This window comes from Citrobacter werkmanii, from assembly GCF_008693645.1.
Classification (GTDB): Bacteria; Pseudomonadota; Gammaproteobacteria; order Enterobacterales; family Enterobacteriaceae; genus Citrobacter; species Citrobacter werkmanii.
On sequence record NZ_CP044101.1, the window covers coordinates 1089975 to 1205317 of the forward strand.

The 115343-nt window shown below is 53.1% G+C and carries 101 protein-coding genes and 1 pseudogene (2 of these 102 cut by a window edge); 62 read left to right on the plus strand and 40 right to left on the minus strand.

The window, feature by feature from the left end; genetic code table 11:
- Nucleotides 1-2570 carry the 3' portion of a preprotein translocase subunit SecA gene (gene secA / locus FOB24_RS05865; protein ID WP_038637231.1) on the plus strand. Its footprint begins 136 nt before the window's first position, so only the last 2570 of its 2706 coding nucleotides appear in the window; the start codon falls outside the window, past its left edge; its stop codon occupies nucleotides 2568-2570.
- Nucleotides 2571-2626: 56 nt separating this feature from the next.
- Complete coding sequence (gene mutT, locus FOB24_RS05870) at nucleotides 2627-3016, plus strand: 8-oxo-dGTP diphosphatase MutT (RefSeq protein WP_038642991.1); 390 nt, start codon at nucleotides 2627-2629, stop codon at nucleotides 3014-3016.
- Nucleotides 3017-3106: 90 nt separating this feature from the next.
- Here mutT and yacG read toward each other — a convergent pair whose 3' ends face one another.
- Genes yacG through coaE form a run of 3 tightly spaced genes read right to left on the minus strand, consistent with a single transcriptional unit; the run spans nucleotide 3107 to nucleotide 4674 of the window.
- On the minus strand, nucleotides 3107-3301 hold the full coding sequence (gene yacG, locus FOB24_RS05875) for a DNA gyrase inhibitor YacG (RefSeq protein ID WP_003018740.1): 195 nt from the start codon (nucleotides 3299-3301) through the stop codon (nucleotides 3107-3109).
- A 9-nt stretch (nucleotides 3302-3310) separates the two neighbouring features.
- Entirely contained in the window at nucleotides 3311-4054 is a 744-nt protein-coding gene (gene zapD / locus FOB24_RS05880; RefSeq protein ID WP_038637234.1) for a cell division protein ZapD, read from the minus strand.
- Nucleotides 4054-4674: a dephospho-CoA kinase gene (gene coaE, locus FOB24_RS05885; protein ID WP_150344658.1), complete on the minus strand. Its 621-nt coding sequence runs from the start codon at nucleotides 4672-4674 to the stop codon at nucleotides 4054-4056. Before coaE ends, zapD begins: the two co-directional genes overlap by 1 nt.
- A gap of 225 nt (nucleotides 4675-4899) precedes the next feature.
- On the opposite strand from coaE, the gene FOB24_RS05890 reads away from it, so the two are divergent.
- A complete protein-coding gene (locus FOB24_RS05890) occupies nucleotides 4900-5943 on the plus strand; it encodes a GMP reductase (protein WP_085048308.1) in 1044 nt (347 codons plus the stop codon).
- A 34-nt stretch (nucleotides 5944-5977) separates the two neighbouring features.
- On the opposite strand, the gene hofC is transcribed toward FOB24_RS05890, so the two are convergent.
- The 4 genes from hofC to nadC form a co-directional block, all read right to left on the minus strand.
- Nucleotides 5978-7180: a protein transport protein HofC gene (hofC, locus tag FOB24_RS05895; RefSeq protein ID WP_150345561.1), complete on the minus strand. Its 1203-nt coding sequence runs from the start codon at nucleotides 7178-7180 to the stop codon at nucleotides 5978-5980.
- A complete protein-coding gene (gene gspE / locus FOB24_RS05900; RefSeq protein WP_150344659.1) occupies nucleotides 7170-8552 on the minus strand; it encodes a type II secretion system protein GspE in 1383 nt (460 codons plus the stop codon). The genes hofC and gspE overlap by 11 nt, the downstream gene beginning before the upstream one ends.
- A gap of 9 nt (nucleotides 8553-8561) precedes the next feature.
- Nucleotides 8562-8999 carry a prepilin peptidase-dependent pilin gene (gene ppdD, locus FOB24_RS05905; RefSeq protein ID WP_038637249.1) on the minus strand — a complete coding sequence of 146 codons (438 nt, stop codon included), beginning with the start codon at nucleotides 8997-8999 and terminating at the stop codon, nucleotides 8562-8564.
- Between the two features lie 224 nt (nucleotides 9000-9223).
- Nucleotides 9224-10117, minus strand: coding sequence for a carboxylating nicotinate-nucleotide diphosphorylase (gene nadC / locus FOB24_RS05910; RefSeq protein WP_085048304.1), 894 nt, complete (start codon nucleotides 10115-10117; stop codon nucleotides 9224-9226).
- 87 nt (nucleotides 10118-10204) lie between these two features.
- On the opposite strand from nadC, the gene ampD reads away from it, so the two are divergent.
- Nucleotides 10205-10768 carry a 1,6-anhydro-N-acetylmuramyl-L-alanine amidase AmpD gene (gene ampD, locus FOB24_RS05915; RefSeq protein ID WP_038637254.1) on the plus strand — a complete coding sequence of 188 codons (564 nt, stop codon included), beginning with the start codon at nucleotides 10205-10207 and terminating at the stop codon, nucleotides 10766-10768.
- Nucleotides 10765-11619, plus strand: coding sequence for a beta-lactamase regulator AmpE (gene ampE, locus FOB24_RS05920; RefSeq protein ID WP_087857666.1), 855 nt, complete (start codon nucleotides 10765-10767; stop codon nucleotides 11617-11619). Before ampD ends, ampE begins: the two co-directional genes overlap by 4 nt.
- Nucleotides 11620-11710: 91 nt before the next feature.
- On the opposite strand, the gene FOB24_RS05925 is transcribed toward ampE, so the two are convergent.
- The 3 genes from FOB24_RS05925 to aroP all read right to left on the minus strand — a co-directional run bounded on the left by FOB24_RS05925 (nucleotide 11711) and on the right by aroP (nucleotide 15598).
- Nucleotides 11711-12661 (minus strand): glycoside hydrolase family 43 protein, encoded by a 951-nt coding sequence (locus FOB24_RS05925; RefSeq protein WP_150344660.1) that lies wholly within the window; start codon nucleotides 12659-12661, stop codon nucleotides 11711-11713.
- Nucleotides 12661-14067 carry a glycoside-pentoside-hexuronide (GPH):cation symporter gene (locus tag FOB24_RS05930; protein WP_137346837.1) on the minus strand — a complete coding sequence of 469 codons (1407 nt, stop codon included), beginning with the start codon at nucleotides 14065-14067 and terminating at the stop codon, nucleotides 12661-12663. Before FOB24_RS05930 ends, FOB24_RS05925 begins: the two co-directional genes overlap by 1 nt.
- 157 nt (nucleotides 14068-14224) lie before the next feature.
- Entirely contained in the window at nucleotides 14225-15598 is a 1374-nt protein-coding gene (aroP, locus tag FOB24_RS05935) for an aromatic amino acid transporter AroP (RefSeq protein WP_087857667.1), read from the minus strand.
- Between the two features lie 565 nt (nucleotides 15599-16163).
- On the opposite strand from aroP, the gene pdhR reads away from it, so the two are divergent.
- The 6 genes from pdhR (at nucleotide 16164) to traT (ending at nucleotide 24755) form a co-directional block, all read left to right on the plus strand.
- Nucleotides 16164-16928, plus strand: coding sequence for a pyruvate dehydrogenase complex transcriptional repressor PdhR (gene pdhR, locus FOB24_RS05940; RefSeq protein WP_003018699.1), 765 nt, complete (start codon nucleotides 16164-16166; stop codon nucleotides 16926-16928).
- Between the two features lie 162 nt (nucleotides 16929-17090).
- Complete coding sequence (gene aceE, locus FOB24_RS05945) at nucleotides 17091-19754, plus strand: pyruvate dehydrogenase (acetyl-transferring), homodimeric type (RefSeq protein ID WP_038637266.1); 2664 nt, start codon at nucleotides 17091-17093, stop codon at nucleotides 19752-19754.
- Nucleotides 19755-19768: 14 nt separating this feature from the next.
- Nucleotides 19769-21661, plus strand: a complete 1893-nt coding sequence (gene aceF / locus FOB24_RS05950; protein ID WP_038637268.1) for a pyruvate dehydrogenase complex dihydrolipoyllysine-residue acetyltransferase — start codon at nucleotides 19769-19771, stop codon at nucleotides 21659-21661.
- A gap of 175 nt (nucleotides 21662-21836) precedes the next feature.
- Nucleotides 21837-23261, plus strand: coding sequence for a dihydrolipoyl dehydrogenase (lpdA, locus tag FOB24_RS05955; RefSeq protein ID WP_003018686.1), 1425 nt, complete (start codon nucleotides 21837-21839; stop codon nucleotides 23259-23261).
- Between the two features lie 269 nt (nucleotides 23262-23530).
- Nucleotides 23531-23815 (plus strand): hypothetical protein, encoded by a 285-nt coding sequence (locus tag FOB24_RS05960; RefSeq protein ID WP_087857670.1) that lies wholly within the window; start codon nucleotides 23531-23533, stop codon nucleotides 23813-23815.
- 208 nt (nucleotides 23816-24023) lie between these two features.
- Nucleotides 24024-24755, plus strand: a complete 732-nt coding sequence (traT, locus tag FOB24_RS05965) for a conjugal transfer complement resistance protein TraT (RefSeq protein WP_038637274.1) — start codon at nucleotides 24024-24026, stop codon at nucleotides 24753-24755.
- A gap of 61 nt (nucleotides 24756-24816) precedes the next feature.
- On the opposite strand, the gene FOB24_RS05970 is transcribed toward traT, so the two are convergent.
- Together FOB24_RS05970 and FOB24_RS05975 are read right to left on the minus strand one after the other, a co-directional pair.
- A complete protein-coding gene (locus FOB24_RS05970; RefSeq protein WP_150344661.1) occupies nucleotides 24817-25611 on the minus strand; it encodes a DUF2950 family protein in 795 nt (264 codons plus the stop codon).
- A 10-nt stretch (nucleotides 25612-25621) separates the two neighbouring features.
- Nucleotides 25622-27223 carry a DUF3300 domain-containing protein gene (locus tag FOB24_RS05975; RefSeq protein WP_137351383.1) on the minus strand — a complete coding sequence of 534 codons (1602 nt, stop codon included), beginning with the start codon at nucleotides 27221-27223 and terminating at the stop codon, nucleotides 25622-25624.
- 448 nt (nucleotides 27224-27671) lie between these two features.
- On the opposite strand from FOB24_RS05975, the gene acnB reads away from it, so the two are divergent.
- The 6 genes from acnB to FOB24_RS06005 all read left to right on the plus strand — a co-directional run bounded on the left by acnB (nucleotide 27672) and on the right by FOB24_RS06005 (nucleotide 34958).
- The gene (gene acnB, locus FOB24_RS05980; protein WP_150344662.1) at nucleotides 27672-30269 is read left to right on the plus strand and encodes a bifunctional aconitate hydratase 2/2-methylisocitrate dehydratase; all 2598 of its coding nucleotides are present in this window, start codon (nucleotides 27672-27674) and stop codon (nucleotides 30267-30269) included.
- Between the two features lie 174 nt (nucleotides 30270-30443).
- Complete coding sequence (yacL, locus tag FOB24_RS05985) at nucleotides 30444-30806, plus strand: protein YacL (protein WP_038637284.1); 363 nt, start codon at nucleotides 30444-30446, stop codon at nucleotides 30804-30806.
- A gap of 180 nt (nucleotides 30807-30986) precedes the next feature.
- The gene (locus FOB24_RS05990) at nucleotides 30987-31940 is read left to right on the plus strand and encodes a 2-keto-3-deoxygluconate permease 1 (RefSeq protein WP_038637287.1); all 954 of its coding nucleotides are present in this window, start codon (nucleotides 30987-30989) and stop codon (nucleotides 31938-31940) included.
- Complete coding sequence (gene dtnK, locus FOB24_RS05995; protein WP_085048297.1) at nucleotides 31937-33208, plus strand: D-threonate kinase; 1272 nt, start codon at nucleotides 31937-31939, stop codon at nucleotides 33206-33208. The genes FOB24_RS05990 and dtnK overlap by 4 nt, the downstream gene beginning before the upstream one ends.
- Nucleotides 33198-34181 (plus strand): D-threonate 4-phosphate dehydrogenase, encoded by a 984-nt coding sequence (locus FOB24_RS06000; RefSeq protein WP_085048296.1) that lies wholly within the window; start codon nucleotides 33198-33200, stop codon nucleotides 34179-34181. Before dtnK ends, FOB24_RS06000 begins: the two co-directional genes overlap by 11 nt.
- 9 nt (nucleotides 34182-34190) lie before the next feature.
- On the plus strand, nucleotides 34191-34958 hold the full coding sequence (locus FOB24_RS06005) for a DeoR/GlpR family DNA-binding transcription regulator (protein ID WP_038637298.1): 768 nt from the start codon (nucleotides 34191-34193) through the stop codon (nucleotides 34956-34958).
- Nucleotides 34959-34968: 10 nt separating this feature from the next.
- On the opposite strand, the gene FOB24_RS06010 is transcribed toward FOB24_RS06005, so the two are convergent.
- Nucleotides 34969-35316, minus strand: coding sequence for a YacC family pilotin-like protein (locus FOB24_RS06010; RefSeq protein ID WP_003018667.1), 348 nt, complete (start codon nucleotides 35314-35316; stop codon nucleotides 34969-34971).
- Between the two features lie 153 nt (nucleotides 35317-35469).
- Here FOB24_RS06010 and cueO point away from each other — a divergent pair, with 153 nt between their 5' ends.
- Nucleotides 35470-37080 carry a multicopper oxidase CueO gene (gene cueO / locus FOB24_RS06015; protein WP_087857673.1) on the plus strand — a complete coding sequence of 537 codons (1611 nt, stop codon included), beginning with the start codon at nucleotides 35470-35472 and terminating at the stop codon, nucleotides 37078-37080.
- Nucleotides 37081-37165: 85 nt separating this feature from the next.
- Here the strand turns inward: cueO and FOB24_RS06020 are convergent, their stop codons facing one another.
- A complete protein-coding gene (locus FOB24_RS06020) occupies nucleotides 37166-39556 on the minus strand; it encodes a glucose/quinate/shikimate family membrane-bound PQQ-dependent dehydrogenase (protein ID WP_150344663.1) in 2391 nt (796 codons plus the stop codon).
- Between the two features lie 203 nt (nucleotides 39557-39759).
- Here FOB24_RS06020 and hpt point away from each other — a divergent pair, with 203 nt between their 5' ends.
- Nucleotides 39760-40296: a hypoxanthine phosphoribosyltransferase gene (hpt, locus tag FOB24_RS06025; RefSeq protein WP_042312274.1), complete on the plus strand. Its 537-nt coding sequence runs from the start codon at nucleotides 39760-39762 to the stop codon at nucleotides 40294-40296.
- 93 nt (nucleotides 40297-40389) lie between these two features.
- Here hpt and can read toward each other — a convergent pair whose 3' ends face one another.
- The gene (can, locus tag FOB24_RS06030; RefSeq protein ID WP_038637306.1) at nucleotides 40390-41052 is read right to left on the minus strand and encodes a carbonate dehydratase; all 663 of its coding nucleotides are present in this window, start codon (nucleotides 41050-41052) and stop codon (nucleotides 40390-40392) included.
- Between the two features lie 108 nt (nucleotides 41053-41160).
- Here can and FOB24_RS06035 point away from each other — a divergent pair, with 108 nt between their 5' ends.
- From FOB24_RS06035 to FOB24_RS06050, 4 genes are all read left to right on the plus strand, one after another.
- A complete protein-coding gene (locus tag FOB24_RS06035; protein ID WP_038637310.1) occupies nucleotides 41161-42087 on the plus strand; it encodes an ABC transporter ATP-binding protein in 927 nt (308 codons plus the stop codon).
- Nucleotides 42084-42854, plus strand: a complete 771-nt coding sequence (locus FOB24_RS06040) for an ABC transporter permease (RefSeq protein WP_038637314.1) — start codon at nucleotides 42084-42086, stop codon at nucleotides 42852-42854. Before FOB24_RS06035 ends, FOB24_RS06040 begins: the two co-directional genes overlap by 4 nt.
- A 103-nt stretch (nucleotides 42855-42957) precedes the next feature.
- Nucleotides 42958-43398 (plus strand): PTS sugar transporter subunit IIA, encoded by a 441-nt coding sequence (locus tag FOB24_RS06045; RefSeq protein WP_069324038.1) that lies wholly within the window; start codon nucleotides 42958-42960, stop codon nucleotides 43396-43398.
- A gap of 66 nt (nucleotides 43399-43464) precedes the next feature.
- Nucleotides 43465-44694 (plus strand): polysaccharide deacetylase family protein, encoded by a 1230-nt coding sequence (locus FOB24_RS06050; protein ID WP_087857674.1) that lies wholly within the window; start codon nucleotides 43465-43467, stop codon nucleotides 44692-44694.
- Between the two features lie 6 nt (nucleotides 44695-44700).
- On the opposite strand, the gene panD is transcribed toward FOB24_RS06050, so the two are convergent.
- From panD to thpR, 9 genes are all read right to left on the minus strand, one after another.
- Nucleotides 44701-45081 carry an aspartate 1-decarboxylase gene (panD, locus tag FOB24_RS06055; protein ID WP_023178331.1) on the minus strand — a complete coding sequence of 127 codons (381 nt, stop codon included), beginning with the start codon at nucleotides 45079-45081 and terminating at the stop codon, nucleotides 44701-44703.
- A gap of 94 nt (nucleotides 45082-45175) precedes the next feature.
- Nucleotides 45176-46030 carry a pantoate--beta-alanine ligase gene (gene panC / locus FOB24_RS06060; protein WP_085048292.1) on the minus strand — a complete coding sequence of 285 codons (855 nt, stop codon included), beginning with the start codon at nucleotides 46028-46030 and terminating at the stop codon, nucleotides 45176-45178.
- A gap of 11 nt (nucleotides 46031-46041) precedes the next feature.
- Nucleotides 46042-46833, minus strand: a complete 792-nt coding sequence (gene panB, locus FOB24_RS06065; protein WP_150344664.1) for a 3-methyl-2-oxobutanoate hydroxymethyltransferase — start codon at nucleotides 46831-46833, stop codon at nucleotides 46042-46044.
- A gap of 120 nt (nucleotides 46834-46953) precedes the next feature.
- The gene (gene folK / locus FOB24_RS06070) at nucleotides 46954-47445 is read right to left on the minus strand and encodes a 2-amino-4-hydroxy-6-hydroxymethyldihydropteridine diphosphokinase (protein ID WP_038637333.1); all 492 of its coding nucleotides are present in this window, start codon (nucleotides 47443-47445) and stop codon (nucleotides 46954-46956) included.
- A gap of 110 nt (nucleotides 47446-47555) precedes the next feature.
- Nucleotides 47556-48950 carry a polynucleotide adenylyltransferase PcnB gene (gene pcnB, locus FOB24_RS06075; RefSeq protein WP_204525718.1) on the minus strand — a complete coding sequence of 465 codons (1395 nt, stop codon included), beginning with the start codon at nucleotides 48948-48950 and terminating at the stop codon, nucleotides 47556-47558.
- Nucleotides 48951-49021: 71 nt separating this feature from the next.
- Nucleotides 49022-49918, minus strand: a complete 897-nt coding sequence (gene gluQRS, locus FOB24_RS06080) for a tRNA glutamyl-Q(34) synthetase GluQRS (protein WP_069324033.1) — start codon at nucleotides 49916-49918, stop codon at nucleotides 49022-49024.
- Nucleotides 49919-49988: 70 nt separating this feature from the next.
- A complete protein-coding gene (gene dksA / locus FOB24_RS06085) occupies nucleotides 49989-50444 on the minus strand; it encodes an RNA polymerase-binding protein DksA (RefSeq protein ID WP_003018625.1) in 456 nt (151 codons plus the stop codon).
- A gap of 177 nt (nucleotides 50445-50621) precedes the next feature.
- Nucleotides 50622-51326 (minus strand): DNA/RNA nuclease SfsA, encoded by a 705-nt coding sequence (gene sfsA, locus FOB24_RS06090; protein ID WP_038637342.1) that lies wholly within the window; start codon nucleotides 51324-51326, stop codon nucleotides 50622-50624.
- 15 nt (nucleotides 51327-51341) lie between these two features.
- Nucleotides 51342-51872, minus strand: a complete 531-nt coding sequence (gene thpR, locus FOB24_RS06095) for an RNA 2',3'-cyclic phosphodiesterase (RefSeq protein WP_150344665.1) — start codon at nucleotides 51870-51872, stop codon at nucleotides 51342-51344.
- Nucleotides 51873-51945: 73 nt separating this feature from the next.
- Between thpR and hrpB the strand changes: the two genes are divergently transcribed.
- From hrpB to fhuB, 10 genes are all read left to right on the plus strand, one after another.
- Complete coding sequence (hrpB, locus tag FOB24_RS06100) at nucleotides 51946-54375, plus strand: ATP-dependent helicase HrpB (RefSeq protein WP_190971852.1); 2430 nt, start codon at nucleotides 51946-51948, stop codon at nucleotides 54373-54375.
- Nucleotides 54376-54510: 135 nt separating this feature from the next.
- Nucleotides 54511-57051 (plus strand): bifunctional glycosyl transferase/transpeptidase, encoded by a 2541-nt coding sequence (gene mrcB, locus FOB24_RS06105; RefSeq protein WP_085048287.1) that lies wholly within the window; start codon nucleotides 54511-54513, stop codon nucleotides 57049-57051.
- Between the two features lie 365 nt (nucleotides 57052-57416).
- The gene (locus FOB24_RS06110) at nucleotides 57417-57959 is read left to right on the plus strand and encodes a fimbrial protein (protein ID WP_085048286.1); all 543 of its coding nucleotides are present in this window, start codon (nucleotides 57417-57419) and stop codon (nucleotides 57957-57959) included.
- 43 nt (nucleotides 57960-58002) lie between these two features.
- Nucleotides 58003-58716 (plus strand): fimbrial biogenesis chaperone, encoded by a 714-nt coding sequence (locus tag FOB24_RS06115; RefSeq protein ID WP_223851235.1) that lies wholly within the window; start codon nucleotides 58003-58005, stop codon nucleotides 58714-58716.
- A 143-nt stretch (nucleotides 58717-58859) separates the two neighbouring features.
- A complete protein-coding gene (locus tag FOB24_RS06120) occupies nucleotides 58860-61343 on the plus strand; it encodes a fimbria/pilus outer membrane usher protein (RefSeq protein WP_150344667.1) in 2484 nt (827 codons plus the stop codon).
- A 29-nt stretch (nucleotides 61344-61372) separates the two neighbouring features.
- Entirely contained in the window at nucleotides 61373-62347 is a 975-nt protein-coding gene (locus FOB24_RS06125; RefSeq protein WP_150344668.1) for a fimbrial protein, read from the plus strand.
- Between the two features lie 207 nt (nucleotides 62348-62554).
- Nucleotides 62555-64768 carry a ferrichrome porin FhuA gene (gene fhuA / locus FOB24_RS06130; RefSeq protein ID WP_150344669.1) on the plus strand — a complete coding sequence of 738 codons (2214 nt, stop codon included), beginning with the start codon at nucleotides 62555-62557 and terminating at the stop codon, nucleotides 64766-64768.
- A 47-nt stretch (nucleotides 64769-64815) separates the two neighbouring features.
- On the plus strand, nucleotides 64816-65613 hold the full coding sequence (fhuC, locus tag FOB24_RS06135; RefSeq protein WP_038637358.1) for a Fe3+-hydroxamate ABC transporter ATP-binding protein FhuC: 798 nt from the start codon (nucleotides 64816-64818) through the stop codon (nucleotides 65611-65613).
- Nucleotides 65613-66503: a Fe(3+)-hydroxamate ABC transporter substrate-binding protein FhuD gene (fhuD, locus tag FOB24_RS06140; RefSeq protein WP_150344670.1), complete on the plus strand. Its 891-nt coding sequence runs from the start codon at nucleotides 65613-65615 to the stop codon at nucleotides 66501-66503. Before fhuC ends, fhuD begins: the two co-directional genes overlap by 1 nt.
- Entirely contained in the window at nucleotides 66500-68482 is a 1983-nt protein-coding gene (fhuB, locus tag FOB24_RS06145) for a Fe(3+)-hydroxamate ABC transporter permease FhuB (RefSeq protein ID WP_069324028.1), read from the plus strand. The genes fhuD and fhuB overlap by 4 nt, the downstream gene beginning before the upstream one ends.
- 114 nt (nucleotides 68483-68596) lie before the next feature.
- Here the strand turns inward: fhuB and hemL are convergent, their stop codons facing one another.
- Complete coding sequence (gene hemL / locus FOB24_RS06150; protein WP_069324027.1) at nucleotides 68597-69877, minus strand: glutamate-1-semialdehyde 2,1-aminomutase; 1281 nt, start codon at nucleotides 69875-69877, stop codon at nucleotides 68597-68599.
- A 168-nt stretch (nucleotides 69878-70045) separates the two neighbouring features.
- Between hemL and clcA the strand changes: the two genes are divergently transcribed.
- From clcA to erpA, 3 genes and pseudogenes are all read left to right on the plus strand, one after another.
- On the plus strand, nucleotides 70046-71467 hold the full coding sequence (gene clcA / locus FOB24_RS06155) for a H(+)/Cl(-) exchange transporter ClcA (RefSeq protein ID WP_038637374.1): 1422 nt from the start codon (nucleotides 70046-70048) through the stop codon (nucleotides 71465-71467).
- 23 nt (nucleotides 71468-71490) lie between these two features.
- Nucleotides 71491-71556: pseudogene (gene yadW, locus FOB24_RS24410) on the plus strand (small protein YadW).
- A complete protein-coding gene (gene erpA, locus FOB24_RS06160) occupies nucleotides 71549-71893 on the plus strand; it encodes an iron-sulfur cluster insertion protein ErpA (RefSeq protein ID WP_006686771.1) in 345 nt (114 codons plus the stop codon). The pseudogene yadW and the gene erpA overlap by 8 nt, the downstream one beginning before the upstream one ends.
- Before the next feature lie 119 nt (nucleotides 71894-72012).
- On the opposite strand, the gene FOB24_RS06165 is transcribed toward erpA, so the two are convergent.
- Genes FOB24_RS06165 through mtnN form a run of 3 tightly spaced genes read right to left on the minus strand, consistent with a single transcriptional unit; the run spans nucleotide 72013 to nucleotide 74165 of the window.
- Nucleotides 72013-72636, minus strand: a complete 624-nt coding sequence (locus FOB24_RS06165; protein ID WP_038637378.1) for a TRIC cation channel family protein — start codon at nucleotides 72634-72636, stop codon at nucleotides 72013-72015.
- A gap of 37 nt (nucleotides 72637-72673) precedes the next feature.
- Nucleotides 72674-73474: a vitamin B12 ABC transporter substrate-binding protein BtuF gene (btuF, locus tag FOB24_RS06170; RefSeq protein ID WP_150344671.1), complete on the minus strand. Its 801-nt coding sequence runs from the start codon at nucleotides 73472-73474 to the stop codon at nucleotides 72674-72676.
- Entirely contained in the window at nucleotides 73467-74165 is a 699-nt protein-coding gene (mtnN, locus tag FOB24_RS06175) for a 5'-methylthioadenosine/S-adenosylhomocysteine nucleosidase (protein ID WP_038637386.1), read from the minus strand. Before mtnN ends, btuF begins: the two co-directional genes overlap by 8 nt.
- 83 nt (nucleotides 74166-74248) lie before the next feature.
- On the opposite strand from mtnN, the gene dgt reads away from it, so the two are divergent.
- From dgt to cdaR, 3 genes are all read left to right on the plus strand, one after another.
- The gene (gene dgt / locus FOB24_RS06180) at nucleotides 74249-75766 is read left to right on the plus strand and encodes a dGTPase (protein WP_069324023.1); all 1518 of its coding nucleotides are present in this window, start codon (nucleotides 74249-74251) and stop codon (nucleotides 75764-75766) included.
- Between the two features lie 129 nt (nucleotides 75767-75895).
- Nucleotides 75896-77329, plus strand: coding sequence for a serine endoprotease DegP (gene degP, locus FOB24_RS06185; protein WP_005132129.1), 1434 nt, complete (start codon nucleotides 75896-75898; stop codon nucleotides 77327-77329).
- 147 nt (nucleotides 77330-77476) lie between these two features.
- Nucleotides 77477-78634, plus strand: coding sequence for a DNA-binding transcriptional regulator CdaR (gene cdaR / locus FOB24_RS06190; RefSeq protein ID WP_038637395.1), 1158 nt, complete (start codon nucleotides 77477-77479; stop codon nucleotides 78632-78634).
- Between the two features lie 83 nt (nucleotides 78635-78717).
- Here cdaR and FOB24_RS06195 read toward each other — a convergent pair whose 3' ends face one another.
- The 4 genes from FOB24_RS06195 to map form a co-directional block, all read right to left on the minus strand.
- The gene (locus tag FOB24_RS06195) at nucleotides 78718-79104 is read right to left on the minus strand and encodes a DUF3461 family protein (RefSeq protein WP_003018562.1); all 387 of its coding nucleotides are present in this window, start codon (nucleotides 79102-79104) and stop codon (nucleotides 78718-78720) included.
- Nucleotides 79105-79213: 109 nt separating this feature from the next.
- Nucleotides 79214-80038 carry a 2,3,4,5-tetrahydropyridine-2,6-dicarboxylate N-succinyltransferase gene (gene dapD, locus FOB24_RS06200; RefSeq protein WP_006686779.1) on the minus strand — a complete coding sequence of 275 codons (825 nt, stop codon included), beginning with the start codon at nucleotides 80036-80038 and terminating at the stop codon, nucleotides 79214-79216.
- Between the two features lie 31 nt (nucleotides 80039-80069).
- Nucleotides 80070-82742 carry a bifunctional uridylyltransferase/uridylyl-removing protein GlnD gene (glnD, locus tag FOB24_RS06205; RefSeq protein WP_085048277.1) on the minus strand — a complete coding sequence of 891 codons (2673 nt, stop codon included), beginning with the start codon at nucleotides 82740-82742 and terminating at the stop codon, nucleotides 80070-80072.
- A 238-nt stretch (nucleotides 82743-82980) separates the two neighbouring features.
- Complete coding sequence (gene map / locus FOB24_RS06210) at nucleotides 82981-83775, minus strand: type I methionyl aminopeptidase (protein ID WP_038637400.1); 795 nt, start codon at nucleotides 83773-83775, stop codon at nucleotides 82981-82983.
- 451 nt (nucleotides 83776-84226) lie between these two features.
- Here map and rpsB point away from each other — a divergent pair, with 451 nt between their 5' ends.
- The 20 genes from rpsB (at nucleotide 84227) to tilS (ending at nucleotide 107681) form a co-directional block, all read left to right on the plus strand.
- Nucleotides 84227-84952, plus strand: coding sequence for a 30S ribosomal protein S2 (rpsB, locus tag FOB24_RS06215; protein ID WP_003018553.1), 726 nt, complete (start codon nucleotides 84227-84229; stop codon nucleotides 84950-84952).
- A 134-nt stretch (nucleotides 84953-85086) separates the two neighbouring features.
- Complete coding sequence (tsf, locus tag FOB24_RS06220; RefSeq protein ID WP_003018551.1) at nucleotides 85087-85938, plus strand: translation elongation factor Ts; 852 nt, start codon at nucleotides 85087-85089, stop codon at nucleotides 85936-85938.
- Nucleotides 85939-86083: 145 nt separating this feature from the next.
- The gene (gene pyrH / locus FOB24_RS06225; protein WP_003018549.1) at nucleotides 86084-86809 is read left to right on the plus strand and encodes a UMP kinase; all 726 of its coding nucleotides are present in this window, start codon (nucleotides 86084-86086) and stop codon (nucleotides 86807-86809) included.
- 139 nt (nucleotides 86810-86948) lie between these two features.
- Nucleotides 86949-87506, plus strand: a complete 558-nt coding sequence (gene frr, locus FOB24_RS06230; protein ID WP_006686783.1) for a ribosome recycling factor — start codon at nucleotides 86949-86951, stop codon at nucleotides 87504-87506.
- Between the two features lie 98 nt (nucleotides 87507-87604).
- Nucleotides 87605-88801 carry a 1-deoxy-D-xylulose-5-phosphate reductoisomerase gene (ispC, locus tag FOB24_RS06235; protein WP_085048276.1) on the plus strand — a complete coding sequence of 399 codons (1197 nt, stop codon included), beginning with the start codon at nucleotides 87605-87607 and terminating at the stop codon, nucleotides 88799-88801.
- Nucleotides 88802-88988: 187 nt separating this feature from the next.
- Nucleotides 88989-89747, plus strand: a complete 759-nt coding sequence (ispU, locus tag FOB24_RS06240) for a (2E,6E)-farnesyl-diphosphate-specific ditrans,polycis-undecaprenyl-diphosphate synthase (RefSeq protein WP_032940405.1) — start codon at nucleotides 88989-88991, stop codon at nucleotides 89745-89747.
- 12 nt (nucleotides 89748-89759) lie between these two features.
- The gene (cdsA, locus tag FOB24_RS06245) at nucleotides 89760-90617 is read left to right on the plus strand and encodes a phosphatidate cytidylyltransferase (protein ID WP_038637406.1); all 858 of its coding nucleotides are present in this window, start codon (nucleotides 89760-89762) and stop codon (nucleotides 90615-90617) included.
- Nucleotides 90618-90628: 11 nt separating this feature from the next.
- Nucleotides 90629-91981 (plus strand): sigma E protease regulator RseP, encoded by a 1353-nt coding sequence (gene rseP, locus FOB24_RS06250; protein WP_150344672.1) that lies wholly within the window; start codon nucleotides 90629-90631, stop codon nucleotides 91979-91981.
- Between the two features lie 29 nt (nucleotides 91982-92010).
- Nucleotides 92011-94425 (plus strand): outer membrane protein assembly factor BamA, encoded by a 2415-nt coding sequence (bamA, locus tag FOB24_RS06255; protein WP_038637411.1) that lies wholly within the window; start codon nucleotides 92011-92013, stop codon nucleotides 94423-94425.
- Between the two features lie 122 nt (nucleotides 94426-94547).
- Nucleotides 94548-95033: a molecular chaperone Skp gene (gene skp, locus FOB24_RS06260; protein WP_016151765.1), complete on the plus strand. Its 486-nt coding sequence runs from the start codon at nucleotides 94548-94550 to the stop codon at nucleotides 95031-95033.
- A gap of 3 nt (nucleotides 95034-95036) precedes the next feature.
- Nucleotides 95037-96062 (plus strand): UDP-3-O-(3-hydroxymyristoyl)glucosamine N-acyltransferase, encoded by a 1026-nt coding sequence (gene lpxD / locus FOB24_RS06265; RefSeq protein ID WP_038637414.1) that lies wholly within the window; start codon nucleotides 95037-95039, stop codon nucleotides 96060-96062.
- A 103-nt stretch (nucleotides 96063-96165) separates the two neighbouring features.
- Entirely contained in the window at nucleotides 96166-96621 is a 456-nt protein-coding gene (gene fabZ, locus FOB24_RS06270) for a 3-hydroxyacyl-ACP dehydratase FabZ (RefSeq protein ID WP_003018528.1), read from the plus strand.
- Nucleotides 96622-96624: 3 nt separating this feature from the next.
- On the plus strand, nucleotides 96625-97413 hold the full coding sequence (gene lpxA / locus FOB24_RS06275) for an acyl-ACP--UDP-N-acetylglucosamine O-acyltransferase (protein WP_038637417.1): 789 nt from the start codon (nucleotides 96625-96627) through the stop codon (nucleotides 97411-97413).
- Nucleotides 97413-98561, plus strand: coding sequence for a lipid-A-disaccharide synthase (lpxB, locus tag FOB24_RS06280; protein WP_038637418.1), 1149 nt, complete (start codon nucleotides 97413-97415; stop codon nucleotides 98559-98561). The genes lpxA and lpxB overlap by 1 nt, the downstream gene beginning before the upstream one ends.
- Nucleotides 98558-99154 carry a ribonuclease HII gene (gene rnhB, locus FOB24_RS06285; RefSeq protein ID WP_038637421.1) on the plus strand — a complete coding sequence of 199 codons (597 nt, stop codon included), beginning with the start codon at nucleotides 98558-98560 and terminating at the stop codon, nucleotides 99152-99154. The genes lpxB and rnhB overlap by 4 nt, the downstream gene beginning before the upstream one ends.
- A 24-nt stretch (nucleotides 99155-99178) precedes the next feature.
- A complete protein-coding gene (gene dnaE, locus FOB24_RS06290) occupies nucleotides 99179-102661 on the plus strand; it encodes a DNA polymerase III subunit alpha (protein ID WP_085048274.1) in 3483 nt (1160 codons plus the stop codon).
- Nucleotides 102662-102673: 12 nt separating this feature from the next.
- Nucleotides 102674-103633, plus strand: a complete 960-nt coding sequence (accA, locus tag FOB24_RS06295) for an acetyl-CoA carboxylase carboxyl transferase subunit alpha (protein WP_038637427.1) — start codon at nucleotides 102674-102676, stop codon at nucleotides 103631-103633.
- A 99-nt stretch (nucleotides 103634-103732) separates the two neighbouring features.
- The gene (ldcC, locus tag FOB24_RS06300) at nucleotides 103733-105871 is read left to right on the plus strand and encodes a lysine decarboxylase LdcC (protein ID WP_150344673.1); all 2139 of its coding nucleotides are present in this window, start codon (nucleotides 103733-103735) and stop codon (nucleotides 105869-105871) included.
- Nucleotides 105872-105937: 66 nt separating this feature from the next.
- Nucleotides 105938-106327, plus strand: coding sequence for a VOC family protein (locus tag FOB24_RS06305; protein ID WP_069324020.1), 390 nt, complete (start codon nucleotides 105938-105940; stop codon nucleotides 106325-106327).
- 61 nt (nucleotides 106328-106388) lie between these two features.
- Nucleotides 106389-107681, plus strand: coding sequence for a tRNA lysidine(34) synthetase TilS (gene tilS, locus FOB24_RS06310; protein ID WP_150344674.1), 1293 nt, complete (start codon nucleotides 106389-106391; stop codon nucleotides 107679-107681).
- 83 nt (nucleotides 107682-107764) lie between these two features.
- Here the strand turns inward: tilS and rof are convergent, their stop codons facing one another.
- On the minus strand, nucleotides 107765-108025 hold the full coding sequence (gene rof, locus FOB24_RS06315; RefSeq protein WP_003018503.1) for a Rho-binding antiterminator: 261 nt from the start codon (nucleotides 108023-108025) through the stop codon (nucleotides 107765-107767).
- Complete coding sequence (locus tag FOB24_RS06320; RefSeq protein ID WP_024132476.1) at nucleotides 108012-108212, minus strand: YaeP family protein; 201 nt, start codon at nucleotides 108210-108212, stop codon at nucleotides 108012-108014. The genes rof and FOB24_RS06320 overlap by 14 nt, the downstream gene beginning before the upstream one ends.
- Nucleotides 108213-108401: 189 nt before the next feature.
- On the opposite strand from FOB24_RS06320, the gene FOB24_RS06325 reads away from it, so the two are divergent.
- From FOB24_RS06325 to nlpE, 3 genes are read left to right on the plus strand one after another with little or no spacing between them, the layout of a single operon-like run.
- On the plus strand, nucleotides 108402-108947 hold the full coding sequence (locus tag FOB24_RS06325) for a YaeQ family protein (protein WP_150344675.1): 546 nt from the start codon (nucleotides 108402-108404) through the stop codon (nucleotides 108945-108947).
- On the plus strand, nucleotides 108944-109366 hold the full coding sequence (gene arfB / locus FOB24_RS06330; protein WP_150344676.1) for an alternative ribosome rescue aminoacyl-tRNA hydrolase ArfB: 423 nt from the start codon (nucleotides 108944-108946) through the stop codon (nucleotides 109364-109366). The genes FOB24_RS06325 and arfB overlap by 4 nt, the downstream gene beginning before the upstream one ends.
- Nucleotides 109367-109396: 30 nt before the next feature.
- Nucleotides 109397-110095 carry an envelope stress response activation lipoprotein NlpE gene (nlpE, locus tag FOB24_RS06335; protein ID WP_087857695.1) on the plus strand — a complete coding sequence of 233 codons (699 nt, stop codon included), beginning with the start codon at nucleotides 109397-109399 and terminating at the stop codon, nucleotides 110093-110095.
- 43 nt (nucleotides 110096-110138) lie between these two features.
- Here nlpE and proS read toward each other — a convergent pair whose 3' ends face one another.
- The 6 genes from proS to metN all read right to left on the minus strand — a co-directional run.
- Entirely contained in the window at nucleotides 110139-111857 is a 1719-nt protein-coding gene (proS, locus tag FOB24_RS06340; RefSeq protein ID WP_038637453.1) for a proline--tRNA ligase, read from the minus strand.
- A 113-nt stretch (nucleotides 111858-111970) separates the two neighbouring features.
- Complete coding sequence (gene tsaA / locus FOB24_RS06345; protein ID WP_069324015.1) at nucleotides 111971-112678, minus strand: tRNA (N6-threonylcarbamoyladenosine(37)-N6)-methyltransferase TrmO; 708 nt, start codon at nucleotides 112676-112678, stop codon at nucleotides 111971-111973.
- Nucleotides 112675-113079 carry an Rcs stress response system protein RcsF gene (gene rcsF / locus FOB24_RS06350; protein WP_016151780.1) on the minus strand — a complete coding sequence of 135 codons (405 nt, stop codon included), beginning with the start codon at nucleotides 113077-113079 and terminating at the stop codon, nucleotides 112675-112677. Before rcsF ends, tsaA begins: the two co-directional genes overlap by 4 nt.
- A 116-nt stretch (nucleotides 113080-113195) precedes the next feature.
- Nucleotides 113196-114011, minus strand: a complete 816-nt coding sequence (gene metQ, locus FOB24_RS06355; protein WP_006686809.1) for a methionine ABC transporter substrate-binding lipoprotein MetQ — start codon at nucleotides 114009-114011, stop codon at nucleotides 113196-113198.
- Nucleotides 114012-114055: 44 nt separating this feature from the next.
- Nucleotides 114056-114709 carry a methionine ABC transporter permease MetI gene (locus FOB24_RS06360; RefSeq protein ID WP_006686810.1) on the minus strand — a complete coding sequence of 218 codons (654 nt, stop codon included), beginning with the start codon at nucleotides 114707-114709 and terminating at the stop codon, nucleotides 114056-114058.
- Nucleotides 114702-115343: the 3' portion of a methionine ABC transporter ATP-binding protein MetN gene (gene metN, locus FOB24_RS06365; RefSeq protein WP_038637459.1), read on the minus strand. The gene runs 390 nt beyond the window's last position; 642 of the gene's 1032 nt are visible here — the last part of the coding sequence; its start codon lies beyond the right edge, outside the window — the gene reads right to left on this strand; its stop codon occupies nucleotides 114702-114704. The genes FOB24_RS06360 and metN overlap by 8 nt, the downstream gene beginning before the upstream one ends.

Consider the following 115343-nt stretch of genomic DNA (forward strand, 5'->3'; position numbering starts at 1 on the left):
AGACCGCGGAATTCCGCGCCCGTCTGGAAAAAGGCGCCAGCGTTGAGAGCCTGATCCCGGAAGCGTTCGCGGTGGTTCGCGAAGCGAGTAAGCGTGTGTTCGGCATGCGCCACTTCGACGTTCAACTGCTGGGCGGTATGGTGCTTAACGATCGCTGCATCGCGGAAATGCGTACCGGTGAAGGTAAAACCCTGACCGCAACGCTGCCGGCGTACCTGAACGCGTTAAGCGGGAAAGGCGTACACGTGGTTACTGTGAACGACTACCTGGCCCAGCGTGACGCCGAAAATAACCGCCCGCTGTTTGAATTCCTCGGCATGACTGTCGGTATCAACATGTCTGGCCTGCCAGCGCCAGCTAAGCGTGAAGCTTATAATGCCGATATTACCTACGGCACCAACAACGAATACGGCTTTGACTACCTGCGTGACAACATGGCGTTTAGCCCGGAAGAGCGTGTTCAGCGTAAACTGCACTATGCGCTGGTCGATGAAGTCGACTCCATCTTGATCGATGAAGCGCGTACGCCGCTGATCATTTCCGGTCCGGCTGAAGACAGCTCGGAAATGTATAAAAAAGTGAACAAAATCATTCCGCACCTGATCCGTCAGGAGAAGGAAGATTCCGACACTTTCCAGGGTGAAGGCCACTTCTCCGTTGATGAGAAAGCGCGCCAGGTTAACCTGACCGAACGTGGTCTGGTGCTGATTGAAGAACTGCTGGTGAACGAAGGCATTATGGATGAGGGCGAGTCGCTGTACTCTCCGGGCAACATTATGCTGATGCACCACGTGACTGCCGCACTGCGCGCGCACGTGCTGTTTACCCGTGACGTCGACTACATCGTGAAAGATGGCGAAGTTATCATCGTCGACGAACACACTGGTCGTACGATGCAGGGGCGTCGCTGGTCCGATGGCCTGCACCAGGCTGTTGAAGCGAAAGAAGGCGTGGAGATCCAGAACGAAAACCAGACGCTGGCATCCATTACCTTCCAGAACTACTTCCGTTTGTACGAAAAACTGGCCGGTATGACCGGTACTGCAGACACTGAAGCGTTTGAATTCAGCTCCATCTACAAACTGGATACCGTGGTCGTTCCGACCAACCGTCCGATGATCCGTAAGGATTTACCGGATCTGGTGTACATGACCGAAGCGGAAAAAATTCAGGCGATTATTGAAGATATTAAAGAGCGTACCGCTAATGGCCAGCCGGTGCTGGTGGGTACTATCTCCATTGAAAAATCGGAAGTGGTCTCTAACGAGCTGACCAAAGCAGGCATTAAGCACAACGTGCTGAACGCCAAGTTCCACGCCAGCGAAGCGGATATCGTCGCCCAGGCGGGTTATCCGTCAGCCGTCACTATTGCGACAAACATGGCGGGTCGTGGTACCGATATCGTGCTGGGTGGTAGCTGGCAGGCGGAAGTTGCCGAGCTGCAAGACCCAACTCCGGAACAGATCGCCCAGATCAAAGCTGATTGGCAGGTTCGTCATGACGCGGTGTTAGCGGCCGGCGGTTTACATATTATCGGTACTGAGCGTCATGAATCTCGTCGTATCGATAACCAGCTGCGTGGTCGTTCCGGTCGTCAGGGTGATGCGGGTTCGTCTCGTTTCTACCTGTCGATGGAAGATGCGCTGATGCGTATTTTTGCCTCTGACCGCGTGTCCGGCATGATGCGTAAACTGGGTATGAAGCCGGGTGAAGCGATTGAACACCCATGGGTGACGAAAGCGATTGCAAACGCGCAGCGTAAAGTGGAAAGCCGCAACTTCGATATTCGTAAGCAACTGCTGGAATATGATGACGTTGCTAACGATCAGCGCCGCGCAATCTACACCCAGCGTAACGAACTGCTGGATGTCTCTGACGTTAGCGAAACCATTAACAGCATCCGCGAAGACGTCTTCAAAGCGACGATTGATGCCTATATTCCGCCGCAGTCTCTGGAAGAGATGTGGGATATTCCGGGTCTGCAGGAGCGCCTGAAAAACGACTTTGATCTGGATATGCCGATTTCAGAGTGGCTGGATAAAGAACCTGAGCTGCACGAAGAAACGCTGCGCGAACGTATTCTGGCAAATGCGGTAGAAGTTTATCAGCGTAAAGAAGAAGTTGTGGGCGCAGAGATGATGCGTCACTTCGAAAAAGGCGTGATGCTGCAAACGCTCGACTCGCTGTGGAAAGAGCACCTGGCGGCGATGGATTACCTGCGTCAGGGTATCCACCTGCGTGGTTACGCGCAAAAAGATCCGAAGCAGGAATACAAGCGTGAATCCTTCTCTATGTTTGCATCAATGCTGGAATCACTGAAGTATGAAGTGATCAGCACCCTGAGCAAAGTTCAGGTACGTATGCCTGAAGAAGTCGAAGCGATGGAGCAGCAGCGTCGTGAAGAAGCTGAGCGTTTAGCGCAGATGCAGCAGTTGAGCCATAAAGGCGACGATGCCGCCGCGGCAGAAGAGATGGCAGCACAAACCGGCGAGCGTAAAGTGGGTCGTAACGATCCGTGCCCTTGCGGTTCCGGCAAAAAATACAAACAGTGTCATGGCCGTCTGAGCTAAGAAAATAACTTATTGAAAAGGCGCAGACTTCTGCGCCTTTTTTATGGACGATGAAAATGAAAAAATTGCAGATCGCCGTCGGGATTATTCGTAACCAGCACAATGAAATTTTTATCACCCAGCGTGCGGCGGATGCCCATATGGCAAATAAGCTGGAATTCCCCGGTGGGAAAATTGAAGCGGGTGAAACGCCAGAGCAGGCGCTGATTCGCGAACTACAGGAAGAAGTTGGGATCACACCGACTCAGAATTCACTGTTCGAAAAGCTGGAGTATCAGTTTCCGGACCGGCACATTACGCTGTGGTTCTGGCTGGTGGAAAGCTGGGAAGGCGAACCGTGGGGAAAAGAGGGGCAACCGGCGCAGTGGATTGCGCAAGATGCTCTGAATGTGGAGGACTTCCCGCCCGCGAATGCCCCGGTAATTGAAAAGCTGATTGCGGGCTAAGGGTGTTCGTAGGCCTGATAAGCGCAGCGCCATCAGGCAAAACAACATACAACGCCGGATGCGGCGTTGCTTTATCCCGTTTTAGCAGAATTATTTCTGCTCTTCACTCCAGTCGTCGCTTTCCGACAGATCGCCAGAGCTGGGGATACGTTTCTCTTCTGCGGCCCACTCACCCAGATCGATTAACTGGCAGCGTTTGCTGCAGAATGGGCGAAACGGACTGACTTCAGCCCACACCACGGGTTTACCGCAGGTTGGGCAGTTGACGATGGTTTGTTCAGACATGTTGACTCCTTAACAGCACGCCAGATCAAAATCGAGACGCTCAGGCACCTGGCCATTCTCGCTATCCAGCGGCATAAAACGAATGGCAAAACGGCTCTTATGACCAGAAATTTGCGGATAAAGCTGCGAATCCAGCGGCAGCTGCAAGCGCAGCAAATCGGCATCTTCGCCGTTGTCCTGGTAAAAACCATTCAGGCTGGTTTGTTTACGAAACGGCGCCGAGTTACGAATTAAATCCAGCACCAGCGACAACGCCTGGTTGAGTGGATTCAGGCTGGCAAGCCAGGTTTCAACCTGCGCGTCGCGTTGCGGCTGTGGTAAATGTAACCAGATATGCAGGGTGGGGAGATCGAAACTGCAGCATCCGCCAGGAATGCTTAAACGCTGACGCACGAGGCCAATCAGGCGATCTTCACGCAGCGTTTGTCCAATGCGTGGGGCCGAAATCAGAATGCTGCCCGCGCTTTTTAACTGTTGGCGCAATGCGTCGATTCTGCTTTGATCGACGCCGGGAACTTCAACCCAGGCCTGGAGTTTACGCTGTTGTCGTTCAAGTTCTTTCAGGAGTTCGGTGCGAACTTCACCGCGTTCAAAGACATCCAGTAAATCGCCGATATTACGGAAAAAATGCAGTGCGCCTGCATGGTCTGCAATAGGTAAATTAACGGAGAGCTGTTGGATCAAAAACTCTATGCGCAGCCATGTACGCATCTTCTCATTGAGAGGGTGTTCAAAAAGGACCTGGGTGTGCATTACGGTTTTTCCTGTGAGACAAACTGCAACGCGCATTGCAAATAGAGCGCGTGCAGGCGGGCGACATCCGAGGCGATGGCTTCCGGTGCGCCATTATTATCAATAACATCGTCTGCCACGGCCAGACGCGCTTCACGCGTAGCCTGGGCAGCAAGAATTTTTTCAACATGCTCGCGCGTCACATCATCACGCTGCATGGTTCGTCTGAGCTGGGTCTCGGGGGTGACATCCACCACCAGCACGCGGTTGGCTTTTTTATACAGCGAATTCTCTACCAGCAACGGGACAACCCATAACAGATAGGGCGAGGTCGCTTGATCAAACTGATGCTGTGTTTCCTGCTGAATAAGCGGATGGAGCAGTGCATTAAGCCAGCTTTTTTCCTCAGGATTAGAAAAAATACGTTCGCGTAAAATGCGTCGCTGTAGCGACCCGTCCGCGGCTATCACGTCGGAACCAAAATGTTCTTCAATCGCCATGAGGGCAGGCGTACCTGGTTCAACCACCTGACGCGCAATGATATCTGCATCAATCACGTTTATTCCGAGGTCAGCGAACGCATTTGCAACGGTGCTTTTACCACTGCCAATGCCGCCGGTTAAGGCTACTGTATACCTCATAGATGCAGATCCTGGAGTTTAAGTTTGATTATCAAACAGTTAAAAGTTAAGCGCGCGAAGGCGAGGCTGCTGCAGGATTAACCTACTATTCGCCAGGTAAATTTATGGGATTGTAGCGTAAAAAAAGAGAATTTCGCAGTCTTGCGCGGCATTGATTAGTGCGTATGATAGCGTCACTGGAGTTGTGAGTTTCGATTTTTCGCCATTAACCCCAGGAATCCGCACATGCGTATCGAAGAAGATCTGAAGTTAGGTTTCAAAGACGTTCTTATCCGCCCTAAGCGTTCTACTCTCAAAAGCCGTTCCGATGTTGAGCTGGAACGTCAATTTACCTTTAAGCATTCAGGTCAGACCTGGTCCGGCGTACCGATTATCGCTGCGAACATGGACACTGTCGGGACGTTTGCCATGGCAAAGGCGCTGGCATCCTTCGACATCCTGACCGCTGTGCACAAACACTATTCTGTTGAAGACTGGTCTGCCTTTATCGCAGATAGCTCTGCCGATATCCTCCAGCATGTGATGGTTTCCACCGGTACGTCTGACGCAGACTTCGAAAAAACCAAACAGATTCTGGCGCTCAACCCGGCGCTGAACTTTATCTGCATTGATGTGGCAAATGGCTACTCTGAGCATTTTGTTCAGTTTGTGTCAAAAGCGCGTGAAGCATGGCCGACGAAAACGATCTGTGCGGGCAATGTGGTTACCGGCGAAATGTGTGAAGAGCTGATACTTTCCGGTGCGGACATTGTCAAAGTCGGTATTGGGCCTGGTTCTGTATGCACTACGCGTGTAAAAACCGGCGTTGGCTATCCGCAGCTCTCTGCAGTGATTGAATGTGCCGATGCAGCCCACGGTCTGGGCGGTATGATTGTCAGCGACGGCGGCTGCACAATGCCGGGCGACGTGGCAAAAGCGTTCGGCGGCGGTGCGGACTTCGTTATGCTCGGCGGCATGCTGGCCGGTCATGAAGAAAGTGGCGGCAAAATTGTTGAAGAGAACGGTGAGAAATTCATGCTGTTCTACGGTATGAGCTCTGAATCTGCCATGACGCGTCACGTAGGTGGTGTTGCACAGTACCGCGCTGCAGAAGGTAAAACCGTTAAGCTGCCGCTGCGTGGTCCGGTTGATAATACCGCTCGCGATATCCTCGGTGGCCTGCGTTCAGCTTGTACTTATGTAGGCGCCTCCCGTCTGAAAGAGCTAACCAAACGTACAACGTTTATTCGTGTACAGGAACAAGAAAACCGCGTTTTCAATAGCCTGTAACATGATGAAGCTGGCGTGTGGTAATGCGCCAGCTTTATCCCACGCCGCTCATTGCATCTCCCAAATGGAAAATCGGTAAATACATCGCGACAACCAGCGTACCGATGATCAAACCCGTAATGACCAGTAACGCGGGCTCAAGTAGCGCAGCCAGATTTTCCGCCTGAGACAGCGTTTTCTCCCCGTGATGGTGGGCGAGATTACGCAGCATTGCATCCAGCGAGCCGGATGCTTCCCCCGTTCTTACCAGCTGTATACATAATGGACTGAATTCACCGCAATTTTTCAGCGCCAACCAGACAGGTTTCCCGGCGCTGATATCGTGATGAACCTGTGCTAAACGTTGAGACCAGAAAGGGCTGGCAAGCGTTTCACTAACGCTCTCAAGACCCTGTAAAAAGGGAATGCCAGCGTTTTGTGTTAACGCCAGAACGGTAAAGATCTGCGTGAGTTTTTGCCCTCTGACCATTGCTCCTGTCACCGGGAGCCCAAGCAACCATTTCTGACTCAGAATGCGCCAATACGGTTTCTGTTTGATCACGTTATATGTCATAACCGAGAGCATCGTGAATGCTACCGCCAGCCACGACCATTGGCTGCTGTAGTGGGCGATGGCAATCATCCCCCGAGTGAGCGCTGGTAGTGGGGTGTTAAACGTTTGGTAGATGGCGGCAAACTCAGGGAGCACAAACTGCAGCATCGCAAATACCACTATTACCGCCATCGTGATGATGATAATCGGATAGCGCAGGGCTTTTTTAACTTTATCAGCGAGTTGCTGCTGGTTTTTTTGCTGTCTGGCGAGTTCAAAACAGCAATCATCCAGCTTACCTGTAAGCTCTCCGGTACGGATCATCGCCTGATAAAGTGGCGGAAAAACGTGTTGCCATGTTGCGAGTGAGGTGGAGAGGGAAATGCCCTGCTCCATATCGTGAGCCAGCGTGCGCAGGAGCGCCTGCCACTGGCTGCTGGGATGCTGTTCAGCCAGCAGGGTTAGCGCTGCCGAGAGTGTTAGCCCTGCTTTCAGCAAGGTTGCCAACTGATGTATGGTTTCGGCGCTTCTTTCACGGCTCCAGTGAGAGTTTTTGACATAGATACGTTTAATACGTAACGGCGTGATATGCCGCTGCTCCAGCGCTTGTATTAGCGAGAGTCGGGTATCAGCCCATAATACTCCTTCCGACGGCTCACCTTCGTTGTTAATGCCTTGCCAGCGCCAAAGCTGTTTAGCTGACATGCGGCATGCCCAGTACGCGAATAAGTTCTTCATATGTCGTTAAGCCTTGTTCGACAGCCTGACAGCCATTCTCGAAAAGCGTACGTCCCGATAGCTGAGTAACTGACTCGACCCCGTCTGCGGATGTGCCACTGGCGATGCTCTGGCGTAATGCAGGTGTTACCGGGAGCACTTCAAACAATGCGGTACGACCATAAAAGCCGTGATAACAATGTTCGCAACCAGGCGCATGCCAACGTGGCAGTGGCATGGGCCAGATGACTTTGGGGAGCGTAATGGATGTCTCCAGGCGTTGCCGGCAATGGGGGCATAGCTTTCTGACCAGGCGCTGGGCAATGACGAGCGTCAGTGCGGAGGCGATCATCCAGCGCGCAACCCCCATTTGCTGCAGGCGTACCAGCGTTTCACTGGTGGAATTAGTATGCAGTGTTGACAGAACCAGATGACCGGTTTGTGCCGCCTTAAGCGCTATTTCAGCCGTTTCGCCATCGCGGATTTCGCCGACCATAATGATGTCGGGATCCTGGCGCAGCAGAGCGCGCAATACGCCCTGAAAAGTAAGACCTGCGCGTGAGTGAATTTGTGTCTGGTTAAGGCCTGCGATGGGGATCTCTACCGGATCCTCTACGCTACAAAGATTCACCTCTGATGTATTTCGGGTTTGTAGCGCGCTGTACAGGGTGACCGTTTTACCACTCCCGGTAGGCCCGGTAACCAGAATCAGCCCTTGAGGCTGCTGCAACGCTTGCGAAAATGCTGCCAGCTGCGCGTCCTGCATGCCCAGCGCGGTGATATCCAGTGTCTGATCGACCTGATGAAGTAGCCGTAGTACAACCTTTTCACCCCAGCGACAGGGCAAGGTGGAGATACGAAACGAGATGGGTTGTCCTGAAATCTCAATGGTAAATTGTCCGTCTTGTGGCAGCCGGTGCTCGGCAATATCCAGGCTGCCTAATACTTTTAATCTTGCGGTGATAGCGATGCCCATCTCAGTTGTGACTTCCGGCAAAGCGTGTAATACGCCATCCACGCGTAATCTGATCTGATAGCGATGTTCCGCTGGTTCAAAGTGAATATCAGAAGCCCGTTGCGCCAGGGCGGATTGAAACGTCTGATTCAGCAACCCGGCTGCGGTGGCGCTGCTTTCAGACACTATGACCGGTAACATTTTCTGTGGCGTATGCGTGTGGCCTTCCATTTGCTGGCGCGTCCAGCAAACAATGTCGATACGTCGGGTGGTGGCAAAATGCAGGGCGTCCAGCAGCTCATGGGACGGTGCATCCACCACGGCGATGTGCACTACTTCATTGTCTGCATCGAGTAATATTCCCTGATAACGTTGGCATAGCGCCGTGAGTTGCGTGGTATTCATCTCTTTTCCTTAGTACGTGTCGAAGCGGAAAACGTCTTCGCAAGCCTGTTGTAGTGCGCTGTCATTTGGAATGGCGCAGTTACGGTTCCAGCCGGTAATACCGTTGGCATTGTCCCAACCCGGTGTCATCGTGATGCTTAGCCCATTCAGGCTTTCCTGGCCTGTGAGGCTGACAACGCCTTTTTCAACCCTCATGCCTGAGACATAACGGGTGGTTGTGGGGGAGGGAATGCCATTGGTCCCGGCATCGCAAGTCTCTGTTCCACCATGCTCCAGCGCACAGAGTTCGACCGCGGTGCGATAGGGGACAAAGGTTTGCAGCATGTCTGTCAGGGCGGCTTTGCGCAGATAGTTTTGATAAGCCGGAATGCCGATGGCGCTAAGAATGGCAATGATGCCAATGACCACCATCAGTTCGATAAGCGTGAAGCCTCGTTGTTTATCCATTGTTAATTCGCTCCTGAGTTAGCTGGCGCTACTTTGGCAAATCGAACGGATCTTAGGCGAGAGACAAAAAACAGAACGGGAAAGCGGGTTCAGAGGATTTTTAAGAAATTACAGGATCAGACAACGTATTTGCGAAGGGACTCGAAGAAACTGCCGGATGACGGCGTAAATGCCTTATCCGGCTGGGGGAGGCCCGATAAGCGAAGCGCCATCGGGCCTTGCAATTAACGAAAACGCATGGAGAGATCGAGCGCGCGGACGTGCTTGGTCAGTGCGCCAACGGAGATAAAGTCCACACCGGTTTCGGCAAATTCGCGCAGCGTTTCATGGGTGACGTTACCTGAGACTTCCAGACGCGCCTGGCCGTTGGTGCGTTTTACCGCTTCGCGCATTTGCTCAGTTTCGAAGTTATCGAGCATGATGATGTCCGCCCCGGCTTTCAGTGCGTCGTCCAGTTCTTCCAGGCTTTCAACTTCAACTTCAACGGGCACATCCGGATGCAACCAGAAGGCTTTTTCAACGGCCTTACGTACCGAACCAGAAGCAATAATGTGGTTTTCTTTAATCAGGAAGGCGTCAGAAAGCCCCAGACGATGATTCGCGCCGCCGCCGCATAACACGGCATATTTCAGGGCGGTACGCAGTCCTGGCAGCGTTTTACGTGTATCCAGTAGTTGGGTTTTTGTCCCCGCCAGCAGATCGACGTATTTACGCACCTCGCTCGCCACGCCCGAAAGCGTCTGTACAAAATTAAGCGCGGTACGTTCGCCGGTCAGCAGTACGCGGGAAGGGCCGTCCAGCTCAAACAGCGGTTGATTAGCCTTAATGCTGTCGCCATCTTCGACATGCCAGGTGATGTTGACATCATCGCCAGCCAATTGAATAAAGACCTCTTCCACCCAACGTTTCCCGCAAAAAACGCCATTTTCTCGGGTAATCACGGTGGCGTGGGAACGCATATCTTCGGGTAAAAGCTGTGCGGTGATATCGTTATTGGCATCAACTTCTCCGCCTAAATCTTCGCGCAGTGCCTGAGCTACAGCGGCAGGGATATCCAGATTTATGCGTTCCAACAGCGCGTCACGTCGGTAGTCAGGGTTATAGCGGCGAGGCGGCATGATAAAACTCCAAATTGCTAACGAATCATAAGGTAGAAACATGCTACCCTGAACCTGGTATGAGCACCACCAATAAGGAGATTCTGCATGTTGTTAGACGAGGGCTGGCTGGCAGAGGCGCGACGCGTTCCCTCTCCTCATTACGATTGCCGCCCGGATGACGAAACCCCTTCTCTGCTGGTGGTGCATAATATCAGTCTGCCGCCCGGCGAGTTTGGCGGCCCGTGGATAGACGCGTTATTTACCGGCACGATTGATCCCAAGGCCCATCCTTTTTTTGCTGAGATCGCCCATTTGCGCGTCTCAGCCCATTGTTTGATCCGCCGTGATGGTGAGATTGTGCAGTACGTCCCTTTTGATAAACGCGCCTGGCATGCGGGCGTGTCAAATTATCAGGGGCGTGAGCGCTGTAATGATTTTTCAATTGGTATTGAGCTGGAAGGAACGGATACGCTGGCCTATACCGATGCACAGTATAAGCAACTGGCCGCCGTGACGAATGCACTGATTACGCGTTATCCGGCCATTGCCAACAATATGACTGGACACTGTAATATTGCCCCCGAACGTAAGACCGATCCCGGGCCGTCTTTTGACTGGGCAAAATTTCGCGCCCTGGTCACCCCCTCGTCGCACAAGGAGATGACATGACGTTGTTTACAACATTACTGGTGTTGATTGTTGAACGCCTGTTTAAGCTGGGTGAGCACTGGCAGCTTGATCATCGGGTGGAAGCTTTTTTCCGCAGAATTAAGCACTTCTCGATGATGCGTACGGTGGGCATGACCCTGATTGCAATGGGGCTGACATTCCTGCTGCTGCGCGCGGTTCATGGGCTGCTGTTTAACGTTCCGTTGCTGGTGGCATGGATCTTAATTGGCTTGCTGTGCATCGGCGCAGGCAAGGCGCGTCTCCACTATCATGCCTATTTGCAGGCGGCCGCTCGCGATGACACACATGCTCGTGAGGCGATGGCCAGCGAGCTGACGCTTATACATGGGGTTCCGCCGGATTGCGATGAGCGCGAGTTCTTGCGCGAGCTGCAGAACGCGTTGTTATGGAACAACTTCCGCTTTTATCTGGCGCCGTTATTCTGGTTGATTGTTGGTGGTCCTTGGGGACCGGTGACGCTGGTTGGTTATGCCTTTTTACGCGCCTGGCAGTCCTGGCTGGCGCGCTATCAGACGCCGCATCAGCGTCTGCAATCGGGTATTGATGCGATCCTGCATGTGCTGGACTGGATCCCGGTTCGTTTGGCTGGCGTAGTCTATGCGTTGCTGGGACACGGCGAGAAAGCGTTGCCGGCCTGGTTTGCCTCACTGGCGGATCTGCATACTTCGCAATATCAGGTGTTAACGCGTCTGGCGCAGTTCTCTCTGGCGCGTGAACCGCATACTGATAAAGTCGAAACGCCAAAAGCGGCTGTTTCAATGGCGAAGAAGACCTCTTTTGTGGTGGTGGTGATTATCGCGTTGCTCACCATTTATGGCACATTAGTGTAGCGTTGTGCCGGATGGCGCTAACGCTTATCCGGCCTGGAATGGAAAACGTGTAGGCCCGGTAAGCATTAGCGCCACCGGGCAGTGCAACGGCTTAGATCGTATCAGCAGGCGGGATGCCAAAATCGGGCATCCCGTTTTCGTCCCAGCGCACCAGTTTCAGACGTGTATGGCGGTTTGGATCGTACAACGGATCGCCTTCAATCTCGGTGTAATTTCTCGCGTGGTACACCAGTACATCTTCACCATCCGGCGTTTGCGTAAAACTGTTGTGTCCCGGTCCATACTGGCGATTTTCATAGCTGGTGGTAAAGACCGGGCGCGGTGATTTATGCCAGTTCTGCGGGGTGAGCGGATCGTCGTTGAGGCCAATCCACAGTAACCCCATACAGTAATTCTCATCGGTGGCGCTGGCCGAATAGCTGATAAACAGCTTGTCGCCATGCACCATGACTGCCGGACCCTCGTTGACCCAGAAACCTCGGCATTCCCAGTCATACTCAGGATGGCTGAGCATGACCGGCTCGCCTTTAATCGTCCATGGGTTTTCCAGCTCTGCGAGATAAATATTGGAATTTCCGGCGATATCCGGCGATTTCTGTGCCCACAAATACCACTGTTTCCCCTGATGATTAAAGGTGGTGGCGTCCAGGGCGAAGGTATCAAACTGCGTTTTAATCTGGCCTTTCTCTGTCCACTTGCCGGTCAGCGGATCGGCGTCTGCGCACTCCAAGGCAAACATGCGGTGCTGGAACATCCCCAGCTTATCAAGCGTCTGAGTATGGGTAGCGGCAAAATAGATGTACCACTTGCCCGCCAGATGATGAAGTTCCGGCGCCCAGATGAGTTGGCTCATAGGACCACTTTCCGGCTTACGCCAGACGACAACGGGAGTGGCGGAGCGCAATCCCTCCAGAGAGTCGGCCCGACGAATCTCCAGTCGGTCATATTCTGGCACTGACGCAATGAAATAGTAGTGGCTACCGTCGCGTAAGATAAACGGATCGGCGCGTTGTTCGATAAAGGGATTTGGCCACTGTTTCATTAGGCTTTCCTTACGGGTTCAGTCGTTTTTATATCGTGGTATTCATTGAGTTCACGGTAGTTGGTACGGCGTTTTTCCAGATCGGTCTGGATTTGCTGCATAAACTCGCGGTCAACTTTTAGCAGGCGAACCACGCCTGCGGTAATCAGATAACCTACGCCAGGTATGATGGTGAACAGCAGCATAATACCGTTAATGGCGGAGTCGCTTTGCGCTTTCGCCCCTGCGTCGTAGCCGTACCAGGAGAGCAGGAAGCCTACCATCGCCCCGGCAATTGCCAGGCCCAGCTTGAGGAAAAACAGGTTACCGGAGAAACTGATCCCGGTGATGCGCTTACCGGTTTTCCACTCGCCGTAGTCATCGACATCCGCCATCAACGACCAGTGCAGCGGGGAAGGGATCTGATGCAGGACGTTGAGCAGGAAGTAGAGCACCATAATCATCATGGTGGCTTTCGGGTCGAAGAAATAAAATGCAGCGGAGAAAATCGCCAGGATGATGTTGGTCCAGAAGAACACCTTCAGTTTGCACCAGCGATCGGTTAATACCTTCGCCAGCATGCTGCCGATCATCATGCCGACGACGCCGAGGCTGATAAACAACGTGGCGAACTGCGTGCTTTGTTGCATAACCCACGTAACGTAGTACATGGTGGCGGCCATGCGAATAAAGCCCGGGCAGACGTTGCACAGGGTTAACAGCAGGATTTTTACCCACTGGTCGTTCTTCCACACGTCTTTCAGGTCGGCTTTTAAATCGTCGTTAGTCTGCACGGCGGGGTGAACGCGTTCACGGACTGATGCAAAGCAAAACAGGAACATACACATGCCGATGAAGGCGAGTACCGCCATCGCCATCTGATACCCTTTAGCTTTGTCTTCCCCGCCAAACCAGTCGGCCATCGGCAGCAGGGTAAGGGAGAGCAGCAGGGTTGCGATTCCTACCAATACAAAGCGATATGACTGGCAGGCGACGCGTTCCTTGGGATCGTTGGTGATAACGCTGCCGAGCGAGCAGTAGGGAATGTTGATCGCCGTATAGGTAATAGAGAGCAGGAAGTAGGTGACGAAGGCATAGATAACCTTGCTGTTATACGTCCACTCAGGGGTGGTAAACATAAGCACGCTGAATAATGCGTAAGGGAAAGCCATCCACAAAAGCCATGGACGAAATCGACCATATTTACTGCGTGTGCGGTCGGCCATCGCGCCCATTATAGGGTCGGTAACGGCATCGATAACGCGTACTGAGAGCAGTAATACGCCGACCAGGGCAGGCGCAAGACCAAAAATATCGGTGTAAAAATAGTTAACAAACAACATGATGGCGCCAAAGATGATGTTGCATCCGGCGTCGCCCATTCCATAGCCGATCTTTTCTTTCACCGTGAGCTTACTGGTTTCCATCAACTGCACTCCATTAATGAGATATGGAGAGAATTATTGTCTGGTACCGGTGTTTTTACGTTGCAGGATAACGCCGCTGATATGGACGAAACAGTCGTGAGTGGGAAAGTGTGAGGCAGGTAACAACCCCCACCTGGTCCAGGTGGGGGAGGGAAGTTTAATGCGCTTTAACCGCGCGGGCCGTTTTCTGCTTGCACAGATAGCCGATGCCAAGAATACCAATCCATACCGGGATTAAGTACACCGAGATCGCCATGCCCGGCGTCATCAGCATAATCACCAGCACTGCGGCCATGAACAGCAGGCATACCCAGTTACCCAGCGGGTAGAACAGCGCCGGGAAGCGGGTGGTTACGCCCTGCTGCTGTTTGGCTTTGCGGAACTTCATGTGCGCCAGGCTGATCATCGCCCAGTTGATCACCAGGGCGGAAACCACCAATGCCATCAGCAGGCCAAAGGCGGATTCCGGCGCCAGATAGTTGATCAGCACGCACAGAGCCGTTACCAGCGCGGAGACAAGAATAGTGTTCACCGGTACGCCGCGCTTGTCGACGTTCATCAGCGCTTTCGGCGCATTACCCTGCTGCGCCAGACCGAACAGCATACGACTGTTGCAGTATACGCAGCTGTTATAGACAGAAAGGGCGGCGGTCAACACCACGATGTTCAGCGCATTGGCAACAAAGGTGTCGCCCAGCTCGTGGAAAATAAGGACAAACGGGCTGGTATCAGCGGTGACGCGCGTCCACGGCATCAGGGAAAGCAGAACCGCCAGCGAACCGACATAGAAAATCAGGATACGGTAGATAACCTGGTTAGTCGCTTTGGGAATGCTTTGCTCCGGGTTATCGGCTTCAGCCGCGGTGATGCCGACCAGTTCCAGCCCACCAAAGGAGAACATGATAATCGCCATCATCATCACCAGACCGGTGAAGCCGTGCGGCAGGAATCCCCCCTGGCTCCACAAGTTGCTGACGGTGGCCTGTGGGCCGCCGTTGCCGCTAAACAGCAGCCAGCCGCCGAACAGGATCATGGCGACTACGGCGATGACTTTAATAATGGCAAACCAGAACTCCATCTCGCCAAACACCTTCACGTTGGTCAGGTTGATGGCGTTGATCAGCACGAAGAAGGCCGCCGCAGAAACCCAGGTTGGGATCTCCGGATACCAGAACTGAATGTATTTACCTACGGCAGTTAGCTCTGCCATGGCAACCAAAACGTACAGTACCCAATAGTTCCAGCCGGAAGAGAAACCCGCGAAACCGCCCCAGTATTTATAGGCAAAGTGGCTAAAGGAGCCTGCAACCGGCTCTTCAACGACCATTTCACCGAGCTGGCGCATGATCAAAAAGGCGATAAAGCCGGCAATAGCGTAACCCAGGATAATCCCCGGTCCTGCAGACTGGATAACGGATGCGCTACCGAGGAATAACCCGGTACCAATCGCGCCACCCAGCGCGATTAGCTGTATATGGCGGTTTTTAAGGCCGCGCTTGAGCTGATCGCCATGCGGTTGACTTTCCATCATTAAACCTCGTGTGTGGTTTTACTCTTCATAATTTCGAGTACTTATTTTTTGAACTACGCAGCAATGCGTGTGTAAGTTTGCAATTCCGTTTGTTGTATTAATTTGTTTACAGATGCCAATAAGGAAATGTTGCCTAAATACTTTTGTCTTGAACAGAATAATGTTATGTGGGCGCGAATGCACCTGCTTTATGCGAGGGTGTTGACGAGTTGAATAAAAAGAAACCATTTGTAAATGCGAGTTTAACTACCACAAAATTTCTATTATGAATTTTTATTCATAAATTTTGCTTATTAACTCGATAATTAAGTGGGTGAATCGGTTCAGATAATATATTTTTTCGTTTAAATTAGGTTAAAACTACCCCGTGGTGGGTAAATTTAACATTTGTGCATAGTTACATGTTTGAAACGTTATTTCTGTAATGTTGTTAAAATATGCCTCCTTTACTGATTTCAATCAAAACCTGTATGGACAGAAGGTGAATACTTTGTTACTTTAGCGTCAAGAACATGAAATTGGTAAGACCAATTGACTCCGGGCAAATGGCTTAAGACAGGAAATCATGGCCTACAGCAAAATCCGCCAACCAAAACTCTCCGATGTGATTGAGCAGCAGCTGGAGTTTTTAATTCTTGAGGGGACACTTCGCCCCGGAGAAAAACTCCCACCGGAACGCGAGCTGGCAAAACAGTTCGACGTCTCCCGCCCCTCCTTACGCGAGGCGATCCAACGCCTTGAAGCGAAGGGGTTACTGCTTCGTCGTCAGGGCGGCGGCACTTTTGTACAGAGCAGCCTGTGGCAAAGCTTTAGCGACCCACTGGTAGAGCTGCTCTCTGACCATCCTGAATCCCAGTTTGACCTGCTTGAGACGCGCCATGCGTTGGAAGGTATTGCAGCCTATTACGCTGCACTGCGCAGCACGGATGAAGACAAAACGCGTATCCGTGAACTCCACCATGCGATCGAGCTTGCGCAACAGTCCGGCGATCTGGACGGCGAATCCGATGCCGTACTCCAGTATCAAATTGCTGTCACCGAAGCCGCACACAATGTGGTGCTGCTCCATCTGCTAAGGTGTATGGAGCCGATGCTGGCCCAGAACGTTCGGCAAAACTTCGAATTGCTGTATGCGCGTCGCGAGATGCTGCCGCTGGTAAGCAGTCATCGTACCCGTATCTTTGAAGCAATCATCGCCGGGAAGCCTGAAGAGGCGCGTGAAGCGTCTCACCGTCACCTGGCGTTTATCGAAGAGATTTTACTGGACAGAAGCCGTGAGGAAAGCCGTCGAGAACGCGCCTTACGCCGTCTGGAGCAACGAAAGAATTAGTGATTTTTCTGGCAGAACGTTAACCAGAAGATGTTGTAAATCAAGCGCGAACTAAAAGCGCGGCAACTAAACGCAGAACCTGTCTTATTACGCTCTCTGGCGAGAACGTAATGGGACAGGTTCCAGATAACTCAACGTATTAGATAGATAAGGAATACCCCCATGTCAGAACGTTTCCCAAATGACGTGGATCCGATCGAAACTCGCGACTGGCTACAGGCGATCGAATCGGTCATCCGTGAAGAAGGTGTTGAGCGTGCTCAGTATCTGATCGACCAACTGCTTTCAGAAGCGCGCAAAGGCGGCGTGAAAGTAGCGGCAGGTGCAGGGGCCAGCAATTATGTCAACACTATTGCCGTTGAAGATGAGCCGGAATACCCGGGTAATCTGGATCTGGAACGTCGTATCCGTTCTGCTATCCGCTGGAACGCCATCATGACCGTACTGCGCGCGTCTAAAAAGGACCTTGAGCTGGGTGGCCACATGGCATCCTTCCAGTCCTCCGCAACGGTATATGATGTTTGCTTCAACCATTTCTTCCGTGCACGCAACGAGCAGGATGGCGGCGACCTGGTATACTTCCAGGGCCACATCTCTCCGGGTATCTACGCACGCGCATTCCTGGAAGGTCGTCTGACCGAAGAGCAGATGAACAACTTCCGCCAGGAAGTTCACGGCAAAGGTCTGTCTTCCTACCCGCACCCGAAACTGATGCCGGAATTCTGGCAGTTCCCGACCGTCTCTATGGGGCTGGGTCCAATCGGTGCTATCTACCAGGCTAAATTCCTGAAATATCTGGAACACCGTGGCCTGAAAGATACCTCTAAACAAACCGTTTACGCCTTCCTCGGCGACGGCGAGATGGATGAGCCAGAATCTAAAGGTGCGATCACTATCGCGACCCGTGAAAAACTGGACAACCTGGTCTTTGTTATCAACTGTAACCTGCAGCGTCTTGACGGCCCGGTCACCGGTAACGGCAAGATTGTTAACGAACTGGAAGGCATCTTTGCAGGTGCTGGCTGGAACGTTATCAAAGTCATGTGGGGCGGTCGTTGGGATGAGCTGCTGCGTAAAGACACCAGCGGTAAACTGATCCAACTGATGAACGAAACCGTTGACGGCGACTACCAGACCTTCAAATCCAAAGATGGCGCATACGTACGTGAGCACTTCTTCGGTAAATACCCGGAAACCGCAGCCCTGGTTGCTGACTGGACCGATGAGCAGATTTGGGCTCTGAACCGTGGTGGTCACGATCCGAAGAAAGTCTACGCTGCACTGAAAAAAGCGCAGGAAACCAAAGGCAAAGCAACTGTAATCCTCGCCCATACCATTAAAGGTTACGGCATGGGTGACACTGCTGAAGGTAAAAACATCGCTCACCAGGTTAAGAAAATGAACATGGACGGCGTGCGTTATATCCGCGACCGTTTCAACGTTCCAGTGACCGATGAGCAGGTTGAAAACCTGTCTTACATCACCTTCCCGGAAGGTTCTGAAGAGCACACCTATCTGCACGCCCAGCGTCAGAAACTGCACGGCTACCTGCCTGCTCGTCAGCCGAACTTCACCGAGAAGCTGGAACTGCCAGCTCTGGAAGACTTCGGTGCGCTGCTGGAAGAGCAGAACAAAGAAATCTCCACCACTATCGCGTTCGTTCGTGCCCTGAACGTGATGCTGAAGAACAAGTCGATCAAAGATCGTCTGGTTCCGATCATCGCTGACGAAGCGCGTACTTTCGGTATGGAAGGTCTGTTCCGTCAGATCGGTATCTACAGCCCGAACGGCCAGCAGTACACCCCGCAGGACCGTGAGCAGGTTGCTTACTATAAAGAAGACGAGAAAGGTCAGATCCTGCAGGAAGGTATCAACGAACTGGGTGCCGGCGCATCCTGGCTGGCTGCTGCGACTTCTTACAGCACCAACGATCTGCCGATGATTCCGTTCTACATCTACTACTCCATGTTCGGGTTCCAGCGTATCGGCGACCTGTGCTGGCAGGCAGGCGACCAGCAGGCTCGCGGCTTCCTGATTGGTGGTACTTCCGGTCGTACTACGCTGAACGGCGAAGGTCTGCAGCACGAAGATGGTCACAGCCATATTCAGTCTCTGACTATCCCGAACTGTATCTCTTACGATCCGTCTTACGCGTACGAAGTTGCGGTCATCATGCACGATGGTCTGGAGCGTATGTACGGTGAGAAACAAGAGAACGTTTACTACTACATCACCACCCTGAACGAAAACTACCACATGCCGGCAATGCCAGCAGGCGCCGAGGAAGGTATCCGTAAAGGTATCTACAAACTCGAAACCCTCGAAGGTAAGAAAGGTAAAGTTCAGCTGCTGGGCTCCGGTTCTATCCTGCGTCACGTGCGTGAAGCTGCCCAGATCCTGGCGAACGACTACGGTGTGGGTTCTGACGTGTACAGCGTAACCTCCTTCACTGAACTGGCGCGTGATGGCCAGGATTGTGAGCGCTGGAACATGCTGCACCCGATGGAAACGCCGCGCGTTCCGTACATCGCTCAGGTAATGAACGACGCACCGGCAGTAGCATCTACTGACTATATGAAACTGTTTGCCGAACAGGTTCGTACTTATGTACCGGCTGATGATTACCGCGTACTGGGTACTGACGGCTTCGGTCGCTCTGACAGCCGTGAAAACCTGCGTCACCACTTCGAAGTTGATGCTTCCTACGTGGTTGTAGCGGCCCTGGGCGAACTGGCTAAACGTGGCGAAATCGATAAGAAAGTGGTTGCTGACGCAATCACCAAATTCAACATCGATGCAGATAAAGTTAACCCGCGTCTGGCGTAAGAGGTAAAAGAATAATGGCTATCGAAATCAATGTACCGGACATCGGGGCTGATGAAGTTGAAATCACCGAGATCCTGGTCAAAGTGGGCGACAAAGTTGAAGCTGAACAGTCGCTGATCACCGTAGAAGGCGACAAAGCCTCTATGGAAGTTCCGTCTCCTCAGGCTGGTATCGTTAAAGAGATCAAAGTCTCTGTTGGCGATAAAACTGAGACCGGCAAACTGATCATGATTTTCGATTCCGCCGACGGTGCAGCAGCGGCTGCACCTGCTCCGGCAGAAGAGAAGAAAGAAGCGGCTCCGGCAGCAGCACCTGCTGCGGCAGCGGCGAAAGAAGTACACGTACCGGACATCGGCGGCGACGAAGTCGAAGTGACCGAAGTGATGGTTAAAGTGGGCGACACCGTTGCGGCTGAGCAGTCTCTGATCACCGTTGAAGGCGACAAAGCCTCTATGGAAGTTCCGGCGCCGTTCGCAGGCACCGTGAAAGAGATCAAAATCAGCACTGGCGACAAAGTGTCTACCGGCTCCCTGATTATGATCTTTGAAGTAGCAGGCGAAGCTGGTGCGGCTGCCCCGGCGAAAGCTGAAGCGGCTCCAGCAGCAGCTCCGGCTCCGGCAGCCTCTGGCTCGAAAGAAGTGAACGTGCCGGACATCGGTGGTGATGAAGTTGAAGTCACTGAAGTGATGGTTAAAGTGGGCGATAAAATTGCCGCTGAACAATCACTGATCACCGTTGAAGGCGACAAAGCGTCAATGGAAGTTCCGGCGCCGTTCGCGGGCACCGTGAAAGAAATCAAAATCAGCACCGGCGACAAAGTGAAAACCGGTTCTCTGATTATGGTCTTCGAAGTTGAAGGCGCAGCGCCTGCGGCCGCTCCGGCTAAACAAGAAGCGGCGGCTCCGGCTCCTGCGGCGAAAGCTGAGAAGCCAGCAGCTCCAGCTGCAAAAGCGGAAGGTAAATCTGACTTCGCTGAAAACGATGCTTACGTCCACGCGACTCCGCTGATTCGCCGCCTGGCGCGCGAGTTTGGTGTGAACCTGGCGAAAGTGAAAGGTACCGGTCGTAAAGGTCGTATCCTGCGTGAAGACGTTCAGGCTTACGTGAAAGACGCGGTTAAACGCGCCGAGTCTGCACCGGCAGCATCTGCTGGCGGCGGTATCCCGGGCATGCTGCCCTGGCCGAAAGTGGACTTCAGCAAGTTTGGTGAAATCGAAGAAGTGGAACTGGGCCGTATCCAGAAAATTTCTGGGGCGAACCTGAGCCGTAACTGGGTGATGATCCCGCACGTTACGCACTTTGATAAGACCGATATCACCGATCTGGAAGCGTTCCGTAAACAGCAGAACGCCGAAGCTGAAAAACGTAAACTGGACGTGAAATTCACCCCAGTGGTCTTCATCATGAAAGCCGTTGCCGCCGCTCTGGAACAGATGCCGCGCTTCAACAGCTCTCTGTCCGAAGATGGTCAGCGTCTGACCCTGAAGAAATACATCAACATCGGTGTTGCGGTTGATACGCCGAATGGTCTGGTTGTTCCGGTCTTCAAAGACGTGAACAAGAAGAGCATTACCGAGCTGTCTCGCGAACTGACCACCATCTCCAAGAAAGCGCGTGATGGCAAGCTGACTGCTGGCGAAATGCAGGGCGGTTGCTTCACCATCTCCAGCATCGGTGGCCTGGGTACTACCCACTTCGCGCCGATTGTTAACGCGCCGGAAGTGGCGATCCTCGGTGTCTCCAAGTCCGCAATGGAGCCAGTGTGGAACGGTAAAGAGTTTATGCCGCGTCTGATGATGCCGATTTCGCTCTCCTTTGACCACCGCGTAATCGACGGTGCGGATGGTGCGCGCTTTATCACCATCATCAACAACATGCTGTCTGACATTCGCCGCCTGGTGATGTAAGCGAAAAAGCCGGCCCGACGGCCGGCTTTTTTCTGGTAATCTCATGAAGTCAGTGAGGTTATTGTGCGAAAGACAAATCGGTTGCCGTTTGTTGTTTCAAAATTGTTAACAATTTTGTAAAATACGGGCGGATAGAACGACCCGGTGGACGACGGGTATAAATTAAGAGGTCATGATGAGCACTGAAATCAAAACTCAGGTCGTGGTACTTGGGGCAGGCCCTGCAGGTTACTCTGCTGCCTTCCGTTGCGCAGATTTAGGTCTGGAGACCGTCATCGTAGAACGTTACAGCACCCTCGGCGGTGTATGTCTGAACGTCGGCTGTATCCCTTCTAAAGCGCTGCTGCACGTAGCTAAAGTTATCGAAGAAGCCAAAGCGTTGGCTGAACACGGTATCGTTTTTGGCGAGCCGAAAACCGATATCGACAAGATTCGTACCTGGAAAGAAAAAGTTATCACTCAACTGACCGGCGGTCTGGCTGGTATGGCTAAAGGCCGTAAAGTGAAAGTGGTTAACGGTCTGGGTAAATTTACCGGGGCGAACACCCTGGAAGTTGAAGGCGAAAACGGCAAAACCGTGATCAACTTTGACAACGCGATCATCGCGGCGGGTTCCCGTCCGATCGAACTGCCGTTCATTCCGCATGAAGATCCGCGCGTGTGGGACTCCACTGACGCGCTGGAACTGAAAACGGTTCCTAAGCGCCTGCTGGTTATGGGCGGCGGTATCATCGGTCTGGAAATGGGTACCGTGTACCATGCGCTGGGTTCAGAGATCGACGTAGTTGAAATGTTCGATCAGGTTATCCCGGCTGCCGATAAAGACGTGGTTAAAGTCTTCACCAAGCGCATCAGCAAGAAATTCAACCTGATGCTGGAAACCAAAGTGACCGCCGTTGAAGCGAAAGAAGACGGTATCTACGTTTCCATGGAAGGCAAAAAAGCGCCTGCTGAAGCACAGCGTTACGATGCCGTGCTGGTGGCTATCGGTCGTGTACCGAACGGCAAAAACCTCGATGCGGGCAAAGCTGGCGTGGAAGTTGACGACCGTGGCTTCATCCGCGTTGACAAACAGCTGCGCACCAACGTGCCGCACATCTTTGCTATCGGCGATATCGTCGGTCAGCCGATGCTGGCGCATAAAGGTGTTCACGAAGGTCACGTTGCCGCTGAAGTTATCGCCGGTAAGAAACACTACTTCGATCCGAAAGTTATCCCATCCATCGCGTACACTGAACCAGAAGTTGCATGGGTTGGTCTGACTGAGAAAGAAGCGAAAGAAAAAGGCATCAGCTACGAAACCGCCACCTTCCCGTGGGCTGCTTCGGGCCGTGCTATCGCTTCTGACTGCGCAGACGGTATGACCAAACTGATTTTCGACAAAGAATCTCACCGTGTGATCGGTGGGGCGATTGTCGGTACCAACGGCGGCGAGCTGCTGGGTGAAATCGGTCTGGCGATCGAAATGGGTTGTGACGCTGAAGACATCGCGCTGACCATCCACGCGCACCCGACGCTGCACGAGTCCGTCGGTCTGGCTGCCGAAGTGTTCGAAGGTAGCATCACCGACCTGCCGAACCCGAAAGCGAAGAAAAAGTAATTTTTCCAAAATGATAAAAAGCGGCTGAATGGCCGCTTTTTTTATGTGTTTGTTACAAAATAGTGTCAAAATTTGGCAAAAATTAAGGTGAATAGCCGAATTGCCAGAAAATGTTTTTTCCCGTACTGCACGATACGCCCGAACCGCATGAAATCGGCATTCCAAATCAACTTCCTGTTTCACAAGAAATAAATCACCTTATCTTGTCATTAGATGAAACTAATAACCTTCTAAACTAATAGCGTGATAACAAATTGAGAGGGGAAATGATGAAACGTTTTTTCAAAGCAGCAGTAATGACTACCGTGTTTATTTCCGGCATGGCGCTGGCGCAGGATGCCGTCATCCCATGGGCTACCAACAGCGGTGGTACCGAAAGCACGCATATTGCGGCAATGGGACAAAATTTGAATGCGCTGCATCAGCAGATTAGCCAGACACAGGAAGGTGTATGGGCAACAAACTCTGGCAGCATTCGGGCTGACGAAGTAGCACTTACCAGCACTAAGCCAGCGTTTAAAGGTTATCCTGAATTAATGCCGCATCAGAATTAACTCTCCCGCTCACGTCAGACACATCTTCGCTGACGTGAGCGTCTGGGCAATGACGCCAATCCCAAACTACCAGTTCTGGTAGTCATCTTATTGATATTTGCGCTAAAAAAAATTGCGCAACTGCCGATACTTTTTTCGCCATTGTGTGGCTACTGGCCGCGCGCTTAAGAGGCTCTGGACTCTTTATTACACGAAAAAAGGAAAAAACATGTCTTTAAAAAAAATCGCGGTTGTTGGCATGGTTGTCGCGACAATGACCCTGACCGGGTGTGGCGCCATGACCACCGCCGTTAAAAAACGTAATCTTGAAGTGAAAACGCAGATGAGTGAGACCATCTGGCTGGAGCCTTCCAGCGAGAAGACCGTCTACATTCAGGTGAAAAACACTTCCGATAAAGACATGAGCAATCTGCAAACCCTGCTGGCAAATGACCTGTCGGCTAAGGGCTATAAAGTGACCAGTTCGCCGGATAACGCTTACTACTGGGTGCAGGCGAACGTACTGAAAGCGGACAAAATGGATCTGCGCGAAGCTCAGGGCTTCCTGAAGACCGGTTATGAAGGGGCGGCGATGGGGGCAGCTTTAGGCGCGGGGATTACCGCCTATAACAGTAACTCCTCCGGCGCGGCGCTGGGCGTTGGCCTGGCAGCGGGACTGATCGGTATGGCTGCTGATGCGATGGTGGAAGACGTAAACTACACCATGGTCACTGACCTGCAAATCTCCGAGCGCAGCAAAGCGAAAGTGACAACGGATAACGTTGCCGCGCTGCGTCAGGGGACGTCCGGCATCAAGCTGCAAACCAGCACTGCGCAGGGCGATCGCGCAAAATACCAGACTCGTGTTGTTTCAAATGCGAATAAGGTAAACCTGAAGTTCGAAGAAGCGAAGCCGGTTCTGGAAGCGCAACTGGCGAAATCTGTCGCTAACATCCTGTAATTTGTTGCGAGTTGCCGGGGGGCTACGCTTACCCGGCAACTCATCCTTCGACTCTGGGGATTCAGGGCGCGACAGGCTGCCAGGTTTTATCCAGGTGGTAGGCGGTTAACGCCTGTGCTTTTTGCTGCGACTCCTCGCCAAGATCCGCCTGATAGACCTTGTCATCACCGTTAACCATAAAGCTCATCACGCCAGTATGATCGTAGCTAACGGGCCAGGCAACCATCGCAAAGCCGCTGGTTTTGTCGGGAAGAATACGGAAATGATAACCGTGATAGCCTGTACCGGGTTCCTGCGGACTGAAGGCTGGTCCAAGCGGGCTTGGCGCTTCACCGGGTGAAACGGGCCAGTACAGACCATCTTTTTTCCCTTCAGAGCTGACAATCTTTTGTGCGTACGTCTGGTTCATCGCAAAGTAGCTTTGCTGAGCATCGACGTAGGCATGTAACGCCTCGATGGCAGCGAGTTCGTTGCGCCCAATCTCTCGGGTCAGGATCTCTTCGGCCGCTTCCTTAATATCAAATTGCCAGCCAGAGGTGGTTTTAACCACCGGGATCGGCAGTTGCCAGTCGCTGTCTCCGACAACAAGATGCGCGGTATTACCGTCGACAACGGTGTTATGGCGAACCTTCCAGTCGCGCAGGAAGCGGTCTACCGCATCAGGATCGACGCCTTCCGGCGGCAGAAAATCGCGCCAGTTTTCCCCGAGCAGGTTGTTCATCGCACTTTCATTTTGCTCACTAATAGCGTTTGCCAGCGCATCGGTGGCCTGGTCTGGCGTGCTGAAGGATTGCTGCGCCATCGCGGTGGCCGAAACCATGAACAACACCATTCCACTGAGTAGTTTATTTTTCATGTCGGTTCCCTTAACGATGACGGAATTCACGGTGTTCAGCACGACCGCCGGATAGCTGGCGAGATGGCTGGTTGCGGGCGAACTGCCTGCTTTGGGCCCCTCGCTGCTGCTGCGCCTGCCAGCTGGCGGAGCGACTGTCATTGCCGCTCAGCGCATTGGCGCGCGGCTGGCTGGTCCGTTGTTGAAAATTATGTTGCTGTATATTGCGTTGCTGCGCCGGTTGCGTGATCCGTTTCTCCTGGCGCTGGGCGGCAGCCTGGCGATTTTCACGCTGCTGAGTGTTTGCCCGTTGCGCCGTTTGCGGTTTGGTATCGTAACCGCGGTAGTTATTACGCTGAGAAATTTGCTTCAGTTGTTGACTGGATGCCTGACGCTGGGCGTCTCTCGTGCCCGTACGCGCCGTTTGCGGGAATGTTTTCCCCGTTGATTTTTCCATCTGGCTCAGGGCTGCCTGACGCTGGCTATCACGGTTGACCGGTCGTTGCTGGGTTGAGCTTAAGCCCGTTGCCGTGTTAGTGGAGTGAAAGCGGTTATTGAGCTGGCTATTAGGGTACGGCACACCCTCGCGATAGGCCGGGTTGTGCTGCCAGTTACGGTTGGCGTCGGTTAGCCGTTGCCCGCTGATTTTATTGAAGTTATCAACGTTGATATTGATGTTGTTATCGCCGTTGCGGTTATACCCGCCATGGTTATCCCAGTCATCGTGATGATGGTGGTCCCAGTCATCGTCATCATCCCAGTCGATGTTGCTGAAGATGGCATAGGTTGTGGCGACACCGAGGCTGAAGCCTAAACCGTTCACGAAGCTGTTGCCAAACTGCTCGCCGGGCGTTGGCGGCAGATAGGTTGGCGGATAGGCGGTATTGGGCCAGGTGCCGTAAACCGTGTTCGGGTTATAGGTGGGGACGTACACCACCTGTGGATCGGCGGATTCAATTTTGATAATCGTTGGGCTTGTCGTGGCGGTCGTGGTAGTAGAACTGGTTGTTGACTCGCTGGTGACGGTTTTAGCCGGTGCCGCTTTTGTCACAGTAGTGACGGTCTGTTGCGGTGTCGATTGCAACGCCCCGGTTTGTTGCGCCAGCGCGCGCAGGCGTTGTACGGAGTCCATGACGTCTTTCGGTTGCGCAAGGAAAGCGTCACCCAGGCTTTGTACCCACGGCGGATTTTCACCCATCAGTGACATTAACTGTGGAAAGGCAACCAGCGATTTCACGCTGGGATCCCAGGGTTGACCAGCAACGGCCTGAATGGCGGCATCGCCCTGCATTTTGGGATTATCTTTTGACCACTGCGCGGCCTGGATGACGTTAGCCGGATAGGTTGAGGCCATCAAAATTTGTGACAGCAGTGAATCCGGATAGAGCGCGATAGGCGCCACCCACTGATCGATTTGCGCAGCCGAGTATGTCGGCGCGGCAGCAGGCGCAGGTTGGTCAACGGGAGCAGGGGCCGCTACGGGAGCTGGTGCCGGCGTTGAAGGTTGTTGTGCGACGGGGGCCGGCGCAGCGGGCTCCGTTACGCGACTTTTAACGAACATCACGCCAGAGGCGGCAAACAACCCGGCACTGCACAGAAGAACAAGCAGATGTGGCTTAAATGGCAACTTCATAAAATGACTCCAACGAGACAAGCGCTGTGCCGTGAGGCGTTCCTGTTGCCGCGAGTATCATGCACCCGTGTTTGACAGTTTTGACTTTTATTGGGGATTCAGCCGGCAGGTCCGGAAAAAGAGTGTGAGTATTTATTACACAATTATATCTGACGGCTAAAAAAACGCTGGAAAATTCAGCATGTCACGCTTGAAAATCAACCGCTTTACGGCGCCCTTTATCCCTCTGAAATGCGTCCCGCCTCGCCGCTACACCATTCTTAACGATTCAGCCAATTTTTTATGTTGCTTTTTTGTAAACAGATTAACACTTAAAGAAAATCCTGTTATTGTGCCTTATGCGGTACCGGGCATTTACCCTACTAACTACTGTCTCACAGGAGCGTGAAGAGAATCGCCCATCAACAAAAGCGCCGCATTATGACAATGAGAGCGAGGAGATATCGTCGTGCTAGAAGAATACCGTAAGCACGTAGCTGAGCGTGCTGCCCAGGGGATTGTGCCCAAACCTTTAGACGCAACCCAAATGGCCGCACTTGTCGAGCTGCTGAAGACCCCGCCTGTGGGCGAAGAAGAATTCCTGTTAGACCTGTTGATCAACCGCGTTCCTCCTGGCGTAGATGAAGCCGCATATGTTAAAGCCGGTTTTCTCGCTGCTGTCGCGAAAGGCGACACCACCTCCCCACTGGTCACGCCAGAAAAAGCCATTGAACTGCTGGGCACCATGCAGGGTGGTTACAACATTCATCCGCTGATCGATGCGCTGGACGACGCAAAACTGGCGCCGATTGCTGCCAAAGCGCTCTCTTCAACGCTGCTGATGTTCGATAACTTCTACGATGTAGAAGAAAAAGCCAAAGCGGGCAACGAATATGCGAAGCAGGTAATGCAGTCCTGGGCTGATGCCGAATGGTTCCTGAACCGTCCTCAGCTTGCTGAAAAAATTACCGTTACCGTCTTTAAAGTGACGGGTGAAACCAACACTGATGACCTCTCTCCGGCCCCGGATGCGTGGTCACGCCCGGATATCCCTCTGCACGCCCTGGCGATGCTGAAAAACGCCCGTGAAGGCATTGACCCGGATCAGCCGGGCGTCGTTGGCCCGATCAAACAAATCGAAGCATTACAGAAAAAAGGCTACCCGCTGGCCTACGTCGGTGATGTTGTCGGCACCGGTTCCTCCCGTAAATCGGCGACCAACTCCGTACTGTGGTTCATGGGCGATGATATCCCGCATGTGCCGAACAAGCGCGGCGGCGGTCTGTGCCTCGGCGGCAAAATTGCGCCTATCTTCTTCAACACCATGGAAGATGCGGGCGCGCTGCCGATTGAAGTCGACGTGTCGAACATGAACATGGGCGACGTGATTGACGTTTACCCTTACAGCGGTGAAGTGCGCAACCACGAAACCGGTGAGCTGCTGGCGACATTTGAACTGAAAACCGACGTGCTGATCGACGAAGTCCGCGCCGGCGGCCGTATCCCGCTGATTATCGGTCGTGGCCTGACCACCAAAGCGCGTGAAGCGCTGGGTCTGCCGCACTCAGACGTTTTCCGTCAGGCGAAAGACGTGGCGGAAAGCAGCCGCGGCTTCTCTCTGGCGCAGAAAATGGTTGGCCGCGCCTGCGGCGTGAAAGGTATCCGTCCGGGCGCGTACTGCGAACCGAAGATGACTTCCGTGGGTTCCCAGGATACCACTGGCCCGATGACCCGTGATGAACTAAAAGACCTGGCGTGTCTGGGCTTCTCTTCTGACCTGGTGATGCAGTCCTTCTGTCACACTGCGGCGTATCCGAAGCCGGTGGACGTGAACACGCACCACACGCTGCCAGACTTCATCATGAACCGCGGCGGTGTGTCGCTGCGTCCGGGCGACGGCGTTATCCACTCCTGGCTGAACCGCATGCTGCTGCCGGATACCGTCGGTACTGGCGGTGACTCCCATACCCGTTTCCCGATTGGTATTTCCTTCCCGGCGGGCTCTGGTCTGGTGGCGTTTGCTGCCGCGACCGGCGTGATGCCGCTGGATATGCCGGAATCCGTTCTGGTGCGCTTCAAAGGCAAAATGCAACCAGGCATCACTCTGCGCGATCTGGTACACGCCATCCCGCTGTATGCAATTAAACAGGGCCTGCTGACCGTGGAGAAGAAAGGGAAGAAAAACATCTTCTCTGGCCGCATCCTGGAAATTGAAGGTCTGCCGGATCTGAAAGTCGAGCAGGCGTTTGAACTGACCGACGCGTCCGCCGAGCGTTCCGCTGCCGGTTGTACCATCAAGCTGAACAAAGAACCGATTATCGAGTACCTGACCTCCAACATCGTGCTGCTGAAGTGGATGATTGCAGAAGGCTACGGCGATCGTCGTACGCTGGAACGTCGCGTGCAGGGCATGGAAAAATGGTTGGCGGATCCGCAGTTGCTGGAAGCCGATGCTGACGCGGAATACGCGGCGGTGATCGACATTGATCTGGCGGATATCAAAGAGCCGATCCTGTGTGCGCCGAACGATCCGGACGACGCGCGTTTGCTGTCCGACGTGCAGGGCGAGAAGATCGACGAAGTGTTCATCGGTTCCTGCATGACCAACATCGGCCACTTCCGCGCCGCTGGTAAGCTGCTGGATGCGCACAAAGGCCAACTGCCGACGCGCCTGTGGGTGGCTCCGCCGACCCGTATGGACGCGGCGCAACTGACCGAAGAAGGCTACTACAGCGTGTTTGGTAAGAGCTGCGCGCGTATTGAGATCCCTGGCTGTTCCCTGTGTATGGGTAACCAGGCGCGTGTGGCTGACGGCGCAACGGTGGTATCGACCTCTACCCGTAACTTCCCGAACCGTTTAGGTACCGGGGCAAACGTCTATCTGGCTTCTGCTGAGCTGGCGGCGGTTGCGGCGCTGATTGGCAAACTGCCTACAGCGGAAGAGTATCAGACCTATGTGGCGCAGGTGGATAAGACGGCGGTGGATACCTACCGTTATCTGAACTTCGACCAGCTTTCTCAGTACACCGAGAAAGCGGACGGCGTGATTTTCCAGACCGCAGTCTAATGCGCTAACGCGTTTTGTGTAAAAACGCATCAATGCCCGGAGAAGTCTGCTTCTCCGGGCATTTTTATTTCTATTCCTTATACCCGCTACGCTTTTTTTCTGCCGCGCTGCTGCGATAATTACAGCAAGGCGCAATGCGGTATTGGCGCATTGCCGGGAGCAGAGGAAGACATTATGGATTACGAATTTCTGCGCGATATTACCGGAGTGGTAAAAGTGCGTATGTCCATGGGCCACGAGGTGGTGGGGCACTGGTTTAATGAAGAAGTGAAAGAGAACCTGGCCTTACTTGATGAAGTGGAACAGGCGGCGCGTGCGGTTAAGGGCAGTGAGCGCTCCTGGCAGCGAGCAGGGCATGAATACACGCTCTGGCTGGATGGCGAAGAGGTGATGATTCGCGCCAATCAGCTTGAGTTCTCAGGCGATGAAATGGAAGAGGGGATGAGCTACTACGACGAAGAGAGCTTTTCGCTCTGCGGCGTAGAGGATTTTCTGCAAGTGGTCGCGGCGTACCGTGAATTTGTCCATCAATCCTGAGAAATTTCAGATATCAATCAAGCCGGGTGAGACGAACCCGGCTTTTTTTTCATAAAAATGATTATTTGATTTTTATTGATCATTATTAAACTGTGATCTGCCGCGTTTGCGCTTTTATTTTGATTGAATATAATCGTTATGATTTTATTTAATCACAACATAACAACAGGCGGGAAGACCATGAACATCAAGAAGGCAATAGAACGTGTACCCGGCGGCATGATGGTTGTGCCGTTGGTTATCGGTGCCATTATCAACACTTTTGCCCCGCAGGCGTTGCAGATTGGTGGATTCACCACTGCTTTATTTAAAAATGGCGCAGCTCCTCTAATTGGCGCGTTCCTGCTCTGCATGGGCGCAGGGATTAGCGTAAAGGCGGCGCCACAAGCTTTGTTACAAGGCGGTACGATTACGCTGACAAAATTACTTGTCGCCATCGCGATTGGTCTCGGGGTTGAACATCTGTTTGGCGCGGAAGGTATCTTTGGCTTAAGCGGTGTCGCCATTATTGCGGCAATGAGTAACTCCAATGGCGGGCTTTATGCGGCGCTGGTGGGGGAGTTTGGCAACGAACGTGATGTCGGTGCGATCTCTATCTTGTCACTGAATGATGGGCCTTTCTTTACCATGATCGCGTTGGGCGCGGCGGGTATGGCAAATATTCCTATCATGGCGCTGGTGGCGGTTTTGGTACCGCTGGTGGTAGGTATGATCCTCGGTAACCTCGATGCCAATATGCGTGACTTCCTGACCAAAGGCGGTCCGTTGCTCATTCCTTTCTTTGCCTTTGCGCTTGGGGCCGGTATTAACCTGGAAATGCTGCTGCAGGGCGGTCTGGCGGGCATTCTGTTGGGGGTGCTGACCACCTTTGTTGGCGGCTTCTTTAACATTCGCGCCGACCGTCTCGTCGGAGGGAGTGGTATTGCTGGTGCTGCTGCATCCAGTACTGCAGGGAACGCGGTAGCGACGCCGTTGGCGATAGCACAAGCCGATCCATCGCTGGCAGAGGTTGCTGCTGCGGCTGCGCCGTTGATCGCAGCGTCAGTCATCACGACCGCTATTCTGACGCCAATTCTTACCTCGTGGGTGGCGAAAAAGCAGGCGCGCCAGGCAGTTCAGGAGAACAAAGCATGAAAATGATCGTTATCGCCGATGATTTTACGGGGTCTAACGATACCGGCGTACAGTTGGCGAAAAAAGGCGCACGTACGGAGGTCATGCTCACACCTGCGCAGAAACCCTCTCGTCGCGCCGATGTTCTGGTCATCAACACCGAAAGTCGGGCGATGCCTGCAATGCAGGCCGCTGCAGCTGTACAACAGGCGTTAGCGCCATGGTGTGAAGAAGCAGTAACACCGCTGGTATACAAAAAAATCGACTCTACTTTCCGGGGCAATGTCGGGGCCGAAGTCACCTCAGCGATGCGTGCTGCTGGTCGGACGCTGGCCGTGATTGCGGCAGCGATCCCAGCAGCCGGGCGTACCACGCAGGATGGATTATGTCTGGTACATGGCGTGCCGCTGTTGGAGACGGAATTTGCCAGCGATCCAAAAACGCCCATTCACTCTTCTCGTATTGCTGAGCTGATCGCGTTGCAAAGCGATATCCCGGTACATGAGGTGTCGCTATCGGATGTGCGTCGGGGAAGCTTAAGTGCGCTGCTTCGCGCTTTTGCGACAGAAGGCGAATGCATGGTGGTTGTGGATGCAGTGGAAGAGCGAGATCTGTCGCTAATCGCGCACGCAGTCTGCGAACAAAAACAGATGCCGTTATTGGTTGGGGCGGCAGGGCTTGCCAATGCCTTACCTGCCGGAACGTTTATGCAAGAAAAGCAGGCATTACCGGTGCTGGTCGTGGCGGGCTCAATGAGCGAAGCAACGCGACGTCAGGTGGAAAAAGCGTTGTGCCAGGGCCGGGCAACGGTGGTTGAAATCGATGCCGCGCGATTGTCTGCATCGTCATTTGAGCAGGAAATGGCCTCTGTTGTTGAACAGGCTTGCGCGCAGTTGAGCCAGCAACAGCACACGATCTTGCGGACCAGTCGGCGTGCAGAAGACCGGAATATGATCGACTCGCTGTGCGCCAACCTGGGGATGAGCCGGCAACAGTTGGGAGAGCTGCTGAGTCGGCGTCTTGGAGAGATAACATTGCGGATTATTGAGCGGGCGCGTATCGGCGGTTTGTTCCTGACCGGAGGCGATATTGCTACGGCGGTCGCCAGTGCGCTGGGGGCAGAAGGGTATCGCATTCAAAGTGAGGTTGCCCCCTGTATTCCGTGTGGAACATTTGTGAACAGCGAGATTGATGACTTGCCAGTAATCACCAAAGCGGGTGGATTCGGTTCCGACACGACCCTTTGTGATGCGCTTTATTTTATTGAGGAGATGTACCGTGGTAACTAAAACTATTGCGATTACGATGGGAGATCCGGCGGGGATTGGTCCGGAAATTATTGTTAAAGCACTGCGTGAAGATGACCTTAATGGCGCCCCGCTGGTGGTGGTTGGGTGCCTGCAAACTCTGCAGCGATTACAGGCCCAGGGGCTGGCTGAAGGGGTGACATTCCGTGCAATCGAAAAGGTTGCTGATGCCCGATTCGAACCGGGTACGATTCATGTGATTGATGAACCGTTGGCGCAACCCGACGAACTGGTCCCGGGAACAGTGCAGGCGCAGGCAGGCGATCTGGCCTATCGCTGTGTAAAACGGGCGACGGAACTGGCGATGAAGGGCGATGTGCACGCCATTGCGACCGCGCCGTTGAATAAAGAAGCATTACATCTTGGCGGACACAATTATCCCGGACATACGGAACTACTGGCAACGTTGACGGAAAGTCGTGATTACGCCATGGTGCTCTACACCGACAAGCTGAAAGTCATCCATGTTTCCACGCATATTGCTTTGCGCAAATTTCTCGATACGCTCAATGGGCAACGTGTTGAAACGGTGATTGGCATTGCCGATACCTTCCTGAAGCGCGTCGGTTTTGCGCATCCGCGTATTGCCGTCGCGGGGGTGAATCCACATGCCGGTGAGAATGGCCTGTTTGGTGATGAGGAAATCCGCATTGTCGGGCCTGCGATTGAGAATATGAAAGCGAAGGGGATGAATGTATACGGACCGTGCCCGCCGGATACTGTGTTTTTGCAGGCTTATGAAGGCCAGTACGACATGGTGGTGGCGATGTATCACGATCAGGGTCATATCCCGCTTAAGTTGCTTGGTTTTTATGATGGGGTAAATATCACAGCAGGTTTGCCGTTTATTCGTACCTCAGCCGATCACGGTACGGCATTTGATATCGCCTGGACGGGAAAAGCAAAATCTGAGAGCATGGCCGTATCGATCAAACTGGCAATGCAACTGGCGTAATTTACTGTTATGAAAGGCCAACACCGTCTGGATAAGATTGTGGCGTATTTGAAAAATCATACGCTGGTTACCGTGGAGCAACTGGTTGAGGCGGTTGACGCCTCTCCAGCAACAATCAGACGCGACCTCATCAAGCTGGATGAACAGGGCGTGATCAGCCGTAGCCACGGCGGTGTTGCCCTGCGACGTTTTGAAGCGGCGCAGCCGACCACCAATGAAAAGCAACTGCGATCGCCCGCTGAGAAACGGGCGATTGCGCGTTTTGCCGCCTCAATGGTGCATGCTGGCGATGCCGTGGTGCTTGATGCCGGTACCACAATGCTGGAGCTGGCAAAATGTCTGACCCATTTGCCGCTGCGCGTCATTACTGTTGATCTGCATATTGCCCTGTTTTTGTCAGAATTCCGCCAGATAGAAGTGACGATTGTTGGTGGGCGCATTGATGACAGCAGTCAGTCCTGCATTGGTGAGTTTGGACGGAAAATGTTGCGTAGCGTCTATCCCGATATCGCCTTTATGAGCTGTAACACCTGGAGCATGGACAAGGGGGTGACCACGCCAACGGAAGACAAAGCGGGACTGAAGCAAGAAATTATTGCCAATGCGCAACGGAAGGTATTACTGGCGGATAGCAGTAAGTATGGCGCGCATTCGTTATTTAACGTCGCGCCGCTTAGCCGCTTTACTGATATTGTTACCGATGTGAATTTACCGCAAGGCGCAAAGGCTGAATTAAAAGCGCAATCCGTGGCCCTGACGCTGGTACAGCCAGAGTAACGGCGGTGGATTATTTAACGTAAGCCAACAGGCTCAGGGAATCACGCGCCAGCGCTTTGCATTTTTTTGCCGTTGGGATGCCGATACCGCTGAGATCGCGATAGCTGTCCTCACCCAGCGCCTTCATGTTGAAGGTGTCGTAATTACTCAGATCCCACTGGTTTTGCTGGGCAAAAAAGACCAGTGCGCGACGGATCTGCCCATTTGGCAAATTCTGGTATCCACAGTCATTTTTCAGAAAAACAAAAACTGCCGTTAAATCGGCCATATCTTCGGCTTCGGACTCGCTCAGCGCGTAGCTATTTGCGCATACGGCCATCAGGCTGCCGAACAAAACTGTTCTGAAAAACGTCTTCATTGCTTCTACCACTGCATCACGGAATTTAAACGTTAGCACACTGCGAGCGAAGCGACGACCTTTATTATTAGCCGTTTACTTGACCTTCCCGTAAGGGGAAGGCTTATGCTTAAAAGATAGCCTGCTTAAGCTGCTGAATATAAGGAAGTGATTATGCAACGTCGTGACTTTTTAAAGTACTCCGTGGCGCTGGGCGTCGCGTCAGCATTACCTCTATGGAGCCGTAGCGTATTTGCCGCCGACCGTCCGGCATTGCCCATTCCAGACCTGTTAACCGCCGATGCTTCTAATCGCATTCAGTTGATTGCACAAGTCGGGCAGTCGAGCTTTGCAGGTAAAACCGCCACGACGTGGGGATATAACGGCAATTTGCTCGGACCGGCTCTAAAGCTGAACAAAGGGCAATCGGTGACGGTGGATATCCACAACCAGCTTGCCGAAGAGACGACGTTGCACTGGCACGGACTGGAAATTCCTGGTGAAGTTGACGGTGGGCCGCAAGGTATTATCCCGGCAGGCGGGAAACGCTCTGTCACTTTCACCCCGGATCAACGGGCAGCAACCTGTTGGTTCCACCCGCATCAGCATGGCAAAACCGGTCGTCAGGTGGCGATGGGGCTGGCCGGACTGGTGCTGATTGAAGATGAAGAGATTCACAAACTACTACTGCCGAAGCAGTGGGGCATAGATGATGTGCCGGTGATTATTCAGGATAAGCAGTTTTCCGCCGATGGACAGATCAACTATCAACTGGACATGATGACCGCTGCCGTCGGCTGGTTTGGCGATACGCTGCTGACCAACGGCGCGATTTATCCTCAGCATGCCGCGCCGCGCGGTTGGCTGCGTTTGCGCCTGCTGAACGGGTGTAACGCTCGCTCGCTGAATATTGCCGCCAGCGACAATCGTCCTCTGTACGTTATTGCCAGCGATGGTGGACTGTTGGCTGAACCGGTCAAAGTAACTGAACTTCCCATGCTGATGGGCGAGCGCTTTGAAGTGCTGGTGGATGTGAGCGACGGTAAGGCGTTTGATCTGGTCACTCTTCCTGTCAGCCAGATGGGGATGGCGGTTGCGCCATTTGATAAGCCGCACCCGGTGATGCGCGTTCAGCCGCTGCTGATTACCGCTTCCGCAACGCTGCCTGATTCGCTGACATCCATGCCGTCATTGCCGTCACTGGATGGCCTGACGGTGCGCAAACTACAGCTGTCTATGGATCCGATGCTCGACATGATGGGCATGCAAATGCTGATGAAGAAATACGGCGGTCAGGCGATGGCGGGTATGGATCATGGGAAGATGATGGACCATATGAATAATGACAATATGGGCCACGGGAAGATGAATCATGGCAATATGAACCATGGCAACATGGGGAATATGCAGCATGGCAACATGAAGCAGACGGGATCATTTGATTTCCATAATGCCAACCGGATTAACGGTCTGGCGTTTGATATGAATAAACCCATGTTCGCCGCGGCGAAAGGTCAGCATGAGCGCTGGGTGATTTCTGGTCAGGGCGACATGATGCTGCATCCGTTCCATATTCACGGCACCCAGTTCCGCATTTTGTCTGAGAATGGCAAAGCGCCTGCCGCGCACCGCGCGGGATGGAAGGACACGGTACGGGTAGAAGGCGGCGTCAGCGAGGTGCTGGTGAAGTTTGACCACAATGCGCCGAAAGAGCATGCCTATATGGCGCATTGCCATTTGTTAGAGCATGAAGATACCGGCATGATGCTCGGATTCACGGTATAAAAAAAGCCGGGTGGCGGCTTCGCCTTACCCGGCCTGTATGTCGCATCCGTAGGCCCGGTAAGCATAGCGCCACCGGGCTTTTCAGTTATTTAGCCTCTTCCGGCAACGCGTACGCCACGATATAATCGCCCATCTTCGTGCCAAACGACCCGTGACCTCCGGCGGAGATCACCACATACTGTTTGCCATTCACTTCATAGGTCATCGGTGTCGCCTGTCCACCTGCCGGTAGACGACCTTGCCACAATTTCTCACCGTTACTCATGTTGTAGGCGCGCAGATAGTTGTCGGCGGTCGCGGCAATGAACAGCACGTTACCGGCGGTGGAAATAGGCCCTCCCAGCATTGGCATTCCCATATTGAACGGCACCTGAACCGGCATTGGGAACGGCATGCTGTCCTGCGGTGTGCCAATACGTTTTTTCCACACCACTTCATTGGTCTTCAGATCCACGGCAGAGATGTAGCCCCAAGCTGGCTGCTTACACGGCAGGCCAAATGGCGACAGGAACGGATTCAGCGTGACGCCGAACGGCACGCCGTACTGTGGCTGAATCCCTGATTCTGTGCCGGTGCCTTTGGCATCTTTCGGCGGCTCCATCGGATTGCCTGGGCCGCGTGGGATCAGCTTCGATACAAACGGCAAGGCCATCGGGTTGGCAATCGCCACCTGACGGTTAGGATCAACGGAGATGCCGCCCCATTCAAACATCCCCAGGTTGCCGGGGAACACCAGCGTGCCCTGCTCCGAAGGCGGGGTGAAGATGCCCTCATAACGCAGTTGGTGGAACATCACGCGACACACCAACTGGTCGAACATGGTGGCGCCCCACATATCCGCACCGCTCAAATCTTTCTGCGGACGGAAGGTGAGATCGGAGAACGGCTGGGTTTTGCTGACGTAATCACCTTTGGCTGCGCCCTGAGGCACCGGTTTTTCCGGGGCAGGTACCACCAGTTCACCATTACGGCGGTCGAGCACGAAGATGTTACCGGTTTTCGCCGGGGCGTAAATGACCGGGACTTTCTGCCCTTTAACGGTGATATCCGCCAGCGTCGGCTGCGCCGGTAAGTCCATATCCCATAGATCGTGATGAACGGTTTGATAGCTCCAGGCCAATTTCCCGGTCGTGGCATTTAACGCCAGGATGGCGCTGGCATAACGTTCCTGTTCCGGCGTGCGGTTACCGCCCCAGATGTCCGGAGTGGTGACGCCCATGGGCAGATACACCAGATCCAGCTTCGCGTCATAGGCCGCAGGGGCCCAGGAGTTTGGTGAGTTAAAGGTGAACGTATGTTCATCTGACGGGATGAAATTGGGATCTTTGGCGCCTGGGTCGAACGCCCACAGCAGCTTACCGGTATTCACATCGAAACCACGGATAACGCCGGAGGTTTCGCGGGTGGAGAAGTTATCGGTCACCGACCCGGCAATCACGATGGTTTTATCAGTAATGATGGGCGGCGACGTCGGCTCATACAGACCAGGCGTGGTATCCGGCATGTTGGTCTGTAAGTTAAGGATGCCTTTATTGGCGAAGGTTGCGCACAGCTTGCCGGTTTCCGCGTTCAGGGCAAACAGACGGCCATCGTTCACCGGCAGGATGATGCGGCGCGGACAGTCAGCCACCACTTCCGGGCTGGCGTTATCGGCCCGTGCTTCATGATAAGAAACGCCGCGACAGGTCACGTGCTGGAAAGAGGTGTTGGTATTGAGTTGCGGATCGAAATGCCACTTCTCTTTACCACTCGCTGCATCAAGTGCAAACAGACGCTGGTGGGCGGTACACAGATAGAGCGTATCACCAACTTTGATCGGCGTGACTTCATTGGTGATTTCACCCGGATCGTTCGGCTGTTTTAAATCACCGGTACGAAATACCCAGGCTTCTTTCAATTGATGTACGTTGTCGGCGTTAATTTGTTTTAACGGTGAGTAGCGTTGACCTTCCTGATTGCGCCCGTAAGCGGGCCAGTCCTCGTCGGCCACTGGTGAAATTGCTTCGGCCGGGGTGGTATCCGCGCTCAGCGTGCCGTGTACTTCCTGCGGATCGTTGAAACCCGCCCAGGTTAGGATCCCGCCGCTAATCAGTAGTGCGACGACCAGCGCTGTTACCGCACCGCTGGAAGGTACGATGAGATGGCGCCAGACGAACGGCAGAATCAGCCAGATACCGAAGAAGACCAGGATATCGCTACGCGGTGTTAATGCCCAGAAATCAAACCCGACTTCCCATACGCCCCAAATCATAGTGGCGAGAAGCAGGACGGCATACAGCCAAAGCGCGGAGCGTTGACTACGCCATAGCAGGAAGGCCACGCCGAGCATGGCCAGACCCGCAATAGGGTAATACCAGGAGCCACCGATGGCGACCAGCCAGCCTCCGCCAATCAGGAGATAGAGTCCACAAAGTGCGGCGAACAGAGCACTCAGTGTCACGATAAGTCGTTGGGATCGTACGTTGTTATTTGCCATAAAAAATACCATCACAGGTGTTATTTCTTTAATAGCAGTTAATTATAGGAGTTAAAACGCGTGATGATTGTCACACAATGAACTTTATCAACAGATGCCGCGGATGAATGCTTTTGCTGGTATACTGCGTGCCTTGCGCTTAGATGCTCGCTTATTAAAAGTAAGCATTGAGTGATTTGTTTTTAAATCATATGGTTAGAGATATGAAACATACTGTTGAAGTCATGATCCCGGAAGCGGAGATCAAAGCGCGTATTGCTGAACTGGGACGTCAGATTAACGAACGTTATAAGGACAGCGGCAGCGATATGGTGCTGGTTGGTCTGTTACGCGGCTCATTTATGTTTATGGCGGACCTGTGCCGTGAAGTGCATGTCTCCCACGAAGTCGATTTCATGACTGCATCCAGTTATGGCAGCGGAATGTCTACCACGCGTGATGTTAAAATCCTGAAAGACCTGGATGAAGACATTCGTGGCAAAGACGTGCTGATTGTTGAAGACATCATCGACTCCGGCAACACGCTGTCTAAAGTGCGTGAGATTCTGAGCCTGCGCGAGCCGAAATCCCTGGCTATCTGTACGCTGCTGGATAAACCTTCCCGTCGTGAAGTGGATGTCCCGGTTGAGTTTATCGGATTCTCTATTCCAGATGAGTTTGTGGTCGGCTACGGCATTGACTATGCCCAGCGTTATCGCCATCTGCCGTACGTTGGCAAAGTAGTGCTGCTGGACGAGTAATTGGCTGGAGTGCCTGATGGCGCTTCGCTTATCAGGCCTACGGCGCAGGTTTGTAGGCCGGGTAAGGCATAGCCGCCTCCCGGCAATGTCACATTATTTATGGTTGCAGTGTTTCTGGCTGAGGTTAGATAAGCCCTGGCGATAGCGCTGCTCCAGCGTTTCGCGGCTGGTGGCGGTGACGTCGAGATCGCGCAGCAGGCCATCATGAATACCGTAGGCCCAGCCGTGAATCGTGACTTTCTGACCGCGCTTCCAGGCGGATCGCATAATCGTTGAATGACCCAGGTTATAGACCTGCTCCATGACATTCAGTTCGCACAGCGTGTCCATGCGGCGTTCCTGCGGCATTTCGCCCAGCAGTGAGCTGTGTTTAAACCAGATATCGCGAATATGCAGTAACCAGTTATCAATCAGCCCCTGTTCTTTATTTTCAATAGCCGCCTGGACGCCGCCGCATCCGTAGTGGCCGCAAATAATAATATGTTCCACTTCCAGCACATCCACCGCATACTGAACCACTGAGAGGCAGTTCAGGTCGGTGTGAATAACCAGATTGGCAACATTACGGTGGACGAATAATTCGCCCGGTTCCAGACCGGTCAATCGTTCAGCGGGAACGCGGCTATCGGAACATCCAATCCATAGAAAACGTGGATTCTGCGCATGTGTCAGCGTTTCAAAAAATCCGGGATCCTCTTCTACCAGCATCTTTGACCATAGTGCATTGTTGCTGATGAGTGTATCTATGTCTTTCATGGAGTTGTACGACCCGAAACCAGATAAATTCGATGGGCTAATATAGGGTAACTCCAGCATTAATTAAACTATATATGAAATGTCAGAACGTAAGGTAAGTAAAAAACCATGACCATTGCTCTGGAACTTCAAGAACTTAAGAAAACCTATCCCGGTGGCGTGCAGGCGCTACGCGGCATAGATTTGCAAGTCGAAGCGGGTGATTTTTATGCGCTTTTGGGACCGAATGGCGCAGGTAAATCCACCACCATCGGCATTATCAGTTCGCTGGTGAATAAAACTTCCGGACGGGTAAGCGTCTTCGGATACGATCTCGATAAAGATACGGTTAACGCTAAACGTCAGCTTGGTCTGGTGCCGCAGGAGTTTAACTTTAACCCGTTTGAAACCGTGCAGCAGATCGTGGTCAACCAGGCAGGTTACTACGGCGTTGAGCATAAAGAAGCCGTTAAGCGTAGCGAAATATATCTAAAACAGCTCGACTTGTGGGAAAAGCGTAACGAACGTGCGCGTATGCTTTCCGGCGGGATGAAACGTCGTCTGATGATCGCTCGTGCGCTCATGCATGAGCCAAAGCTGTTGATTCTCGACGAACCGACGGCGGGCGTCGACATTGAGCTACGTCGTTCAATGTGGGGCTTTTTAAAAGATTTAAATGACAAAGGCACCACAATTATTCTGACCACCCACTATCTCGAAGAAGCGGAAATGCTGTGTCGCAATATCGGTATTATTCAGCACGGCGAGCTGGTGGAAAATACCTCCATGAAGAGCCTGCTCTCTAAACTGAAATCCGAAACCTTTATTCTCGATCTGGCGCCGAAAAGTCCGCTGCCAAAACTGGAAGGGTATCAGTATCGTCTGGTTGATACCTCGACGCTGGAAGTGGAAGTTCTGCGTGAGCAAGGGGTTAACAGCGTGTTCTCACAACTGAGCGCCCAGGGTATTCAGGTATTAAGTATGCGTAACAAAGCGAACCGACTGGAAGAACTGTTTGTTTCTCTGGTGCATGAAAAACAAGGAGATCGCGCATGATGCAGCTTTATTGGGTTGCGCTGAAAAGCATCTGGGCGAAAGAGATCCACCGCTTTATGCGTATCTGGGTCCAGACTCTGGTTCCTCCCGTCATCACCATGACGCTCTATTTTATTATTTTTGGTAATTTGATTGGCTCGCGTATCGGCGAAATGCATGGTTTTAGCTACATGCAGTTTATTGTGCCGGGGCTGATTATGATGGCTGTAATCACCAACTCGTACGCTAACGTGGCATCGTCATTCTTTAGCGCCAAGTTTCAACGTAATATTGAAGAACTGCTGGTCGCTCCGGTACCGACGCACGTCATTATCGCTGGTTTTGTCGGCGGCGGCGTGGCGCGCGGGCTGTGCGTGGGCATTCTGGTTACCGCGGTATCGCTGTTCTTTGTGCCGTTCCAGGTACATTCGTGGGTGTTTGTAGCGCTCACATTGGTGCTGACCGCGATACTGTTCTCGCTGGCGGGCTTACTGAATGCAGTCTTCGCCAAAACCTTTGACGATATCAGCCTGATCCCAACCTTCGTACTAACACCACTGACCTACCTGGGGGGCGTATTCTATTCGTTAACGCTGCTGCCGCCGTTCTGGCAGGGGCTGTCGCACCTGAACCCAATTGTCTACATGATTAGCGGATTCCGCTACGGCTTCCTGGGTATCCATGATGTTCCGCTGGTCACCACGTTTGGCGTGCTGGTGGTGTTCATCGCGGTGTTTTATTTGCTGTGCTGGTACCTGATCCAGCGTGGACGCGGTTTGCGCAGTTAATTCTTTCTTCCTCTCTCTGCTCGGGAGAGGAAGACTTTTGACGCTTATCACCATTATGGATTTATCACATTGATAAACTACTTGCCTGCTAAGGAGGAAGGCAATGTTAGGTTGGGTAATTACCTGTCATGACGATAAGGCACAGGATATGCTGCATCGTCTGGAGCAGAAGCACGGCCCGTTGGCCCAATGCCAGGCGGTAAGTTTTTGGCGTGGGCTCAGCTCAAATATGCTGAGCCGCATGATGTGCCACGCTCTGCATGCTACTGACTCAGGCGAGGGCGTGATCTTCCTGACGGATACCGCGGGGGCCGCACCGTACCGCGTGGCCTCGTTAATGAGCCACAAACACCCCCAGTGTGAAGTGATTTCAGGTATCAGCTATTCATTGCTTGAGCGAATGCTTTCGTCACGGGAATCAATGAGCAGCTCTGCGTTTCGCGATTGCATTGTTGCGCTTGGCGGGCCGGAGGTCTCAAGCCTCTGGCATCAACAACAAAAAAATCCCCCCTTCGTGTTGAAGCATGATTTGTACGAGTATTAATCGTTGGTATTGATGGCGCTTTTGCTACAATAGCCGAGGTTTCTCGCCTCGGTTCGGTTATCTCATATGGTTATGCGCGTTGTGCTTATTTTGTTGCTCCTGTCTTCTGGCAGCGTAGCTGCGGCTTTGCCTGCTCGCTACATGCAAACTACCGAAGCGGCTGCCGTGTGGGCGCAGATAGGTGACAAAATGGTGACGGTGGGGAATGTTCGCGCCGGGCAGATCCTTGCCGTAGAGCCGATAGCGGCTGACTATTACGAATTCACCTTTGGCTTTGGTACCGGGTTTATTGATAAGGGGCATCTGGAGCCTGTTCAGGGGCGGCAGAAAGTTGACGATGGTTTGGGCGATCTCAATAAACCCCTCAGCAATCAAAGCCTGATTACCTGGAAAGATACACTGGTTTATAATGCCCCGGATGTCGGTAGCGCCCCGTTTGGCGTGCTGGCGGATAATCTGCGCTATCCCATAATCAGTAAGCTTAAAGATCGACTCAACCAGACGTGGTACCAGATCCGCATTGGCGGCAGACTGGCCTATATCAGTGCTCTGGATGCGCAGGAAGACAACGGCATCCCGGTGTTAACCTATCATCATATTCTGCGTGATGAAGAGAATACCCGCTTTCGTCACACCTCCACCACAACCTCCGTACGCGCTTTTAGCAACCAGATGGCCTGGCTACACGATCGCGGCTACACGACGCTGACGATGTATCAACTGGAAGGCTATGTACGCAACAATATGAACCTCCCGGCGCGGGCGGTGGTGCTGACTTTCGACGATGGTCTGAAGTCGGTGAGTCGTTATGCTTATCCGGTGTTGAAACAGAACGGCATGAAGGCGACGGCGTTTATCATCTCGTCACGCATTAAGCGCCATCCGCAGAAGTGGGATCCGAAATCGCTACAGTTTATGAGCGTCTCTGAACTGAATGGGATCAGGGATGTGTTTGACTTCCAGTCGCATACCCATTTTTTACATCGAGTGGACGCTCATCATCGGCCGATCCTGCTGAGCCGCAACTATCACAACATTCTGTTCGATTTTGCCCGTTCGCGGCGGGCGTTGTCCCAGTTCAATCCTCACGTCCTGTATCTTTCATATCCGTTTGGCGGTTATAACGCCACGGCAGTAAAAGCGGCGGGCGATGCGGGATTTCACATGGCGGTAACTACGGTGAGGGGGAAGGTGAAGCCGGGCGATAATCCGATGCTGCTCAAAAGGCTGTATATTTTACGCACGGATTCGCTGGAAACGATGTCGCGGCTGATCGTCAATCAGCCGCAGGGGTAAGGACTATCAGGCAACCTGGACCGGAATAGCTTTCGCGGTGCGCTTCATTTCGTTGTCGCCTTCAAAGTAGGCCACTTTCGGCCGCCATGTCCGGGCTTCTTCATCAGACATGGTGACGAAGCTGGCGATAATCACAATGTCGCCAACCTCAGCGCAATGCGCCGCAGCACCGTTCACCGAGATGATTTTGGAGCCGCGTTCAGCCGCAATCGCATAGGTTGAGAAACGTTTCCCATTGGTCACGTTCCAGATATCAATCGCTTCGTTTTCCAGAATACCGGAGGCATCGAGGAAATCCTGGTCAATGGCACAGGAACCTTCGTAGTGCAGGTCCGCCTGCGTGACTTTTACGCGGTGGAGCTTGCCTTGCAGCATGGTGCGAATCATAACTTCTATACCCTGTCGTTTATCTTGGCTAAGCAGGCGCTTAAAGCCTGCTTTGGAAATTCTCAGGCAGTATTGCCCGATTTTTAACCCCTGTCTACTGGGCTAATGTAACGCTTTGATTATCGATCAAACGCGCCTGTCCCAGCCATGCGGCGACCAGAATGACCGCACGTTTGCTGTTTTCGGTGAGTTCAAGCAGCGTGTCGGCATCGCGGATCTGAATGTCGTCGGCGCGGAAGCCTTTTTCATTCAGTTCTTGCGCTGCAATGGCAATCATCTCGTCCAGGTCACGCTCACCGGCCTGTAACTTTTCGCCGATGCCGCTCATCACTTTGTATAATCCTGGGGCGATTTTACGCTGCTCTGCCGTCAGATACCCGTTACGCGAGCTGAGCGCCAGACCATCTTTGGCGCGGATAATCGGCACGCCGACTATCTCAATGTCGTAGCCCAGATCGGCGACCATTTTGCGAATCAGCGCCAGTTGCTGGAAATCCTTTTCGCCAAAGCAGGCGATATCCGGCTGGATCAGGTTGAACAGCTTGCTGACGATGGTCGAGACGCCGCGGAAGTGGCCCGGACGGCTGGCGCCTTCCAGCATGGTAGAGAGGCCGGGAACATCAACGTACGTCTGGCCTTCCAGCCCCTGCGGATAGATTTCCTCAACGGCTGGAGCAAAGACATAATCGACTTTGCGCTTGTTCAGTTTTTCACAGTCTTCCTGCAGCGTGCGCGGATAGCGCACCAAATCTTCCGGTCTGTCGAATTGCATCGGATTGACGAAAATGCTGACGATGACCACATCAGCTCGGGCTTTTGCCTCATCGACCAGTTTCATGTGGCCGTCGTGCAGATTGCCCATAGAGGGAACCAATGCGACGCGTTTGCCTTCCTGGCGCAGACGACGGATATGCTGACGCAGCAGCGGCAGGGTTTCGATAATTAACACACCTGGACTCCTTAATGGAAACTGTGTTCTTCGCCCGGATAAACGCCGGACTCCACTTCTGCCATATACTGCCGTACGGCGGCGCGTATGTCGCCCGCTTCGGCAAGGAAATTTTTCGCGAATTTTGGAATATGACCGCCGGTGATGCCAAACGCATCGTGCATTACCAGGATCTGACCATCGGTGACGTTGCCCGCGCCGATGCCGATCACCGGAATCGACAGCGCTTCAGTAACGCGCTTCGCCAGTTCAACCGGCACGCATTCCAGCACCAACAGTTGAGCGCCTGCCGCTTCTAAGGCCAGCGCGTCATCCAGCAGTACCTGCCCGGCGTCGCCGCGGCCCTGAATTTTATAGCCGCCGAAGATATTCACCGATTGCGGCGTCAGCCCCAGATGACCACAAACCGGGACGGCGCGTTCGGTGAGCATTTTCACCGTATCAACCAACCATGCGCCGCCTTCAATCTTGACCATATTGGCCCCCGCACGCATCACGATGGCCGCGTTTTCAAACGTCTGTTCCGGCGTGGCATAAGCCATAAACGGCAGGTCGGAGAGCAGCAGGCAGTTCGGCGCGCCACGGCGAACGGCGCGGGTGTGGTAGGCGATATCTTCCACGGTGACCGGCAGGGTGGAGTCGTGCCCCTGAATTGTCATGCCCAGTGAGTCGCCCACCAGCATCACGTTGATGCCTTCATCGGCGAATAATTTGGCGAAGCTGTAATCGTACGCGGTAATGGTGGCGAAGCGTTTCTTTTCCTGTTTGCATTTCTGTAACAGCGAAATGGTGGTCGGTTTCATAACATTTCCTGATGATGAAAGTCATATTTACCGGCATTCTAACAGTCACATTCAGGGGGGCAATTGATTTAAGCAATCGTTTGGCGCTAAAGCAGTAAACGCTAAAGGGGAGGCTATATTTTACCAGTGGGCGGGTTTTGCCGCACCAAGATGGGTGAGATGCTGATGCAGGCTGATACCATCCGGAAAGATCAGATCAGGGGCGATCTCAAACAGCGGCCACAGCATAAAGCCCCGGTTTTTCATGTCGTAGTGCGGCACGGTCAGACGGTCGGTGTTAATCACTTCATCGCCAAACAGCATAATGTCGAGATCCAGCGTACGCGGACCCCAGCGTTCGGCCTTGCGCACACGCCCCTGTTGCAGCTCAATGCGCTGGGTATGGTTAAGCAATTCTTCTGGGGCGAGAGCGGTATCCAGCGCCACGGCGGCGTTCAGGTAATCGGGCTGATCCTGTGGGCCTAATGGCGGTGTGCGGTAAAATGAAGAGACGGCCACAATGCGGCTGTCGGGAATTTCACCGATCGCCTGTACGGCAGCATTCACCTGCTCCAGCGGGGAGGCGAGGTTGCTGCCAATAGCGATATATACCCGTCGTCTTTCAAGCTGCATCTGTGTTGGCTTTCCTCGCTCATCCCAGTCACTTACTGATGTACGCTCCCGGGAGTTCGCTGTGTCGCCGCCTTGATGCAACCCGAAATCCATTGGGTATTCGCGATTGGTCACGCGGAGCCCTCGCGGCGTGGCGCGCGTTTACGTGGGCGACGATGACGACGACGTTCAGGCTCTTCATCCAGCTCGTTCAGCATGCCTTTTTGCTCCGGCGGCGCTGAAACCTGGAATTCACCCCACCATTGAGCCAGACGCTGCAGCTCGGCGTTGTTTTCCACTTCTGCACGCAGGGCCAGCAGGTCGTAGGCGGCGCGGAACTTCGGATGTTCCATCAGCTTCCAGGCGCGTTTGCCCTGACGACGGGACATGCGTAACTGCAACTGCCAGATATCACGGGTCAGCGAGGTTAATCGTTTCGGGATTGCCAGCGAGCGACAGGCTTCGTCGAGTACGTCATTCATTGCCAGTGCGAAAGCGTCGTAATAGGCCAGACCGCTTTCTTGCGCGATTTTCTGCGCGGCTTCCAGTAACGGATACCAGAACATGGCGGCGAACAAGAACGCCGGGTTAACGCGCATATCATTGTTAATGCGGTTATCGGTATTCTTCAGCACCTGGGCGATAATGCGTTCCATCGGGCTATCACCGTCTTCGGTGAAGTAGCGCGTAATGGTTGGGAACAGCGGCTGGAACAGGCTGTACTCACGCAGTTTTTTATAGGTTTCATACCCATAGCCCGCCTGTAACAACTTAAGCGCTTCTTCAAACAGGCGTGCGGGAGGAATGTCGTTCAACAGCGTTGCCAGACGCGGGATCGGCTCTGCGGTTTCCGGGCTGATACGCATGTCGAGCTTGGCGGCAAAGCGCACGGCGCGCAGCATACGTACGGGATCTTCGCGATAGCGCGTTTCCGGATTACCGATCAGGCGAATGATGCCTTCTTCGAGATCCTGCATGCCACCGACGTAATCACGCACGGTGAAATCGGCCACGCTGTAATACAGGCTGTTGATCGTGAAATCGCGACGCTGGGCATCTTCTTCAATGGAGCCAAAGATGTTATCGCGTAGCAGCATACCGTTTTGCCCGCGTTGCGACGTGGTGCGATCGGCTTCGCTGCCTTCATGATGGCCGCGAAAGGTCGCCACTTCGATAATTTCCGGGCCAAACATCACATGCGCAAGGCGGAAACGGCGACCGACCAGACGACAGTTGCGAAACAGTTTTCGCACCTGATCCGGCGTTGCGTTAGTGGTGACATCAAAATCTTTTGGCTTTTTGCCCAGCAAAAGATCGCGCACGCCCCCGCCAACCAGCCATGCCTCGTATCCGGCCTTATTGAGCCTGTACATTACCTTCAGGGCATTTTCACTGATATCTTTGCGGGAGATTGAGTGCTGCTCACGCGGGATTACCGTCATATGTGGACGGGCGACGGCAAGCTCGGCCTCGCGCTCCTCGCGGCTTAGCACCTTGCGGCAAAAATTAGCGACTCGGGTAAAAATAGTGCACCTCGGTAGTGTCAAACTTCAATCAGAACAAGTGTTGCTGTGTAAAAATAGCGGCTAATCATAGCTCAGCGTGGCGCATTTGAGAATGGCGTATTTACGATCGCTGATTCTGGCACCGTTGTCAGACTCCAGTTTTTGACGGCAAACTGAAGGATCTGATCGACCTGCATTTCCTGCCACGCGATATCCGCACGCTGGCCGAGAAAGCGCAGCGCGGCAATAATCACCGGACGTGGATCGCCTTGCGGCAGGGCAGGTGCATGATTTTGTTTGGAAAGTTTAGCGCCTTGTTCGTTAAGCGCCAGCGGCAGATGAATATAGTCTGGCGCCTGCCAGCCAAACTGCTGATACAACGAAATTTGCCGCACCGTCGGTTCTATGAGATCGGCGCCGCGCACAATTTCCGTCACGCCCTGGAAATGGTCATCTACCACTACCGCGAGGTTATAGGCAAACAGCCCGTCGCGGCGGTGAATAATAAAATCTTCGCCAGCAAGTTGCGGGTCAGCCTGAATTACACCGCGTAGCCGGTCAGTAAACTGCAGCACGGGGCGGCGTTGCTTGATGCGGACAGCCGCCTGCTCTGGCCCGAGGCGTAATTCACGGCAGTGGCCGTCGTAAATACCGCCGACGCTTTGAATACGCGCCCGCGTACAGGTGCAGTAATAGCTCAGATCCTGCTGATGCAGCCAGCTAAGCGCCTCTCGGTAGGCTTCATGACGCTGGGATTGCCATAAAATTTCGCCATCCCAGTGCAGGCCGTAATGTTCCAGCTGACGCAGAATCGTCTCTGCAGCACCGGGAACTTCACGAGGGGGGTCAATATCTTCAATGCGTACTCGCCAGATTCCACGCCGGGCACGGGCCTGCAGGTAGCTCCCGAGGGCGGCAATGAGTGAACCGAAGTGCAGTTCGCCGGAAGGGGAGGGGGCGAAGCGGCCAATATAGTGTGAATCGCTCATTTTGCGGACTAACAAATAATAAGGCGGGAGAAACTCCCGCCTGTAGTAAACGTGGTAAAAATGACCGGAATTAACCTGCCATTTGTTTTTCGCGGATTTCTGCCAGCGTTTTGCAGTCGATACACAGATCGGCTGTCGGACGCGCTTCCAGACGGCGAATACCAATTTCTACGCCGCATGATTCGCAGTAGCCGAAATCTTCGTCTTCTACCTTCTTCAGCGTCTTCTCGATCTTTTTGATCAGTTTGCGCTCACGGTCACGGTTACGCAGCTCAAGGCTGAATTCTTCTTCCTGCGCGGCGCGGTCCACCGGATCAGGGAAGTTAGCCGCTTCGTCTTGCATATGAGATACGGTGCGATCGACTTCATCCCTAAGTTGATTACGCCATGCCTCAAGAATACGCCTGAAGTGCGACAGCTGGGCTTCGTTCATATACTCTTCGCCCGGTTTCTCCTGGTACGGCTCCACCCCAGCGATGGCGAGAATACTCAGGGACGATGTTTTACGGTTTTGCCCTTCTTGCATGTTGCTTCTCCTTAACACGCACTATCGATCCCCATGTTCGGGGGAAAAATCAGGTCGCTATAAATAGCAGATGCTTTTCCGGATAGCAATTATCTAAACGTAACACTTGACAACCCTGTGAGGAAAAGCGTATTTGCACACGCGCCCAGAATATTAATTAACCAGATGTTTACACCATTACAAGGTAATGGGCAACGGCTCTTTAAGAGTCATACCATGGGCAGAAAGTTCCGCTTTATAAACCAGAATTTCGACCCCCTTTTGCCGAGCTTCGACCAATAATTGCGCATATTTCGTATCAATATGGCGCGCGGGTGAAAACCGTGTAATGGCTGAATGTAGCACAGCGAAAAATATCACCGCCCGCTTACCTTCAGCCGCTACGCTCATCAATTCCCGAAGATGTTTCTGACCTCGTTCAGTGATGGCATCGGGAAAATAACCCTGATCTTTTTCCGCCAACGTGACTGATTTCACTTCAATATAGCAGTCAGGTCGGGAATCCGCCTGTAACAAAAAGTCTATACGACTCCCTTCGGCGCCGTATTTTACTTCACTTTTCAATATGCTATAGCCTGAAACTTCTGAAATTAGCGACTGCTGAATCGCCTCTTTCGCTAATCTGTTCGCCCACAGCGTGTTAACACAAATAAACGCCCCGGATTGCGTTTGCGTTAATTCCCAGGTATGCGGATATTTCCGTTTGGTATTTTCTGATGTCGAATACCAGACGGTATCACCAGGCGTTGCGCATCCGGTCATCGCGCCGGTATTTGGGCAGTGTAACGTTAACGTTGTGCCATCCGGTGTGATCACATCCGCTAAAAAGCGCTTGTAGCGCTGGATGAGCGTAGCGGGTTGTAAAGGTGGAGAAAATTGCATGAACAGTCCCTTTGATTATTCAGTCAGCATCCAGCGTTGCAACTGCGTGTAACGCGTACGCCCCCGCGTGAATGTGGAGGAATAGAGCGCAAACCCGGTGACCGGGAACGACCAGCCAAAGCCGGGGGGCGGAATGGGAATCGCGTGTCCGGCATCGCGCAGCAGCGTGATATGCGGGTGAAACGGCTGTGGGCTTTGATAGCACCCGCTGCGTGAGGCCTGCGCCCGCAGCATATTCGCCAGTTGTAACAGTCCGCGCGGCGGCTGACGCATCCCCAGCCACACTACTCGCGAACGCAGCCATTGCCCGGCATCATCCAGTTTGAGCGTAAAACCGGGCTGGCGAATGCGTCCGGCTAGCTGCGACAACGCCTGTTGCTTCTCTGCGCTGACATCACCTAAAAAGGCCAACGTCAGATGCAGATTCTCGGCGGCGACGGGACGGCCTGCTTCAGGAGGGAACTGCGCAGCTCGCCAGTGGATTAACTGCTCCCGAACCTCGGCAGGCAATTCAATCGCAAAGAACAGCCTTTTTGGCTCAGACATGATGGATACTCGGTTATGAATTAACGCGATGCTACAATGCAGCGCGAAGAATGTTAACCCTCTGGAGCCATTTGTGACGTCGTTGCCCGTTGCCGCCGTAGTGCCTGAACTGCTTACCGCCCTTGATGCCTCGCCGCAGGTTCTGCTGACCGCGCCGACCGGTGCCGGGAAATCGACCTGGCTGCCGTTGCGACTGCTTGAGCATGGTGGCATCAAGGGGCGGATAATTTTGCTGGAGCCGCGCCGTCTGGCGGCACGCAATGTGGCGCAGCGGTTGGCGGAGTTGCTGAACGAAAAGCCCGGCGAGACCGTGGGGTATCGCATGCGCGCGCAAAGCTGCGTGGGGCCGCAGACCCGGCTGGAAGTGGTGACGGAAGGCGTCCTGACGCGCATGATCCAACGCGATCCCGAACTCACGGACGTCGGATTAGTGATCCTCGATGAATTTCACGAACGGAGTCTGCAGGCCGACCTGGCGCTGGCGCTGCTGCTGGATGTACAGCAAGGTCTGCGTGACGATCTGAAACTGTTGATCATGTCCGCAACGCTCGATAACGGGCGCTTGCAGCAGTTATTGCCCGATGCGCCCATGATTATCTCTGAAGGCCGCACATTTCCGGTCGAGCGACGGTATCAACCGCTGGCGGCACATCTGCGTTTTGACGAAGCGGTGGCGATAGCCACGGCGGAGCTACTGCGCTATGAAAGCGGGTCGCTGCTGCTGTTTTTACCGGGCGTTGGGGAAATCCAGCGCGTGCAGGAGCATCTGGCAACGCGTGTGGGCAGCGATGTTGTGCTGTGCCCACTGTATGGCGCGCTGACGCTTGCCGAGCAGCGTCAGGCGATTTTGCCCGCGCCGCAAGGCCAGCGCAAAGTGGTGCTGGCCACCAACATTGCTGAAACCAGCTTAACGATTGAAGGTATTCGGCTGGTGGTAGACTGCGCTCAGGAGCGCGTGGCGCGCTATGACGCGCGCACTGGACTGACGCGACTGATTACCCAGCGCATCAGTCAGGCCTCGATGACGCAGCGAGCGGGACGCGCAGGGCGTCTGGAACCCGGAATTTGTCTGCATCTGCTGGCCAAAGAGCAGGCGGAAAGAGCGGCTTCGCAAGGGGAGCCGGAGATATTACAGAGCGATCTGTCCGGGCTGCTAATGGAGTTGCTGCAATGGGGATGCACCGATCCCGCGCAACTAAACTGGCTGGATACGCCGCCTGCTATCAACCTGCAGGCGGCAAAACAACTGTTGCAGATGCTGGGTGCGCTTGCGGGTGACAGGCTCAGCGCTCGCGGGCAGAAAATGGCGATGTTGGGGAACGATCCTCGCCTGGCGGCGATGCTGGTCAGCGCCAGCAATGATACCGAAGCGGCAACGGCGGCAAAACTGGCAGCGATTCTGGAGGAGCCGCCGCGTGGTGGCTGTACCGATCTGGCTGCGGCGTTTTCACGCAATCACCCCGCCTGGCAGCAGCGCAGCCAGCAATTGCTGAAACGGCTCAATGTTCGCAGCGGACAGCCCGACAGTACGCTGCTTTCCCCGTTGCTGGCGCAGGCGTTTGCCGACCGGATCGCGCGTCGACGCGGGCAGGAAGGGCGTTATCAACTGGCTAATGGTATGGGCGCAATGTTGGATGCTGATGACGCTTCCGGACGCCATGAATGGCTGATAGCGCCGTTGTTGCTACAGGGCAGCGCTTCGCCGGATGCGCGTATTCTGCTGGCCCTGCCGCTGGAGATTGACGTGCTGATGCAGACGTGTCCTGAACTGCTCCAGCAGTCCGACACTATCGAGTGGGATGAAACCCAGGGCACATTAAAAGCCTTACGCCGCTCGCGCATTGGTCAGCTCACGGTAAAAGTCCAGCCGCTGGCTAAACCCTCGGAAGAGGAGTTGCACCAGGCGATGTTGAATGGCATTCGCGATAAAGGGCTAAGTATGCTCAACTGGACGCCGGAGGCCGAGCAGTTTCGGCTGCGTTTGCACTGTGCGGCGACCTGGTTGCCAGAATATGACTGGCCCGCGGTAGATGAAGATTCTCTGCTGGCGACGCTGGAGACCTGGCTGTTGCCGCACATGAGCGGTGTGCACTCTTTACGCGCGTTAAAAGCATTAAATGTGGGTCAGGCATTGCGCGGTTTGCTGGACTGGTCAATGCTGCAACGTCTGGATAGTGAACTGCCGGCGCATTACACTGTGCCGACGGGGAGTCGGATTGCCATTCGCTATCATGAAGATAATCCTCCTGCGCTGGCGGTGCGGATGCAGGAAATGTTTGGCGAAGCGAGGACTCCAACCATCGCTCAGGGCCGCGTTCCGCTGGTGCTGGAGCTGCTGTCTCCGGCCCAACGACCGCTACAGGTGACCAGCGATCTGAGCGCGTTCTGGCAGGGATCGTACCGCGAGGTGCAAAAAGAGATGAAAGGGCGTTATCCGAAACACGTCTGGCCGGACGATCCGGCGAATACCGCGCCAACGCGGCGCACCAAAAAGTATTCGTAATGTAGCTGTAGGCCGGATAAGGCGTTATGCCGCATCCGGCGAAAGAGCGGTAATAATTGAGAGATTTCTTCTTCTGTCGCAGGACGGAAGAACAGAGAATCGGGCCCTTGCGCCTGAATGTTGCGGAGAAAAAGCATGGCGGGGAATGACCGCGAGCCAATTGGACGTAAAGGGAAACCATCGCGTCCGGTAAAACAAAAGGTGAGCCGTCGTCAACTCAGAGATGAAGAGTATGACGACGATTATGATGATGATGACTATGAGGATGAAGAACCGATGCCGCGTAAGGGTAAGGGCAAAGGGCGTAAGCCTCGTGGTAAGCGCGGCTGGTTCTGGCTGCTGGTAAAACTGTCGATTGTCTTTTTGGTGCTGATCGCCATTTACGGCGTGTATCTGGACCAAAAAATTCGTAGCCGTATTGATGGCAAAGTCTGGCAACTTCCGGCGGCGGTATATGGCCGCATGGTTAACCTTGAGCCAGAAATGCCCATCGGCAAGAACGAGATGGTGAAGCTGCTGGAGGCCACGCAGTATCGTCAGGTGACGAAGATGACGCGTCCGGGCGAATTCACCGTACAGGCGAAGAGTATTGAGATGATTCGTCGCCCGTTTGACTTCCCGGACAGCAAAGAAGGGCAGGTGCGCGCGCGTCTGACCTTTGACGGCGATCATCTGGACACCATCGAGAATATGGATAACAACCGCCAGTTCGGTTTCTTCCGTCTCGATCCGCGTCTGATCACCATGCTCTCTTCACCAAACGGCGAGCAGCGTCTGTTTGTCCCGCGTAGCGGCTTCCCGGATCTGCTGGTGGACACGCTATTGGCGACAGAAGACCGTCACTTCTATGAGCATGACGGGATCAGTCTCTATTCCATTGGCCGTGCAGTGCTGGCGAACCTGACGGCAGGTCGTACGGTACAGGGGGCCAGTACGCTGACCCAGCAGTTGGTGAAGAACCTGTTCCTCTCCAGCGAGCGCTCCTACTGGCGTAAAGCCAACGAAGCCTATATGGCGCTGATCATGGATGCGCGTTACAGCAAAGACCGCATTCTTGAGCTGTACATGAACGAAGTCTATCTCGGCCAGAGCGGTGACAACGAGATCCGTGGCTTCCCGCTGGCGAGCTTGTATTACTTCGGACGTCCGGTGGAAGAGTTAAGCCTCGACCAACAAGCACTGCTGGTTGGGATGGTGAAAGGGGCGTCGATTTATAACCCGTGGCGTAACCCGAAGCTGGCGCTGGAGCGTCGTAACCTGGTGCTGCGTCTGCTGCAACAGCAGCAGATTATCGACCAGGATCTGTATGACATGCTGAGCGCGCGTCCGTTAGGCGTGCAACCGCGCGGCGGGGTGATCTCCCCACAGCCAGCGTTTATGCAGATGGTGCGCCAGGAGCTACAGGCGAAGCTCGGCGATAAAGTTAAAGATCTCTCCGGCGTGAAAATTTTCACCACCTTTGATTCCGTGGCGCAGGACGCTGCAGAAAAAGCGGCGGTGGAAGGCATTCCGGTGCTGAAGAAACAACGTAAGCTGAGCGATCTGGAAACGGCGATTGTGGTGGTTGATCGCTTTAGCGGCGAAGTTCGCGCCATGGTGGGTGGGGCAGAGCCGCAGTTCGCGGGCTATAACCGTGCGATGCAGGCGCGTCGTTCAATTGGTTCTCTGGCGAAGCCGGCGACCTATCTGACGGCGCTCAGCCAGCCGAAGCTGTACCGCCTGAATACCTGGATTGCCGATGCGCCAATTGCGCTGCGTCAGCCGAACGGCCAGGTGTGGTCGCCGCAGAACGATGACCGTCGCTATAGCGAAAGCGGTAAAGTGATGCTGGTGGACGCGTTAACGCGCTCAATGAACGTACCCACGGTGAATCTGGGGATGGCGCTGGGCTTGCCTGCCGTGACCGATACCTGGCTGAAGCTGGGCGCGCCGAAAGATCAGCTTAACCCGGTTCCGGCTATGCTGCTGGGGGCGCTGAACCTGACGCCAATCGAAGTGGCGCAGGCGTTCCAGACTATTGCCAGCGGTGGGAACCGCGCGCCGCTGTCGGCGCTGCGTTCGGTGATTGCCGAAGATGGCACGGTGTTGTACCAGAGCTTCCCGCAGGCTGAGCGTGCCGTTCCGGCGCAGGCGGCGTATATGACGCTGTGGACCATGCAGCAGGTGGTTCAGCGTGGTACAGGCCGCCAGCTTGGCGCGAAGTATCCTGGGCTGCATCTGGCGGGTAAAACCGGGACCACCAACAACAACGTCGATACCTGGTTCGCCGGGATTGACGGCAGCCAGGTGACCATCACCTGGGTGGGCCGTGATAACAACCAGCCAACCAAGCTGTACGGTGCCAGCGGCGCGATGTCGATTTATCAGCGTTATCTGGCTAACCAGACTCCAACCCCGCTGGTGCTGACGCCACCGGAGGATGTGGTGGATATGGGCGTGGACTATGACGGCAACTTCGTGTGTAGTGGTGGGATGCGCACGCTGCCAGTATGGACCACCGATCCTGACTCACTGTGTCAGCAGGGGGAAATGCTGCAGCAGTCGGGTAATCCGTTCGATCAATCTTCTCAACAGCCGCAGCAACAGCAGCCTCAACAGCAGCAACCGGCGCAGCAAGAGAAGAAAGACAGCGACGGCGTAGCGGGTTGGATTAAGGATATGTTCGGCGGAAACTAATCAATGCGTCATCTGGTTCCCTTACTCAGTAGGGAGCCAGATTGGCGTTTACCCTCCTGTCTTTATTATTTATTTCAGCAATGTGTTGTTGGTAATTATATTTTTAATTTATTTTAGATTTCCTTAATTATTTGTTTATTATATTTCATAATTGATTATTTTCTTTAAAAACAATTGATTATGCGTATCTCGGATATGAATTGTGTTCCTGATGATAATATTATGATATTAAATGTAATATAATATTTATGAATTAACGTTGTCCCTAAAAAATGTCTGCTTTTTGATTGTTGTTATTGTTGATATGGACATTGTCTTTTCTCTGTTAGTTATAAATAATATTTAGCATATGTAAGGAATACATTATGTATAAGAAGCATATTTCCACTTTGTTTGCAGGACTATTGCTTGCAACTGTGGCGACTCATGCCTTAGCGGTTGATACAGGAACTGTCACGTTTACAGGCAAAATTATTCCCGACACCTGCACCGTGGATGTCAATGGCGCAACTACCAGCGGTACGGTGACATTTAACCCTTTGAGCCAGACTGCGTTTGGCGCTGATAAGAAAGTGGGTGATTCTCAGAGTTTTGCGATTACAGTTGGTGCTTGTGATTCTGCAATTAGTAATCTGAATATTAAATTTAATGGCACACGTATTACGGGCTATGACGATGAAGTCCTGCAAGCGAGTGGTAGTGCGAAGAATCTCGGTGTTCGTTTATTACCGGAGAATAGCAGCAACTACATAAAATTTGATGGTTCAGATCCGGAATCGGCAACCAATAAATCTAACAGTGGCAGTATTGTCTTTAACTATACCGCAGAAGTCATTCAGGTGGGTTCAACATTACCAACTACCGGCGATTATAGCGCACAGGCAACATATACTCTGATGTATCGTTAATATTGATTGGCCTGAAAGGGCCAATCTTTCAATGGAATGAAAAATGAAAAGACAGTTAGGTATCTTCTCTTTTTTATCGCTTTTTCTTATGAACATTGCACAGGCTGGTGTGGTCATTAGCGGCACACGTATTATTTATCCGGCCAGCCAGGCTGAAGTACAAGTTACATTAAAAAATAAAGATAATGATAAACGTTACCTGGTTCAAAGCTGGGTGAGTAACGTTGATGACAGTAAAGCACCATTTGTTATTACTCCACCGATTTACAAGCTGGAAGAAAATCGCCAGACGCTGCTGCATGTCGTGTATACCGGTGATAAAAGCGCCTTACCTCAGGATCGTGAATCCCTGTTTATGGCAAATGTGAAATCGGTATCTGCCATTCCGGAAGCGTTGAGAGATAACAACACCTTGCAGCTTGCGATTAAAACGAAAGTTAAATTATTTTATCGCCCAAAGGCTTTAAGCGATCACGCGGCAAAGAATGCCTGGCAGTCGCTACAGTTTAGTCATAATAACAATCAGCTTGTGATTAAAAACCCTACGCCATTTTATGTGACTTTTGGCCAGCTCACTGTCGGCGGGAAAGAAATTCAACAGGCTAAAAATCAGGATGTACCTTCTGCATTAAGCATGATGATTGCACCTTTTGGCGAGCAGCGTTATCCCCTGCCTTCTGGTGCCAAAGGACAGGTTAGCTGGACCGCTATTAATGATTATGGCTCTGAGACTGAACAACGTAAGCAGTCACTGTAGAGCTCTGCCAATATAAACCCCGCTGCTCATAATATGATTATTACATCGTTAATTGAATACTGATGTCTTTAATAAATTAAAAGGTGAAGATCTTAAAGGATCCATGTCTTCGTAAAAAATAAACTAGCCATCGGATGGGCAATATGTTTTCAATTCGCGTCTTGCGCACATTTACTTTAAATTCGTTGACCTTGGCAATACTGGCAGCAAGTGCTCCAGGGTATGCCGACGATTATTTTAACCTTAGTGCACTCGAAACCGATACTCCATTAGAAAATACGGGCGCGCTGGCCGCTTATTTACATAACAGTGGCCTGTTACCTGGTAACTATCTCACTTCTGTGGTTTGGGATCAGGAATTTATTGATAAAAGAAATATCAATTTTCTCCTTTCGAAGGACGGCAAAAAGCTGGTGCCGCAGTTCACTAAAGCAGAATTGCGCGAGTTGGGCGTTAAAGTTGACACCGTTCCGGCACTGAATCTGCTTGATGATAATTCACCTGTGGGGGACATCAGCGAATATATACCTGAGGCCCGTTATGACTTTAGTGCTGATACCCAGGTGTTGCAATTGCGTATACCGCAAATGTACCGAAATACTCAGATCTCAGGCGATACCAATCCAAAATACTGGGACGACGGTATTCCTGCGCTATGGACGAGTTACTACATCTCCGGTTCTCATCAACGATTTAATGGGGATGAAAGTTCTTCAAATTGGGTGAGTTTGAATTCAGGGATAAACCTTGGACCGTGGCGACTGCATAATATGGGAACCTGGGGCCAGGATGACGGCTGGCAATCGATCAATACCTCGCTGCAACGCGACATTAAACCGTTGCGCAGCCAGTTTGAAGCTGGGCAGACCTCGACCAATGGCGAACTGTTTGACAGCGTACAGATGACAGGGATCAAACTCGAAACCGACACCAGTATGTTGCCGAGCAGCCTACAGGGTTTTGCGCCAGTGGTTCGCGGGATTGCAAACAGTGATGCCAAAGTAACCGTCAAACAAAATGGTTATGTCATCTATCAGACGAATGTTTCTCCCGGGCCATTTGAAATTCGCGACCTGAGTCAGGTGACGGCAGGGGCCGATCTTGAGGTGACGGTTCAGGAAGCCGATGGTACGGAGCGCAGCTTTATTCAGGCCAGTTCTTCAGTACCGATTATGCTGCGAGAAGGGGCGATGAAATACAGCTTGGCGGCGGGGAAATATCGTGATGTCGATAATGGTGAAGAACCGGGATTCGGCCAGGCGACACTCATCTATGGTTTACCCTACGGCATGACCGCTTATGGCGGTATGCTAGGTGCATCGATGTACCATTCAGCCTTAGTAGGGATGGGGGTCGATCTTCAGCAGTTTGGTTCACTTTCGACGGACGTTACTGCCGCCAAAACCGCGTTTAATGACGATCGCGACGACGCTCGTGGTCAATCATGGCGGGCTCAGTATGCCAAAGATTTCCCGCTGACCGATACGACCGTGACGCTGGCTAGCTATCGCTACTCCACATCGGGTTTTTACACCTTCCAGGAAGCGCTGGATCAGCGCAACAATAACTATGATAGCGACGATATTTACAGTTATCGCAGCACTAATAATCGTCGTAGTCGTCAGCAGTTTAGCCTTTCTCAGTCGCTGCATTCATGGGGCTCGGTTTATGCCAATGCATATCAGCAGGATTACTGGGGGATGGACGGGTATGAACGCAGTATTAGCCTTGGCTACAGTAGCAGTTGGCAGGGGATCAACTGGTCGGTGAACTACAACCTGACGAAGACGCCTTCGACGACTGACGATCAGCAGATTGCCTTTTCCATCAATGTACCTTTGGCGCGTTGGCTGTCGAATTCATGGGCTACTTATAATATGAACAGCACCAGACATGGCAATACATCGCATCAAGTGGGGATTAGCGGCACGCTGCTGGAAGATAACAATTTAAGCTATAACCTTCAGCAAACCTACACCAATAGTGATGCTGGCAATGGCGCATATCTCTCATCGCGCTATCGCGCTTCGGTGGGCGAGTTCAGTTCCAGTTACAGTTATCAGAAAGATAACAAGCAGTGGAGCTATAGCGCACAGGGTAGCGTGGTCGCGCATTCGCATGGAGTCACGTTGGGTCCGTCTATACAGGATGCTTTTGCGATCGTGCATATTGCTGATGGCAATAATGTCAAAGTTCAAAATTCGTGGGGCGTTTATACCGATTATTGGGGCAATGCGGTTGTGCCTTCATTAACAAATTATCGGCGTAATACGATAACGGTTAATACGTATGGACGGGATGATATTGATATTCAGGATTCCTCATTAGACGTAACACCTACCAAAGGCGCGGTCGTTGCGGCGGATTTTACTGCACGCGCGGGTAAGCGTGCGTTGATAACGCTGAAGCGCAATCATGGCGTCGTGCCTTTTGGCGCGATGCTTAGTCTCTCGGAGAGCACCGCCATTGTGGGCGATGACGGTGAAGTTTATCTCACCGGACTTAAGGGAACCCAGACCTTTACCGTGCAATGGGGCGATGGACGAGAAGCAAGATGCGCTGGAAGCGTGACAATACCTGAAGAAGTACCGGCAGGTATTTATAAAGCAAACGTGCAGTGCCAGTGAAGACTGACTCTAAAAGAAAGGAATCAATAATGAATATTAAACCAGGCTATTTAGGGGCGCTGTTATTACTGATTAGCGGTAGCAGCTGGGCGAGTTGTTCTTTTACTCAGGGCGGTGTTGGGCCTGGACCTTTTACCATACCAGCGTTGGTGGTAAGCCAGGATGCGACGCCTGGTACGATACTTTATAGTCAAGAACTGGTTGGTTCTGCGATTAAATTGAAATGTACGGGAGTTGCTCCTATTTATAAAGGATACAGGTATCTGAGCACCCGTTGGGAAAATAGTGTTGGACTGTCAGCTGTTTATAAAACTAACGTTCCCGGCATCGGTATTCAGGCAAAATGGAACAACACCGGGAGATCGCTTGCTACAGACGGTAACTATATCCTCTCTTATTTTGAAGCTAAGGATATGACAGAAGATTATGAATATACTATTTCACCCCGAATAGGTATTAGGATTGTTGTCATCGGGCCCATTGAAAGCGGCACTATTGATGCCAGCCGTTTGTTGGCCGAATGGGTATATGACAACCAGACGGTAGCACAACTCACCTTTAACCCTGTGAGCGTAAACGTGCAGGCTAACACCTGTAACCTTGTTGAGAAAAATATTTCCGTACCGCTTAAACAGATCACAACGGGTGAATTTAACAACGGTTATTCAGACGTTGTCTCAGATGATGCCTTCAAAATTCAGCTTGATGCCTGTAAAGCCGATATACAGGTTGATTATCGGTTTACGACCTCAGGGTCGACGGGGGTAACCAGCGGTAACATTCTTAGTATTGCTAGCGGAACGGACGCCGCCGAAGGCGTAGGAATTCAAATCCTTGATAACAATAACAACGTTCTCCAGTTTGATACGGATTATACCGCTGCCTCGAAAACGACAGAGAATCAGGCCATCACCATTCCTCTTCAGGCGCGTTATGTCAAAATGGGGACGGTCAAAGCCGGGCAGGTAGATGCCGTCGCGACGTTTGAAGTTTATTATCGCTAAACGTTAATGACCTGCCAAATTTGGCAGGTCATTACCCAATTCCATCATCTTTCTATATCCCTTCTCCCAATCTGGTTATTTCTTAACCCCTTAGTTTTAGTAGGGGCGCGTATTGCTTGCGCTCGCAACAGCGTTTCGAATATCATACTCTCGTTATAAGAATAATTCTCGTTTACGTTATCATTCACTTTCATCAGAGAAATACCAATGGCGCGTATTAAAACTGCTCAGCCAAATTCCTCGCTGCGTAAAATTGCAGTTGTGGTAGCCACAGCGGTTAGCGGCATGTCTGTCTATGCACAGGCGGCGGTTCAACCGAAAGAAGAAACCATCACCGTAACCGCAGCGCCTGCTCCGCAGGAAAGTGCATGGGGGCCTTCGCCGACGATTGCCGCGAAGCGTTCCGCCACCGCCACCAAAACTGATACGCCTATCGAAAAGACGCCGCAGTCTGTTTCGGTAGTGACGCGTGAAGAGATGGATACCAAACAGCCGGCTTCAGTGAAACAAGCGATTGCTTACACACCCGGTGTTTTTGCCACGCGTGGTAGCTCCAGCACCTATGATGTGGTGACGATTCGTGGTTTCACATCTCCTACTACCGTTAATACCAATCAGTATCTGGACGGTATGAAACTGCAGGGTAATAACTACTCTGAAGTTTCCATGGACCCGTATTTTCTGGAACGCGTCGAAGTGATGCGTGGGCCAACTTCTGTGCTGTACGGCAACAGCAACCCTGGCGGTATTGTCAGCATGGTGAGCAAGCGTCCGACCACAGAACCACTGAAAGAAATTCAGTTTAAAATGGGATCGAATAACCTCTGGCAAACCGGTTTTGATTTCAGCGATGCTATCGATGATGACGGCGTCTGGTCATATCGTTTAACGGGGTTAGGCAACAGTCAGAACTCTCAGCAGGAGATGTCAAAATCAACGCGTTACGCCGTTGCTCCTGCGTTTAGCTGGCGTCCGGATGACAAAACAGATTTCACTTTCCTGAGTAATTTCCAGAACGATCCGTACGCGGGCTACTATGGCTGGTTGCCGCGTGAAGGTACGCTTGTTCCGTATTACGATGCGAATGGCAATCCGCATAAGCTGCCAACTGATTTCAATGAAGGCGAAGACGACAACAAGATGGCGCGCCGCCAGCAAATGGTGGGTTACAACTTCTCGCATGCCTTTAACGATACCTTTACCGTGCGTCAGAACCTGCGTTATGACCGGGTGAAAACGCTCTACCGTTCCGTTTATGGCTACGGCTACATTGCTCCTGGCAAGATTAATCGTCAGTACGTGCGTTCAGATGAAGATCTCAGTGCGTTTACCGTCGATACACAGCTTCAGTCTGCTTTTGCCACCGGTGAGGTCGAACATACTCTGCTGACCGGCGTTGATTATTCGCGCATGCGTAACGACGTGAATGCGCTGTACGGCTCCGCCGATCCACTGGATATGAATAACCCGCAGTATGGCAATCCGAATATTGATGTCAGCGGACCGTATGCGAAGTACGCCGTACTTAACCGCATGGAGCAGACCGGACTTTACGCTCAGGACCAGATGGAATGGGATAAGTGGGTGCTGACTTTAGGTGGCCGTTATGATTACGCGACAACCTCGACGCTGACCCGATCCAGTAATACGCTGGCCGAAGTCAACGATCAGCAGTTCACCTGGCGAGGTGGAATTAACTACCTGTTTGATAACGGTATTTCACCATACTTCAGCTACAGTGAATCGTTTGAACCAACCTCTGGTTCCACAAAAGAAGGGAAGCCGTTCGATCCCTCGCGCGGTAAACAGTACGAAGCTGGCGTAAAATATGTGCCGAAGGATATGCCTGTCGTGCTGACGGCGGCGGTATATCAGCTGACGAAAGACAAAAACCTGACGGCAGATCCGAACGACCCTACGGGGCTGTATAGCGTTCAGAGCGGTGAAATTCGTTCTCGTGGTATTGAGCTGGAGGCGAAAGCCGCGGTCAACGCCAACGTTAACGTCACGGCGGCTTACAGTTATACCGATGCGGAATACACTGAGGACACCCTGTTTAAAGGTAAGCGCCCGGCAGAAGTTCCGCGTAACCAGGCCTCTTTGTGGACCGATTATACATTCTATGAAACGGCGCTCAGCGGTCTGACACTCGGGGCAGGCGTGCGTTACACCGGTTCAACGGTCAGCTACTACAAAAATGATGTGGCGAAGAAAAATGATTCGTTTAACGTCGGTGGCTATACCGTTGTCGACGCGATGGTGAAATACGATCTGGCTCGTTTTGGCATGGCGGGTTCGTCTGTCGCAGTGAACGTAAACAACCTGTTTAATCGTGAATACGTTTCCAGTTGCTACAGTGAATACGCATGTTACTGGGGCGCAGAACGTCAGGTCGTTGCAACCGCAACCTTCCGTTTCTAATTTCTCTTTGGGCACGCTTTGCGTGCCCGTTTTACAAGTTGGCTGCTATGCAGGAAAACAGATCCCATCCCGATACCACTTTTGCGTTGCGTAATGTCTCCTTTCGTGTGCCTGGGCGCACGCTTTTGCATCCACTCTCGTTAACGTTTCCCGTAGGAAAAGTGACCGGTCTTATCGGCCACAACGGTTCCGGAAAATCGACGTTATTGAAAATGCTGGGACGTCATCAGCCGCCGTCAGAAGGCGAGATCCTGCTCGACGAACAGCCGCTGGAGAACTGGAGCAGTAAAGCGTTTGCCCGCAAGGTCGCCTATTTGCCGCAGCAGTTGCCGCAGGCAGAAGGGATGACCGTTCGCGAACTGGTAGCGATTGGCCGCTATCCGTGGCACGGCGCGCTGGGACGTTTTGGCGTGGCCGACAGAGAGAAAGTAGAAGAAGCCATTTCGTTGGTGGGCTTAAAACCCCTGGCGCATCGTCTGGTCGATAGCCTGTCCGGCGGCGAGCGTCAGCGTGCGTGGATCGCCATGCTGGTGGCGCAGGACAGCCGCTGCCTGCTGCTTGACGAACCGACCTCTGCGCTGGATATCGCTCATCAGGTTGACGTACTGGCGCTGGTGCATCGCTTAAGTCAGGAGCGCGGCTTGACGGTGGTTGCCGTACTGCACGATATCAATATGGCGGCCCGCTACTGCGATTATTTAGTTGCGCTGCGCGGCGGTGAAATGATTGCTCAGGGAACGCCTGCGGAACTGATGCGCAGCGAAACGCTGGAACAAATTTACGGTATCCCGATGGGCATTTTGCCGCATCCGGCCGGTGCCGCACCCGTGAGTTTTGTCTATTAATGATCGGATTACCACATATTACCCGTCGGCGGCTGCTGACGGCGATGGCGCTGTCGCCGCTGCTGTGGCGGATGAATACGGCTAACGCGGCGGCGATTGATCCGCAACGTATTGTGGCGCTGGAATGGCTGCCGGTAGAGCTGTTGCTGGCGCTGGGCATCGTGCCGTATGGCATTGCGGATATCCCTAACTACAAACTGTGGGTCAATGAACCTCCATTGCCGGACTCGGTGATTGACGTCGGGCTACGTACGGAACCCAATCTCGAACTACTGACCGAAATGAAACCCTCGTTTTTGGTATGGTCGGCTGGTTATGGCCCCGCCCCCGAAAAACTGGCGCGAATTGCGCCTGGTCGGGGATTTAACTTCAGCGATGGCAAAAAGCCGCTGGCGGTTGCGCGTCAGTCGCTGCAGGAAATGGCGCAATTGCTGAATTTGCCAGCTTCTGCTGAACGTCATCTGACTGAATACGATCGTTTTATCGCCAGCCTGAAACCGCGCTTTATCCAACGAGGCGCGCGCCCCGTGCTCCTGACGTCCCTGCTTGATTCGCGGCATATGCTGGTGTTTGGCCCGAACAGCCTGTTCCAGGAGGTGCTGGACGAATATGGGATCCCCAACGCCTGGCAGGGAGAAACCAACTTCTGGGGCAGCACAGCCGTGAGTATTGACCGGCTTGCAGCCTATAAGGACGTTGATGTGCTGTGCTTTGATCACGGCAACAACAGAGAAATGGATGCGCTGATGTCTACGCCGTTATGGCAGGCGATGCCGTTTGTCCGTGACGGACGTTTTCAGCGCGTGCCTGCCGTCTGGTTTTATGGTGCAACGCTGTCCGCGATGCATTTTGCCCGCATCCTGGATAATGCACTGGGAGGCAAAGCGTGAGTAAACGAATTGCGCTGTTCCCAACGCTTCTTCTGGCGGTTCTGTTCGTCGCTGCCTGCTGGCTCACCTGGGTTAACTTCTCTGTGGCGCTACCGCGCAGCCAGTGGCAACAGGCCATCTGGTCACCGGATATCGATGCCATTGAGCAGATGGTTTTCCACTACAGCCTGCTGCCGAGGCTGGCGATTTCGCTATTAGTTGGCGCCGGGCTGGGGTTGGTCGGCGTGTTGTTCCAGCAGGTGCTGCGTAACCCGCTGGCGGAGCCAACCACGCTGGGGGTCGCAACCGGGGCGCAGTTAGGTATTACGGTCACGACGCTGTGGGTGATTCCGGGGGCGCTGACCGCGCAATTTGCGGCGCTGGCAGGGGCCTGTATCGTTGGCGCGCTGGTGTTTGGCGTTGCCTGGGGCAAACGTCTTTCCCCCGTGACGCTAATCCTTGCCGGTCTGGTGGTCAGCCTGTACTGCGGGGCGATTAACCAGTTACTGGTACTTTTCCATCACGATCAGCTGCAAAGCATGTTTTTGTGGAGCAGTGGCTCGCTGACGCAAACCGACTGGAGCGGCGTTCAGCGTTTGTGGCCGCAACTGCTGGGCGGCGTGATGTTGACGCTGCTGTTATTACGCCCAATGACGCTGATGGGACTGGATGACGGCGTGGCACGCAACCTTGGGCTGGCGCTATCGCTGGCGCGTCTGGCGGCACTGACGCTGGCGATTGTCATCAGCGCCTTGCTGGTTAACGCTGTCGGAATTATCGGTTTTATCGGCCTGTTTGCCCCGCTGCTGGCAAAAATGCTCGGCGCCCGGCGCTTACTGGCGCGTCTGATGTTGGCCCCGCTGATCGGCGCGCTGATCCTCTGGCTCTCCGATCAAATCATTCTGTGGCTAACCCGCATCTGGATGGAAGTCTCCACCGGTTCGGTGACGGCGCTGGTTGGCGCGCCGCTGCTGCTGTGGCTGCTGCCGCGCCTTAAGAGCATGAGCGCACCGGATATGAATGCCAGCAACCGCATCGCCGCTGAGCGTCAAAATGTCCTGATGTTTGCGCTGGCGGGCGGCGCAATTTTACTGCTGACGGTCGTGGTGGCACTGTCGTTCGGACGTGATGCGCACGGCTGGACATGGGCCAGCGGATCGATGCTGGATGAACTGATGCCCTGGCGCTGGCCGCGTATTCTGGCGGCGCTGATTGCCGGGGTGATGCTGGCGGTGGCGGGTTGCATTATTCAGCGTCTGACCGGAAATCCAATGGCCAGCCCGGAAGTCCTCGGTATTAGTTCCGGCGCGGCATTTGGCGTGGTGTTAATGCTGTTTCTGGTGCCCGGCAATGCCTTTGGCTGGCTGCTCCCCGCCGGGAGCCTCGGAGCGGCGGTCACTCTGCTTATCATCATGGTTGCCGCCGGGCGCGGCGGTTTTTCGCCGCACCGCATGCTGCTGGCAGGGATGGCGCTCAGTACGGCGTTTACAATGCTACTAATGATGCTGCAGGCCAGCGGCGATCCGCGCATGGCGGGCGTGTTGACCTGGATCTCCGGTTCAACCTATAACGCGACTGGCGAGCAGGTATTGCATACCGGGATAGTGATGGTTTTCTTGCTGGCGTTGACGCCGCTGTGTCGTCGTTGGTTGACGATTTTACCGCTGGGAGGCGATACGGCGCGGGCGGTCGGTCTGGCGTTGACGCCGTCACGCGTGGGGTTACTGCTGTTGGCGGCGGGATTAACGGCGACAGCAACCATGACGATTGGGCCGTTGAGCTTTGTCGGGCTGATGGCGCCGCATATTGCTCGCATGATGGGTTTTCGCCGGGCGATGCCCCATATGCTGATTTCGGCGCTGGCGGGAGGCGTGCTGTTGGTCTTTGCCGATTGGTGCGGCAGAATGGTGCTGTTTCCGTATCAGATCCCGGCGGGATTACTGTCGACGTTTATCGGCGCGCCGTACTTTATCTATCTGCTGAGAAAGCAGAGCCGCTGAGGCTGATTCTTTTCATGTAGGCCGGATAAGACGCTTTGCGTCGCCATCCGGCAATAAAAAAGCCGGGTGGTGGCTTCGCCTTACCCGGCCTACTATGTTTCTGTACGTTCTCTTTTACAGTTTCGCAAACACCCGACGCGCGGCATCGATGGTGTTATTGATATCTTCTTCGCTGTGCGCCACAGACATAAAGCCCGCTTCGAAGGCAGACGGTGCCAGGTAAATCCCTTCATCCAGCATCATGTGGAAGAACTGCTTAAAGCGTTCAACGTCGCATGCCATCACATCCTGATAGCAGGTCACGGTTTCTGCATCGGTGAAGAAAATCCCGAACATCCCGCCCACATGGTTAACCACCAGAGGAATGTTCGCTTCTTCGGCGGCTTCCAGCAGACCTTCCGCCAGATGCGTTGTCAGTTCATTCAGCGTTTCATGAATACCCGGTTGGGCCACTTCGTTCAGACAAGCAAAACCCGCCGCCATTGCAATCGGGTTACCGGACAGCGTACCCGCCTGGTAAACCGGACCGGTCGGCGCAAGGGCATCCATCACATCACGACGGCCACCGAATGCGCCAACGGGCATCCCGCCGCCGATGATTTTACCCAGGCAGGTCAGGTCCGGAACGACGCCGTAATAATCCTGCGCACCGGCCAGCGCCACGCGGAAACCGGTCATCACTTCATCGATGATCAACAGCGCGCCAAACTCATCGCACAGCGCACGCAGGCCTGGCAGGAATTCCGGCAACGGTGGAATGCAGTTCATGTTGCCGGCGACCGGCTCAACGATGATACAGGCGATCTCCTGCGGATATTGCTCAAACGCCGCACGCACTGAAGCGAGATCGTTGTAGGTGCAGGTCAGGGTGTGTTTCGCGAAATCAGCGGGTACGCCAGGGGAGTTCGGCTGGCCCAGCGTTAACGCGCCGGAACCGGCTTTGACCAGCAGGCAGTCAGCATGGCCGTGGTAGCAGCCTTCAAATTTGATGATCTTATCGCGACCGGTGAAACCGCGCGCCAGACGGATGGCGCTCATCGTCGCTTCCGTACCGGAGTTCACCATGCGCACCATGTCCATGGTCGGTACGAGTTCAGTGACCAGCTCCGCCATTTTCACTTCCATCTCGGTTGGCGCGCCGAAGCTTAAACCGCGCTCTGCCGCTTCAATCACTGCGTTACGGATTGCCGGATGGTTATGGCCCAGCACCATCGGTCCCCAGGAACCGACGTAGTCGACATAGGCTTTACCATCGACATCATACAGATACGCGCCGTCCGCTTTTTCGATAAACAGCGGAGTACCACCCACGCCAGTAAAGGCGCGAACGGGGGAGTTAACGCCGCCAGGGATAAGTTCGCGTGCTGCGCTGTAGAGATTTTCAGACTTACTCATGGATGGGGTCCTGGTTCGTAGAAAAAGTAAATGCCCGCTATTCTAGTTATTCAGAGAAGGTTATGAAAGTTTTACGCAATTGAAACAATGCGATTTGCAGGGGATTTTCGTGAAATGTGCGAGTAGAATGCCGATTCCGTATTTGTATTACCAATTAATGATCATCTGATGAAGACTGACACTCCCTCTTTTGAAGCACAACAAATTGTGCGTTTACGCCGCAGGGATCAAATCCGTCGACTCCTGGAACGAGACAAAACGCCGTTGGCGATCCTCTTGATGGCCGCGGTAGTGGGGACCGTGACGGGACTAGTGGGCGTGGCGTTTGAGAAAGCGGTGACCTGGGTGCAGAATCAGCGCATCGGCGCGTTGGCTCAGGTTGCGGACCATGCCATTTTGCTGTGGCCGCTGGCGTTTATCCTCTCCGCATTGCTGGCGATGGTCGGCTATTTTCTGGTGCGTAAATTTGCGCCGGAAGCGGGCGGTTCGGGGATCCCAGAGATTGAAGGCGCTTTGGAGGAATTGCGACCTGTGCGCTGGTGGCGCGTTCTGCCGGTGAAATTTATCGGCGGTATGGGCACGCTGGGCGCTGGGATGGTGCTCGGGCGAGAAGGGCCGACCGTGCAGATTGGCGGCAACATTGGGCGTATGGTGCTGGATATTTTTCGTATGCGCAGCGCCGAAGCGCGGCATACTCTGCTGGCTACCGGTGCCGCTGCGGGCCTGTCGGCGGCGTTCAATGCCCCTCTGGCGGGGATCCTGTTCATTATTGAAGAGATGCGTCCGCAGTTTCGCTATAACCTCGTGTCGATCAAAGCCGTGTTTACCGGCGTCATCATGTCGAGCATTGTGTTTCGCGTTTTCAATGGTGAAGCTCCGATTATTGAAGTTGGCAAGCTCTCCAATGCGCCGGTGAATACGCTGTGGCTGTATCTGGTGCTGGGGATTGTTTTTGGCTGCGTCGGACCGTTGTTTAATACCATGGTGTTGCGTACCCAGGATATGTTCCAGCGTTTCCACGGTGGTGAGATTAAAAAATGGGTGCTCATGGGCGGCGCGATTGGCGGCTTGTGCGGGATCCTCGGATTAATTAAACCTGAAGCAGCGGGTGGTGGGTTTAACCTGATCCCGATTGCTGCGGCGGGCAATTTTAGCGTCGGTCTGCTGCTGTTTATTTTTATTGCCCGGGTGATTACCACGCTGCTGTGCTTCTCGTCCGGCGCGCCTGGCGGGATTTTTGCCCCGATGCTGGCGTTGGGTACGCTGCTTGGTACCGCGTTCGGTATGGCCGCAGCGGCCTCTTTTCCGCAGTATCATCTGGAGGCCGGAACTTTTGCCATTGCCGGAATGGGGGCTTTGTTGGCGGCTTCGGTAAGGGCGCCGCTCACCGGTATTGTGCTGGTGCTGGAGATGACCGATAACTATCAGCTCATTTTGCCAATGATTATTACCTGTCTTGGCGCAACACTATTAGCCCAATTTATGGGCGGAAAGCCGCTATACTCGACTATCCTTGCCCGCACGCTGGCAAAACAGGAAGCGGAGCAGGCGGCAAAAAGTCAGGGGACTACCGCTGGCGAGAATACTTGAACGAAATACCAGGGTATTAGATAATGGCTTTAACCATTGGGTTATAATTTGCCCAATTGCCAATGTCGTTTGGAGCAAAATATGAGTGATGACGTAGCGCTGCCACTGCAATTTACTGAAGCAGCAGCCAATAAAGTAAAAAGCCTGATCGCTGATGAAGATAACCCGAATCTGAAATTACGCGTGTATATCACCGGCGGTGGTTGCAGCGGTTTCCAGTATGGTTTCACCTTTGATGATCAGGTGAACGATGGTGATATGACCATTGAGAAACAAGGTGTTGGTCTGGTGGTTGATCCGATGAGCCTGCAATATCTGGTGGGTGGTTCGGTTGACTATACCGAAGGTCTGGAAGGTTCCCGCTTCGTTGTGACTAACCCGAATGCAAAAAGCACCTGCGGGTGTGGTTCTTCTTTCAGCATCTGATTGCTGTCTGTAATACTGATGGTCTGATGTTGTAGGCCCGGTAAGTGTAGCGCCACCGGGCAATGTGCCGGATGGCGGCGTAAACGCCTTATCCGGCCTACATGTTCTGTATCGTCATATCAACGCCCGTTATCATCCAGCGCAAACGTCGGCAATTTCAAATGCCAGCGAATGGCGGCCAGCCGAATCAGCAGGGTGACAATCATCCCCATCATACTGGCGTTTTCCAGTGAAACATCAAAGGTATAAAACGCGGTCGCATGTACGATCCCGCCGATAATACAGGCTGTAGCGTAGATTTCGGTGCGCAAAATCATCGGCACTTCACGGGCTAATACGTCACGAATGATCCCACCGCCAACGCCGGTAATCACGCCCATACAAATCGCCACCAGAGGCCCTGTTCCGGCAATAAAAGCTTTGTTGACGCCAATACCCACGAATACCGCCAGACCAACGGCATCCAGCACCGGCAGGATCCACTTCGGCAACCGTCGGGGCTGACGCACCAGCAGGATCGTCAGCATGCTGGTGATCATCGCCACCACCAGATCGGTAGGATCCTTAACCCAAAAAACCGGTCCGTTATCCAGCGCCATATCGCGGATCGTGCCGCCACCGACGGCTGTTACCACGCCTAAGACCAGAACGCCGAAGGGATCCATACGCAGTTTTCCGGCAAGCAATACGCCAGAGATAGCAAATACCGCGGTACCGACAATATCCAGCCAATAGACGAGCATGTTTAAATCCTCACAACAAACCTGGTGGGGGCAGGCGCTAATTTACCTGTGAAAGCGCATTGCAGAGTTGTTTTGCGGCGAGGATAATACGCGGGCTCGCACGTTCGAACCAATCACTATTAAGGGTAATAACCGGGATTTTAAGCTGATTTCCCCAATATTGCTCAATTTTCAGCGTTTCGCCGGAACCACCGGTGGCAACGATAGCCTGCGGCGCTCTTGCCAGGACCTGTTCACGGCTAACCTGCGGCCATGGAACCCGACTGCCGGCAAAAATGTTTTCTCCGCCGCATACCTCAAGAACCTCATGCTGAATGGAGCCTTTTCCACTGGTAAACAGAGGATTCGCCCCAAACTGCAGAAACACGCGTTTTTTCGGTTTGTTGGCATACTGAGATTTTAGTAAAGCGTATTCATCAAGCAATGTTTTTGCCGCCTGTTTGGCCTGCTCTGGCCTGGGGCTCCATGGCGCCAATTGGCGTAGCGCATCGGCGACCTGCTCAATGGTAACGGCATCCACCCAAATGACTTTAATGCCCAGCGCGGTTAGCTGATTAACCTGCCGCTCAGCATTTCCTCCGCGCCAGGCGACGACCAAATCCGGTTTCAGCGCCACAATGCGTTCCAGATTCATGCCTTGCCAGGTTGAGACCTCTTCAATATTTTGGGCCTCGGGCGGGTAATTGGAGTAGCTGCTGACGCCAACGGGCGTAATGCCTGCGGCAAAGGCGAGTTCAGTATTGGCAGGAGAAAGCGTAACAACACGCGGTGCGGCGTAAAGGAACGCCGGAAGAGTGAAAAGCAGGGCGACCAGCGCCCTGGAGAGTAATTTAGCCATGCGCCAGTTTCTGTACCAGCGTTTCAACCATCAGGCTTGACTGCTTCGCGGCGACCACCAGGAACTCGTCAAAGCTGAGATGGGACTGCTGATCGGCGACGTCAGAAATGGCGCGAACCACGACGAACGGCACGTTAAAATTGTGGCAAACATGCGCAATCGCGGTTGCTTCCATCTCAACGGCAATCGCCTGCGGGAAGTTATGCTTAATTTTAGCCAGGCCGACAGAGCCATTAATGAAGGCATCTCCGCTGACGATAAGCCCACGGACGGCATTCAGATTCAGTTCAGCAATGCAGGCTTCTGCTGCAGCAATCAGCGCAGGATCGGCTTTGAAACCCGCCGGGCAACCCGGTAGCTGACCAAATTCATAGCCAAATGCCGTGACGTCGGCATCGTGATAGCGCGCTTCATCAGAAACCACGATATCGCCGACTTTCAGCGTAGAGGCCAGGCCGCCCGCTGAACCGGTATTAATGATGGCGTCCGGCTTGCAGCGTTCAAGCAGCAACGTAGCGCCCAGTGCCGCAGCGACTTTACCGATGCCTGATTTCAGTAGCGCAACCTCAGTACCATTCAGTTGGCCGGTGTAAATTTCACAACCGCCGAGAGCGATGGTCTGACGGTTTTCGATTTTGTCACGCAGTAGCGTAACTTCTTCTTCCATTGCACCAATGATGCCGATTTTCATAGATTTACTCGCGATAAGCCAGATTTGAGGGCATAGTCTATCATGCGCTTACGGGGTAGCGCATTTCTCAGGCGGGAGAGGACATGGCACAGATCGATTTCCGAAAAAAAATAAACTGGCATCGTCGTTACCGTTCGCCGCAGGGCGTGAAGACTGAGCACGAGATCCTGCGTATTTTCGAAAGCGATCGTGGGCGCATTATCAATTCTCCGGCAATTCGCCGACTGCAACAAAAGACCCAGGTCTTTCCGTTGGAACGTAATGCGGCGGTACGCACGCGTTTGACGCACTCAATGGAAGTTCAGCAGGTTGGTCGCTATATCGCGAAAGAGATCCTTAGCCGACTCAAAGAGCAAAAGTTGCTGGAGCAGTATGGTCTGGATGAACTGACGGGACCGTTTGAGAGTATTGTTGAAATGTCCTGCCTGATGCATGACATTGGCAATCCGCCGTTTGGTCACTTTGGTGAAGCGGCGATTAATGACTGGTTCCGCCAGCGACTGTACCCCGCAGATGCGGAAAGTCAGCCACTCAGCGATGACCGTTGCCTGGTGGCGGCATTACGTTTGCGCGAGGGCGAAGAGTCGCTGAATGATATTCGCCGTAAAGTGCGACAGGACCTGTGCCATTTTGAGGGTAATGCGCAAGGGATTCGTCTGGTACATACCCTGATGCGTATGAATCTTACCTGGGCGCAGGTTGGCGGTATTTTGAAATATACCCGCCCGGCGTGGTGGCGCGGCAATGCGCCCGCAACACACAACTATTTAATGAAGAAACCGGGCTATTATCTTTCCGAAGAATCGTATATTGAGAGATTACGTAAAGAATTATCATTAGCGCCTTACAGTCGCTTTCCATTAACCTGGATTATGGAAGCTGCTGATGATATCTCTTATTGCGTGGCCGATCTGGAAGATGCCGTTGAGAAAAGAATCTTTAGCGTCGAACAACTTTATCAGCATCTGTATGCGGCGTGGGGACACCACGAAAAAGGTTCCCTGTTCAGTCTGGTGGTAGAGAACGCCTGGGAGAAATCACGTTCAAATACATTAAGCCGGAGTACCGAAGATCAGTTCTTTATGTATTTACGCGTTAATACATTGAATAAACTGGTGCCGTACGCTGCCCAGCGATTTATCGATAACTTGCCGCAGATTTTCGAGGGATGTTTTAATCACGCGCTGTTAGAAGATGCCAGTAGCTTCAGCCAGTTGCTGGGCGTCTATAAAAATGTGGCGATAAAACATGTCTTTAGCCACCCAGACGTAGAGCAACTGGAGTTACAAGGCTATCGGGTGATAAGCGGGCTGCTGGAAATCTATCAACCGTTATTAAAAATGACTCAGTCAGATTTTACGGAACTGGTCGAAAATGAAAGAGTAAAACGTTTTCCTATCGAGTCCCGGTTATTTCAGAAGTTGTCTACTCGCCATCGCCTTGCTTATGTTGAGGCGGTCAGTAAAATATCGGCTAGTTGCGCCGAGTTTCCTGTTCTGGAATATTATTACCGCTGCCGTTTGATTCAGGATTATATCAGCGGGATGACAGATTTATATGCCTGGGATGAATATCGTCGGTTGATGGCAGTAGAACAATAAATAATCATTTGTAAAGATCGACAATAAAATTTTACTTTTTCCTTAAACTTAAATCTGGAACTTAGCGCTATAAAACGACTCTGACGTATACAGCAATTTTGCGTTACCTGTTAATCGAGAACGAAACACATGAAAAAAACCACATTAGCAATGAGTGCACTGGCTCTGAGTTTAGGTTTGGCGTTGTCCCCCTTGTCTGCAACAGCGGCTGAAACGGCGTCTTCAGCAACGACCGCCCAACAGATGCCAAGCCTGGCCCCGATGCTTGAAAAAGTGATGCCATCGGTGGTGAGTATTAACGTCGAGGGGAGCACGACGGTGAATACGCCGCGCATGCCGCGTAATTTCCAGCAGTTCTTCGGTGATAATTCCCCGTTCTGCCAGGACGGTTCTCCGTTCCAGAGTTCCCCGTTCTGCCAGGGCGGCGCACCGGGCGCTGACAACGGCGGCGGCCAGCAGCAAAAATTTATGGCGCTGGGCTCTGGCGTAATTATTGATGCTGCGAAAGGGTATGTTGTGACCAACAACCACGTGGTGGATAACGCCACGGTAATTAAGGTTCAACTAAGCGATGGCCGTAAGTTTGACGCGAAGATCGTGGGTAAAGATCCGCGCTCCGATATCGCGTTGATCCAGATCCAGGATCCGAAAAACCTGACGGCAATTAAGCTGGCGGATTCCGACGCGCTGCGCGTGGGTGATTACACCGTGGCAATTGGCAACCCGTTTGGCCTCGGTGAGACCGTGACCTCCGGTATCGTTTCTGCGCTGGGTCGTAGCGGCCTGAATGCGGAAAACTACGAGAACTTTATCCAGACGGATGCTGCGATCAACCGGGGCAACTCCGGTGGCGCACTGGTCAACCTGAACGGTGAGCTGATCGGGATTAACACCGCGATCCTCGCGCCGGACGGCGGTAATATCGGGATCGGTTTTGCAATCCCAAGCAACATGGTGAAAAACCTGACCTCGCAGATGGTTGAGTTCGGCCAGGTTAAACGTGGCGAGCTGGGCATCATGGGTACCGAGCTGAGCTCTGAGCTGGCGAAAGCGATGAAAGTTGACGCCCAGCGTGGCGCATTCGTCAGCCAGGTCATGCCGAACTCTTCCGCAGCGAAAGCGGGTATTAAAGCCGGGGATGTGATTACCTCCCTGAACGGTAAACCTATCAGCAGCTTTGCCGCACTGCGTGCGCAGGTGGGAACTATGCCGGTAGGCAGCAAAATTAACCTTGGCCTGCTGCGCGACGGTAAGCCTGTTACTGTGAATCTGGAACTGCAGCAGAGCAGCCAGACCCAGGTTGATTCCAGCTCTATCTTCAAAGGCATTGAAGGTGCTGATATGAGCAACAAGGGCCAGGACAAAGGGGTCGTGGTAAGCGACGTGAAACCGAATTCTCCGGCTGCACAGATTGGCCTGAAGAAAGGGGATGTGATTATCGGTGCTAACCAGCAACCGGTGAAAAATATCGCCGAACTGCGCAAAATTCTCGACAGCAAACCCGCTGTACTGGCGCTGAACATTCAGCGTGGCGACAGCTCCATCTATCTGTTGATGCAGTAATCTCCCTCAACCCCTTCCTGCACAGGAAGGGGTTTCTTTTTGTGATACCTCCCACAACTCCATACTTCTCTCTTCCGCTTTGTGCATTTGCACAATGTTGTCGCTTGTTATCTTCCTTATGCTTGAGCTCTGCTCACAGGAGGGTTTATGGCTGGCTGGCATCTTGATACCAAAATGGCGCAGGATATCGTGGCGCGTACCATGCGCATCATTGATACCAATATCAACGTAATGGATGCCCGTGGGCGGATAATCGGCAGCGGCGATCGCGAACGAATTGGTGAATTGCACGAAGGCGCGCTGCTGGTGCTTTCTCAGGGGCGGGTGGTCGATATTGACGATGCGGTCGCACGGCATTTACACGGTGTGCGACAGGGGATCAATCTGCCGCTGCGTCTTGACGGCGAAATCGTTGGCGTTATCGGTCTTACCGGCGAACCGGAACATCTGCGCAAATACGGCGAATTGGTATGTATGACCGCCGAAATGATGCTGGAACAGTCGCGTCTGATGCATCTTTTAGCCCAGGACAGCCGTCTGCGCGAAGAATTGGTGATGAACCTGATTCAGGCGGAAGAAAATACCCCAGCGCTAATGGAATGGGCGCAGCGTTTAGGCATCGATTTGAACCAGCCGCGCGTGGTAGCGGTAGTCGAAGTCGACAGCGGTCAGCTTGGTGTTGACAGCGCGATGGCTGAACTACAGCAATTACAGAATGCGTTGACCACGCCAGAGCGTAATAATCTGATTGCGATTGTTTCCCTGACTGAGATGGTGGTGCTGAAACCCGCGCTCAATCAGTTTGGCCGCTGGGATGCCGAAGATCATCGCAAGCGCGTTGAACAGCTCATTGCCCGGATGAAAGAGAACGGACAGCTGCGTTTTCGCGTCTCGCTCGGCAACTATTTTACCGGACCTGGCAGCATTGCCCGTTCGTATCGTACGGCGCGTACCACCATGATGGTCGGTAAGCAGCGGATGCCGGAAAGCCGAAGCTATTTCTATCAGGATCTGATGCTGCCGGTACTGCTGGACAGTCTGCGCGGCGGCTGGCAGGCCAATGAGCTGGCGCGTCCGTTGGTACGGTTAAAAGCAATGGATAACAACGGCTTGCTGCGTCGGACATTAGCGGCATGGTTTCGGCATAACGTTCAGCCGCTGGCGACCTCAAAAGCCTTGTTTATTCATCGCAATACGTTGGAGTATCGCCTGAATCGTATTTCAGAACTGACCGGGCTGGATTTGGGGAATTTTGACGACAGGCTGCTGCTGTATGTGGCGTTGCAGTTAGATGAGCAGCATTGATTGCCTGATGGTGCGACGCTTATCAGGCAAAATGCCGGGTGGCGGCTTCGCCTTACCCGGCCTACGAATACATCCACTCGCGGTTATTTACGCGTCAGTTTTTCCAGATCGGCTTCAATTTCGCTGATCTTGTTGGTCACGACGCTTTCCAGATGACGTAAATCATCGAGGATCTTACGTTTAAGATCGACTTCGCTGCGATCGCGCTGGCAGATCTGATCCAGTTCATCGATCACATAGCGCAGGTTGGGGCTGATCTCCTGCACTTCTTTATAACCCTGGCCGACGCCATCGGCGACAACCGTTTTACGCTGGCGGGGATATTTGAACTTCACGCTCTTGGCAAAAAACTCGCCTTTATCCTTCTGGAAATAGATTTTCAGGATATCGTTGTTGGCTTCTTGCCGCAGGCTGTAACGATCGATCTCTTCAGGATTAGTAATGCCCAGACTTTTCAGATTGTCATACATAGCGGTACCCTTAAGCTCACTATAACCATTGAATAATTAACGAAAAGCCTTGTTTACGCCACTCGCAGATGTAAAAAAAGCGGGCTTAGCCCGCTTTTTCAAATTGCTGTCAGTCGATGGTGCGTAACAGTTCGTTGATTCCCACTTTGCCACGCGTTTTGGCATCAACCTTCTTCACTATCACCGCGCAGTACAGGCTGTATTTGCCATCTTTCGACGGCAGGTTGCCGGAGACGACAACGGAGCCCGCCGGAACGCGGCCATAATGTACTTCGCCCGTTTCGCGATCGTAAATACGGGTGCTCTGGCCGATGTACACGCCCATGGAGATAACGGATCCTTCTTCGACGATCACGCCTTCTACGACTTCAGAACGCGCGCCGATGAAGCAGTTGTCTTCAATGATGGTCGGGTTAGCCTGTAACGGCTCCAGTACGCCGCCAATGCCAACGCCGCCGGACAAGTGTACGTTTTTACCGATTTGCGCACAGGACCCGACTGTCGCCCAGGTATCAACCATCGTACCTTCATCAACATAAGCGCCGATGTTCACGTAAGACGGCATCAGTACGGTGTTACGGGCGATAAACGCGCCCTGACGTACTGCCGCAGGCGGCACCACGCGGAAACCTTCTTTCTGAAAACGCGCTTCGTCATAGTCGGCGAATTTCATCGGCACTTTATCGAAGTAACGGCTTTCCGCACCATCGATAACCTGATTATCGTTAATACGAAAAGAGAGCAGGACCGCTTTTTTCAGCCACTGATGCGTGACCCACTGACCCTCAATCTTTTCTGCGACGCGCAGAGCACCGGAATCCAGTAAAGAAATAACCTGATTCACCGCTTCGCGGGTTACGGTATCCACATTTGCCGGAGTAATGTCGGCACGGCGCTCGAAAGCGGATTCAATAACGTTCTGTAACTGCTGCATTGTTAAACTCTTTCCATAATAAATAAAAACATCACCCTTTATCGTTTGGATTGAGGGCCTCTGTCAACCGTTGATGCACTTCCTGCTGCAGCTCATTATTAAGGGCGCGCCGGTCGGCGGTGGCGATTATGAATAAATCTTCTACTCGCTCGCCAATTGTTGTAATTCGGGCGCCATGCAGCGAAATTCCCAGATCGGCAAAAATCTGCCCGACCCGCGCCAGCAGTCCTGGCTGGTCGAGAGCGATAAGCTCGAGGAATGATTTTCGATCGGTATGGGTCGGCAGAAAAGTCACTTCGGTATCGACGGTAAAATGGCGTAATTTTGCCGGCTGGCGACGCGGTTGCGGCGGTTGCCAGCTACGCTGAGTGATCGCCTGTTCCAGCCCGAAGCGGATCGCTTCGTGTCGGTCTGACGACAGCGGGCTACCGTCCGGCTCCAGCACAATGAACGTATCCATCGCCATTCCATCGCGGGTGGTGAAAATCTGCGCATCGTGGACGCTCAGATTACGCCGGTCCAGCTCGGCGCAAACGGCGGCAAACAGATACGGGCGATCCGGACTCCAGATAAAGATTTCCGTTCCTCCACGCGTTGCCTGTGGGCTAAGCAGAATGAGCGGCTCTTTGAGGTCATGTTGTAAGAGATGACGCGCATGCCAGGCCAGTTGATTTGGACTGTGGCGCACGAAATAGTTTGCCCGACAGCGTGACCAGATATGGTGTAGCGCTTCTTCATCAATGTTATCCATCCGCAATAACGCCAGCGCCTGAAGCTGATGGTGACGCACGCGCTCGCGCATATCCGGCGTGTTTTGCATCCCACGACGTAGCTGTTTTTCCGTGGCAAAGTACAGCTCGCGCAGCAGGCTTTGCTTCCAGCTATTCCACAGCGTTTCGTTGGTGGCGCAAATATCCGCGACGGTCAGGCACACCAAAAAGCGCAGGCGGTGTTCCGTTTGCACTTCTTCGGCGAATTGCTTAATCACTTCGGGATCCTGAATATCGCGACGTTGAGCGGTTACTGACATCAGTAAATGCTGGCGCACCAGCCACACGATCAGCTGTGTTTCGCGGGAGTTCAGGCCGTGCAGTTCGGCGAATTTGAGTACGTCCTGAGCACCGAGAACCGAATGATCGCCACCGCGGCCTTTGGCGATATCATGGAACAAAGCGGCAATCAGAATCAGCTCCGGCTGCCGCAGGCGCGGCCACAGATCCACACACAGCGGATGGCGCTGGCGGGTCTCTTCGTTGGCAAAACTTTCCAGCTTGAGCATCACGCGGATGGTGTGTTCATCTACCGTATAGGCATGAAACAGGTCAAACTGCATTTGGCCGACGATATGCGACCATTGCGGCATATAGGCCCACAATACGCTGTGGCGATGCATCGGCAGCAGGCCGCGGCTCACCGCGCCCGGATGGCGTAACATGCTGAGAAACAGCGAGCGCGCTTCCGGGATGTAGCATAACGGCTGCGTTAAATGACGGCGGGCATGGCGCAGATGGCGCAGCGTGGTGGAGTAAATCCCGCTGATTGCGCTGTTACGCACCATGATGTAAAACATCCGCAATATCGCTTCGGGTTTACGGATAAACAGGTCATCGCTGCGCAGATCAATCAAGGAGCCACGCAGTTGAAAGTCGTCATCAATCGGACGCGGCTTTTCGTCGGCGGGCATGGCGAGGATCGCCTCGTCGAACAGCTGCAACAGCATGTGGTTCAGTTCGCTGACCCGTCGCGTAACGCGGAAATAGTCTTTCATCATCCGCTCGATTGGCTCGTTGCCCTCACCGCCGTAGTTTAGCCGTTGGGCTACGCTGAGCTGACGATCAAACAGCAGGCGGTTATCGTAACGACTCACGATCAGGTGCAGAGCAAAGCGTATGCGCCACAGGATATGCAAGCATTCATTCAGCTCGGCACGCTCCGCCAGCGTCAAAAAACCAAAACCAACCATTTCATCCAGCGACGTGGCGCCAAAATGGCGGCGGGCGACCCATTGTAGAGTGTGGATGTCGCGCAGGCCGCCGGGGCTGCTTTTGATATCGGGTTCCAGATTGTAGCTGGTGCCATGATAACGCTGGTGACGTTGATTTTGCTCTTCCACTTTGGCGGCGTAAAACTTATCGGACGGCCAGAAACCTTCGCTAAAAATATGCTTTTGTAGCTCGAGAAACAGCGCCACGTCGCCAATCAGCAGGCGTGTTTCTATCAGATTGGTGGCGACGGTTAAATCTGATAAACCTTCCAGCAGACACTCTTCCAGCGTACGCACGCTGTGGCCCACTTCCAGCCTCACGTCCCACAACAGCGTTAACAGCTCACCGACTTTTTCGGCCTGCGCGTCAGGGAGCTTTTTACGGCTGAGGATTAACAGGTCGATATCGGAAAGCGGGTGCAGTTCGCCACGCCCGTAACCCCCAACGGCAACCAGCGCCAGGTCGGCAATTTGGCCAAAACCGGCTTCAATCCACAGGCGCTGTAGCAACTGGTCAATAAATTCGGTACGGGCCTCAATGAGTTGTTCAGCGGAAATTCCGCTGTCGAACGCTTCGCCTAACCAGCGCTGGAACGTGTCGATATGCGCTTTAATGCCGGCGCAGTTGAGATCGTGCTGTGGCCAGGTTCCGGGGTTTTGCGGTTGGCCAGGCAGGGTGGGGAGGGCTGTATTTGCGTGCTGTTCAGGAAGAGTATTCATTATGCGCCACCCATTAAAAAGCCGGATGATGGCGTGAACGCCTTATCCGGCCTACGTATTTACTCTTCATCCTTCAAGTTGCTTCTACGTTGGCTGCGCTCGTTCACTCCAGTCACGTACTTATGTACGCTCCTGAAGATTCACTCTCTTGCCGCCTTGAGGCAACTCGAATGATTTTGAGTAAAGGGGTAATTTGTAGGCCTGATAAGATGCGAATGCATCGCCATCAGGCAAAACATTATTCGTCGTGAGTGATGATCGCCGGGATGGTGTCATCCTTGCGTAACGTCAGGATCTCACAGCCGTTTTCCGTCACCACAATAGTATGCTCGTACTGAGCAGACAAGCTGCGGTCTTTGGTTTTCACCGTCCAGCCGTCTTTCATGGTGCGGATGCGGTAATCACCGGCATTCAGCATCGGTTCTACGGTGAAGGTCATGCCCGGCTGCAGTACCACGCCGCCGTCGTCTGCATCGTAGTGCAGAACCTGAGGCTCCTCGTGGAAGCCGCGACCGATACCGTGACCGCAGTATTCACGTACTACAGAGAAGCCTTCGCCTTCCGCGTATTTCTGAATCGCAGCGCCCAACGTGCGCAGGCGAATGCCCGGTTTAACCATCCGCAGCGCCAGATACAGGCTTTCTTGCGTTACACGGCACAGACGTTCGCCCAGAATGGTGGGTTTGCCGACGATAAACATTTTGGAGGTATCGCCGTGGAATTCGTCTTTAATCACGGTCACGTCGATGTTAACGATATCACCATCTTTCAGGTGCTTAGCGTCGTCCGGGATCCCGTGGCACACCACTTCGTTAATCGAGATACACACGGATTTAGGGTAACCGTGGTAGCCCAGGCACGCGGAAATGGCCTGCTGCTCATTAACGATATAGTCATTACAGATGCGATCCAGTTCGCCGGTGCTGACGCCCGGTTTGATAAACGGTTCGATCATCTCCAGTACTTCTGCCGCCAGACGGCCAGCGACGCGCATTTTTTCGATTTCTTCAGGGGTCTTGATTGAGATAGCCATGAATTCTGTCCATCAGTGCCGATTATTTTCGGCAATAATTGTGTAAGTGCTGACAATGGTATCAGTCAGGGGTGTACCCTGCCAAATTGAGAATCATTCTGAACTTCGCCTTTCGTGCCACAGGTGCGTTGGCTACATTTTTTCACCTCAGTCACTTACTGGCCGTAAGCTCCCGGGGATTCAAAAATTTGCCGCCTGCCTGTAACACGAAATTCATCGTTCAATTCAGCACTGAGTGCCAACAATTATTGGTGTCGGTGGCGTATTTGTGGTATAAAGCGCGCCGGACTTCCGATCCATTCGAAGACTACACACGATGGACGGGAGCGACAAATCTCACTTTGTGTAACAACACACACGTATCGGCACATATTCCGGGGTGCCCTTTGGGGTCGGTAATATGGGATGCGTGGAGGCTTAACCCCAACTTTTATATATAGAGGTTTTAATCATGGCAACTGTTTCCATGCGCGACATGCTCAAGGCTGGTGTTCACTTTGGTCACCAAACCCGTTACTGGAACCCGAAAATGAAGCCGTTCATCTTCGGTGCGCGTAACAAAGTTCACATCATCAACCTTGAGAAAACTGTACCGATGTTCAACGAAGCTCTGGCTGAACTGAACAAGATCTCTGCTCGTAAAGGTAAAATCCTTTTCGTTGGTACTAAACGCGCTGCAAGCGAAGCGGTGAAAGAAGCTGCTAACAGCTGCGACCAGTTCTTCGTGAACCATCGCTGGCTGGGCGGTATGCTGACTAACTGGAAAACCGTTCGTCAGTCCATCAAACGTCTGAAAGATCTGGAAACTCAGTCTCAGGACGGTACTTTCGAAAAGCTGACCAAGAAAGAAGCGCTGATGCGTACTCGTGAGCTTGAGAAACTGGAAAACAGCCTGGGCGGTATCAAAGACATGGGCGGTCTGCCGGACGCTCTGTTCGTAATCGATGCTGACCACGAGCACATTGCTATCAAAGAAGCAAACAACCTGGGTATCCCGGTATTTGCTATCGTTGATACCAACTCTGATCCGGACGGTGTTGACTTCGTTATCCCGGGTAACGACGACGCAATCCGTGCTGTGACCCTGTACCTGGGCGCTGTAGCTACTACCGTTCGTGAAGGCCGTTCTCAGGATCTGGCTTCCCAGGCGGAAGAAAGCTTCGTAGAAGCTGAATAATAAGGCACGCTCGTTCGAGCCCCCTTATAAACCAGGTAGTATCACGTTTGGTTAGGGGCCCTTTAGGCCCCTTTTTCACTTTTAAATCTGTGCGGTTTCATGCCGGGCAGATCAAATCTTCCGAGGATTTTAGAATGGCTGAAATTACCGCATCCCTGGTAAAAGAGCTGCGTGAGCGTACTGGCGCAGGCATGATGGATTGCAAAAAAGCACTGACTGAAGCTAATGGCGACATCGAGCTGGCAATCGAAAACATGCGTAAGTCCGGCGCAATCAAAGCGGCGAAAAAAGCAGGCAACGTTGCTGCTGACGGCGTAATCAAAACCAAAATCGACGGCAACATCGCTTTCATTCTGGAAGTTAACTGCCAGACTGACTTCGTTGCTAAAGATGCTGGTTTCCAGGCATTTGCTGACAAAGTACTGGACGCTGCCGTTGCTGGCAAAATCACTGACGTTGAAGTTCTGAAAGCACAGTTCGAAGAAGAACGAGTTGCGCTGGTTGCTAAAATCGGTGAGAACATCAACATTCGTCGCGTGGCTTCCCTGGAAGGCGAAGTTCTGGGTAACTACCAGCACGGTGCGCGTATCGGTGTTCTGGTCGCTGCTACTGGCGCTGACGAAGAACTGGTTAAACAGCTGGCAATGCACGTTGCTGCAAGCAAACCAGAATTCGTTAAGCCGGAAGACGTTTCTGCTGAAGTGGTAGAGAAAGAATACCAGGTTCAGCTGGACATCGCCATGCAGTCTGGCAAGCCGAAAGAAATCGCAGAGAAAATGGTTGAAGGCCGTATGAAGAAATTCACCGGCGAAGTTTCTCTGACTGGCCAGCCTTTCGTTATGGAACCGAGCAAATCTGTTGGTCAGCTGCTGAAAGAGCACAACGCTGACGTAACTGGTTTCATCCGCTTCGAAGTGGGTGAAGGCATCGAGAAAGTTGAGACTGACTTTGCAGCAGAAGTTGCTGCGATGTCCAAGCAGTCTTAATTTTTAAAGGAGCCGCCTGAGGGCGGCTTCTTTTTGTGTCTGGCTTGTAAATTCAGCGAACCGCTATAGTGGTCATGCTGAAAAGCGACATACAATGTCGCCGGAATTAACTCATCTCATTCGTTGACAGTCTCAGGAAAGAAACATGGCTACCAATGCAAAACCCGTCTACAAACGTATTCTGCTTAAGTTAAGTGGCGAAGCTCTGCAAGGTTCAGAAGGCTTCGGTATTGATGCAAGCATACTTGACCGTATGGCTCAGGAAATCAAAGAGCTGGTTGAGCTGGGTATTCAGGTTGGCGTAGTGATTGGTGGCGGTAACCTGTTCCGTGGTGCTGGTCTGGCGAAAGCAGGGATGAACCGCGTTGTGGGCGACCACATGGGCATGTTAGCCACCGTAATGAACGGTCTGGCGATGCGCGATGCGCTTCACCGCGCCTATGTGAACGCTCGCTTGATGTCCGCCATTCCTCTGAACGGCGTGTGTGATAACTACAGCTGGGCGGAAGCTATCAGCCTGCTGCGTAACAACCGCGTTGTTATTTTGTCTGCGGGTACCGGCAATCCGTTCTTCACTACTGATTCAGCAGCCTGTCTGCGCGGTATTGAAATTGAAGCGGATGTGGTACTGAAAGCTACCAAAGTGGACGGCGTATTTACTGCCGACCCGGCTAAAGATCCTACGGCGACCATGTACGAACAGTTGACCTACACTGAAGTACTGGATAAAGAGCTGAAAGTGATGGATCTGGCGGCGTTCACGCTGGCTCGTGACCACAAATTACCGATTCGTGTCTTTAACATGAACAAACCGGGTGCGCTGCGCCGTGTTGTTATGGGTGAAAAAGAAGGCACGTTAATCACGGAATAATTCCCGTTGCGGCTAAATGCAGGTAATATTCCGCTTTAATGTCGCGGGATACGTCCCTCAAAATTAATCAAGACTATACTTGTCACAGCTTGCGTGGTGGGTGTGGTCTGACTGAAACGAGCTTTCAAGGATTCGTAACGTGATCAACGATATCAGAAAAGATGCTGAAGTACGCATGGACAAATGCGTCGAAGCGTTCAAAAATCAAATCAGCAAAATTCGTACGGGCCGTGCTTCTCCTAGCCTGCTGGATGGTATTGTCGTGGAATATTACGGCACGCCGACTCCGCTGCGCCAGCTGGCAAGCGTAACGGTTGAAGATTCCCGTACCCTGAAAATCAACGTGTTTGACCGTTCCATGGGACCAGCCGTTGAAAAAGCAATTATGGCTTCCGACCTTGGTCTGAATCCAAGTTCAGCGGGTTCCGACATCCGCGTTCCGCTGCCGCCGCTGACCGAAGAGCGTCGTAAAGATCTGACCAAGATCGTGCGTGGCGAAGCTGAAGGCGCGCGTGTTGCCGTACGTAACGTACGCCGCGATGCAAACGACAAAGTGAAAGCGCTGTTGAAAGATAAAGAGATCAGCGAAGACGACGATCGCCGCTCTCAGGACGAAGTACAGAAACTGACTGACGCAGCGATCAAGAAAGTTGATGCGGCGCTGGCAGAGAAAGAAACGGAACTGATGCAGTTCTGATTCATCTGTACGCTAAAAACGCCGCTTAGAAGGCCTGCAAAGGCTGGATGGCGGCGTTTTGCTTTTTTCTGTCTATACCCTATTTTTCTGGATGTCTCATGAAGCAATTAACCATCCTGGGATCAACCGGTTCCATTGGTTGCAGTACGCTGGATGTAGTACGCCATAACCCGGAAAAATTTCGTGTTGCTGCGTTGGTTGCGGGAAAGAATGTTGCCCGTATGGTGGAGCAATGCCTGGAATTTTCTCCTCGCTATGCGGTAATGGACGATGAAAAAAGCGCGGCATTGCTAAAATCGGCTCTGCTGGAGCAGGGTAGCCGCACTGAAGTTATGAGCGGACAGCAGGCTGCCTGTGATATGGCCGCGCTGGATGATGTTGATCAGGTCATGGCAGCGATTGTCGGCGCAGCGGGCCTGCTGCCGACGCTTTCGGCAATCCGCGCGGGCAAAAGCATTTTGCTGGCGAACAAAGAGTCTCTGGTCACCTGCGGACGTCTGTTTATGGACGACGTGAAACGCCACAAAGCGCAGCTTTTGCCGGTAGATAGCGAGCATAACGCGATTTTTCAGAGTTTACCGCAACCGATCCAGCTCAATCTGGGATACGCTGACCTTGAGCAAAACGGCGTCGTGTCCGTACTGCTTACCGGGTCTGGTGGCCCTTTCCGTGAAACGCCATTGCGCGATCTGGTTGCTATGACCCCCGATCAGGCATGTCGTCATCCGAATTGGTCGATGGGACGAAAAATCTCTGTCGATTCAGCCACCATGATGAATAAAGGTCTGGAATACATTGAAGCGCGTTGGTTATTCAATGCCAGCGCAAGCCAGATGGAAGTGCTGATTCATCCGCAGTCGGTTATTCATTCGATGGTACGTTATCAGGATGGCAGCGTTCTGGCGCAGTTGGGGGAACCTGACATGCGTACACCTATTGCCCATACGATGGCATGGCCGGAACGTGTGAAGTCTGGCGTTAAGCCTGTCGACTTTTGCCAACTCAGTGCGTTGACGTTTTCCGCACCTGATTATCAGCGCTATCCGTGCCTGAAACTGGCGATGGACGCGTTTGAGCAAGGGCAGGCGGCAACGACCGCACTGAACGCCGCGAATGAAATTACCGTTGCCGCATTTCTGGCGCAGCAGATTCGATTTACCGATATTGCCGATCTTAATTTATCCGTACTGGATAAGATGGATTTGCAGGAGCCGCAGAGCGTTGATGACGTGCTGAAGGTTGATACCATCGCGCGGGAAGTCGCCAGAAAAGAAGTGATGCGACTCTCAAGCTGATGATAATCCCTCTACGGAAGATCGTGCTATTTGTTAGCGTTGGGCTTCAGTGATATAGTCTGCGCCACTCGATCGCGGGTAGTTGCTTTTTTTCGGTCGGGTAAGCCGTGGTTTGACACGGCTTTTTTGTGGATGGGCTTCAGTATTCCTGAGTACCGTAAATCCTTTCAGGGACTAAAAACGCGTTATGTTGTCTGCAACTAAACCATTAAGCGAAAATTTGCCAGCACATGGTTGCCGCCATGTTGCAATCATCATGGATGGCAATGGCCGCTGGGCGAAAAAGCAAGGGAAGATTCGCGCCTTTGGGCATAAGGCCGGAGCAAAATCCGTCCGCCGGGCTGTCTCTTTTGCTGCCAATAACGGTATTGATGCGTTAACGCTGTATGCCTTTAGCAGTGAGAACTGGAACCGACCTGCGCAGGAAGTGAGCGCGTTAATGGAACTGTTTGTGTGGGCGCTTGATAGCGAAGTGAAAAACCTGCACCGCCATAACGTACGTCTGCGTATTATCGGGGATATCAGTCGATTTAACTCACGTTTGCAAGAACGGATTCGCAAATCAGAAGCGCTTACCGCCCAGAATACCGGGTTGACGCTGAATATTGCAGCGAATTACGGTGGACGGTGGGATATTGTCCAGGGAGTCAGGCAACTGGCACAACAGGTGCAGGAAGGTCTGCTGCGCCCAGAGCAAATCGATGAAGAGATGCTTGGGCAGCAAATTTGTATGCATGAACTGGCCCCTGTGGATTTAGTGATAAGGACTGGGGGAGAACATCGAATTAGTAATTTTTTGTTGTGGCAAATTGCCTATGCCGAACTTTACTTTACGGATGTTCTCTGGCCCGATTTCGATGAACAAGACTTTGAAGGTGCGCTGCATGCCTTTGCTAATCGTGAGCGTCGTTTCGGCGGCACCGAGCCCGGTGATGAAAAAGCCTGATGGGGGTCGCTTTTGCTGAAGTATCGCCTGATTTCTGCTTTTGTTTTAATACCCGTTGTCATCGCGGCGTTGTTTTTGCTGCCGCCGGTGGGGTTCGCCATTGTTACGCTGGTTGTCTGTATGTTGGCCGCCTGGGAATGGGGACAGTTAAGCGGTTTTACCACGCGTACACAGCGAGTCTGGCTGGCGGTTTTGTGCGGGCTATTGCTGGCGCTAATGCTATTTTTACTGCCAGAATACCATCGCAATATTCATCAGCCGCTGGTTGAAGTATCGCTATGGGCGTCGCTGGGTTGGTGGATCGTCGCGCTGTTACTGGTACTGTTTTACCCAGGTTCTGCGTCGGTCTGGCGTAATTCCAAAACATTACGCATAATTTTCGGCGTGCTAACCATTGTTCCTTTCTTTTGGGGAATGCTGGCGCTACGGGCATGGCACTATGATGAAAATCATTATAGTGGCGCGCTATGGCTGCTGTATGTCATGATCCTCGTCTGGGGAGCGGACTCTGGCGCGTATATGTTTGGTAAGCTGTTTGGCAAACACAAACTGGCACCGAAGGTTTCTCCTGGTAAAACCTGGCAGGGTTTTATTGGCGGACTCGCCACTGCGGCCGTAATCTCATGGGGTTATGGCATGTGGGCGAATCTTGAAGTTGCGCCTGTCACCTTGCTCATTTGCTCCATCGTTGCAGCCCTGGCCTCCGTGCTGGGTGACCTGACTGAGAGTATGTTTAAGCGTGAAGCAGGTATTAAGGACAGTGGTCACTTAATTCCAGGACACGGCGGTATTCTGGATCGTATTGATAGCCTGACGGCTGCGGTACCGGTCTTTGCCTGCCTGTTGTTACTGGTATTCAGGACGCTCTAACGGATGGTCTTATGCTGAGTATTCTCTGGAATCTGGCTGCATTCATCGTCGCACTCGGTGTGCTTATCACCGTGCATGAATTTGGTCATTTCTGGGTTGCACGGCGCTGCGGAGTCCGCGTTGAGCGCTTTTCCATTGGCTTTGGAAAAGCGCTTTGGCGTCGTACCGATAAACTGGGTACAGAATACGTCATCGCTCTAATCCCCCTCGGCGGTTACGTCAAAATGCTGGATGAGCGCGCTGAACCGGTGGTACCGGAGCTGCGCCATTACGCTTTCAACAATAAAACGGTTGGGCAGCGCGCGGCTATTATCGCCGCAGGTCCGATCGCAAACTTCCTTTTTGCTATTTTCGCTTATTGGCTGGTGTTTATCATTGGCGTTCCTGGCGTTCGTCCGGTTATTGGTGAAATAACACCCAACTCGATTGCTGCGCAGGCGCAAATTCAGCCTGGTACGGAACTAAAAGCGGTTGATGGTATCGAAACCCCTGATTGGGATGCCGTGAGACTGCAGTTGGTTTCCAAAATTGGCGATGAGCATACAACGCTCAGCGTGGCGCAGTTTGGCAGTAACCAGCGGCAGGACAAAACGCTGGATTTGCGCCATTGGGCATTTGAGCCAGACAAACAGGATCCCGTCGCCAGTTTAGGGATTCGCCCACGCGGTCCGCAGATTGAATCGGTGCTGTCAGAAGTGCAGGCTAACTCGGCTGCAAGTAAGGCGGGTTTGCAAGCTGGCGACAGGATCGTTAAAGTCAATGGTCAGCCGCTGACGCAATGGATGATGTTCGTGACGCTGGTGCGCGATAATCCGGATAAGCCGTTAGCGCTAGATATTGAAAGACAAGGCAGTTCCTTGTCTTTAACGTTAACCCCGGATTCAAAACAGGTTAACGGGAAGGCAGAAGGTTTTGCGGGCGTGGTGCCTAAAATTATTCCTCTGCCTGATGAGTATAAGACTGTACGCCAGTATGGACCCTTCAGCGCCATCGTCGAAGCCTCGGATAAAACGTGGCAGTTGATGAAGCTGACGGTCAGTATGCTGGGAAAATTGATTACCGGTGATGTAAAACTGAACAACCTCAGTGGGCCGATTTCTATCGCCCAGGGGGCTGGGATGTCAGCGGAGTTCGGGGTGATTTATTACCTGATGTTCCTTGCGCTTATCAGCGTGAACTTAGGGATAATTAACCTGTTTCCGTTGCCCGTTCTTGACGGGGGGCATCTGCTGTTCCTGGCGATTGAAAAGCTGAAGGGCGGTCCGGTATCCGAGCGGGTTCAAGACTTTAGTTATCGCATTGGCTCTATCTTGCTGGTGTTGTTAATGGGGCTTGCACTTTTCAATGATTTCTCTCGGTTGTAAGAGAGTGTTAGGAAGAACGCATAATAACGATGGCGATGAAAAAGTTGCTCATAGCGTCGCTGCTGTTTAGCAGCGCCACCGTATACGGTGCTGAAGGGTTCGTAGTGAAGGACATTCATTTCGAAGGCCTACAGCGAGTCGCCGTTGGTGCGGCTCTCCTCAGTATGCCGGTGCGCACAGGCGACACGGTTAATGATGAAGACATCAGTAATACCATTCGTGCTCTGTTCGCCACCGGTAACTTTGAGGATGTCCGCGTCCTGCGCGATGGTGATACCCTTCTGGTTCAGGTAAAAGAACGTCCGACGATTGCCAGCATTACTTTCTCCGGTAACAAATCGGTGAAAGACGACATGCTGAAGCAAAACCTCGAGGCGTCTGGCGTACGTGTTGGCGAGTCTCTGGATCGCACCACGCTTGCCGATATCGAAAAAGGCCTGGAAGATTTCTACTATAGCGTCGGTAAGTACAGCGCCAGTGTGAAAGCGGTGGTAACGCCGTTGCCGCGTAACCGCGTTGACCTCAAACTGGTCTTCCAGGAAGGTGTTTCGGCGAAGATCCAACAGATCAATATCGTCGGCAACCATGCCTTCTCGACTGACGAACTTATCTCTCACTTCCAACTGCGTGATGAAGTGCCGTGGTGGAACGTAGTGGGCGATCGTAAATACCAGAAACAGAAACTCGCGGGCGATCTCGAAACCCTGCGCAGCTACTATCTGGATCGCGGTTATGCTCGCTTTAATATCGATTCTACCCAGGTGAGCCTGACGCCGGATAAAAAAGGTATCTACATCACCGTTAACATCACTGAAGGTGATCAGTACAAGCTTTCTGGGGTAGAGGTGAGCGGTAACCTGGCCGGACACTCCGCCGAAATTGAGAGCCTGACCAAAATCGAGCCAGGCGAACTCTATAACGGCACCAAAGTGACCAAAATGGAAGATGATATCAAGAAGCTTCTGGGGCGCTATGGCTATGCCTATCCGCGCGTACAGTCGCAGCCTGAAATCAACGATGCCGACAAAACCGTTAAATTACGCGTAAATGTGGATGCGGGTAACCGTTTCTATGTGCGTAAGATTCGCTTTGAAGGTAACGACACGTCTAAAGACTCCGTTCTGCGTCGCGAAATGCGTCAGATGGAAGGCGCATGGTTGGGCAGCGATCTGGTCGACCAGGGTAAAGAACGTCTGAACCGTCTGGGTTACTTTGAAACCGTCGATACCGATACTCAGCGTGTTCCGGGCCGTCCGGATCAGGTTGATGTGGTCTATAAGGTGAAAGAGCGTAACACTGGTAGCTTTAACTTCGGCGTCGGTTACGGTACCGAGAGCGGCGTGAGCTTCCAGGCGGGCGTTCAGCAGGATAACTGGTTAGGTACCGGTTATTCCGTCGGGATTAACGGCACCAAAAACGACTACCAGACCTATACTGAGCTATCTGTCACCAACCCGTACTTCACCGTTGACGGTGTGAGCCTTGGCGGTCGCGTCTTCTATAACGACTTTGAAGCGGATGATGCAGACCTGTCCGACTATACCAACAAAAGTTATGGTACTGACGTAACGCTCGGCTTCCCGGTTAACGAATACAATACGCTGCGTGCTGGCCTGGGTTATGTACATAACAAACTGTCCAACATGCAGCCGCAGATCGCGATGGATCGTTATCTTGAGTCGATGGGACAACCCGCTGATACCAGCAGTTTTGCCGCTGATGACTTCACCTTCAACTACGGTTGGACGTACAACAAGTTAGACCGTGGTTATTTCCCGACAGACGGTTCGCGTGTCAACCTGAATGGTAAAGTGACCATTCCGGGTTCTGATAACGAATACTACAAATTGTCGATGGATACCGCGACCTACGTGCCGATTGATGACGATCACAAATGGGTTGTCCTGGGCCGTACCAAGTGGGGTTATGGTGATGGTATCGGTAGCAAAGAGATGCCGTTCTACGAGAACTTCTATGCTGGTGGTTCCAGTACCGTGCGTGGTTTCCAGTCGAATACTATCGGCCCGAAAGCTGTTTATAAAAATGGCGCCCACACGAGCTGGGACGATAATAATGATTACGAAGACTGTACTCAGGAAGCTGGCTGTAAATCTGATGATGCGGTAGGTGGTAACGCCATGGCTGTCGCCAGCCTGGAGTTTATTACCCCGACGCCGTTCATCAGCGACAAGTATGCCAACTCGGTCCGTACCTCGTTCTTCTGGGATATGGGTACCGTTTGGGATACGAACTGGGATCCGTCATCTGCGCCGTCGGATGTACCGGACTATAGCGATCCGAGCAATATCCGTATGTCAGCAGGTATCGCTTTACAATGGATGTCCCCATTGGGGCCGTTGGTTTTCTCCTACGCCCAGCCGTTCAAGAAGTACGATGGAGACAAAGCGGAACAGTTCCAGTTTAACATTGGTAAAACCTGGTAATTGTTCTTCGCAAAGGAATGTAGTGGTAGTGTAGCGCTGACTTTAGGCGATCTTGCATGGGATCGCCTGGCCACGCAAAGAACTGTACCTTCGGGTGCAAATGGGATGGTAAGGAGTTAATTGTGAAAAAGTGGTTATTAGCTGCAGGTCTCGGTTTAGCGATGGCAACGTCCGCACAGGCCGCTGACAAAATTGCAATCGTCAACATGGGTAGCCTGTTCCAACAGGTTGCACAGAAGACAGGTGTTTCCGCTACGCTGGAAAACGAGTTCAAAGGCCGTGCCAGCGAACTGCAGCGTATGGAATCCGATCTGCAATCTAAAATGCAGCGTCTGCAATCAATGAAAGCGGGTAGCGATCGTACCAAGCTGGAAAAAGACGTTATGGCTCAGCGTCAGACTTTCTCACAGAAAGCTCAGGCTTTTGAGCAGGATCGTGCGCGTCGTTCCAACGAAGAACGTGGCAAACTGGTTACTCGTATCCAGACAGCTGTGAAATCTGTTGCTAACAGCCAGAGCATCGATCTGGTCGTTGACGCAAACACCGTTGCATACAATAGCAGCGATGTAAAAGACATCACCGCTGACGTACTGAAACAGGTTAAATAAGTAATGCCTTCAATTCGACTGGCTGATTTAGCAGAGCAGTTGGATGCAGAATTACACGGTGATGGCGATATCGTCATCACCGGCGTAGCGTCCATGCAATCTGCGCAAACTGGCAATATCACGTTTATGGTGAATCCTAAGTACCGTGAACACTTAGGCGTATGCCAGGCTTCTGCCGTTGTCATGACGCAGGACGATCTTCCATTTGCTAAGAGTGCAGCGCTGGTAGTGAAGAATCCCTACCTGACCTATGCTCGTATGGCGCAAATTTTAGATACCACGCCGCAGCCCGCACAAAACGTTGCACCGAGTGCAGCGATCGATGCGACGGCGAAGCTGGGTAAAAATGTCTCGGTGGGCGCAAATGCGGTCATTGAGTCTGGCGTAGAACTGGGCGATAACGTGGTTATTGGCGCAGGCTGCTTCGTCGGGAAAAATACAAAAATCGGCGCAGGTTCTCGCTTGTGGGCGAATGTGACGATTTACCACGACATTCAGATCGGTGAGAATTGCCTGATCCAATCCAGCACTGTCGTCGGTTCGGATGGATTTGGTTACGCGAACGATCGCGGTAACTGGGTGAAGATCCCGCAGCTTGGTCGCGTGATTATCGGCGATCGCGTCGAGATCGGCGCTTGTACTACCATTGACCGTGGTGCCCTGGACGATACTGTGATCGGTAATGGTGTTATCATTGATAATCAGTGCCAGATTGCACATAACGTTGTGATTGGCGACAATACGGCGGTAGCCGGTGGCGTCATTATGGCGGGTAGCCTGAAGATTGGCCGTTACTGCATGATTGGCGGCGCCAGCGTGATCAATGGGCATATGGAAATATGCGACAAAGTCACGGTAACTGGCATGGGTATGGTGATGCGTCCTATCACGGAACCTGGCGTCTACTCCTCAGGCATTCCGCTACAACCCAATAAGGTATGGCGTAAAACAGCTGCACTGGTGATGAATATTGATGATATGAGCAAGCGCCTCAAAGCGATTGAGCGCAAGGTTAATCAACAAGACTAAAGCACCTTTTTTGCATGTCTGACTTTTCGGCCTGTCCCATTCATACGATTGCGACAGGCCGTGTTATTATTGCCTTTTAGTATATTTTGACAGGAAGAGTATTTTGACTACTAACACTCATACTCTGCATATTGAAGAGATTTTAGAACTTCTGCCGCACCGTTTTCCGTTTCTGCTGGTTGACCGCGTGCTGGATTTTGAAGAAGGTCGTTTTCTGCGCGCAGTGAAAAATGTATCCGTTAATGAGCCTTTCTTCCAGGGCCACTTCCCGGGCAAACCTATTTTCCCTGGCGTACTGATTCTGGAAGCGATGGCGCAGGCCACCGGTATCCTCGCATTTAAAAGCGTAGGAAAACTGGAACCAGGCGAACTGTACTATTTCGCGGGTATTGACGAAGCACGCTTTAAGCGTCCTGTCGTGCCGGGCGATCAGATGATCATGGAAGTGACTTTCGAGAAAACGCGCCGTGGCCTGACCCGTTTTAAAGGGGTTGCGCTGGTCGACGGTAAAGTTGTGTGCGAAGCAACGATGATGTGTGCCCGTAGCCGGGAGGCCTGATACGTGATTGATAAATCCGCCTTTATTCACCCTACCGCCATTGTGGAAGAGGGCGCCAGTATTGGCGCTAACGCTCACATTGGCCCATTTTGTATTGTTGGACCCCATGTTGAAATTGGTGAGGGTACCGTACTGAAGTCTCACGTTGTCGTGAATGGCCATACAAAAATTGGTCGCGATAACGAGATCTATCAGTTTGCCTCCATCGGCGAAGTTAACCAGGATCTTAAATATGCTGGCGAACCAACCCGCGTGGAAATTGGCGATCGCAACCGCATCCGCGAAAGCGTCACCATTCATCGTGGCACAGTGCAGGGCGGTGGAGTGACGAAGGTGGGCAGCGATAACTTACTGATGATTAATGCGCACGTCGCGCATGATTGTACGGTAGGCAACCGCTGTATTCTGGCGAATAACGCCACGCTTGCCGGACATGTTTCGCTGGATGATTTTGTTATCATCGGCGGCATGACTGCGGTGCATCAATTCTGCATCATCGGCGCGCATGTGATGGTTGGCGGCTGTTCTGGCGTTGCTCAGGACGTGCCACCGTACGTTATCGCCCAGGGCAACCACGCGACGCCGTTTGGCGTCAATATCGAAGGTCTGAAGCGTCGTGGGTTCACCCGCGAAGCGATTACCGCGATTCGTAATGCCTACAAAGCGTTGTACCGTAGCGGTAAAACGTTGGAAGAAGCGAAACCGGAAATCGCCGAACTGGCGAAACAGCACCCTGAAGTCCAGGCTTTCAGCGACTTCTTTGAGCGCTCAACGCGTGGTCTGATTCGTTAATGACTGAGCAGCGTCCTTTAACGATTGCCCTCGTCGCCGGAGAAACCTCCGGCGATATTCTTGGTGCAGGGCTAATCCGCGCACTCAAAGCTCGTGTTCCCAATGCGCGTTTTGTTGGCGTGGCGGGGCCGCTAATGCAGGCCGAAGGCTGTGAAGCCTGGTACGAAATGGAAGAACTGGCGGTGATGGGCATTGTTGAAGTGCTCGGACGTCTGCGCCGTTTACTGCATATTCGTGCCGATCTCACTCGTCGATTCACCGAGCTCAAGCCGGATGTTTTCGTTGGCATTGATGCGCCTGATTTCAATATTACCCTTGAAGGGAACTTGAAAAAGCAGGGCATAAAAACGATTCATTATGTCAGTCCGTCCGTCTGGGCGTGGCGACAGAAACGCGTTTTCAAAATAGGCAGATCCACTAATATGGTGCTGGCTTTTCTGCCTTTCGAAAAAGCGTTTTATGACAAATTTAACGTCCCGTGCCGCTTTATCGGCCACACCATGGCGGATGCCATGCCGTTGGATCCGGATAAACACGCGGCCCGTGATATTTTGGGTATTCCCCACGACGCGCATTGCCTGGCGCTGCTGCCAGGAAGCCGTGGCGCGGAAGTGGAGATGCTCAGCGCCGATTTTCTGAAAACGGCGCAACTGTTACGTCAGCATTATCCGGATCTCGAAGTCGTGGTGCCGTTGGTGAATGCCAAACGCCGGGAGCAGTTTGAGCGTATCAAGGCCGAGGTTGCGCCGGAGCTTTCCGTGCATCTGCTTAATGGCATGGGACGTGAAGCGATGGTGGCCAGCGATGCCGCACTGTTGGCTTCAGGCACCGCCGCGCTGGAATGTATGCTGGCAAAGTGTCCGATGGTGGTCGGCTACCGCATGAAACCCTTTACCTTCTGGCTGGCGAAGCGTCTGGTGAAAACGGATTACGTTTCGCTTCCTAACCTGTTAGCGGGAAGAGAACTGGTTAAAGAGCTGTTGCAGGAAGAGTGTGAGCCGCATGCGCTGGCGCAAGCGCTGTTGCCGTTACTGGCGAATGGCAAAACCAGCCATGCGATGCATGACACTTTCCGTGAACTGCATCAGCAGATCCGTTGCAATGCTGATGAGCAGGCAGCGGATGCAGTCCTGGAGTTAGCGCAATGATTGAATTTGTTTATCCGCATACGCATTTAGTGGCGGGTGTGGATGAAGTCGGGCGCGGTCCTTTGGTCGGCGCGGTTGTTACTGCTGCCGTTATTCTGGATCCGGCTCGCCCGATTATCGGTCTTAACGACTCAAAAAAATTGTCGGAAAAACGTCGCCTGGCGCTGTTTGATGAAATAAAAGAAAAAGCGTTAAGCTGGAGCGTGGGCCGTGCGGAACCGCATGAAATCGACGATCTGAATATTTTGCATGCCACCATGCTGGCGATGCAGCGTGCGGTCGCGGGGCTGCATATTGCGCCGGAATACGTACTGATTGACGGCAATCGTTGTCCGGCATTACCGGTACCGTCGATGGCGGTAGTCAAAGGTGATAGCCGCGTAGCGGAGATTAGCGCAGCGTCAATACTGGCAAAAGTGACCCGCGATGCTGAAATGGCAGCGCTGGATACGGTTTTTCCGCAGTATGGCTTTGCGCAGCACAAAGGCTATCCAACCGCTTTTCATCTGGAAAAATTGGCACTGTATGGCGCGACAGAGCACCATCGCCGCAGTTTTGGCCCCGTCAAACGCGCACTGGGACTCACGTCCTGATTCTTGTGTCGAAGGAATCTGAAGATGTCTGAACCACGTTTCGTCCACCTCCGGGTGCACAGCGACTACTCCATGATCGATGGGCTGGCGAAAACCGGGCCGCTGGTGAAGAAGGCGGCCGCGTTAGGCATGCCTGCGCTGGCGATCACCGATTTTACCAACCTGTGTGGTCTGGTGAAGTTTTACGGAGCGGGTCACGGCGCCGGTATTAAGCCTATTGTAGGCGCAGATTTTCATGTCCGCAGTGAACTATTGGGTGATGAACTCACGCAACTCACCGTACTGGCCGCTAACAATACCGGCTATCAGAACCTGACGTTATTGATATCAAAAGCCTATCAGCGCGGTTATGGCGCAGAAGGGCCGGTTATCGACCGCGACTGGCTGGTCGAGCTAAAAGAAGGTTTGATTTTGCTCTCCGGCGGCCGCATGGGCGACGTCGGACGTAGCTTGTTGCGCGGTAATAGCGCCCTGGTTGACGAATGCGTGGCGTTTTACGAAGCGCATTTTCCCAATAGCTACTTCCTTGAGCTGATCCGTACCGGCAGACAAGATGAAGAAAATTATCTGCATGCCGCGGTAGAACTGGCTGAAAGGCGTGGTTTGCCGGTGGTGGCGACCAACGATGTTCGCTTCCTGGAAACCGGCGATTTCGACGCGCATGAAATCCGTGTGGCGATCCACGACGGGTTCACCCTTGACGACCCTAAACGCCCGCGTAACTACTCCGCGCAGCAGTATATGCGTAGCGAAGACGAGATGTGCGAGCTGTTCTCCGATATCCCGGAGGCGCTGCAAAACACCGTCGAAATTGCCAAACGCTGTAACGTCACGGTGCGTTTGGGTGAGTATTTCTTGCCACAGTTCCCGACCGGCGATATGACCACCGAGGATTTCCTCGTGGCGAAGTCGAAAGAGGGGCTGGAACAGCGACTGGAGTTCCTGTTCCCGGATCCGGAAGAGCGCGCCAGGCGCCGTCCGGAATATGATGAACGTCTGGATGTTGAGCTACAGGTTATCAACCAGATGGGGTTCCCGGGCTACTTCCTGATCGTTATGGAATTTATCCAGTGGTCGAAGGATAACGGCGTACCAGTAGGTCCGGGACGTGGTTCCGGCGCAGGCTCGCTGGTGGCCTATGCGCTAAAAATTACCGACCTGGATCCGCTGGAATTTGACCTGCTGTTCGAACGTTTCCTGAACCCGGAACGTGTCTCAATGCCCGACTTCGACGTTGACTTCTGTATGGAGAAACGCGACCAGGTTATTGAACACGTGGCGGATATGTACGGTCGTGATGCGGTTTCGCAGATTATTACTTTCGGTACGATGGCGGCAAAAGCGGTTATCCGAGACGTGGGCCGCGTGCTGGGGCACCCGTACGGCTTCGTGGATCGTATTTCGAAACTGGTGCCGCCCGATCCGGGCATGACGCTGGCGAAAGCCTTCGAAGCTGAACCGCAACTGCCGGAAATCTATGAGGCAGATGAAGAGGTTAAAGCGCTGATCGATATGGCGCGTAAGCTGGAAGGCGTCACGCGTAACGCCGGCAAGCACGCCGGTGGCGTGGTTATCGCTCCGACCAAAATTACCGATTTTGCGCCGCTATACTGCGATGAACAGGGGCTGCACCCGGTTACTCAGTTTGATAAGAACGACGTGGAATACGCCGGCCTGGTGAAGTTCGACTTCCTGGGGCTGCGTACGCTGACCATCATCAACTGGGCGCTGGAGATGATCAACGCCCGCCGTGAAAAGAACGGCGAGCCGCCGCTCGATATCGCGGCCATTCCGCTTGACGATAAGAAAAGCTTCGACATGCTGCAACGCTCGGAAACCACCGCGGTATTCCAGCTTGAATCCCGCGGCATGAAGGATCTGATCAAACGTCTGCAGCCTGACTGCTTCGAAGATATGATCGCACTGGTGGCCTTGTTCCGCCCGGGCCCGCTACAGTCGGGGATGGTAGATAACTTTATCGACCGTAAGCATGGTCGCGAAGAGATTTCCTATCCGGACGTACAATGGCAGCATGAGTGTCTGAAGCCGGTACTGGAGCCAACCTACGGCATTATCCTGTATCAGGAACAGGTTATGCAGATTGCCCAGGAGCTGTCTGGTTACACGCTTGGCGGCGCGGATATGCTGCGTCGTGCGATGGGTAAGAAAAAGCCGGAAGAAATGGCCAAACAGCGCGGCACCTTTGAAGAAGGGGCGAAAAAGCGCGGCGTCGACGGCGAACTGGCGATGAAAATCTTTGACCTGGTGGAGAAATTCGCCGGTTACGGATTTAACAAATCACACTCCGCCGCCTATGCGCTGGTCTCTTACCAGACGCTATGGTTGAAGGCGCATTACCCGGCCGAGTTTATGGCGGCGGTAATGACGGCCGATATGGATAACACCGAGAAAGTGGTCGGGCTGGTGGATGAATGCTGGCGCATGGGGTTAAAAATCCTGCCACCAGACATTAACTCCGGGCTTTACCATTTCCACGTTAACGATGATGGCGAGATTGTTTATGGCATCGGCGCGATAAAAGGCGTGGGTGAAGGGCCAATTGAAGCTATTATTGAGGCGCGCAACGAAGGCGGTTACTTCCGCGAGCTGTTTGATCTCTGTGCGCGTACGGATATCAAAAAACTCAATCGCCGGGTGCTGGAAAAACTGATTATGTCCGGGGCGTTTGACCGCCTTGGCCCACACCGCGCGGCGTTGATGAATTCGTTGAATGATGCGCTAAAAGCCGCCGATCAGCATGCGAAAGCCGAGGCTATTGGCCAGGCTGATATGTTTGGCGTGCTGGCGGAAGAACCCGAACAAATTGAACAGTCTTATGCCAACTGTACACCGTGGCCTGAGCAGGTAGTATTAGACGGTGAGCGTGAAACGTTAGGGCTTTACCTGACGGGACACCCTATCAACCAGTATTTAAAAGAAATTGAGCGCTATGTTGGAGGCCACAGGCTGAAAGACATGCATCCGACAGAACGTGGTAAAGTCACCACGGCTGCGGGGCTCGTCATTGCCGCGCGGGTAATGGTCACCAAGCGCGGCAATCGTATCGGCATCTGTACACTGGATGACCGTTCCGGGCGTCTGGAAGTTATGTTGTTTACCGATGCCCTGGATAAATACCAGCAATTGCTGGAAAAAGACCGCATACTTATCGTCAGCGGACAGGTCAGCTTTGATGACTTCAGCGGCGGGCTTAAAATGATGGCCCGTGAAGTCATGGATATTGACGAAGCCCGGGAAAAATATGCTCGCGGGCTTGCTATCTCGCTGACGGACAGGCAAATTGATGACCAGCTTTTAAACCGACTCCGTCAGTCTCTGGAACCCCACCGCTCGGGGACAATTCCAGTACATCTCTACTATCAGAGGGCGGATGCACGTGCGCGGTTGCGTTTTGGCGCGACGTGGCGTGTCTCTCCGAGCGATCGTTTGCTAAACGATCTCCGCGGCCTTATTGGTTCGGAGCAGGTGGAACTGGAGTTTGACTAATACAGGAATACTATGAGTCTGAATTTCCTTGATTTTGAACAGCCGATTGCAGAGCTGGAAGCAAAAATCGATTCTCTGACTGCGGTTAGCCGTCAGGATGAGAAACTGGATATTAACATCGATGAAGAAGTGCATCGCCTGCGTGAAAAAAGCGTAGAACTGACGCGTAAAATCTTCGCCGATCTTGGCGCATGGCAGGTAGCCCAACTGGCGCGCCATCCACAGCGTCCGTACACCCTGGATTATGTCCGCCTGGCGTTTGATGAATTTGATGAGCTGGCGGGCGATCGTGCCTATGCGGATGACAAAGCTATCGTCGGCGGTATCGCGCGTCTGGATGGCCGTCCGGTGATGATCATTGGTCATCAGAAAGGCCGTGAGACCAAAGAAAAAATTCGTCGTAATTTCGGCATGCCAGCGCCAGAAGGCTATCGCAAAGCGCTGCGTCTGATGGAAATGGCAGAACGTTTCAACATGCCGATCATTACCTTCATCGACACCCCAGGGGCTTACCCGGGTGTGGGCGCGGAAGAACGTGGTCAGTCTGAAGCGATCGCGCGCAACCTGCGTGAAATGTCGCGTCTGAGCGTACCGGTCATCTGCACCGTTATCGGTGAAGGTGGTTCCGGCGGCGCGCTGGCGATCGGCGTAGGCGATAAAGTGAATATGCTGCAATACAGCACCTATTCCGTTATCTCCCCGGAAGGTTGTGCCTCCATTTTGTGGAAAAGCGCTGATAAAGCACCGCTGGCCGCTGAAGCGATGGGCATTATCGCGCCGCGTCTGAAAGAGCTGAAGCTTATCGACTCTATCATTCCTGAACCGCTGGGTGGCGCGCACCGTAACCCGGAAGCCATGGCGGCGTCACTGAAAGCGCAACTGCTGGCCGATCTCGCCGATCTTGATGTGTTAGGTAAAGAAGATCTGAAAAACCGTCGCTACCAGCGTCTGATGAGCTACGGCTACGCATAAGCTACATTAATTCTGAAAAGGGCCACAATGCTGTGGCCCTTTTTTTTACCTGCAGTTTGACCAGGCTATGCTTAACTGAGGTTTTTCCAGGAGGAACGCATGAATATCATTGCCATCATGGGACCGCATGGCGTCTTTTATAAAGATGAGCCCATCAAGGAACTTGAGCGTGCGCTACAACAGCAGGGGTTTCAGATTATCTGGCCGCAGAATAGCGTTGACCTGCTGAAGTTTATCGAACATAACCCGCGAATTTGCGGCGTCATTTTTGACTGGGATGAATACAGTCTGGATCTGTGCAGTGACATCAACCAGCTCAACGAATATCTTCCGCTTTACGCCTTTATTAATACCCATTCAACGATGGATGTCAGCGCTCACGACCTGCGCATGGCGCTGTGGTTTTTTGAGTATGCGCTGGGCCAGTCTGAAGACATTGCCACCCGCATCCGCCAGTACACCAGTGAATATCTGGATAACATTACGCCCCCTTTCACCAAAGCGCTGTTTACCTATGTGAAGGAAGGAAAGTATACCTTTTGCACGCCCGGTCATATGGCGGGAACGGCGTACCAGAAAAGCCCGGTCGGCTGCCTGTTCTATGATTTCTTTGGCGGTAATACGCTGAAAGCCGATGTCTCCATTTCAGTGACCGAGCTGGGCTCGCTGCTGGATCATACCGGCCCGCACCTGGAAGCGGAGGAGTATATCGCGCGCACTTTTGGCGCCGAGCAGAGCTATATGGTAACCAACGGCACGTCCACCTCCAATAAAATTGTTGGTATGTACACCGCACCCACGGGCAGTACGCTGTTGATTGACCGCAACTGTCATAAGTCGTTGGCGCATTTGCTGATGATGAGCGATGTGGTGCCAATCTGGTTGAAGCCGACGCGTAATGCGTTGGGTATTCTGGGCGGTATCCCCCGTCGGGAGTTTAGCCGGGCAAGCATCGAAAGCAAGGTAGAGGAGACCCCTCAGGCGCAATGGCCGGTGCATGCGGTGATCACCAACTCCACCTATGACGGCCTGCTGTATAACACCAACTGGATCAAACAAACGCTGGATGTGCCCTCTATCCATTTTGATTCAGCCTGGGTGCCATATACCCATTTTCATCCGATCTATCAGGGGAAAAGCGGGATGAGCGGTGAGCGCGTGCCGGGGAAGGTGATTTTTGAAACCCAGTCCACCCACAAGATGCTGGCGGCGTTGTCACAGGCTTCTTTGATCCACATTAAGGGCGATTACGACGAAGACACCTTTAACGAAGCCTTTATGATGCACACATCCACTTCGCCGAGTTACCCGATTGTTGCCTCAATAGAAACCGCAGCGGCCATGCTGCGTGGTAATTCCGGTAAGCGGTTAATCAATCGTTCGGTGGAGCGGGCGCTGCATTTTCGTAAAGAAGTGCAGCGGTTGCGTGAAGAGTCGGATGGCTGGTTTTTTGATATCTGGCAACCAGAAAGGGTGGATGAAGCAGAATGCTGGCCGGTAGCGCCCGGTGAAGACTGGCACGGATTTATCGATGCTGACGCCGACCACATGTTTCTTGACCCGGTGAAAGTCACTATTCTGACGCCGGGGATGGATGAACAGGGAAATATGAGTGAAGAGGGGATCCCTGCCGCGCTGGTGGCGAAATTCCTTGATGAACGCGGCGTGGTTGTCGAGAAAACGGGACCGTATAATCTGTTGTTCCTGTTCAGCATCGGCATTGATAAAACCCGGGCGATGGGCCTGCTGCGCGGACTGACGGAATTTAAGCGTTCGTACGATCTGAATTTACGCGTGAAAAACATGCTGCCGGATCTGTATGCTGAAGATCCTGATTTTTATCGTAATATGCGCATTCAGGATCTGGCGCAGGGGATCCATAGGCTTATTCGCCAGCACGATCTTTCCGGGCTGATGCTGCGGGCATTTGATACCTTACCGGAAATGAAAATGACGCCGCATCAGGCCTGGCAGCGGCAGATCAAAGGTGAGGTTGAAACGGTAGCGCTCGATCAACTGGTGGGGCGCGTTTCCGCCAATATGATCCTGCCTTACCCTCCCGGCGTACCGCTCTTGATGCCTGGTGAAATGATCACGGAAAAAAGCCGGGCTGTACTCGATTTCCTGCTGATGCTGTGCTCCGTGGGCCATCATTATCCTGGATTTGAAACCGATATCCATGGCGCTAAACTGGGTGAGGATGGCGTGTATCGTGTGAGAGTCTTAAAAATGGCATAACGACTTGCCTGAACCCATTGAGCGCGAGTAACGTGCTGAAAGAACAAACGAAAGAGGCAAAACGCTATGCTGGGATTAAAACAGGTTCACCATATTGCCATTATTGCGACGGACTACGCGGCGAGTAAGGCATTTTACTGCGATGTGTTGGGCTTCACCCTGATGAGCGAAGCCTACCGGGAAGAGCGAGACTCCTGGAAAGGCGATCTGGCATTGAACGGTCAGTATGTGATTGAGCTCTTTTCTTTCCCATTTCCACCTTGCCGCCCCAGCCGACCGGAAGCCTGTGGTTTACGTCATCTGGCGTTCAGTGTGGATGACGTAGAGAAAGCGATCGCGCATCTGGAAGCGCGCGATGTGAAGTGCGAGCCGATACGCATTGATCCGTTTACCGGCAAACGCTTCACGTTTTTTAACGATCCCGACGGATTACCGCTCGAACTGTATGAGCTGTAAGGCTTGTCATTATGGCGTTAGCCCGGTAACGTGCCGGGCAATGCCATTGTAAGTAACCATCATGACAACACTCACGCTGAACACTTCACTGCTGAATTCTCAATCGATTCTGGTCGCCTTTAGCGGCGGGCTGGACTCCACCGTGCTGCTGCATCAGTTAGTGCTGTGGCGAGCACAACACCCTGAGGTTACGTTGCGCGCAATCCATATTCATCATGGATTAAGTCCCCACGCGGACAACTGGGTGCAGCACTGTGAATCGATATGCGCGCAGTGGCAGGTGCCGCTGGTGGTTGAACGGGTCCGTCTGGAGGATGATGGTCTGGGGATAGAAGCTCAGGCGCGGCGGGCGCGCTATCACGCATTTGCACAGACGTTACTGCCGGGCGAGGTACTGATGACCGCCCAGCATCTGGACGACCAGTGCGAAACTTTTCTGCTGGCCCTTAAGCGTGGCAGTGGTCCTGCCGGGCTGTCCGCCATGGGAGAAAGCTCGCCGTTCGCCGGGACCCGGCTGATCCGACCGCTGCTGGCGCAAACGCGAGAGGCGCTGGAAGGGTGGGCGCGACAGCACCAATTATGTTGGATTGAGGATGAAAGTAATCAGGATGATACCTACGATCGCAATTTCCTCAGATTACGCGTTACCCCGTTGCTGCAACAGCGTTGGCCGCACTTCGCGCAAGCCACGGCCCGCAGCGCCGCGCTGTGCGCCGAGCAGGAGAGCTTACTGGATGAACTGCTTGCCAGCGATTTAGCCGACTGTGTCACTGCTCAGGGCACACTTTTACTGGCACCGCTTATGACGATGAGCAGTGTGCGGCGTGCCGCCCTGCTTCGCCGCTGGCTGGCAGGATTAACTGCGCCAATGCCTTCCCGTGACGCTCTGGAACGTATCTGGCAGGAAGTCGCGCTGGCGCGGGAAGATGCTTCCCCCTGTTTTCGCCTTGGAGAGTTCGACATTCGTCGTTATCAGTCACAGCTGTGGTGGGTGAAATCGGTCGATGGGCAAAGCGAAACCGTCATCCCGTGGACATGCCGGGAAACGCCGTTGACGCTGCCTGCCGGGTTAGGCTCGGTGCAGCTCATCCCTGCTGGCGAATTGCGTATGCCGCAGGCAGATGAAGCCGTCAGCATTCGGTTTAAAGCGCCAGGCGTATTACATATTGTCGGGCGTAACGGTGGACGTAAATTAAAGAAAATCTGGCAGGAGCAGGGGATCCCGCCCTGGCGACGAGATACCACGCCGCTGTTGTTTTACGGCGAAACGCTGATTGCGGCTGCGGGTGTTTTTGTGACGCGTGAGGGAGCAGCAGAAGATAAAGAAGGGGTGAGTCTGGTTTGGCATGCCTGATGGCGATGCGCTTATCCGACCTACATATCGCATGGAAAGTAGGCCGGATAAGGTGCTTGCACCGCCATCCGGCAACAAAAGAATCAGGATTCGCTGACGACCACGGTACCGATTTGCGGGTGGCTGAAGCTGGCAATTTTATCGAGGCGCAGCTCCCGGGTTTCACCTGCGACATCTGCGACCAGATATTCCACGTTTTTGCGTGAAACCAGATCGTTTGCTTTCGCTTGTAAAACTTCGCCATCTTTTAACGCCAACGTCAGTAACAAATGGTGCTGGCAGGCGAGTTCAAGATTGTCGTAATCATCACAGTTGATGGGTTGATACGTTTCATTCATTGACATAATCGCTCACCAGTAAGTTCGCGGCAGCATAGGCCGCTTTTTCCCTGACCGACTCTGAAAGGGCGCTGTCTGCCGCCATTTCATTAAGCACCTTCAATACGCAACCCAGCGCATCCGGGACATACCCTAAGTCTCCGCTGGCGATTTCCGCGTACCGCTTGCGTATTAACTCACAATATTTTTCCACATGCCCTCCTGTCAGCACTCTGACTTAACCGTGGATGCAAGTCTAAGCCTACGAAGATAAACTCTGTTTAGCAAGGTGACTATACCATACTCATTCAGGCAATATCAGCGGCCTTGATAGAGGTGCTGTTAGCAGCCTTTTGCCGCAGTTTTCGCTACAATGAGCGCCTGATTCGAAAGGAGTTCTCAAATGGCGCTTAAAGCGACAATCTATAAAGCTGTAGTCAATGTGGCGGATCTCGACCGCAACCAGTTCCTTGACGCAGCCTTGACGCTGGCGCGTCACCCTTCAGAAACCCAGGAGCGCATGATGCTGCGACTGCTGGCGTGGATTAAATATGCCGATGAACGCCTGCAGTTCACGCGTGGCCTGAGCGCGGAAGATGAACCGGAAGCCTGGCTGCGAAACGACCATCTGGGCATTGATTTATGGATTGAACTCGGCCTGCCGGATGAGCGTCGTATTAAGAAAGCCTGCACTCAGTCTGCTGAGGTGGCCCTGTTTACCTACAACAGCCGTGCGGCCCAGATCTGGTGGCAACAAAACCAGAGTAAGTGCACGCAGTTTAAAAATCTTACCGTGTGGTATCTGGATGACGAACAGCTGGCGCAACTGAGTGAATTTGCTGGTCGCACCATGGCGCTGCAGGCGACGATTCAGGATGGCGCTATCTGGTTGTCCGATTCTCAGAACAATCTGGAAATTCATCTGACCGCGTGGCAGCCGCGTTCATGATTGTTATCTCCCGAAACGTCTCTATCCCTGATAATGAGCTGGAAATCACGGCGATTCGGGCGCAGGGCGCGGGTGGTCAGCACGTTAACAAGACCTCGACGGCCATCCATTTGCGCTTTGACATTCGGGCCTCTGGCCTGCCAGAGTATTATAAGGAACGCCTGCTGGCCGCCAGCCATCATCTGATTAGCGGCGATGCCGTTATTATCATTAAGGCGCAGGAATACCGTAGCCAGGAGCTAAACCGGGAAGCGGCAATCTCCCGGCTGGTGGCGGTGATCAAAGAATTAACCGTAGTGCAAAAAAGCCGACAGGCAACGCGTCCTACGCGCGCTTCGAAAGAGCGTAGGTTGTCATCGAAGGCGCAAAAATCCACAGTGAAGTCACTGCGCGGGAGAGTTCGTCGAACGCAAGACTGACGAGCAGGAATAAAAATTTATAAGGAATTGATAGTGAAAACAGCAATATTGTCCGTCGTCGCTGCATGCACGCTTTTTTCCTTGATCGGCTGTAACAACCGTACTGAAGTCGAAGTACTACAGCCGACACGGGCGGCAGAATTAAAACCGATGCAGCAAAGCTGGCGAGGCATCCTGCCTTGCGCGGACTGCGAAGGGATTGAAACTTCTCTGTTCCTCGAAAAAGACGGAACATGGGTGATGAACGAACGTTATCAGGGGGTGAGGGATGAACCGTCGTCCTTTGCCTCTTATGGAACATGGGCGCGCACTGCGGATAAGCTGGTGCTGACCGACAGTAAAGGTGAAAAGTCGTACTATCGTGCTAAAGGCGAAGCGCTGGAAATGCTCGATCGTGAAGGTAATCCGATTGAGTCGCAGTTCAACTACACCCTTCAGCCCGTTTCCGCTAGCTTACCGGTGACGCCAATGCCGATGCGGGGCATGTACTTCTATATGGCTGACGCAGCTATCTTTACCGACTGCGCAACGGGTAAACGGATGCCGGTGGCGAATAACGCCCAGCTTGAGCGTGACTATTTAGCCGCGCGCGCGGAAAACGGGCAATCCGTATTGCTGACGCTGGAAGCGCATTTTACACTGGAGGCGAACCCGGACACTGGCGAGAAAGTGAAAACGCTGATGGCGGATAAAGATGCGAAATTTATCCCCGGTAAAGGGTGTAATTAATTGATGAAAAAAAGGCCCTGATTATCAGGGCCTTTTGCTGATATTAGCCTTTAATGGCTTTTACCAGGTAGTCGACGATGTCGCCCGTTTTAATCAACTGCTTCTCGCCGTTACGACGGTATTTGTATTCGATATCGTCGTTGTCGAGGTTACGGTCGCCCAGCACGATAGTGTGCGGAATACCGATCAGTTCCATATCGGCAAACATCACGCCCGGACGCTCTTTACGGTCGTCCATCAGCACTTCAATGCCCTGCGCGCGCAGCTCAGCGTACAGCTTTTCAGCCAGTTCCTGCACGCGGTAGGACTTATGCATGTTCATCGGCAGAATCGCGACCTGGAACGGGGCAATGGCGTCTGGCCATACGATACCGCGATCGTCATAGTTCTGTTCGATAGCAGCAGCAACCACGCGAGTGACCCCGATACCGTAGCAACCCATGGTCAGGATCTGGTTACGGCCATCTTCGCCCTGAACGGCGGCTTTCATCGCTTCAGAGTACTTGGTGCCCAACTGGAAGATGTGACCCACTTCGATGCCGCGTTTAATCAGCAGCGTACCCTGGCCATCCGGACTCGGGTCGCCAGCGACTACGTTACGGATGTCCGCAACTTCCGGGGTGGCAACATCACGATCCCAGTTGATACCGAAATAGTGCTTACCGTCGATGTTGGCGCCGGCGGCGAAGTCGCTCATCACGGCAACGGTACGGTCGATAACGACCGGAATTGGCATGTTCACCGGACCCAGAGAACCCGGACCCGCTTTCACCAGTGCGCGAATCTCTTCTTCGGTGGCGAAGGTCAGCGGGCTGGCAACCTGCGGCAGTTTTTCCGCTTTGACTTCGTTCAGCTCGTGATCGCCGCGAACCAGCAGCGCAATCAACGGAGACTTGCTGCCTTCAACCGCTTTCACCAGCAGGGTTTTTACGGTTTTCTCGATCGGCAGGTTGAACTGCTCAACCAGCTCGGCGATGGTTTTGGCGTTTGGCGTATCGACCAGCGTCATCTCCTGCGTTGCTGCCGCACGCGGCTCTTTTGGCGCAACGGCTTCGGCAAACTCGATATTCGCTGCATAATCGGAGGTGTCGGAGAAGATCACATCGTCTTCGCCGCTCTGCGCCAGCACCTGGAATTCGTGAGAGGCGCTACCGCCGATAGAACCGGTATCCGCTTGTACCGCACGGAAATCGAGACCCATACGGCTGAAGATCTTGCTGTACGCTGCGTACATCGCGTCGTAGGTCTCCTGCAGGGATTCCTGAGAGGTATGGAAAGAGTAGGCATCTTTCATCAGGAATTCGCGGGAACGCATCACGCCGAAGCGCGGACGAACTTCGTCACGGAATTTAGTCTGGATCTGGTAGAAGTTCAGCGGCAGCTGTTTGTAAGAGCTCAGCTCGTTACGAATCAGGTCGGTGATCACTTCTTCATGCGTTGGGCCAAGGACGAACGGGCGATCGCCACGGTCAGCAATACGCAGCAGTTCCGGGCCGTATTGTTCCCAACGGCCACTCTCTTGCCACAGCTCAGAGGGCTGAACGACCGGCATCAACACCTCGATCGCACCGGCGTTGTTCATCTCTTCACGCACGATGTTTTCGACTTTTTTCAGGACGCGCACGCCGGTCGGCAGCCAGGTGTATAACCCGGAGGCCAGCTTGCGGATCATCCCGGCGCGCAGCATCAGCTGATGGCTGATGACTTCGGCGTCGGCAGGTGTCTCCTTCAGAGTGGAGAGCAGATATTGGCTAGTACGCATGTTGTTACGGTTCCAGTTGAACGATCGAACAGGCTCAAGACGAGCCTGGCACAAAACAAAAGTGGTTTAGTTTACCAGCGAGAAAGGGATGTCAAAAGAGTACGCGACGCAAATTAGCGGGCTTCCAGAGCAAAGACCTCAAATCCTGACGGCATAACGCGCCAGCGGACGTTAAAGTCCAGCAGCCAAACGGCGTAGGTTTTGCCTTCTTCCTCGTTTTTACGGTAGGCAGGACGGGGATCCTGCGCCAGCACTTCGGCAATAAACTGGCGAAGATGCGGATAACGTTTTTCCAGCCCAGCCAGTTGCCCGGCGATCTCTTCACTGAACGACACATCTACGCTGGCCTGCGGTGCATCCTGAGCATAGCTGGCGCGAGCATCGGGCAGCGATTCGGCAAATGGCAGATACGGTTTAATATCCACAACCGGCGTACCATCGACAAGATCCAGCCCGCCGAGCTCAAGGATGACGTGCTCTTTGTGGCAGCGGATACCTCGAAGCTCAACCAAAGACATGCCAACAGGGTTAGGACGAAACGTTGAACGCGTGGCGAAGACACCCATTCTGGCGTTGCCGCCAAGACGGGGAGGGCGCACGGTTGGACGCCATCCTCCTTCCATTGTCTGATGAAAAACAAAAATCACCCACAAATGGCTGAAGGCTTCCAGGCCGCGAACAGCTTCGGCCTGGTTATAGGGAGCGAGCAAATGCAGTTCGCCGCTGGCACTTTTCACCAGACCTGGCTGGCGTGGAACGGCGAACTTTTCTTTATAAGGTGAGCGGATAACGCCTATTTGCTCGAACTGAAAATGACTCATTTCGCCGAAATGTTCAGTGCAGAACCAATGCAAACCGCCTGACGATAGCAACCTGGCGTCCCGCTGGTGACTTCGCAACTGTGCAGCAATACCGCATTCGCTTTCATTTTAGAGGCGTTAATCTGCATGCGTTTACGTGCGGTTGGGATGCTCGGAGGGGAATCCTGGTTAGATGCCTGGCAGGATTCGCCGCTGACTTCGCCGAGATCGCGGAACGGTTTACCCACTAAATCTTCGGCGTTAGTAATGATTCTTACCGGCGCCGCGCGCGGTGCTTTTGGTTTTTCCGGCTCCGCTTTTGGCGGGGTAGCGGTGCTTTGAACGGGTTCAACAGGGGATCTGCTTAACATAGAACAGCCGCTCAGCATGAGTGCTACTAAACAGATCGGTAAAGCACGCATAATATTTCCTCAATGAATGATCTAAACGTCAGATATTGAATCAGGTGCTTGCATAAATGACAAGACGGGCAAGCGCCCGTCCTGATGATATTACAGATTCTGGAAACAGCCTAAAATTACCAGCCCTTAACAGCACCGCCGTTGAAGACTTTGTTCGCTGCTTCGTACACTTCGTCAGACTGGTAGGCCTGCACGAATTTCTTCACGTTCTCAGCATCTTTGTTGTCTTCACGGGTCACGATCAGGTTTACGTACGGAGAATCTTTATCTTCAACAAAGATACCGTCTTTTGCCGGGGTCAGGCCAATCTGGCTGGCGTAGGTGGTGTTGATGACCGCCAGGGCGATTTGCGCATCGTCCAATGAACGCGGCAGCTGCGGCGCTTCCAGTTCAACCAGCTTCAGGTTTTTCGGGTTTTCAATCACGTCCAGCGCGGTCGGCAGCAGGCCAACACCGTCTTTCAGTTTGATTAAGCCCACTTTTTGCAGCAGCAGCAGCGAGCGGCCGAGGTTAGTCGGGTCGTTTGGAATCGCGACCTGAGAACCTTCCTGCAGCTCATCCAGTGATTTGATTTTTTTGGAATAGCCCGCAATCGGGTAAACAAAAGTATTGCCCGCGGCAACCAGCTTGTAACCACGATCTTTAATCTGCTGATCCAGGTACGGTTTGTGCTGGAAGGCGTTAGCATCAATGTCGCCTTTGCTCAGCGCTTCGTTAGGCAGGACGTAATCGTTAAACGTGACCAGCTCAACGTCCAGACCGTATTTTTCTTTTGCCACTTTCTGCGCGACTTCTGCAACCTGTTGCTCTGCGCCAACAATAACGCCCACTTTGATGTGGTTAGGATCTTTTTCATCCTGACCGCAACCCACAAGTGCCAGAGAACCGATCAGGGCTCCAACTGCCGCAAAGGTTTTGAATTTGAACGCCATGCTTATTTCCTTTTCTTAATGAGTTTTTAGTGTTGTGTGCAACGTTATTTGTGCGTGACAACCCGGACGATGCGATCGCCGGATAACTGAATTAAATAAACCAGAACGACGAGCAATACCAGTACTGTATTCATCACGGTAGCGTTGTAGCCGATATAACCGTACTGGTAGCCAATCTGTCCCAGACCACCTGCGCCGACGGCACCGCCCATCGCGGAATAGCCAACCAACGTGATGAGCGTGATGGTGGCGGCATTGACCAGACCCGGCAGCGCTTCTGGCAGTAATACCTTACGTACAATCTGCAACGGCGTGGCGCCCATCGCACGGGAGGCTTCAATCAGCCCGGTCGGGATTTCCAGCAGCGCGTTTTCCACCATACGGGCGATAAACGGCGCGGCGCCGACGGTCAGCGGGACGATAGCGGCCTGCAGCCCAATAGAGGTACCCACAATCATGCGGGTGAATGGAATCATCCACACCAGCAAAATAATGAATGGGATGGAACGGAAAATATTTACCAGCGCAGAGAGCGTACGGTAAAGCTTAGCGTTCTCAATGATTTGCCCAGGACGCGTAACGTACAGCAATACGCCAACCGGCAGGCCAATGACAAAACCAAAAAAACCGGACACAAAGGTCATTGCCAGCGTTTCCCATACGCCGCGAACCAGCAGCCACATCATCGGCTCAGACATAACCCAGTACCTCTACTTTTACATGGTGTTCCTGCAGCCAGTTAATGGCTGCTTGTGTATCTTCCTGTGTGCCGTGCATTTCAGTCAGCATAATGCCGAACTTCACGCCGCCGGCATAATCCATCTGCGCGCTAATAATGTTGTTATTCACATTAAAGCGACGGGCCGTCTCAGAGAGTAATGGCGCATCGACCGAATGACCGGTGAACTCCATGCGCAGCATTGGCACGCTGTCGGCTTGCGGCTCTGCTTTTAAACGTTCCAGATAATCTTCCGGGATATCCAGATGTAGAGTGGACTGGATAAACTTCTGTGCCAGCGGCGTTTTCGGGTGAGAGAAGACTTCGCTGACGGTGTCCTGTTCAATCAGTTCACCATTGCTGATGACCGCCACGCAGTCACAAATGCGTTTTACAACGTCCATCTCATGGGTAATCAGCAGAATGGTGAGACCCAGACGACGGTTAATGTCTTTCAGCAGTTCCAGAATCGAACGCGTGGTTGCCGGGTCGAGTGCGCTGGTGGCTTCATCGCAGAGCAACACTTTGGGATTACTTGCCAGCGCGCGGGCGATCGCCACTCGCTGTTTTTGTCCACCGGAAAGGTTGGCCGGATAGCTATCGTGCTTGTCGCC

Excerpts from the sequence above, each read along its gene's own strand:
- mrcB (WP_085048287.1), top strand. The coding sequence starts at position 54,511 with ATGGCGGGGAATGACCGCGAGCCAATTGGACGTAAAGGGAAACCATCG.
- FOB24_RS05890 (WP_085048308.1), top strand. The coding sequence starts at position 4,900 with ATGCGTATCGAAGAAGATCTGAAGTTAGGTTTCAAAGACGTTCTTATC.
- ampD (WP_038637254.1), top strand. The coding sequence starts at position 10,205 with ATGTTGTTAGACGAGGGCTGGCTGGCAGAGGCGCGACGCGTTCCCTCT.
- FOB24_RS06005 (WP_038637298.1), top strand. The coding sequence starts at position 34,191 with ATGAAAGGCCAACACCGTCTGGATAAGATTGTGGCGTATTTGAAAAAT.
- pyrH (WP_003018549.1), top strand. The coding sequence starts at position 86,084 with ATGGCTACCAATGCAAAACCCGTCTACAAACGTATTCTGCTTAAGTTA.
- FOB24_RS06360 (WP_006686810.1), bottom strand. The coding sequence starts at position 114,709 with ATGTCTGAGCCGATGATGTGGCTGCTGGTTCGCGGCGTATGGGAAACG.
- FOB24_RS05925 (WP_150344660.1), bottom strand. The coding sequence starts at position 12,661 with ATGAAACAGTGGCCAAATCCCTTTATCGAACAACGCGCCGATCCGTTT.
- aceE (WP_038637266.1), top strand. The coding sequence starts at position 17,091 with ATGTCAGAACGTTTCCCAAATGACGTGGATCCGATCGAAACTCGCGAC.
- glnD (WP_085048277.1), bottom strand. The coding sequence starts at position 82,742 with ATGAATACTCTTCCTGAACAGCACGCAAATACAGCCCTCCCCACCCTG.
- ppdD (WP_038637249.1), bottom strand. The coding sequence starts at position 8,999 with ATGGATAAACAACGAGGCTTCACGCTTATCGAACTGATGGTGGTCATT.
- FOB24_RS06325 (WP_150344675.1), top strand. The coding sequence starts at position 108,402 with ATGGCGCTTAAAGCGACAATCTATAAAGCTGTAGTCAATGTGGCGGAT.
- ispU (WP_032940405.1), top strand. The coding sequence starts at position 88,989 with ATGTTGTCTGCAACTAAACCATTAAGCGAAAATTTGCCAGCACATGGT.
- rcsF (WP_016151780.1), bottom strand. The coding sequence starts at position 113,079 with ATGCGTGCTTTACCGATCTGTTTAGTAGCACTCATGCTGAGCGGCTGT.
- can (WP_038637306.1), bottom strand. The coding sequence starts at position 41,052 with ATGAAAGACATAGATACACTCATCAGCAACAATGCACTATGGTCAAAG.
- FOB24_RS05970 (WP_150344661.1), bottom strand. The coding sequence starts at position 25,611 with ATGAAAAATAAACTACTCAGTGGAATGGTGTTGTTCATGGTTTCGGCC.
- lpxB (WP_038637418.1), top strand. The coding sequence starts at position 97,413 with ATGACTGAGCAGCGTCCTTTAACGATTGCCCTCGTCGCCGGAGAAACC.
- rseP (WP_150344672.1), top strand. The coding sequence starts at position 90,629 with ATGCTGAGTATTCTCTGGAATCTGGCTGCATTCATCGTCGCACTCGGT.
- FOB24_RS05960 (WP_087857670.1), top strand. The coding sequence starts at position 23,531 with ATGAAACGTTTTTTCAAAGCAGCAGTAATGACTACCGTGTTTATTTCC.
- erpA (WP_006686771.1), top strand. The coding sequence starts at position 71,549 with ATGAGTGATGACGTAGCGCTGCCACTGCAATTTACTGAAGCAGCAGCC.
- cdaR (WP_038637395.1), top strand. The coding sequence starts at position 77,477 with ATGGCTGGCTGGCATCTTGATACCAAAATGGCGCAGGATATCGTGGCG.
- dksA (WP_003018625.1), bottom strand. The coding sequence starts at position 50,444 with ATGCAAGAAGGGCAAAACCGTAAAACATCGTCCCTGAGTATTCTCGCC.
- btuF (WP_150344671.1), bottom strand. The coding sequence starts at position 73,474 with ATGGCTAAATTACTCTCCAGGGCGCTGGTCGCCCTGCTTTTCACTCTT.
- FOB24_RS06010 (WP_003018667.1), bottom strand. The coding sequence starts at position 35,316 with ATGAAGACGTTTTTCAGAACAGTTTTGTTCGGCAGCCTGATGGCCGTA.
- dapD (WP_006686779.1), bottom strand. The coding sequence starts at position 80,038 with ATGCAGCAGTTACAGAACGTTATTGAATCCGCTTTCGAGCGCCGTGCC.
- clcA (WP_038637374.1), top strand. The coding sequence starts at position 70,046 with ATGAAGACTGACACTCCCTCTTTTGAAGCACAACAAATTGTGCGTTTA.
- FOB24_RS06050 (WP_087857674.1), top strand. The coding sequence starts at position 43,465 with ATGGTTATGCGCGTTGTGCTTATTTTGTTGCTCCTGTCTTCTGGCAGC.
- ldcC (WP_150344673.1), top strand. The coding sequence starts at position 103,733 with ATGAATATCATTGCCATCATGGGACCGCATGGCGTCTTTTATAAAGAT.
- pdhR (WP_003018699.1), top strand. The coding sequence starts at position 16,164 with ATGGCCTACAGCAAAATCCGCCAACCAAAACTCTCCGATGTGATTGAG.
- FOB24_RS05930 (WP_137346837.1), bottom strand. The coding sequence starts at position 14,067 with ATGGAAACCAGTAAGCTCACGGTGAAAGAAAAGATCGGCTATGGAATG.
- panB (WP_150344664.1), bottom strand. The coding sequence starts at position 46,833 with ATGAAACCGACCACCATTTCGCTGTTACAGAAATGCAAACAGGAAAAG.
- FOB24_RS06305 (WP_069324020.1), top strand. The coding sequence starts at position 105,938 with ATGCTGGGATTAAAACAGGTTCACCATATTGCCATTATTGCGACGGAC.
- fhuC (WP_038637358.1), top strand. The coding sequence starts at position 64,816 with ATGCAGGAAAACAGATCCCATCCCGATACCACTTTTGCGTTGCGTAAT.
- tsf (WP_003018551.1), top strand. The coding sequence starts at position 85,087 with ATGGCTGAAATTACCGCATCCCTGGTAAAAGAGCTGCGTGAGCGTACT.
- FOB24_RS06020 (WP_150344663.1), bottom strand. The coding sequence starts at position 39,556 with ATGGCAAATAACAACGTACGATCCCAACGACTTATCGTGACACTGAGT.
- FOB24_RS06035 (WP_038637310.1), top strand. The coding sequence starts at position 41,161 with ATGACCATTGCTCTGGAACTTCAAGAACTTAAGAAAACCTATCCCGGT.
- arfB (WP_150344676.1), top strand. The coding sequence starts at position 108,944 with ATGATTGTTATCTCCCGAAACGTCTCTATCCCTGATAATGAGCTGGAA.
- accA (WP_038637427.1), top strand. The coding sequence starts at position 102,674 with ATGAGTCTGAATTTCCTTGATTTTGAACAGCCGATTGCAGAGCTGGAA.
- dtnK (WP_085048297.1), top strand. The coding sequence starts at position 31,937 with ATGAAAATGATCGTTATCGCCGATGATTTTACGGGGTCTAACGATACC.
- mtnN (WP_038637386.1), bottom strand. The coding sequence starts at position 74,165 with ATGAAAATCGGCATCATTGGTGCAATGGAAGAAGAAGTTACGCTACTG.
- sfsA (WP_038637342.1), bottom strand. The coding sequence starts at position 51,326 with ATGCAATTTTCTCCACCTTTACAACCCGCTACGCTCATCCAGCGCTAC.
- aroP (WP_087857667.1), bottom strand. The coding sequence starts at position 15,598 with ATGATGGAAAGTCAACCGCATGGCGATCAGCTCAAGCGCGGCCTTAAA.
- dnaE (WP_085048274.1), top strand. The coding sequence starts at position 99,179 with ATGTCTGAACCACGTTTCGTCCACCTCCGGGTGCACAGCGACTACTCC.
- dgt (WP_069324023.1), top strand. The coding sequence starts at position 74,249 with ATGGCACAGATCGATTTCCGAAAAAAAATAAACTGGCATCGTCGTTAC.
- tsaA (WP_069324015.1), bottom strand. The coding sequence starts at position 112,678 with ATGAGTCATTTTCAGTTCGAGCAAATAGGCGTTATCCGCTCACCTTAT.
- thpR (WP_150344665.1), bottom strand. The coding sequence starts at position 51,872 with ATGTCTGAGCCAAAAAGGCTGTTCTTTGCGATTGAATTGCCTGCCGAG.
- FOB24_RS06165 (WP_038637378.1), bottom strand. The coding sequence starts at position 72,636 with ATGCTCGTCTATTGGCTGGATATTGTCGGTACCGCGGTATTTGCTATC.
- bamA (WP_038637411.1), top strand. The coding sequence starts at position 92,011 with ATGGCGATGAAAAAGTTGCTCATAGCGTCGCTGCTGTTTAGCAGCGCC.
- FOB24_RS06040 (WP_038637314.1), top strand. The coding sequence starts at position 42,084 with ATGATGCAGCTTTATTGGGTTGCGCTGAAAAGCATCTGGGCGAAAGAG.
- ispC (WP_085048276.1), top strand. The coding sequence starts at position 87,605 with ATGAAGCAATTAACCATCCTGGGATCAACCGGTTCCATTGGTTGCAGT.
- yacG (WP_003018740.1), bottom strand. The coding sequence starts at position 3,301 with ATGTCTGAACAAACCATCGTCAACTGCCCAACCTGCGGTAAACCCGTG.
- hemL (WP_069324027.1), bottom strand. The coding sequence starts at position 69,877 with ATGAGTAAGTCTGAAAATCTCTACAGCGCAGCACGCGAACTTATCCCT.
- FOB24_RS06110 (WP_085048286.1), top strand. The coding sequence starts at position 57,417 with ATGTATAAGAAGCATATTTCCACTTTGTTTGCAGGACTATTGCTTGCA.
- FOB24_RS05975 (WP_137351383.1), bottom strand. The coding sequence starts at position 27,223 with ATGAAGTTGCCATTTAAGCCACATCTGCTTGTTCTTCTGTGCAGTGCC.
- mutT (WP_038642991.1), top strand. The coding sequence starts at position 2,627 with ATGAAAAAATTGCAGATCGCCGTCGGGATTATTCGTAACCAGCACAAT.
- traT (WP_038637274.1), top strand. The coding sequence starts at position 24,024 with ATGTCTTTAAAAAAAATCGCGGTTGTTGGCATGGTTGTCGCGACAATG.
- metQ (WP_006686809.1), bottom strand. The coding sequence starts at position 114,011 with ATGGCGTTCAAATTCAAAACCTTTGCGGCAGTTGGAGCCCTGATCGGT.
- rpsB (WP_003018553.1), top strand. The coding sequence starts at position 84,227 with ATGGCAACTGTTTCCATGCGCGACATGCTCAAGGCTGGTGTTCACTTT.
- degP (WP_005132129.1), top strand. The coding sequence starts at position 75,896 with ATGAAAAAAACCACATTAGCAATGAGTGCACTGGCTCTGAGTTTAGGT.
- gluQRS (WP_069324033.1), bottom strand. The coding sequence starts at position 49,918 with ATGAGCGATTCACACTATATTGGCCGCTTCGCCCCCTCCCCTTCCGGC.
- yacL (WP_038637284.1), top strand. The coding sequence starts at position 30,444 with ATGGATTACGAATTTCTGCGCGATATTACCGGAGTGGTAAAAGTGCGT.
- rof (WP_003018503.1), bottom strand. The coding sequence starts at position 108,025 with ATGTCAATGAATGAAACGTATCAACCCATCAACTGTGATGATTACGAC.
- gspE (WP_150344659.1), bottom strand. The coding sequence starts at position 8,552 with ATGAATACCACGCAACTCACGGCGCTATGCCAACGTTATCAGGGAATA.
- FOB24_RS06120 (WP_150344667.1), top strand. The coding sequence starts at position 58,860 with ATGTTTTCAATTCGCGTCTTGCGCACATTTACTTTAAATTCGTTGACC.
- FOB24_RS06195 (WP_003018562.1), bottom strand. The coding sequence starts at position 79,104 with ATGTATGACAATCTGAAAAGTCTGGGCATTACTAATCCTGAAGAGATC.
- nadC (WP_085048304.1), bottom strand. The coding sequence starts at position 10,117 with ATGCCGCCTCGCCGCTATAACCCTGACTACCGACGTGACGCGCTGTTG.
- fhuD (WP_150344670.1), top strand. The coding sequence starts at position 65,613 with ATGATCGGATTACCACATATTACCCGTCGGCGGCTGCTGACGGCGATG.
- zapD (WP_038637234.1), bottom strand. The coding sequence starts at position 4,054 with ATGCACACCCAGGTCCTTTTTGAACACCCTCTCAATGAGAAGATGCGT.
- FOB24_RS06045 (WP_069324038.1), top strand. The coding sequence starts at position 42,958 with ATGTTAGGTTGGGTAATTACCTGTCATGACGATAAGGCACAGGATATG.
- hpt (WP_042312274.1), top strand. The coding sequence starts at position 39,760 with ATGAAACATACTGTTGAAGTCATGATCCCGGAAGCGGAGATCAAAGCG.
- map (WP_038637400.1), bottom strand. The coding sequence starts at position 83,775 with ATGGCTATCTCAATCAAGACCCCTGAAGAAATCGAAAAAATGCGCGTC.
- rnhB (WP_038637421.1), top strand. The coding sequence starts at position 98,558 with ATGATTGAATTTGTTTATCCGCATACGCATTTAGTGGCGGGTGTGGAT.
- FOB24_RS06125 (WP_150344668.1), top strand. The coding sequence starts at position 61,373 with ATGAATATTAAACCAGGCTATTTAGGGGCGCTGTTATTACTGATTAGC.
- hofC (WP_150345561.1), bottom strand. The coding sequence starts at position 7,180 with ATGTCAGCTAAACAGCTTTGGCGCTGGCAAGGCATTAACAACGAAGGT.
- coaE (WP_150344658.1), bottom strand. The coding sequence starts at position 4,674 with ATGAGGTATACAGTAGCCTTAACCGGCGGCATTGGCAGTGGTAAAAGC.
- cueO (WP_087857673.1), top strand. The coding sequence starts at position 35,470 with ATGCAACGTCGTGACTTTTTAAAGTACTCCGTGGCGCTGGGCGTCGCG.
- lpdA (WP_003018686.1), top strand. The coding sequence starts at position 21,837 with ATGAGCACTGAAATCAAAACTCAGGTCGTGGTACTTGGGGCAGGCCCT.
- FOB24_RS05990 (WP_038637287.1), top strand. The coding sequence starts at position 30,987 with ATGAACATCAAGAAGGCAATAGAACGTGTACCCGGCGGCATGATGGTT.
- ampE (WP_087857666.1), top strand. The coding sequence starts at position 10,765 with ATGACGTTGTTTACAACATTACTGGTGTTGATTGTTGAACGCCTGTTT.
- fhuA (WP_150344669.1), top strand. The coding sequence starts at position 62,555 with ATGGCGCGTATTAAAACTGCTCAGCCAAATTCCTCGCTGCGTAAAATT.
- aceF (WP_038637268.1), top strand. The coding sequence starts at position 19,769 with ATGGCTATCGAAATCAATGTACCGGACATCGGGGCTGATGAAGTTGAA.
- folK (WP_038637333.1), bottom strand. The coding sequence starts at position 47,445 with ATGCAGCTTGAAAGACGACGGGTATATATCGCTATTGGCAGCAACCTC.
- lpxD (WP_038637414.1), top strand. The coding sequence starts at position 95,037 with ATGCCTTCAATTCGACTGGCTGATTTAGCAGAGCAGTTGGATGCAGAA.
- proS (WP_038637453.1), bottom strand. The coding sequence starts at position 111,857 with ATGCGTACTAGCCAATATCTGCTCTCCACTCTGAAGGAGACACCTGCC.
- FOB24_RS06115 (WP_223851235.1), top strand. The coding sequence starts at position 58,003 with ATGAAAAGACAGTTAGGTATCTTCTCTTTTTTATCGCTTTTTCTTATG.
- panD (WP_023178331.1), bottom strand. The coding sequence starts at position 45,081 with ATGATTCGCACCATGCTGCAAGGCAAGCTCCACCGCGTAAAAGTCACG.
- tilS (WP_150344674.1), top strand. The coding sequence starts at position 106,389 with ATGACAACACTCACGCTGAACACTTCACTGCTGAATTCTCAATCGATT.